The sequence below is a fragment of the Peribacillus sp. NPDC096379 genome (genome assembly GCF_044762875.1).
Taxonomy (GTDB): Bacteria; Bacillota; Bacilli; order Bacillales; family DSM-1321; genus Peribacillus.
The window spans coordinates 173,015-288,357 of record NZ_JBIWFD010000004.1 but is presented as its reverse complement, the minus strand read 5'-3'; the positions used below and the strand labels follow the sequence as shown (position 1 = coordinate 288,357).

Below are 115,343 nucleotides of genomic sequence, written 5' to 3'. Positions count from 1 at the left end.
CTCGTATCAGTAAAGGTGCCATTGAATGATCGTATAGAATACTAAACTTAGATATGGTAAGAGGATAAAGGGGGAACCACGATTGAAAACAAGCATTGTCATTATAGACGACCATCAGCTTTTTCGTGAAGGTGTAAAAAAAATCCTGGAATTTGAATCTGCATTTGATGTAGTTGCAGAAGGGGACGACGGTTGTGAGGCGATGAATTTAGTAGAAACGCACCGACCGGATGTGGTGATCATGGATATTAATATGCCACAAGTAAGCGGCGTGGAGGCAACTAAATTACTCATTGAGCGCTATCCAGATGTGAAGATTATCATTCTATCGATTCATGATGATGAAAATTACGTCACCCATGCACTTCAGACTGGGGCACAAGGGTATTTGTTAAAAGAAATGGACGCAGATGCTTTAGTAGAAGCGGTGAAAGTAGTGGCAGACGGCGGATCGTACCTACATCCGAAAGTCACTCACAATCTAGTGAAAGAATATCGTCGAATTGCTATTGAGCAGATGACAGAGAGAGAATCTTCCCTTTATATTCCTGAAATCAGAAAACCGCTTCATTTATTAACGCGCCGGGAATGTGAAGTGCTTCAACTTCTAGCAGATGGCCAAAGTAACCGTGGAATCGGAGAAACACTATTTATCAGTGAAAAAACTGTAAAAAACCACGTCAGCAATATTTTGCAAAAAATGAATGTCAATGACCGTACACAAGCTGTCATTTCAGCGATTAAAAACGGTTGGGTTGAAGTGAAATAAAGTAATGATTGGACATCCACAGCTGAATTGTTGGAGGAGGCCAAAGGAAATCGTCTAGCTTAATCGATGTTACAACGATTAAGACTGGGCGATTTTTGCTTGGGGGATTTCAGACAGGACAAAAGAAAGAACCTATTACGCCTAATTGAGGTCCCGCGATTCGAAATCTGACTTTCACGCGCCGGGAATGACGTCTCGCAATCCAAATCCAAGGGCTCACGATCTAAACTTAAAATTGCAGGCCCACATTTGTTTTGGCGACTTTCTGTTAAAGGTACCACAACATTATGATGCGAGCAGAGACGGTATCGTATAAAGTGAAACTTCAATTAGTGGGGTTTTCATCCTCCACCTACGATTCCTCTAAGCCTTGAGGTAGGGGCTTTACTGCCCGTTAATGCGGGATAAAATGGTGATTAAGTATAAATGAGAATAATGAAATAAGGATGGTAATGTTTTATGAAAACGGCAGTTGTTACGGACAGTACCGCATATATCCCAGAACTAATACGTAAACAATTTCATATACATATGGTTCCGCTTCAGGTAGTGATTGGTGACGAGGCGTATCGTGAAGAAATTGATATAACGGCGGATGAGTTTTACGATGTGGTCAAAACGGAGGACAAGCTCCCGACAACCTCTCAGCCACCAACAGGTTTATTTATCGAGAAATATGAGCAATTAGCGAAAGAGTATGATGCAGTCGTGAGTATCCATTTATCAAGTGGAATTAGCGGAACGTATCAAGGCGCGATCAGTGCAGGAGATATGGTTGAGGGTCTAGATGTGTACGCCTTTGATTCAGAAATCAGCTGTTATGTTCAGGGGTTCTATGTTCTTGAAGCAGCCAAGATGGCCTTAGATGGAAAAGGACCAGACGAAATTCTTGCTCGTTTGGAAGTCATCAAGCAATCAGCACGTGCCTATTTTATGGTGGATGACTTGGCACATTTACAGCGTGGAGGGCGTCTAAACAGCGCACAGGTATTGATTGGCAGTCTCCTTCAAGTCAAACCAATTCTCCATTTTGTAGACAAAGTAATCGTTCCTTTTGAAAAAATCCGAACTCGGAAAAAGGCTATGAAGCGAATCGCAGATTTACTCGGCCAAGATGTGGCTCAAGGTGGCATGTATAAAGCGGTGATTATTCATGCAAAACGTGAAGAAGAAGCGAAAGATTGGAAAGAGGAACTCGAAGCGATTTATCCAAATGTAGAATTCGATATAAGCTATTTCGGACCTGTTATTGGCACACATCTTGGTGAAGGATCGATGGCGATGGGCTGGTATAAGCTGTAAACGGAGCGCCTTACCTCAGAAATGGGGTGGGCGTTTTTGACTTTATTGGAGTATGAACCATCAGATTGGATTAATTCTTGCCATTTTACATAATGATGCATCAGGAAGTCGCTTACTCCCTAAGTCCTGTGCGTTTTATAACACTTGGTGGTTTACTCTTCAACTTTTAGGAATTACTCCCCAAATCTCCTTAATTACTAACCACCTACCCATATTTACGCCCCTAAGCCTCGGGCAACTTCCTAAATTCGGCGGGTTCTCCGTCAATCTTAGGCTGAACTCCGAGCATCGTTCCTTTTTAAAAAAAAATTGGTGCACTCCTCTGTTATGATAATTTAGCCTCAGTCGTGTTGTTATCGAAACTAGTATGAAAGGATTACTTGCAAAACGAAGAGGAGATTCTGTCTTCTTGGTAATGACCATGGTATAATTTCGATGCATCTATATATGGAGGATTTATCCTGGTTTAGAAGCCCATAAATCCCCGGTTGGTCGGATACAGTGAAATTTATCGATGCGTAAACAGAGGTTTAGTTAAAACAATCGGGTTCGTAGTGCCGCTTTACCATTCTAGAAAATAGCAAACTTCATCGAAAGGGGAGGACGCAAAGCCGTGGGTCTAAAGTCACTTGTGGACAAGGATCGCCAGGTTGCCAAAAGGATATCTAAATAAATGGGCCACGCTAAATTTTCATAATCGTTTTTTTGATAGAGTGAGAGACTATCTGAAATAAGTCCAGGTATAGCTGGACTCTGTCTCTTTTTTGCTCAAATGAATTTGAAACTAACTTTAAAAGGTACAGAAAAGGAGTAGGAATCATGGGATTACGTAATGCTGCAATCGGTAAGAAGCTGTTCGTACTAATACTTATTTCTTTCATCATCTTTGGTGTGATTGGTGGTACTGGATTCTACAATTTGAATCAAATGGATAAAAAATCAGATCAAATGTATTGGGATGCTTTGCTTCCCGTAAAATGGCAAAGTCAAATTCGTATAAACACACGGGCAATTGATAATAGTGCACTCGAGTTGTTGCTTACATCCAATACAAAAGAGATACAGGTATTAAAAGGCCAAATTGACGCGTTAAAGAAGGATAATGAAACGTTGATACAGGCGTTAGATAAAAGTCTTTTATCTGAAATTGAGGTGGAACAATTATCTCAATTTCAGACCGAGTATCAGAGATATTTGAATGAGGTAGAGAATGTATTTAAATTGGCACTTGCAGGTGATAAGGATGTAGCGTATACAAAATACAAGCAAGACGCACAGCCTGCACGTGAAAAGTCCAATTCATTAATGAATGAAATAGGCGTGTATTTGGAGAAATATGCGGATGACCTAGTTAAAAGCAATAAAGCAAGCGCTCAAGATAGTAAGAATTTTATTATCATTATCATCATTCTTACGATTGTGATAAAAGGTGTGGTTGGATTTATCATTACTCGGATGATCACTAATCCGGTTAAAGAAATGCAGACACTTATGGAAAGTGCGGAAAATGGCGATTTAACCGTTGAAGGAAGCTATCGCTCCAAAGATGAAATCGGCCAATTAACGCTTTCTTTTAATAAGATGATATTGAAATTACGCGAGTTGATGACGCAGGTAAATATTACTTCTGAACAAGTGGCTGCTGCCTCTGAAGAGTTGACAGCGAGTTCAGAAGAGTCAAGTAAGGCGAGTGAGCAAATTGCAAACACCATTCAGGAAGTAGCGCAAGGAGCAGAACAGCAGGTGAGAAGCACAGAAGAGAGTTCGAAGGTCGTACAAGAAATGGCGTTAAGTATCCAACAGATTGCTTCTCATGGCCAAGGTATATCTGCCAACTCGGTCGATACTTCACAAAAAGCCGTGGAAGGGAATGAAGCGATTCAAACGACGATTGAACAAATGAATTCAATTAATCTGACAGTTACGCAATTATCACAAATTATAAAAGGATTAGGTGATCGTTCAAAAGAGATTGGCAATATCATAGAAGTGATCACAAATATTGCCTCGCAGACGAATCTACTCGCATTAAATGCTGCGATCGAATCGGCAAGAGCAGGTGAACATGGCAGAGGGTTTGCTGTAGTAGCGGATGAAGTACGCAAACTAGCCGAACAATCTGCTGAATCGGCTCAGAGCATTTCTGGCCTTATTACATTAATCCAAGATGAGACAAACCTTGCTGTTCAATCAATGGAACAAACAACTAGCGAAGTGACTGATGGCATTGGCGTAGTGAATAAAGCCGGGGAATCTTTTGCGCAAATTCGCTATTCTATTGATGAGATATCGGCGCAATTACAGGAAGTGTCTGCTGCTTCCCAACAGCTTTCAGCAGGGTCTGAACAAGTCCTCCAATCAGAAAAAATATTAGCTGAAATTGCCGAAGAAGCGGCATCAGCCACACAAAATGTAGCAGCTGCGACGGAGGAGCAATTGGCATCGATGGAAGAAATCACATCATCCGCAGCCACACTCTCACACATGGCTGAAGAATTACAAGAGCAAATTGGCAGATTTAAAGTGTAATAAGAAGTTTTATTAAGGGTCTGACTTCACACTCTATACATCGTTTATTGTGTCATTTACATGTCATATAAACGAAATGTAGTAGATGTAAGGTCTGACCCTTTCTTTTTTTGCTTTTTCTATCGGAATCATTTAGTTTGAAAGTGTGGTAGTATTAACAAATAAAAACATAAAAGGTAGATTCTATTTACTAAAATTAATATTCTTTTTTGGTGATCAATAATGAAATGCAGAATGAGAGGGATTATTGAAATGAACGAGTCTTTTCAGGGGGGAACCAAGAAAAATAGCATGAATTCAATGACCAGAGAGGAAGACTTTCATTCTCTCATTATCGATCACCTGAATGCGGTTATCAAATTGGACGTCAGTGGGAATCTTCTAACCTATAACGAAGCATTTGCCCAGCAGTTTGGCTATACGGAACAAGACTTCGATGAATCATTTTTAGAAGATTTTATACAAGATTATACATATGAACAAAAACAATATTTCGAAGAAGCTCTCTTAGGTCAAACAAACAGGTTCAATTGCTTAGTCCTTTGCAAGAATGGGAACACTCGCTATACGAATGTTACCATTGTTCCGATCGCTACACCTGATGGCATGGAAGTGTATGTAATTATAAAAAATATTACGGATCTAAGGGAACAGGAAAGAGAGTTTTATCTGTCTAAAGAAAACTTTAATACCATTGAAGAAATCGGCAATATTGGCAGTTTCCATTACGATATGATGAGCAATCGCACGTATTGCTCGAAACAAAAACGTCTGATTCTGGGAATTAGTGAAGAGGAAGACTTTTCGCCAACATATAAGCAAATTCTTGAGTTTGTCCATCCTGATGATCAGCCCAAACTTGAACTTGCCTTCCAGCAAACTTTATTTAACAATGGTGGTGCTCATTTTGAATGTAGAATTATGAGAAGGGATCAGGCTATCCGTCATGTGTATGTGCAAATAGAAGTCCTTTTTGGAGAAAAGGGTCTTCCGGTTCGTGTAATCGGGTTCATTCAAGATATTACGAACAGTAAGCATACTGAGTCCAAGCTTACGGAAAAAGAACAGCAGTTTTCCAAAGTTTATAATAATCTTGATGTAGGGGTTTGGTCTGTTAATATGCAGACTGGACAATTTATCCTTTATTCGCAAGGGATTGAACAAATCTGTGGCTATTTGGCAGATGATATGGAGTATAATACTTCATGGTCAACGATCGTTCATCCTGAGGATTGGCAACAATATATGGATTTACACGATGAGTTAGCAAAAGGAAACACCGTTCGTCATCAATACCGTATCATTCATAAAAACGGTGATATTAAATGGATTCAAGATTATATGATTCCTACTTTAGATGATAGCGGAGTGTTTATTCAATTAGACGGTCTCATTACTGATATGACAGAGCAACATCTGTTACATGAAAAAGTGAAGCATATTTCGTATCACGACCATTTAACACAATTACCAAATCGAAGAAATTTTAATAAAAAATTGAGGGGATTTGCGACTGAGTACGCGAATAGTGACAGAAAATTTGCTGTCATGATCATTGATATTGATCATTTTAAATATATCAATGATACAATCGGCTACCCGAGTGGTGATGAATTATTATGTCAAATTGCTGCTCGTCTTGCTTCACTAGTACCAGCAAATGATATGTTTGCTCGTCTCGGTGGCGATGAATTTGGTGTTTTAGTCGCGAACGTAGAATCAATTGAATCACTTGAACTAATTTCTAATCAAATAATCGATGGTTTACTTGAACCATTTTTGATAAACGGCTATGAATTATATGTCACTGTAAGTATTGGAATTAGTACCTTTCCGGATAATGGCATAGATAGCTCAGACTTATTAAGTAATGCTGATATTGCGTTAAACAAAGCGGAGAAACAAGGGGAAAGTAAGTATTATATTATCTCTCGATCAAGCAGCATCGAGTCTTATAAATCGTATAGCTTAGGGCGAGACTTAAGGAAGGCATTGGAAAATAACGAGATGACGTTGCATTTTCAACCTCGGGTCGACAGTTGTACAGGTGAAATGCTGAGTGCTGAAGCGCTTATACGTTGGAACCATCCAGAGTGGGGACGCATATCACCGATGGAATTCCTGCCAATTGCCGAAGAAAACGGCTTAATTGTCCATATCGATGATTGGGTCTTAAGAGAAGTATGTAAACAGATAAGGGAATGGAAAGAAGAACAACTATCAACGGTGCCGATTTCGATTAATATTTCCGCCGTCCATTTTATGAAACAAGACTGGCTGCACACAATAGAGAAAACGGTGCAAGAAGCTGGTATTCATCCACAAGATATCGAATTTGAATTGACCGAAAGCTCTTGTTTGAACAATAAAGAAGCGGCGAAAAACACGATGAATTCATTAAAGAAAATGGGGATCACTATCTCCTTAGATGACTTTGGTACAGGGTATTCGTCTCTTGCTTATTTAACTCAATTTCCGTTTGATGTGATAAAAATTGATAAATCGTTCATTCAAAATATGATTCATAGTGATCAAGATATGTTTATCGCAAAATCGATTATTTATTTAGCAAAAGGATTGCAAATAAAGGTGGTTGCGGAAGGGGTAGAAACACTCCAGCAATTAAACATCCTTAAAAAAGAAGAATGCCATCAAATCCAAGGGTATTTATTTAGTCGTCCAGTTCCAAATGAAGAATTTAAAACACTTTTGCAACAAAGAATCCTCCAACCGAATTAATGATAGGGTCTGACCTCGCATCTTAAATTAGTATATAGGGTTTTATGCCTTGTTTTATACTGTATTAAATTGTTGTGGGGTCTGACCCTTCCTATTTTAGGACACCCCCCATTTTTGGCAGGAATCCATTTATCTGGTAGCGAATATAAAAGATGATAAAAAATAAATAGGAGGTTATTTCCTAATGATTTCCCCTCATGCTAATACCCCGTATTCCTCGAAACTGCAGCACCACTTATCGGGTCGATTCTTACTTGCTGCTGAAATTCCCTTTTCTCTTGAATTGCTTACAGAACATATCGAATCAGGTTATGTTGCCACAAAAGTAGGTGTCTTTCGTCAAAATGACACATATCGCTGTTCGCGCTGTAGCAATCGTAATCAACAGTTGTTTTACACATTTCCCTGCAGTATTTGTCAAAAAAACTGCACCTATTGTCGTTCCTGTATCATGATGGGGAGGGTAAGTGAATGTTCTGAACTTTATTCATGGACGGGGCCAGAACTAACTTTTCCAATGCCTCCTAAAGGAATGGCTTGGGATGGTACGCTTTCTGATGGTCAGAAAACAGCGTCAGATCGAGTAGTTGCCGCAGTTGAACAAAATGAAGAAGTGCTGGTTTGGGCGGTTTGCGGAGCTGGAAAAACCGAAGTGTTGTTCAAAGGAATTGAGACAGCGATTTCAAGCAGTAAACGAGTTTGCATTTGCACACCGCGAACAGACGTGGTGCTCGAACTTGCGCCACGACTTAAACGAGCTTTTCCAAACGTCAAAGTCGCTGCTCTGTATGGTGGCAGTGAAGATAGGCATGTAGCCGCACCCCTCACTGTTTCGACAACACACCAGCTTTATCGTTTTGCCAATGCTTTCGATACGATCATTATCGATGAAGTTGACGCCTTTCCGTATTCCATGGACACTTCCCTTCAGCAAGCAGTACAGAAAGCGAAAAAGCAAACGTCTTCGACGATCTATTTAACTGCCACCCCCTCAAGAAAGATGCAGAAGGAATATCGAAAAGGGACACTTCAAGCGGTAACGATCCCAGCACGCTACCACCGAAAGCCGATTCCTGTTCCTACGATGGAATGGAGCGGCAATTGGCAAAAGCAGTTTCAGAAAAAGCAAATTCCTCCGCAAATCCAATCTTGGGTTCGTAACCGGATTGAACGCAATATCCCCATTCTCTTATTTTTCCCAAGCATTCAAGTAATGAAAGGAAGCCTGCCTCTGTTTCAAGAAATCGAACCCGGTCTACTTGCTGTCTATTCGGAAGATCCTGAGCGAAAAGAAAAGGTCACGCAGCTTCGTAATGGAGAGGTTCCTGGCTTGCTAACAACGACGATTTTGGAACGAGGTGTGACCATTCACAAATTGGATGTCGCGGTCATTGGCGCAGAGCATCAAGTATTTGCAGAAAGCGCCCTTGTTCAGATTGCCGGAAGAGTAGGCAGAAGTGCGGACCATCCGACTGGGACAATTACTTTTTTTCATTATGGTAAAAGTGAGGAAATGGTGAAAGCTGTGTTGCATATTGAAAACATGAACCGTGAAGCAAGTAAGCGAGGGTTGCTTGATGTTTGATTTGCCCATCCTAAACCTGCGCCTCTGTTTGCTTTGTGATCAAGAAATAAGACATAAGGTATCGTGGAAGAATTTGCTGATGAAGGAACAAGAGATGTCGATTTGTGCGGATTGTATCGGAAAGCTTGATCCGATTAGCGGTGAATTGTGCAAAGTCTGCTCTCGAGTCTTGTCAGCTGAGTTCCGCAGAGATACGCTTTGCTTGGATTGCCACCGTTGGGAACTGGATCCAAAATGGCAAGGATTTTTAACGGAAAATCGGTCGCTTTTTCATTATAATGACTTTATCAAAGAAAGCATCGCTACATTCAAATATCGTGGTGACTATGCCATTGCTGAGGCATTTTCTTCTTTTATAAAGGATGCGCTTCTAAAACTAGCGTTTGATTCTATTGCTATCATTCCTCTAAGCAGCGAACGGCTGCTGGAGCGGGGCTTTAATCAAGCAGAAGCATTAGCGATAACTGCAGGGGAAACATGTATTCAGCCACTTACAAGAATTCATTCAGAAAAACAATCAAAGAAATCTCGTCGCGACCGGATTAATTTACCACAAGTCTTTCAGATCACCGATCCTGAGTTGGTAGCAGGAAAGAAAATCCTCTTACTCGATGATATTTACACAACCGGCTCAACATTAAGACATGCCGCTAAAGCGCTCAAACTCGCAGGTGCAACTGAAATAAGGTCACTCACACTTGCTAGATAGGAACTTTTCTGTGGAAAAGGGGCGGGGCTTCGCAAAATCAGCTTCGCACCGCCACCTTCAAAAGGTGATGTAATTTTTAGAACTTGGACTTTTTTCATCGTTGGATCTTAGATCAGATGCTCATCGGTATTTTTTATGAACCCCTTAATGTTTGCCCTATTACAGTCGATATACTAGGTAAAGAGTGCAGGTTTCCTGAAAGGGGATCAGTAAGATGGAATTAACGAATTGTGCAAATTGCAATACATTGTTTGTGAAATCTAAATTTCGTGATGTATGTGATGCCTGTTATAAAGAAGAAGAAACGAAATTCGATATCGTCTATAAATATATTCGCAAAGCCGCCAATCGTACCGCAACGATGCAGCAAGTAGTAGACGGAACAGATGTAGAAGAAGAATTGCTTATTAAATTTGTCAAAAAGGGTAGATTGCGTTTGTCACAATTTCCGAATCTTGGATATCCATGTGAAAAATGTGGAACGATGATTAAAGAGGGAAGAATTTGTGGCAATTGTACAAACTTGATTCGTGCCGATTTAGCAGAGGTCGAGAAAGAAGAAAAGCGCAAACAAGAAATCGCGGAACGTGAGCATCAAAATGCCTATTACAGTAGAATGGATGAATAGACATCCTTCTACATGTATAGGGTAAGTTAATAAAAGACTAAATTCGACAATTCCATGAAAAGATTGTCAATCGAAAACAATAAAAAAAACAAAATTTTAACCGATAATAGTAAACAAGGGAGTCATCAATAAGCCGAAAGCGAGGATTGCGAGATGAAGATTAATCAGTTTGGACCATCGGGAGTGAACCCGTATAATCGTCAACAACCTAAAGTAGACAGTGCAAAGACATCTTCCGCTAAAGCAACGGATAAGATTGAAATATCCTCCACAGCCAAAGAACTTCAGCAAACATCCCAGATTCATTTGGAAAGACAGAAAAAGGTTGATCAATTAAAAGCGCAATACGAAGCGGGTCATTATAAATTGAACGCAGAAGATACAGCGAAAAGTATCTTGGATTACTATAGTAAGAAATAATGAACGAAAATAGTGAGGCAGAGGAGGAAACCACAGAATGTCTACTGGACACATCATCACGGCTTTAGAAAAACTGATTAAGCTCCATAAAGGCTTAAATGAACTAGCATCAAGAAAAACCGACATCATCAAGCGAAGTGATATGGATGCCCTCACTGCCTTGCTGAATGAAGAACAGAAATATGTGAAAGCAATTGCGATGGTCGATCAGGAAAGAGAAGCTGCTGTCGAGAAGTTTTTGCAAGCGGGCAATTCTGAAATGACGAAAGCGACAATGACAGATATCATCGAATTGGTGGATATCTCTGAAAAGCAGGAATTGGAACGTTTAAGAGCCGTGCTTATGTCTGAAGCTATTGCATTGAAAGAAGCAAATATACTGAACCAGCAGCTAATCTATCAATCGTTACAGTTCATCAATGTATCACTTGATATGTTTAGACCACGGACACAGGAATATAATTATGAAAAGCCTGTTCAGAATAAACAACGAAACGCAAAAAGCGTATTTGATTCACAAGCATAATCGCTTGATATTTTAATAGAAATGGAGGTTTATATTATGATCTCAACCTTTATGGGTCTTGAAACCGCTAAGAGGGGTTTGAATACTTCGCAAAGCGCTTTATATACGATGTCACAAAACGTCGCCAATGCAAATACACCTGGATACACTCGGCAGCGGGTTAATTTTGCCCAAACAACAGCTTTTCCTACACCAGGTATGAACAGCCCGATGGTAGCGGGGCAATTGGGTACCGGTGTTCAAGCGGAGTCGGTGCAACGCGTGCGTGAAAGCTTTCTTGATATACAATTCCGTAATCAAGCAAATAAAGTAGGCTATTACGGTACGCTTAGTGATTCACTTGTCAAGATGGAGGGAATCATGAACGAACCGACAGAAACCGGTTTGCAAGCAACTCTCGACAAGTTTTGGAAATCATTGCAGGACTTATCTACAAATACAGAAAACTCAGGTGCTCGCTCAGTTGTAGCAGCAAGTGGTCAGATGGTTGCTGACACTTTGAATTATTACTATAACTCTTTAACGAGTGTGCAGAAGGATATCGGTAACCAAATTACAGTTAAGGAACAGGAGATTAACTCTATTCTTGAGAATATTAGTGAAGTTAATCGACAAATTAGCGAAGTAGAGCCAAATGGCTACTTGCCTAATGACTTATACGATAAACGTGATTCACTAGTGGATAGCCTTTCGCAACTTGTTAATATCAAAGTTACAAATGTAATACCGAGTGATTATGGAAATGCGAAGTCAATCGCAGAGGGGCTTTACAATATTGAACTCATTACAAGAGACGGGACATCGTATACGCCACCTGTGAATCTAGTAAGTGTGAATAAATCAGGTATTCTTGGGATTACCAAGGTGGAAGTATCTTACGATCAAAATACAATGCCGAAGATGGTTAATGGCGTGAAGTTTGGAGATAGGCTTGTAAAGGATACGAGTTTTTCGGGACAGCTTGCTGGGTTAATTGAGAGTTATGGTTATTTGAAGACTGATGGAGTTACGCCTTCAATAGAAGGAAGATATCCAGATATGCTTAAGAAGTTAAATAACATGACGGAAGCATTTATGAATGAGTTCAATGCGATTCATAGACGAGGTTTTGCCTTAAATGAAGAAACTGATACAGCTGCTGATGGAACAATTATAAAAAAAGCGGGTAATGAAAAAGATTTCTTTGAAATCATAGCTGGCAAGCATCCCGCAGAGGGCATTAAAGTACGAGATGAAATTTTAGATGACCCAACTTTGATTGCTGCAGGTGGAAAGAGCGGTGCATCAGCAGACAATGAAAATGCGCAAAAATTAGCTGCTTTAAAGAAGCTTAACTTCAGTGAATATAGTTACTATCAAATTGATGGTAATGGTAATGGGAACGTGTTACCAGATGGGCTGACTGGCAGTCTAGACTCCTTCTATTCAGGTATTATTGGAGCAATGGGTGTAGACTCTCAAGGTGCAGCGAAAAATCACACAAATTCAACGATCCTAGCAAATTCAGTAGATTATAATCGCCAATCAGTTAGTGCAGTTTCACTTGATGAAGAAATGACAGACATGATTCGATTCCAACAAGCCTACAATGCCTCATCCAGAGTGATTAACATGATGGATGAAATGCTTGATAAAATTGTTAATGGCTTAGGAACTGGCGGCAGATAAGGAGGGAAACAATAATGCGCGTAACACAATCTATGCTTTCTAATAATATGCTTCGTAACTTAAGCTCAAGCTACGATCGATTAGGAAAGCTACAGGAGCAAATTTCATCGCAAAAGAAATTTACAAAACCTTCCGATGATCCTGTGTCTGCGATGATGGGAATGACTTATCGTACAGATGTAAGTCAAATTGAGCAGTTTACTCGTAACATTGGTGAAGCGGAAAACTGGATTGACAGTACGGATGATGCATTGGATCAGGCAACGAGTGCTCTACAGCGAATTCGAGAATTAACAGTCAAAGCGAGTAATGGAACCTATGAAGAGAAACAACGTGAAAGTATTGCGGCCGAAATTAAAGAATTAAAGGATCATCTGATTACAATTGGCGATACGCAAATTGGCGGCAAATACATCTTCAATGGACAGAATACTAATATTAAGCCATCGCAGTCTGACGCAACAAAGGATCCTATCAATAATCCTGCTGGGAATATTGTATACGGAAGTGCTGCGATTGAGATTGAGGTATTCTCTGGCATTAAAATTCAAATTAATACAGATGCTTCAAGTACATTCGGCGATGCCCTTAAAAGTGATGGAAGTATTCAAAAAATCATTGACGCACTTGAAAATAATGATCCCAATATCGGCGATTTATTAGATGATATAGATGGAACGATCGATTCGTTCTTAACCACTCGTTCACAAGTGGGAGCCAGACAAAATCGTATCGAACTGATGACAGAACGATTAGGCCAACAAGAAATCTTTGCGAAAACAGTCATGTCTAAGAATGAAGACATTGACATTGAAAAAGCAATCATGGACTTAACGACACAAGAAAGCATCCATAGTGCCGCATTAAGTGTCGGCTCAAGAGTTATTCAGCCATCGTTAATTGATTTTCTAAGATAAGGATGCTTATAAAGGGTCCGATCTCGCACTCCATACACAGTCTATAGTGTTACCTACACTTAAATTATACTGTATAGAGTAGTTGCGAGATCTGGCCCTTTGCTTGTTTTGTTGGCCCATTCTTTTTCTTTTAAGGAGTAGAGACTATGCAGCTACCGCAGATCAGGTTACAGTCCAATTTTATTAGGACCGGTTTAGATATAAAGCAGGCTGTCCAAAAAATTGAACAGCCTGCAGCAATCCAGTCGATTGAACAACCTAAAGCGATACTCGAAATTCAAACAACACCAGGGAAACTTTCCATTGATCAGACAAAGGCAAGGGAAGATATGGATTTAAAGAATCTATCAAAACGTGTGGAAGAATTTGCGCAGCTTGGTTATCAAGATTGGCTGGATGGAATGGCAAGAAGATCAAGTCAAGGCCAAGAACTTAGGCATATTGAAAAAGGTGGCAATGCAATCGCATCTCTTGCAAAGCAAAACGGTTCAAAGCCTCAGAAGCAATTTAATGTTGGCTGGATTCCATCTCATTTCAGCGTGCAAATCGATTATCAGCCGGCAGAAGTGAATATTGAAGCAACCCCTCAAAAACCGATTATTCGTGCTGAGACTCAAAAACCCATTCATGAATATACACCTGGAGAAGTAAATGTTGAGATACTAGAAAAAAATTCGCTGGATATTGACTTTATCAATCTATTTCCAGAAGTGACGGGGTGAAAATAAATGAAAGTACAAACAAAATTTCATGGTGAAATAGAAATCGAAGAAAAAGATCTTTTTACATTTGAAAGTGGGATACCGGGATTTATTGATGAGAAGAAGTTTGCCTTACTTCCATTAGAGGGGACCCCCTTCATCGTTTTACAATCAACGAAAACAAGGGAAGTAGCTTTTATCATGAGCAGTCCATTTGAGGTATTCAATAATTATGAAGTGAAGGTATCTCAAGATGTATTATCGGACTTACAGATCGAATCAGAAAAAGATGTTTCTATATATGTCATAGTAACGGTAAGAGATCCATTCAACGAAACAACAGCGAACCTTCAGGCACCGATTGTTTTGAATACGAGCAATCAATTAGGAAAGCAGTTCATTATGAATTCTAGCAACTACTCCATCCGCGAATTGCTTATTCCTTCTCCAGAACAGGAGGAGAAATGATGCTCGTTTTAACTAGAAAACTCAATGAATCGATTATGATTGGCAATGACATCGAAATCACAATCTTAGCAGTTGAAGGTGAACAAATTAAACTCGGTATCAACGCTCCAAAACAGGTAGAGATTCATCGAAAGGAAATTTATCTGGCCATTCAGGAGGAAAATAATGAAGCGATTAACACGAAATCAACTCTACTTTCAAATTTAAGTGACTATTTTAAGAAAAAGTAGGAAAAAAAGTTACAAATTCTATTAACTATTAAATGTAAGTGACGATATTACTAGTAGAGCGTTGGTAGGTGACACAGGCGGCCGACTTGATCACCTTACAACGCCAAATCCCACAAGGACGTGGAACTTAAAACTCAAGGAGGAAACAAACATGATTATCAATCATAATATCGCAGCACTTAACACACATCGTCAGTTATCAACTGCATCAGCAAACCAATCTAAATCAATGGAGAAACTATCTTCAGGTCTTCGTATCAACCGTGCAGGAGATGATGCAGCTGGACTAGCAATCTCTGAAAAAATGCGTGGACAAATTCGTGGTTTAGAACAAGCTTCTAAAAACTCACAAGATGGTATTTCAATGATTCAAACGGCTGAAGGTGCATTAAATGAAACGCATGATATCCTTCAACGTATGCGTGAACTATCTGTTCAGTCTTCTAATGACACTAATACTGATGCTGACCGTGAATCTATCCAAACAGAAATTGGTCAGTTGAAGGAAGAAATTGACCGTATTGGTAATACAACTGAGTTTAATACAAAGAAACTAATTGATGGTTCTGTTGGTGCGAAAAAATTACCGGGATCTGACAATGCAGCGGTTATCAGTTCAGCACTTGGAAAAGAAACAGCAGCAACAGCCGATAGCGTTTCTGCATTAGCAACAGGAGAAATCACGGCCACAGGAGCTACAACTATTAACCTTAAAATCGATGGGGCAAATATTGATGTAACATTAGATGGGGATGCATATGCAGCATTTGATAGCGCAGGAGCTATTAACTCTAAAGATTATGCTGCTAAATTACAGGAAGACATCAATAAAGCAATTACTGATTACAACAAAGCAAATGAAACCAAAATTGCGAATGTATCAGTAACTGCTAGTGCTGACTCAGATGGAAGTATCAGCATTAAATCTGGTTCAGTAGGCGAAACATCTACTGTAGATATTATCAGTAATGCTGGATCCTTGGCTTTAGGTTTAACTGACCTTGATGATGGCACTGATACAGTTTCTGCAAAAGGTAATGAAGGAGTATTTAGTGCAGCTGGTGCTGCGTCAGTCAATGCAATTGCTGCTACTGATAAAATTAACTTAACAGTTGATGGTACTGAAATCGAAGTAGTATTAAATACAGTGGGAACTAAAGATGACTACGATGCTACTACTGCTGGTAAAGGAATGGATCAGTTAGCTATTGACTTAGCAACTGACATTAACAATAAAATTGCCGAATATAATGGTACAGTTTCATCTGACAAACAGCTTGCTAATGTAACTGTATCTGTAAAAGACGGAGCACTTGTTGTGGAAAGTGGTTCAGATAAAGCAACTAGCAGTATTAAATTCGACAACAGTGAAGCTGCTCAGTTACTAGGTTTAGCTAAACAAAGCAGTGCAACACAAGGCGGAGGTCTTGATTTCCAAATTGGTGCAAACCAAACACAAACAATGAAAGTTACAATTGAAGACATGCGTACTGATGCACTAGGAATTAAAGGTGTGGATGTTTCTTCTAAAGAAGGTGCACAAGAGGCAACTACTTTAATTAATAATGCTATTGAAAAAGTATCTGCACAAAGATCTAATCTTGGTGCGTTCCAAAACCGTTTAGAACACACAATCAACAACTTGAACACATCTTCTGAAAACCTTACAGCTGCGGAATCACGTATCCGTGACGTTGATATGGCGAAAGAAATGATGAACCAAACTAAGAACTCTATTCTTTCTCAAGCAGCACAAGCAATGTTGGCTCAATCAAATCAACTGCCTCAAGGAGTTCTACAACTCTTGAGATAATTGATGAAGAAGGGCGTCTAGCTTGGTAACGAGCTAGAGTATAACTGGGTGAATTGCTGGAACTTCCTAAAGCTTCATCAACCACAACGTAACTGGAAACGGTAGGCGTGAAGGTATGAAAATGATGAGGATGAAACAATGGATAATCAGCAGCCAAGCTCCTGTGAGGAAACTCTGGAGAAGGTTCAACGACTAGAGAATACGGTCTAAGGTAAAGGCTATGACTATGAATCTCGTAGGGCAGCAAAAGCTGTTCGAAGTGCCCAGCTCCATGAAAACCATGGATGAAGATATAGTCTATTCTGTAATCGAAAGATACAGTCGCAAAGCAAGCGAACCAACAACCACAAGGAGTTCTACAACTTCTTCGTTAATTTTAGATATGAAAGAGGCTCTAGATTTTCTAGGGTCTCTTTTCATATAAAGTTGTTTGAGGAGGAACTCATGAATAAAGAAGAGCAGGAATGTAAACAATTTCTGGAACAACAGCTTGAATGGTGTAAAAACCAAGATTATATTTTAGAAAATATAGAAATAAAGCTTCACGAAATGAAAAAGATAGCTCAATATACTCTCGATCATGAACTTACAGAGGCAGAAGTTGATCGATTGAATGGTCAATTGAATGAATTAAAAAGCGAAGTTCATTTTTTAGAAAAACAACTAAACTGTTGTCCGTAGTAAGGTGATCTTTTCGTGGATATTGCGTTAATGTCAACGGCAGGTACAGTAACAAGCTTCAATGTCAATCATGAAGATGGCATGGATGGCACAGGGGATGTAGAACCACAAGGAGAAACTATTCAGAAGTTAATGAGTACAAGTGCCATAGTTGCTATCAAACAGGCTGCTCAACCACACTTAGGTGGGAGTTTTGATTTGAAAGTATAAGAGGATTTTTGGAGCAGAAATTCAGGGACAGGTATCTTGTCTCAGTGATACCATACAGTATTTTGTAACAAGCTGATAAATAGTAGGATTCAAGATGAATCGATTTAAACAGGCTTAGAAAAAATCCATAGAACAACGGCTTTGATGGACTGAGGGATAAGTGTGCAAAAAGCTTTGCGTATCGTGGGGATCTTTATTGTGATTTATTAATGTCACTCCATTTAGCAGTAACAGACCAATAGCTTCTTTGCAAATCATCGGCAATTTTTTGTGTTGTCCATCTTCTTTCTTTTAATTCTATTAGCCTTGTAATCTCTGCTTCGGAATATGGTTTTGAGCGCTCGGAGCTGCTTGCTATTAAGTGATAATCTGGTAGTTTAGATTGCCACTTTTTCTTTTCTTCAGCAAACCGGTATTCCCAAGATGTTTTATAATACATTGAATCACATGTTGTGGTAACAGGGGAGATTATGCCGAGAAATTGATAAGTTTCTTTAACAGAGGTGGTTTTTAGAATGAATCCTTGTCCATCATTTCTCGCACTTAAGTGAAATACTACTCCGAATGTTTCATTGAAATGTAGTTTAAGAACCGTTAACTCTTCAAGCGAATAGCATTGTAAGTATAAATAGATATGCGGAATTAGGTAGATAAGCTTCTTTTGATGATTTATCCGGTGAGAGATACTTAATGAACCATCATCCATAAAAAGTATCGCTGGGAAGTGCGGTAAATTGCAAGATTTTAATAAGGATAACGGGATTTGCTTTGTTCCGTTATCAGTATAAAAATGTGGATGTAATGTAGTAAACAAGGGCAATGAAGAGGAACGAACAGAACAGCTTCTAGGAGTTAAATACAATATTTCTTCAAAAAAAGAAATTTTCCACTTACGATAATCTTCTTGAGCAACCCCGTAATGTTCACGATAACTATGATTTTTTCTACGACTGTTTTTATAAATTTTAGTAATTTCCCCATCACCCAAGATGCTGGCTATTAGAACATTAAATTGTATATCTGTTAAAGAGTACAAAATATTCACCTCATTAAATAGGAATATACGTTCTTTAATTGTATCATATCATCAATAAATGTAAAAAAAAGAAATTTTGTTCGGTGATAACACTTTTGAAATTACAGAGGTTTTATAGAGTTTAAGGTGTAATAATTGATTGATAGTTTAGGAAGATAGGATTTGCTTGAATCCCTGTCAAGTGGCCATTTCTTCAGTAGAAAAAAGAATCAAAGTGTCAGTCACCTTCCAATATTGCATCAAATAATATGAAAATGGGACTACAATCTTAACATTTAATAAATCATTTATTGAATGGGGAAAGTATTTGGGGGAAATGTGTTAGCTACTGCATTCTAGATCTACTCCTTCATCACTCTGTTACTCTTAATATCAAAGGAGAATTGTATCGCATCAAAGAAACGAGAAAGGCTGGGTTTCCCCGCCGAAGTAAGTAAGTAAGTAAGTAAGTAAGTAAGTAAGTAAGTAAGTAACCGAAATAAATGGGGATTTTTATTCCGATGACAGAGGGAAGAATAAATCGATGTTGATATGTATTATGTATCATCAGACAAGAAAAACCCTGGGAGAAAATGAATCCCAGAGTATCAACGTGTTGCTAAGATAATAAAAGTTATAAATTAAAATAATTGCTAAATGATCTGTTTACCATCTATATAAACAACAGGGTCTTTGATGACGCAGTCAATGTGAACGCCTGCTTCTGTAACTCCGCCAAAGGATTTGTTGCTGCCAAAGGCAATATGAACAGTGCCAAATACCTTTTCATCCTCTAACACATTGCCAGTTAGTCTGGCTTTTTTGTTCGTGCCAATGCCGAATTCTGCAATGGTTCTACCAGGGCCGTCTCCTAGCAGCTCCAACAGTTGTCTGCCCTTTTCACCATGTGCATCGACGAGTCTGCCATTTTCGATTTCTAGTGTCACAGGTTCCGTTAATACACCGATTCCTGCAATGGAGCCGTCAATGTTGATCGTTCCATTTGCAGAGTTTTCGAGTGGAGCGATATAGCTTTCACCGGAAGGGAGATTGCCGGATTCGCCTTTGTTGCGGAAAACGCCTGTGCTTGGAATGGCTTTTCTACCTTTGATGGAGAAGGAAAGTGTTTGGTTGTCCTTCATAATGTCTACTTGCTCACCTTTTTCAAGAATGTCGCAGTATTGTGCGGTCAGTTGTTCGACCTCTGAATAATCTGCCAAAATGGCACCTTCTTCAAGCATATCCAATGTGAGGCCAGGCATGGTGGCAACACGTGCGCCATTGGCTGAAGCTTCTTTTCTCGCCATTGTATGGGTAAGGGAGTGTTCGGTAATACAAAGGACAATATCAGCTGCTTTCATCGCTTCACTGACGATTTTCGGTGGTTCTTCACCTGATTTTGATCGAGGTGTCATTTGGATTAACATTGTTTCATTCCCTAATACGGTTCCAGCTCGGGAGAAGATTTCGCCAATTTCATGTAAGGAAGAATCGGTTACGATTAAAATCTGTTCATCTCGTTTTATATGTAAATTGTGAAGGAGAACAGATTTGGCTACGTCAATATATGTTTGCAAGATGGATCGATCTCCTTTTCAATGATCTGTTTATGACTCTAGTAAGAAGGGTTCTTTGCTGTTAGAGTGTGTTCTTTTAAACTGTTAAGCTCTAATTTTCAATGGGAATTTGTAGATAACATCCGCTAATTTTACTTGTGCTTCTTCCAAAAGCGAGATAAATTCACTTCTTTTCTCTTCTGTCATTCTATAAATCGGTCCGGATATTGTTAAAGAGCCTATGATTTTGTGATGCTGGTCGAACACAGGGACGGCAATAGCAATGATATCTGGTGTGTATTCACCTTCACTGACTGCCCAACCTTGTTGTCTGATTTTATTTAAGTCTCTTTTTATCTCTTCAGGATTGGTCATTGTTTTTTCTGTATACTGTTTTAACTCGCTCTTTGTTAAATAGCTGTTAATAAATTCCTCCGACATAAAGGCTAGAATGGAACGGTAGGAAGCACCAACATATAAGGGAGCTCGACTGCCAACTGTAACAGAGAACTTTACTTTGTTATCAGGCTCTATCGCCTCAAAAGTAACAGCCTCATCCTTATCTAGAAGAGTAAGGAACACAGATTCTTCGGTTTGCTGGAATAGTTCTTCTAGAATGGGCTGGATGAATTCTTTTACATTTAATCGATCATACACAGCCATGCCGAGCTCCCAAGCTGCAAAACCTAAGGAGTATTTTTTGGTGGTTGGGTCTTTTTGTAAAAAATTACGTGATTCAAAGGTTTCAAGAATGCGATAAATTTTCGCATGATCCAGGTTCATTTTATGAGCGAGTTCACTGCCGCTCCATTCTGGCTCGTCCTTTGTAAACATCTGAATAACTGTTAGTGCTACGTCGACTGTTTTTAGCATGGAATCCCCCTATCAATCATGAAACTCAGAACATTATCCTTATCATACCAAATATTTCTGATAGAAAGAGATTGCCTGAGTTTCAATTAAAAAGAAATGTTAATTTGAGTAGAGAAAATCAATGATTGCCGCAACGTACACTTTGGCGCAAGTAATGATTTGTTCTGTTTTAACTCTCTCATTATAGCCATGGATGGTCGGCAAGTAAGCTGGACCGTATTGGAGTACAGGGATATTGTATTCTCTAAAGTGACGGGCATCACTGCTTGCCCATTGCATCACGCCATATGCCTCATCTCCTGTTACGAACGTAATATTTTCTGTGATCGCTTTACATACAGGATCCTTTGCATCTGTGAAATTGGCTTCACTTCTAAAACCAAATCGTCGTAATTCGTATTGAATGCCTAGTGCATCTAATTTTTCTGTTAAAAAGGAAGTCACTTCTTGTTGGGTAATCCCAAATGGTAAACGACAGTCCACTTGAACTTTACAACTTTCAGGGATTACATTTGCTTTCGTGCCGCCTTCAATCGTGCCAATATTGCACGTGATTCTTTCGAAAACATCGATATATTGTAATCGTTCCGTTTCCACTTCACGCATATAACGGTGCGACACCTCGATTAATGGTTTCACTTCTTCAGGAAGCTCGATTTGGATATCCCACACTTTTTGAATTTCTAAAAGTGCCTTCACCATATCACTAATCGCGTTAGGACCAGCTAACGGAGATAAGCTTCCGTGTCCCGGTTGACCGTATACTTCAAGTTCAAACCAATAAGAACCTTTTTGACCAATCGTCGGATTTCTTGGAGAGGACGGCTCAGCAATTAAACAGCCATCACCTTTCACAAGTCCTTTTTCTAACAACCACGGTACACCAAATTCCCCGCCAGTTTCTTCATCAGGGACAATGACAAGCGATAATTGCCCAGGAAGCTCAATATTCATTCGCTTAAGCAGGGTAGTAGCGAAGATTAATCCTGAAAGACCAGCCTTCATGTCACTAGCACCTCGACCTAGCATCCAGCCATCTTTGATTTCTCCGCAGAACGGATCAAAATCCCATTTAGATCGATCTCCAGCAGGAACTACGTCCGTATGACCGCAGAAGATCAAGTTTTTACCTTGATCTTGATTGCCAATTGTTGAAATGAGATTGTACATTTTATCAGCTGATTCATGCCGATCTACAGCAATATCAAATTTAGTTAAATAATCTGTAATAAATTGGCTGATCTCTGTGGAATCACCTGGTGGATTTTCACTTGGAATTTGGATGAGAGCACTGCACAATTCCAGTAATTCATCTTTTCTCGCTTCTACTTCATCAATTAATTGTTGTTTTAGTTGGATCGTATTCAATTATTTCTCAGCTCCTTGTTCTCCTAATGTTTGTAGATGGTCCATTTTTCCGTATAAGCTTTCTAATAGATTAAAATCTTCTTGATTATAAAAAGAACACTTATTGTCTCCATAACCTTTAGCCACTTCAATCACAAATCGAACAACCTGCTCAACGTCTGTTAAGTGAGTAGCGCCCGTTCCACAACCAGCAACGGCTGTTTGGGTCGTAATCGCTACGCCGACCACTGGACTAGAGGTGGCGACAGCAGGCTGAAGGATACTGTTGATGTGAAAAACACCATTTCCATATGGCGTAATATCCTGTGTTGTAATCGGCAATGTCACAGGTGGTGTGCCAGTAGATTGTGAATAGATATGCAATAAATCATCGCTTATTTTTAAAATATATCCTTCTTTAACGGTTGGTGTAATCGCAAATCCTTTGTGATTGAGGATCGCATTTCCTTTTGTTGTGTCGATAGATAGGATCGCGTCCATTTCCTTTGTGACTTCATGTTGGTTCATCGTAAAAATGTCAACTGGTGAATTCATAAATGGTACTGGATCATGCGGTAAAGTAGGTGCTGTTGGACAAATATGTGTTGTAATAATGACGTCGCCGATAAGCTGATCGCCTTTTTTCGTCATGTCCAATAGTTTAGCTGCAGCGGATACAGCAGAAAGGGCGCCATCTCCATCAGAAACAAACCCGATCATTTCCGGACGTGCACCAATTCCACCAAGGCGACCAATAATACCTAAAGTAGGGGCATTACCACCTTTTGATTTCCCATCTTTTCCAGGGATCGTAACTTTAACGAAATCAGTAGAACCGAGTTCACCATGAACAGTCTCCACTGTGATGTTTCCATCACCCCCGATGTTGCTTAAATAATGTTTAACATCTTCACCTGTTACGTATTGGTTATCTAATAATTCATAAAGTTCGATGACATGTTTGAATGACATTTTTTTCTCCTCCTAGTTTTCTTCAAGTAAATGACAAGATGCGATATGACCATTGCCTGTATCCATTAACTGAGGGATCTTCGTTGAACAAATATCCATCATATATGGGCATCGTTCGTGGAAATGACATCCTGTTGGTGGATTAATTGGGTTTGGAACAGCGTCTTTTAAAATAATACGTTCTTTGTTATCGTGTGGACTTTCTTTCGGGATTGCAGATAATAAGGCTTTTGTATAAGGGTGTTTAGGGTTCTCATAAATTTCCTTATACGTACCCATTTCGACGATTTTACCTAAATACATAACGGCAATACGATCACACATATAACGGACGACATTTAAATCGTGTGAGATAAAAATATAGGTAAGGTTATAATCCCGTTGTAATTCTTTTAATAAGTTAATCACTTGGGCTTGAACGGAAACATCCAGGGCGGAAACCGGTTCATCGCAGATAATAATATCCGGATTCAGCACTAAAGCTCTTGCGATATTGATCCTTTGTCGCTGTCCGCCTGAAAATTCATAAGGATATCGTTTAGCATGATAATGGCTTAAACCAACCACCTCTAATAATTCTAGAACACGCTTTTTTTGAGAGGCTTTGTCACCGATACGATGTATAACTAAAGGCTCCGCAATCAGCTCGCCGACCGTTTTTCTTGGGTCTAATGAGGCGTACGGATCTTGGAATACCATTTGAATGGATTTCCGAGTTTCCCGTAGTTTTTTTGCATCCATCCCAACTAAATTTTCTCCCCGAAACTCAACCGTGCCGCTAGAAGGGGGAATAAGCTGATTCACTAGACGAGCCATTGTTGATTTTCCGCAACCAGATTCACCCACAACACCAAGTGTTTCACCAGGCATAACGTCAAAGCTAACACTGTCAACAGCTTTGACACTTTGATTAGACTTTTTAAATGGAATAGGGCTGTCTATAGGAAAATACTTTCTAAGATCTCTAACTTTTAACAACGGCTCTGGCATGAGTAGATCTCTCCTTTCTATTTAATCGGTTTTCTTTCGTTTGAAAATGGCATGCAACAAAATGCTTCTCTTTTACTTCAACCATTTCAGGAGCTTTGGAAAAACAGATGTCTTGAGAATAGGAACATCGTGGTGCAAATGGACATCCTATAATCTCTTGTCTTAGATCTGGTGGACTTCCTGGAATTGTTGTCAGCATTTCATGATCTTCAATATTTTCTGTTATTTGTGAATCGAGTAGACCCCATGTGTAAGGGTGCATTGGATGATCATGAATTTCTTCTACGGTTCCGTATTCAATCACATTTCCTGCATACATAACAAGTACTTTGTGACAGATTTCCCAAACCACTCCAAGGTCGTGAGTAATCATAATAATGGACGTGTTGAATTCATCCTGCAATTTCTTCATTAATTCTAATATTTGAGCTTGAACGGTTACATCCAATGCCGTTGTAGGTTCATCAGCAATTAATAGTTTTGGATTACATGAGAGAGCAATGGCAATCATTACTCGCTGGCGCATTCCACCGGAAAACTCATGTGGGTACATATTTAATCGTTTTTCTGGGGCTGGAATGCCAACTAACTGCAACATTTGAATTGCTTTTTGTTTCGCTTCTTTTTTAGAAACCTTTTGATGGAGTTTAATCGATTCCATAATTTGATCGCCAACTGTAAAAACAGGATTAAGACTTGTTAAAGGATCTTGGAAAATCATCGAAATATCATTTCCGCGAATATCTCTCATTTCTTTATCTGATAAAGTTAATAAATCCTTGCCTTCAAAAAGAATCTTTCCTCCGGATATATGTCCAGGAGGACTTGGGATTAATCGCAGTAAGGAAGTTGCCGTAACACTTTTACCGGATCCAGATTCGCCGACAATCCCAATGTTTTCTTTTCTATTTAATGTGAAGCTGACACCATTTACGGCTTTTGTCACAGTAGCTCCGGACTTGAATTGGACTTCTAAATTCTCGACTTTTAGTAATTCAGTGGACATAGGGGGCACCTCCTATAATTAAACTTTCATTTTTGGATCAAGAGCATCCCTTAGCCCATCACCAAAAAGATTAATACCAACAACGGTAATTAAGATAGCTAAACCAGGAATCGTAGCCATATGTGGATTTAATACGAGAAAATTCTTTCCGTCTTGAAGCATGCTACCCCAAGAGGCTGTCGGTGGCTGAACGCCTAAACCTAAGAAGCTTAATGATGCTTCTGAAATAATGGCACCTGCAATGCTCATTGTGGCATAGACAATTAACGGTGCAATACTATTTGGTAGCACATGGTGGAAGATAATTCGGCTATGTTTCGCTCCTAGTGATCTCGTCACTTCGATATACTCAGATTGCTTCACACTTAGCACTTGGCCGCGAACAACTCTTGCAAATCCAGGGATGTTTCCGATACCGATGGCAATAATGACATTCATTAGTCCTTGTCCAAGAACACTCATCAATGTAATAGCGAGTAAGATAAACGGAAACGCAGATAGTCCATCCATAATGCGCATGATGATCGAATCGAATTTACCGCCAAAATAACCAGCAATCACACCTAATAGCGATCCGATCACAGCTCCGAATAAAACAGCTCCGAGTCCAACCAGAATGGAAATTCTAGCTCCGTATACTAATCTACTAAAAATATCTCTCCCATAATTATCCGTCCCTAATAGATGGCCTTCTGCCCCTATTCCTAAAAGGGTTTTCGTTACATTCATTTTGTCAGGAGAATGCGTGGCAATAACAGGGGCAAAGATAGCCGTTAAGATGAGCAGCAACATGATGAACAACCCAAAGGCAGCAAAACGATTTCGAATCAATTTTCTGAATAAAGAACGTTCATTTGTTTCAACCACATCGGTCGTTTGTAAAATTGCTTGGCTTTCTGCCATTAGTTCGTACCTCCTTTACCGTATTTGATTCGTGGATTAACGACTTTATATGAGATATCAACAAGCAGGTTGACGACTACATAAATCAAAGCAATGAAGATGACCATGTTTTGGACAACAACAAAGTCTCTTTTTCCAATCGCATCAATAATTAATAATCCAATGCCAGGCCAACTAAAGATCGTCTCTGTTAAGACAGCTCCACCTAACATAGAAGAAATTTGAAGGCCTAAAACGGTAAGTAATGGAGTTAAGGCATTTTTAAAAGCATGTTTGCAAATGACAAAAAATTCATGTAACCCTTTTGATCGTGCTGTCTTTACATAATCTTGTGAAATGACTTCTAACATGCTAGATCTTGTGATTCTAGCAAACTGTGCAGTTGGGATGGTGGCTAAGGCAATACTAGGCAAGATTAAATGGCTGATAAAGTCACCTATCCCTTCATCCATTGATCCCATTCCTGTAGCAGGGAACCAGCCTAAATTGACACTAAAGAATAATACAAGCATGATTCCGAGCCAGAAAATCGGCATGGAAACACCCATTAGCGAAAATGTTGTAAAAGCATAATCGAAAATTGAATTTTGCTTTCTAGCTGCAATAATGCCAGCTGGTACGCCGACTAAGATGGCAATGAGCAGGGCGCTAACAGCTAGTATGACGGTATTAGGGAAACGTTCCATAATCAAATCGATAATTGGCATATTATAAGTTAGCGAGTTTCCTAAATTCCCTTGTAGTAAATTCCCTATATAATCAAAAAATTGAATATATAATGGTTCGTTTAATCCTAATTTTTCTGTTAGAACTTCTATTTCTTCTGCGCTAGCTTGAGGTCCAAGCATCACAGCTGCAGGATTCCCCGGAAGCATTCGGGTGATTAAAAAAATAATAACCGCAACAATCAATAAAGTAGGTATCATATTAAGAATTCTACCTAAAATATATTTGCCCATTCACTCTACCTCCTTTTAATTTATTCACTATTTGAAATGTTAACTTAATATTTGAATAAAAATAGTGTATCATTTGATTATTTTTTTGTAAATAAGTGCTTATTAGCAATAATTTATATTTTCTAATTAATCACAAAATAGTATTTACATGATTGTAATATTTGTGATAGATTTGTATTCAATATATGAATGCATGATTCAATATTTAAAAAGACTTTCTTCGATAGGTACCATTTTATTTCACTTGAAGGAAAGTCATATTTTGGTTAATTGATTTTTCCTCTTGCCCTAAAGTCAGAAGAAAAATCTTTTTGCACTTATCGGATTGTGTGTCCATAAAAATGGGCTTATTGTTGAGCGGTCCGTTAAGTAAAAATCAATAAAAAATCTAAGGAGGTTTTACAATCGTGAAGAAAATGAAGCATGTAGTATTATTACTCACTCTTATTTCAATTGCTTTAGTGATTAGTGCTTGTGGTGGAGCGTCACAAGAAAAAGGTTCAGAAAATAGCGAAAATACTAACAATGAACCTAAAAGTGGTGGAGTCCTAAAGGTTGGCCTTGCCTCAAATCCTAATACGTTAGATCCTATTAAATATACAGGTGCGTATGAGTCACAGATTATGAGATCGGTCGGTGACACTCTTGTTGTATATAGCCAAGATTTAAGTGATTTCTCACCGTCATTAGCAACGGAATGGAAGCCTTCAGATGATATGAAGTCTTATACGTTTAAGCTAAGAGATGACGTCTATTTCCAACCAGGAAAATATCAAGAAGGTCGGAAAATGACGGCTGAAGATGTGAAATATAGCTTAGAACGCTCTGCTAAAGAATCTGCTCTAGGTCGTTTAGATGGCGTTGAAAGTGTTGAAGTAACAGGGGAATCCGAAGTAGTTGTCCACTTAACAGCACCAAACGCTTCTTTTTTAGCAATGTTAACAGATGTTGGGAACATTATTATTCCTAAAGAGGAAGTAGAAGGTTGGGGTGACCAATTTGGGGCTAATCTAGTAGGAACGGGTCCATTCCAATTTAAAAATTGGCAAACAGACCAAAAAGTAGAATTGGTTCGTCATGATAAATACTGGGGTGAAAAACCATATCTTGATGGTGTCACATACCAAATTATCAAAGACCCGAACATGATGACAAATGCTCTTCGCTCTGGCGATATTGATATAGCGACAGACATTAAGGGTCAAAACCGTCAAGTTATTGAACAAGATCAAAACCTTGAATTATTATCAGAACCAGGATTGTCTATTGATTATCTTGATTTAAATAATATGAGCGGTCCAACAGCAGATCCAAAAGTAAGAGAAGCGATCTATAAAGCAACAAATGTAGAGGAAATTGTAAAAGGTGTAAACCAATGGGGCGGCGGTACAGTCTCTTATGCTCCAATTCCAAAAGGGTCTTGGGCATATAATGAAGAATTAGAAAAACTAACGCCAGAATATAATCCTACAGAAGCGAAGAAGCTTTTAGCGGAAACCGATTATGCAAATGGATTTAAAACAGAGCTTTACGTATTGGAATCACGCGTTCCTTATGCAACGATTTTCCAAGCACAAATGAAAGAAAACTTAAATATTGACGTTGATATTAAAGTGACAGAGTGGGGAACACTTAGTGATATTGCGGCTAAAGGAAAAGCGCCAATGTATATTGGAGGCTGGTCATGGTATCCAGATCCATTCTTCTTCCTAAATAAAACATTCCATTCGAATCAAATTGGTTCACTTGGTAATGGTAAAGGATACAATAATCCAGAAGTGGATGCGTTATTAGACCAAGCCCTTTCAGATACAGTCGAACAAGAAGAAAGAGCGAAGTTATACCAAGAAGCAATCAAAATTATTATGAGCGAATATCCTCGTGTTGAGCTTGATAATCTTGATCAAACAGCTGCGGTTACGAAACATGTTCAAGGGTTTGCGGTATCTGCAGATGGTACCATCAATATTGTTAAACCGAATGGTACAAACGTATGGTTAAATAATTAAAATTAGAGAAGAGGGTGCCCCTAAAGCCAAGGAGTCAGACCCACAACACACTATATCTAGCCGGCGTTTCAAGTAATCTAGATGTAGTGCTGCGTGTGGGAGTCGGACCCTTTATGTGGCCCCTCTTTTTGTATTCATTTTTTGGTAGCAATTAGATAATCAGCAGACGTGGTAAAGGATATAATAAAAAAAGCTAGGCTTTACAAAGAAGATGATTTCTGTAATGTACAGGGTCATCTTTTTTAATTCGATTGGTATTTATATGGAGTGTAGGAAGTCAAATAGTTTTTGATTTTCAAAAGGTTTGATCAATGGTTCGTCCTTGAAATGTCAGGAAAATGATATTTGTGGGGCATCAACCTAAAAATCCCCCCATCGTTTTTAAAACTTCGGATGTATGAAAAGCCTTGATCTCAATGGAGAAAGGCAGCTTTTACTAGCCCAATTTTCGTTTGTGGAACCATCCTTAATGGTTGATAAATTTACTTACTTACTTTCCATAAAATAAATAAGTGATGTCTGTTAGTAATACTAACTTTGAAAATTTTATTTGAATTCACGACTCAATTGATTCGGTATATGCAATGTTCCTGCTTTGCTTTCGCGATTTTACGATATGAATTGGCCTTTCGAATTGGAAAAATTAGTGGAAAATCTAATCTATACCAAATGAGAAAAATGATATTTATTGTAAATTATCAAGCGCGTGTATGGGCGAACTAAACAGGGTTAATGCACAAAAAGCGTTTCATAGAATGAAGACTTGATTATTTTTTAGGATGTCATGTCTGTTCAATTAGAGGTACAAATATTTTAATCTCTGCCGATACAATAAGTAAGTGAATGCGAGCGGAGAGTGAAAGACATGCAAATTCTTCAGAATACAAATCTTCTATTACAAAAGATCAGTGGTCAATCTGGACAGTTAAATATCGGGGATACTTTACAAGTGACAATAAAAGAACGGTTAAATGACAAAGAAGCTATTATCTCTATGAATGGGAAACAATTTACTGTGAAATTTGAAGGAGAGATCCCAAGTAAAGACCGTATTTCTATTGAAATTTCCGGACAGTCTCGTGAAGGTCAATTACTTGTAAAAGTTACAGATCGACATGCAAAGGAAACGGTTATCCAGCAAGGAAAGCCCGGAAATATCCAAGAACAACCTAAACAGCCAGTGAGTGAAGCTGTCAAAGAGTTTACAAACAAAGGAATTACTGTTACGAAAGAAAATCTGACTTCTATTAAAAAATATTTGAAAAGTGACAATGGAACGATCGAACAGAAGATGGAGACCTTAAGGATAATGGCAGAAAAACAAATCCCATTAACGGATATGAATTTGAAATCTGTTCATGAGGCATTACATGGTACGTCTATTTCCGATGCAGTATTATCAATTTTGGGTGAAATGGATGCCTCAGTGCAAGAAAAGGTGCCTCAAGGTAGGATGGAAGATATAAAGTCAGATGCTCCTTTAGAAAAGATTCTAGCAAAATTGTTGACTGCTACTCAAATTAATTCAACGCTTAATCAGGATCTTTCGTCCAACATTCCGACTTCACTAAGTGAGCAAATGGAGGCCTCTAACCGTAAAAATGAGGTGGGAATGAGTACGGGGATATTTCCAGAAACGCCAGAAATAGAGATAAACGCTCAACCAATTTCTAGCTCGGAAACAGAGAAATATTTAATAAATGAAGCTGTACAGAGTTTGAAATTGGATTCGAAAAATGTCATTGTCAAAGAAATAACGGAAAAATTATCGCAAATGGCCATCGACTTTAAAAAGATGCGCCAAGAGATTAGCAGAAACTTAGATAATATCACGAAAATTGTTGAAAACCGAAGTAATCAACCAACGAATATCCAACAAATTTTAGAGTCGACCATTCATAAACTGGATAAAGCGATTTTACAGAGTGATTTCCTTTTATATGCTGATATGGGTACAGAAAAGAAGTTGTTATCAGCGAGCTCTCAATTAACGGAAGCAAAGAAGTTTCTTGAAAAAGGTGAACTTGCTAAGGCAAATCAAATGGTTAAAGAAGTGAAGGCAAATGTGGAAGCGATTATTTTCAAACCTTCTGAAGTGAAAATGAAGCATTTTATTACGGAAAAAAACCAAGGTGAAACTCTAACTTCTGCCAAACAAGTATCTACATTGATGCAGCAAACTATTCAACCGTTTACTGAAGGTTCGTCATCAAGAAATGTATATGAAATGGTTCGCAAGCTCGGGTTAACGCATGAAACAGAAACGGCTGTTTCGTTGATGACCAAATCTGATAATCAAGACCAGGGTCAAAATAATGAGAATTTGAAAGCGGCCTTGTTGCGTGTCATGAGGGGAGAAGATGTCAAACCGCATATCCAGCAGCAGGCAGAACAGGCTGTTCATCAGATTACTGGGCAACAATTGCTTAATAAACAGGATTCTTCTGGACTACAAAATTTATTTTTTCAGCTGCCCTATTTAATGGATAAGCAAGTCGAGAATGTGAAGATTTATATTAATTCACGTAAAAATGGCGAGAAGGTAGATTGGGAGAATTGCAGTTTGATTTTTTCACTTGAAACGAAGAAGCTAGGGGAAATCGGAGTTGTTTTGACAGCGGCAAATCGAAATGTCAGTCTTACTTTTAAGAGTGATCAAAAAGAACTACAAACTATTATTGGAAGTATGACGGAGATTACGAAAGAACGTTTTGGGGAAATTGGTTATCAGCTGAATTCAATCGGAGTTAAACCAACCGAGCTCAAGGAAGAAAACAAAATAGTTAAGCCGATTGTTAAACCACAAAGCCATGAAGGATTGCAGCCAGAGAAAGGTTTTGATTTTTCGATATGAGAAATGCTCATTATTTTAATCCGAAAAAAAGTCGGACAATGAATGGCCCAACAGCTGCGGTGATTAAATATGATACCAATCAGGATGCAGCTCCAACTGTCATTGCGCAAGGATCCGGCCAGGTTGCAAAAAAAATTATGGAGCTTGCGCAACAAAATAATATTCAAATCCAAGAAGACGAATCATTGATCAGCACGCTGTTGAATATCGATCTTGGGGAATCCGTTCCACCACAGCTTTATGCAGCGATCGCTGAGATTTTGATTCTATTAGAAGAAATAGAGAAAAAATATTAGACTGGCTTATGAGACTATTAATTAAAAAAGGTGATGTACATGGAAGTTCAACGAGTGGCAAGAACCTCACCTTCTAAGCTGATAGCAGCGGAGGAAGTAGCGAAAGGTTCGATTCAGTTCCAATCTGTTTTGGATAAGAGACGTACTGATATGAATTATGAACGGTTAACGAAGAAAGTTGCGGAGCTTGAAGTACAGGGGCAAAAGCTCGCAGAAAACAGCACCGTTGATAATCTTCGTAAATATAAAAGGATGATTAAAGATTTCATGGAAGATGCGGTTAAGAACGGGCTGGAGCTTCAGGAACAGCGCGGTTTTAATCATAGAGGTTCGACGAAAGTTTATAAGCTTGTTAAAGAAGTGGACAAGAAAGTGATTGAACTTACAAACGAAGTGCTTGATAAAGAGAAAAATGGATCGAATATCCTGAACCTAGTCGGTGAAATTAAAGGACTGTTAATCAATATTTATACGTAACTCTGCCTTGAATAGAGCAGGGTTTTCTTTTGTTCATTATCTATCAATAAAACCTAAATTTTCTCAAGTTCTCTCCGATATATATGATAACTATACGAATATTGGAGGCAAATGCGATGTTGGAGAGCCTTTCTACGAATGTCCTTTCCTCGCAACTTAGAACAGCCATCTCAGAAGGAGTCAGTTCTTATTATCAAAGAGAAATAGATACGATTGCTTATAGTGAAAAAGGAGCAAAAGAAGCGAATGATTCGTCCAAAAAGCAAGTACTGGACATTGTAGAAAGCCTGAATCAATTTCTGCAACCGACTCATACTTCTGTCCGGTTTGAGTTTCATGAAAAATTAAATGAGTATTACGTCAAAGTTGTGGATGATGATACAGAAGAAACCGTTCGCGAAATCCCATCCAAAAAACTATTGGACTTCTATGCGGCTATGACGGAATTTGTTGGTATTATGGTAGACGAAAAATTATAAGTAGGTGATGAATAATGGTACGAGTTAGTGGACTAGCAAGTGGAATGGATATTGATGAACTCGTTAAGAGTATGATGCAGGCTGAGCGTGTGCCAATGGATAAATTAACGCAAAAGAAAACTTATTCGGAATGGCAGCGGGATGATTATCGTTCGATGAATACAGCATTGCTTGAGCTTGATACACTTATTCGTGATGGAGTTGGTAAACAGGCTTCGTTTATTAAAAAGACGATTACGGTTTCAAACCCTAATGCGTTGTCAATTAAAAACGTGAATTCCACCTCTGATTTTTCAGGAACGATTGTAGTGAAAAATTTAGCAACGGCTGCAACTATGCAAAGTAATGGTGAGACTGCAATATCTGACCCAACAGCAAAGCTATTGGATGCAAACTCTACAGAAGAAATTATTAAGATCCGCTCCATCAATAAAGATGGTGTTTTAGGGGAAGAAATTGAAGTTAAAATTACCGCTGATGATACTTTGGATAGTATCATTCAAAAGATTAACTCGACAACAGATGTTACCGCCTTTTATGACAAGAATACTCAAAGGATGTCATTTACTGCAAAGCATAGTGGGGATAACCCTGATGGTCCAGAGATTATATTAACCGGTGATTTTTTTACAAATAAATTGAGAATGGATGCAAATAGCGATCTAGCTGTAAAGGATGCAGGTGGAAACCTAATATCTCCGCCGAGAGGCTCAATTGGTCAAAATGCTACAGTAGTATATAACGGTTTGGTGATCAATCGAAATTCCAACACTTTCATACTTAATGGTGCAGAATTCACCTTGAAAGATAAAACAGATGGACCAGTCACCTTCTCTTCAACAGCCGACGTCGACGCAATCCTAGATACAGTCACGAAGTTTGTGGCTAAATATAATGAAGTTATTGCAAAAATTAAAGATAAAACAGGTGAATCTAAATATCGAAGCTTCACTCCTTTAACTGCGGAGCAAAAAAAAGCAATGACTGAGGATGAAGTCAAGCTTTGGGAAGAAAAAGCGAAGAGCGGGACACTAAAGAATGATTCTACCCTCAAGAGCTTGTTAACTACAATGAGGTCTTCCCTTTATACATCTGTTAGCGGATTGAATGGAACGAATTCTTTAAGCAACCTAGGAATTACAACTACAAGTAATTATCTAGATGGTGGGAAATTAACGATTGACGAAGATAAACTTCGTGCTGCAATTTCTGAAGATCCAAATGCTATTTATGATTTGTTTATGAAGGAAGATAGTAAAAAGGACGGTAGTGAAACAGGAGAAATGGGCATAGCTCGCCGATTAAGAGCTAATCTTAAGGCATCTATGGCAACAATTACTGAACAAGCGGGTAAAGCGGGTTCCCTAAATAATAATTTTACAATTGGGAAGTCACTTAATAGTTTAGAAACAAGAATCTCAGCGTTTGAAGCGAAATTAACGAAACTAGAAACACGTTACTATAATCAATTCACCGCCATGGAAAAAGCAATTCAAAGAGCGAACAGTCAAAGTGCTTCGTTATCGCAATATTTTAGTTAAGAGAAGTAAGAAAGGAAGAGTGTAAACATGGCCATAAATAATCCATACCAATCCTATCAACAAAATTCTGTGAATACAGCGTCTCCAGGTGAACTGACTTTAATGTTGTATAATGGCTGCTTGAAGTTCATGATGCTTGGGAAGAAGGCGATTGAAGAAGGCAATATTGAAGAAAAAAATAAGAACCTCCTAAAGGCACAAAATATCATCCATGAATTAATGGTCACATTAAATATGGATGTTGCTGTTTCCAAGGATATGATGACTCTCTACGACTTCATGAATCGTCGCCTTGTTGAAGGGAATATGAAAAATGATCTTGTGGCGATAGAAGAAGTTGAGGGACTGGTTAAGGAATTCCGAGATACGTGGAAAGAAGCGATTCAAATGAATCGAAAAAAACAATTTACGCAAAGTGGGCAGGTTTAATGTCGCTTCAGAAATTCAGTGACATCACGGTCGAGCTGCTTGACGTATTGACTAATCGAACAACGGATGAGCGTAGTGATCGTATTAATAGAATTGTGGAGTTACTTGATCTGCGTGAAGTATTACTTCAAAGCATTCAGCCACCGTTCTCTGAGGAAGAACAGGTACTAGGCCGCCAGGTTGTTGAACTCAATTACAAGGTGGATGAATGGTTACTGTTGCAAAAGAAAGACATTCAGCGCGATATCAAACAGTTGAATGAAAAGAAGCAGACTTCGAACAAGTATACGAATCCTTATGATAAGCTCTCAATTGATGGAGTTTTTTATGATAAAAAAAATTAAGAAATTATAGAGAAAGGGTCTTCGGTTAGCCGAAGACCCTTTCATTGTATCGGGGTGACAGGCACCTTCCAGAAAAAAGTGAAATGGTATTTTAGAGTCGAAAGTGGTAGTAACGTGATGAATAGTGGTTTTGATACTGAATCTAGAATTAGATGTGTTGAATGTAATCTCAGTAAAAAATTCAAAATAGGTAAACTTAAATATTAAGGAAGAAAGAAGAATCGTAGTATTTGCTAAACAAGGAGCAAGGACTATTGATGTAAGAGAGACTGTATTAGACGCAATGCACAGTCATTCTACGATTTTGAAAGCACATCCGGTTCTTGCAGAAGAATAAACCAGATGTATGTATAGTCATTCTTCCTTATAAAATCGTTCTCCAGTTTCCGGATGATAGTACACGACCAGCCTTTTTTTCGTTGTTGGATCTATGGACACTTCTTTCGTGCGGATAAAGCCGTCAGGGGCCTTATTTCCGTGTTTTGTTTTGAAGCGGCGATCCCAGATGAACCAGGAGCCAATAATGATAATCACGGTAATGATTAATTGCACGCCATAAAAGCCGAGAATCCATTCCATTTGCTTTATTCCCGTTCTGCGATTACGGCTGTTCCGTAAGCAACAATTTCACTCATGTTTTGGCCGATTTCACCAGAATCAAAGCGCATCATAATAATGGCATTTGCCCCCATCACTTTTGCATTTTCCACCATCCGATCCATCGCCTGCTTTCGAGCATCTTCAAGCATTTCTGTATATTGGCTAATTTCTCCGCCCACGAGTCCTTTCAAAGAAGCGACGATATCTTTTCCAAGGCCTCGAGCTCTTACTGTTAATCCGAAAACAGGGCCTATAATTTCTGTTACTTTGTAGTTAGCGATATTTTCTGTTGTTACGATAATCATATAGATTTCACTCCATTCAAGAAAAGTTTCATACGTAATACCCTTATTCTACATCTTTCTTCATATGCCTGCTATTTTTATGTTGGATACTGTTTTTAAACCACCACCCAAGAAAAAGAAACTAGAATAGGTGGTTTGTAGGGGAATTCATATAGTATAAGCGAAGAAATATCCATTAACGTGCTACTGCTTATCTACATAGAACTAGGTTGTAATGTACTTAAGTCAGAATGATTAAACATAGTTTTGGGTGAGAAAAAAGTGTTGGTTATAAAGAACTATTCAGAATATATTTGAAGTGCCTTTATATGATGTAGTAGGGGGTGTTTTTTATGGGGATAAAATTGATTAAGATCGGTGTCGTGTATTTTTTGATTGGCATTTTTTTCGGGTTGTACATGTCTGCAGCACACGTTTTTACATTAACAACCGTCCATGTTCATCTTAATATGTTAGGATGGATGTCGCTTTCACTAGTTGGTATTTTTTATTATCTTTTTCCTCAGCTTGCTAAAACAAAATCGGCAAAGATTCACTTCTGGATGCATAATATCGGCTTGCCAATTATGATGGTTTGTATTGCATTGGCTATTTATGGAGTAGGTGGAGAAGTCTTTTTTCCTATTGCTACTATTGGGGGAGTTCTCACGGTAATAGGGATTTGCTTCTTTGGCTATAATGTGCTGAAACATTTAAAGGTGGAAGAGTAAGAAATTTATACCTCATTTAAAAATTTACTGTCATCAAGAGGCACTTCCGCGAGGGATATCTTTAGATCATACAATAGTTGATAAGTTTGCCAATGAAGGCTAGCTCCTTTGTTGGCTTTTTGTTTTGTAAATGTCACGTAATCATCATGAAAGCCCCCTTTTGGTTTAAGGGAGCTACAGCTATTACATCGTCTCTCTTTGATTTGCTTTGAGCAGATCACGAATTTCCGTCAATAGTTCTTCTTCTTTTGTTAATGATGGTGAAGCTTCTTCGACTTTTTCCTTACGTGTATAAAGTTTGTTAAACAGCTTAATAAATAGGAAGATCGAAAAAGCTACAATGAGAAAATCAACAATCGTTTGAATAAACATGCCATACTTTACAACTTTAAAAGATAAGTTTGAGAAGTCGATTCCGCCAAGCAGAAGACCAATCAACGGCATGATGATGTCATTTACGAGCGAAGTAACAATTTTACCGAAAGCTGCACCGAGAATAACCCCGATTGCCAGGTCAATCACATTCCCACGCATCGCAAATTCTTTAAATTCCTTAATCATTCTGGACAACTCCTTATTAAAAGAATAAAAAAAATATACCATGTTTCGTACGATGAAAACATGATAATGGTGAAATTAGTTAATAAGACATATTTTTATTAGGTATCTTTAGTAAAAATCACACTGCTGTTTTTATAAAACGTTTTAGCAAACGCATGTTAGTTTTTAATAGGAAAAATAGAAAGAAGCCATTCAAATGAACTGAAAAAACCAGTTTATTATACAAAGAGGGTAGAAAATGTGCCTTGAAACAGTCCATGAAATTACGGTCGAGCCTCTATTCGTATTAAACGGTCATGGATTAGAAGAACGGGACGATAAAATCAAGGGGGAAATGGCTTCATCATATCAAACCACCCCTCACCGAGGAAGAACGGCAATTAGGTCGCCAAGTTGTCATTCTAAATCAGCAGGTCGATGAGTTATTATTTTTGAAAAAACCAGCTATTGAGCAAGATATCAAACAGCTGAATGAAAAGAAGCACACGTCAGTTAGGTTCTTAAGAGAATCCCTTAGTTGATGGAGTTTTTCACGACAAAGAAATTAAGATATCAATAAAGAAAGGGTCTTCGGTTTCACCGAGGCCCCTTTTGTTTATTGATATGTATGTTACGAATGATAGCTGAATGCTTTTAAGTGTCAGCTGACGATAATCATCATTTACTTACACAATACTACTAGGCTCGTACAGAAACTAGATTCGGTTTTACCGCTAATAAGGAGTTTTTACATTGTTGGCAATCAATTTTTGTGAGTGGCTTAAATTTAATGTTTCTTCGATCTTTTCTGTTTTGTTCAAAATAGCAATATTGGATATGACACTCACAATACTTCTGCGATTTTACTAGATGAATTTTACCATCGATTTCTACAGTTGGCACATATAATTGATTCATCATTTTCTTAGACGCTTCCATGTCTGTTCCTCTCACTATTTGATCCTTTCGATTTACGAGAAATTTGCTGAATTATATAGGTCGAGTCATTCTTGATCTTACCTTCAAATATAGCTAGATCCATATTAGCACCTCTTTTAAATTAAATTAGAAAGTACATTCCATGTTTATGTTAAGTAGTAAAAATATGTAAATCTATTACAATATATACCTTTTCTAACAATAGTAGTTACTATATACCTTATTATCATTTATTTCAATAGTGGTATAAATATATAGAATTATCTAATTTTTTCGATACTCTTCAGTGTTAATTTAACGTAAAGATTGTTATAATAAAGATGGATACGAACCCCACTACTCATCCAATTTTCTGAAGTTTCTTCACGAACTTAGCAAAACGATTTGTTTGTGAAGGGAATGCATAGGGTATCGTAGAACTATATAGTGTAGAACTATATAGTATAGTTTTTAGAAGGAGGACTCACTTTATGGAATATAATATTCGTGGTGAAAACATTGAGGTAACTCCAGCAATACGGGAATATGTAGAGAAAAAGATTGGAAAATTGGAACGGTATTTTAGCCATGCACCAGATGCAACGGCAATGGTGAATTTACGAGTGAATCACAATACCTCTAAAGTGGAAGTAACGATCCCGATGACGAATTTAGTGCTTCGCGCAGAAGAGGATAATGCTGATATGTATGCAGCGATTGACCTGATTACTGACAAATTGGAGCGGCAAATCCGTAAACATAAAACAAAAGTAAACCGAAAATTCCGTGGTACAAGTACGAACGCAACCGATGTTTTTCCAGTATTTTTAGAAAGTGGCACAACACCGATTGAAGAAGACGAACTAGAGTTAGAGGTTGTCCGTAACAAGCGTTTTGACTTGAAACCAATGGATAGTGAAGAAGCAATCCTGCAAATGAATATGCTTGGTCATAGCTTTTTCGTTTATACGAATTCAGATACAAATTCGACAAATGTTGTGTACCGTCGTAAGGATGGACGCTATGGTTTGATTGAACCAAGCTAATAATAAATTATAAAAGACCTGATTCTTTCTTAAGAGAGAGTCAGGTCTTTTCGGTTCAAATGGTTAAATATGATTCTTTGCTTAAGGCATCAGCTGTTCGAGATCAGAAGTTGGTACTTTTTGTTTTTTAGGTAACTTCACAAACATAGAAAATGTTCTGTATAATATAAAAGGTAAATACGAGATGAGGGCCAATCGTGATAATGGATTTTTTTGCATCATCCATATGCTTCACAAGGGAGTACATTTATTGAAAAAATGGAATGGGTGCAGCATCTTAGCCTCTTACAGCAATGAGTGTTGTTTGGCCAACGTCAAATGAAATTGATGCGATGCCTTTGCGGCTTGGAAGATAGATTAGTAGAAATAGGTGAAGGTTATGAAGCAATTACATATTTTTATGGCTTTTTTTAGAGTAGGAATGCTTGGATTTGGCGGTGGTCCCGCAGCCATTCCGCTTGTGCAAAAAGAGGTAGTAGAGAAATATAAATGGATGAATAATGAAGACTTTGGTGATATCTTGGCACTCGGAAATGCACTTCCTGGTCCGATTGCGCCTAAGCTTGCAGGGTATATTGGTTACCGTGTTGGCGGCATTTGGGGCTTGTTGAACGGAATACTTGCATCGTGCGTTCCTACAATTCTCTTAATGATTTTGCTATTAACAAGTTTGAATGCTTATAAAGATCAAACATGGGTCACAGGGATGACAGCAGCGGTCGTTCCTGTTGTCGCTGTGATGCTGCTAACCATGACTGTAGAGTTTTTCAAAAAATCAGGCTCATCTAGTATGGGGTGGCTGTGGACTATTGTCTTCGTTTTGCTTGGATTTGTGTTCATGCAACTGCTGCATGTGCATCCTGCTATTATTATTATTTCTCTGATTATCGGGGCATTACTTAAGAAAGACCCTGCTTCTAGACCTGATAAGGAGGCAGAAAAGTCATGATTTATTTACAGATTTTCTGGGCGTTTTTCATTTCAGGCATCCTCGGATATGGTGGTGGTCCAGCATCAATTCCGTTAATTGAAAAGGAAGTCGTCGATCGATATGGTTGGTTTACGGTTCACGAATTCAGTGAAATGATTGCAATAGGGAATGCGCTACCTGGCCCGATTGCGACCAAGATGGCCGGTTATATTGGATTTGAGCAGGCAGGTATCCTCGGCGCCGTTGTCGGGGTATTCGCTGCAGTGGCCCCTTCACTCATCTTAATGCTTGGACTGCTCAGTATCTTGATGCGACACAAAGAATCCCCAAGGGTGAAAAGAGTGACGGTCGTCGTACGTCCTATCATCGCTGTGTTGCTAGGAATGATGGCGTATGACTTCTTTTTCACCGCATATGAAGGAATTGGTTGGATTCAGACACTAGTAATTGGTGCGATTAGTTATATGTTACTTGGTAAATTGAATGTGCATCCTGCCTATGTAATCGCTGGTGCTTTAGTATATGGTGCTATTTTTCTTGGATGAAAAAATCCCTTTGATGTTTAGTTCAAAGGGGTTTTTCGTTATCATCATATTAATAAATATATTGTGTATATACGTTTAAAAAAGAAAAAAACGTAACGCTAGAAAGAAGTGCTTCATTTAGTAGAGTGATAAAGGCCAACGGATTTGTCCCAGTCGCGGGTGAAATTGACGGTACAATGGCGAAATATCTAGACTATATGTCATGAGTATAAAAGGCCGAATTAGCTGACGATAAAAATACTTTAAATGATCTAGTTTCCAACTTATTTATATTTGGACTATGTAGAAGTTAGTCGATCTATGTTGTATATTGTCAAAAAATGAAAAAATATAAGGTAATATTTTTCAATTTAATTTCATAAAGTTACATCAAAAATACAAAAAATTCTGTATAATCAAGAAAAAGGAAGTGCTTACACAGAAAAAGGCAAACCTATTGAAAAGTAGGGACGCAAAGTCACGGGTCTAAGGTAGTGTGCTACGATGGCTGGACTGCCTGAAATACATAGTATTTTAGGAGGGATTGGGTTGGAGGACGTAACAGTTTATGAAGAATGGATCGAGCTAATGATACAAGCTAAGGAACTCGGACTGACGAAAGAGGAAGTCCTTCATTTCTTGGAGCAAAAAGCAAACGAAAATAAAAAAGATGAACCAACCTATCATATGATGTAAAATGTATAACCCCCTTAAACAAACTGGTTTTTTACGAAAGCCCAGTTCGTTTAAGGGGTTTATTTTTTTAGACCGGGCATGGAAACAGGGCTTCAATCTTCTTGCTTTAATTTCCACTTGTTGAATTCAATGAATTCACGGAATTGATCCTTGGATACACCAGATTTCATCGCTTCTTGAACAATGTTCATCCATTCCGCGTCAAGGCCATCTTTGGCTGGCTCATCATATATGAGCGAATCGACAGGAATTTGCAGCACTAAGGCGATTTTTTCAAGAAACTGGATGGATGGATTTGTTTGTAAATTTCTTTCAAGGGAGCTTAAATAGGACTTGGCAACTCCTGCTTTTTCCGCAAGTTCTGTCATGGATATTCTATTTTCTTGTCTCAGTTTTTTTACGCGATCACCGATCATATTATCACACTCCAAAAACTTTTCTGAAGATATTTTTAACTCTGAAGCTGTTAGTATCCATTCTAACAGTTTTCATAGTAGTTAATCTATAAGTTTTCATAATAACGTGAAGTTGTACCCACCCTTTATACATGGTAATATTAAGGGTGCACCTATTTACTATGACATATAATGGGTAAAATAAAGTGAAACTTCCATCAGTGTTTTTTTCCACTAATGGTTCGTTGAAACAATCGGGGATTTACTTCAAAAAGCGAGGCGACTGCCCAGACCCGACAAGCATAAGATGGAATACGGCGTGGCGTAGTTTGCCACAGAGTATTACAGCTTATGACCTCAAGGGACTAGGAGCCGCAGCTAGATTTGGCTGTTTATCCCCACCTTATTTTTTCTTGATTCTTTCACAAAATTTGTGTTGGGGTATTACAGTCTGTTAAACCGGGATATCCGTTAATTTAATCTTATGAATCCTAAGTTCTTTTTACTTTTTTGATAAAGACTTCTATATAAAGAGGAGCGTTTTTGAATGCTTAATATTTTAAATAAAGTGTTTGACCCGAATAAACGAGAAGTGAAGCGTCTTGAGAAGCTGGCCGATCAAATTGAGATGCTGGCGGATGAAACAGCTTCTTTATCAGATGATCAACTGCGTGGAAAAACAGAAGAATTCAAAGAGCGGTACCAAAAAGGAGAAACGGTCGATGATTTGCTTATCGAGGCATTCGCGACGATTCGTGAAGGGGCGAGACGAGCGTTAGGGATGTATCCATTCCGCGTCCAGCTAATGGGGGGGATTTCCCTTCATGACGGGAATATTTCCGAGATGAAAACCGGGGAAGGTAAAACGTTGACTTCCACTCTTCCTGTTTATCTGAACGCGATTACTGGGAAAGGTGTTCATGTCGTTACAGTCAATGAATACTTGGCAAGTCGTGATGCAGAAGAAATGGGTAAGCTCTATGAGTTCATGGGCTTGACGGTTGGTTTGAATATAAATGGTATGTCGAAAGAAGAAAAACAAGAAGCGTACAATGCAGATATTACGTATAGCACGAATAATGAGCTTGGCTTCGATTATTTACGTGATAATATGGTTCTTTATAAAGAGCAAATGGTGCAGCGTCCTTTGCATTTTTCTGTCATTGATGAAGTGGACTCGATCCTGATTGATGAAGCTCGTACACCATTAATTATTTCAGGTTCGGCACAAAAATCAGCTCAGTTATATATTCAAGCGAATGCATTCGTACGCACGCTAACTGTGGAAAAGGATTATACGTATGATGAAAAAACAAAAGGGGTCCAGTTGACAGAAGAGGGGATTAATCGCTCTGAGAAGGCTTTTAATATTGAAAATTTATTCGACATTAACCATGTTGTGTTGAACCATCATATTAATCAAGCTTTAAAAGCCCATGCTAGTATGCATCTTGATGTCGACTATGTCGTGCAAGAAGGCGAAATTGTCATCGTTGACCAATTCACTGGACGGTTGATGAAAGGACGCCGTTATAGTGATGGACTCCATCAGGCCATTGAAGCGAAAGAAGGTCTGGAGATTCAAAATGAAAGCATGACACTTGCGACGATTACGTTCCAAAACTATTTCCGGATGTATGAAAAGCTTTCCGGAATGACGGGTACAGCCAAAACGGAGGAAGAAGAATTCCGTAATATCTATAATATGAATGTAATCGTGATTCCAACGAATCGTGAAATTGTTCGGGATGACCGCGCTGATTTAATTTATGCATCTATGGACGGTAAATTCCGTGCCGTAGTTGAAGAGATTGCAAAGTGCCATACAGCGGGGCAACCTGTTCTAGTTGGTACAGTAGCGATTGAAACGTCTGAAATTATTTCAAAGTATTTATCAAGAAAAGGGATTCCGCATAATGTGTTGAATGCGAAAAACCATGGCCGAGAAGCGGAAATCATTGCCGGTGCTGGTGAACAAGGTGCCGTGACAATTGCAACGAATATGGCTGGTCGTGGTACGGATATCAAGCTTGGTGAAGGTGTGAAAGAACTGGGCGGTCTTGTGGTGCTCGGTACGGAGCGACACGAAAGTAGACGGATTGATAACCAGCTTCGCGGACGTTCTGGTCGTCAAGGGGATCCAGGTATGACGCAGTTCTATCTTTCTATGGAAGATGAATTGATGCGCCGCTTTGGGTCAGATAATATGAAAGCGATGATGGCACGACTTGGGATGGACGATACACAGCCCATCCAAAGTAAGATGGTATCCCGTGCTGTGGAATCCGCTCAGAAACGCGTTGAAGGGAATAACTTCGATGCACGTAAACAGCTTCTTCAATATGATGATGTGCTACGTCAACAACGTGAAATCATTTATAAGCAACGTTTTGATGTTTTGGATAGTGAGAATTTACGCGATATCGCTGAAAACATGCTTGAAGCGAGTATTCATCGTAATGTGGCCCTTTTTGCACCAGGTACAGACGGTGAAAATTGGAATTATCAAGGCTTACTCGATTATGCCCAGGGCAATCTGTTCGATGAGGGTGAAGTAACAGAAGCTGATCTAAATGGAAAAGATGAAGCTGAAGTAGCGGATTACATGCTTGCGAAAGTGAAAGAACAGTATGATAGTAAAGAAGAGCAATTGTCATCTGAACAAATGCGTGAGTTTGAAAAGGTAATCGTCTTGCGTGCAGTTGACAGTAAATGGATGAATCATATTGATGCGATGGAACAATTGCGTCAAGGAATCCATCTTCGTGCATATGGTCAAATTGATCCATTACGCGAATATCAGCAGGAAGGCTTTGCGATGTTCGAGGAAATGGTGATGGCCATTGAAGATGACGTTGCGAAATATATTATGAAGTCAGAAATCCGCAATAATCTGGAGCGTCAGGAAGTCATTAAAGGACATGCTGTCAATCCAAAAGAAGGCTCAGAAAAGGTTAAGAAAAAGCCACTTCGTAAATCGCCTGAAATCGGAAGAAATGATCCATGTCCATGCGGAAGCGGTAAAAAGTATAAAAACTGTCACGGGAATGTAGAGTAAATAGGCTAGAAGAAGAGGTCGGTTTAGTCCAGGGTTTACCGCCTCTTTTTTTCATTTGAACAAGTAACAAGAGAGAAACTTGAAATACAATTTGCGAATCTGTCCTTTTTTGCATATAGTTGTAGAGACTGATTACGTTTTTTGAAAATAATTAAGAGGTGAATTGCATGGAATTAGCAGATATCAGACATGAGCTTGAGAATACAGCTAAGAAATTAGCGGACTTTAGGGGGTCTCTTTGACTTAGAAGAGAAGGAAGCCCGTATTGCTGAATTAGATAATATTATGAGCGATCCAGAGTTTTGGAACAATCAACAAAAGGCACAAGTCGTCATTAATGAAGCAAATGGATTGAAGGAGCAGGTCAATCAATTGGCAGAGCTCAATGATTCGTATGAAAATCTTGAACTAACCTATGAGCTTGTGAAAGAAGAACACGACGATGAGCTACTAGCAGACCTTGAAGTGGAAATCGTCGAGCTTTCTAAACAAATGAATGAATATGAACTTCAGCTGTTACTAAGTGAAGAATATGATAAAAATAATGCCATTCTTGAACTTCATCCAGGAGCTGGTGGTACCGAATCTCAGGACTGGGGTTCTATGCTTTTGCGTATGTATACGCGTTGGGGCGAAAAAAGAGGCTTTAAGGTAGAAACAATCGACTATCTACCTGGAGACGAAGCTGGTATTAAAAGTGTGACTCTTCTTTTCAAAGGGCATAATGCTTATGGCTATTTGAAAGCGGAAAAAGGGGTTCACCGTCTTGTCCGTATTTCTCCGTTCGATTCATCTGGCCGTCGTCACACTTCCTTTGTTTCTTGTGAAGTGATGCCGGAATTTGATGACACCATTGAAATAGAAATTCGTACAGAAGATTTAAAAGTTGATACGTATCGTGCAACTGGTGCTGGTGGTCAGCATATTAATACGACGGACTCTGCTGTTAGGATTACACATATCCCAACAGGTGTTGTAGTCACATGTCAATCTGAACGTTCACAAATCAAAAACCGTGCTCAAGCGATGAATTTCCTAAAAGCAAAACTATATCAACGCGAAATCGAACAGCAACAAGCTGAATTGGATGAAATTCGCGGCGAACAAAAAGAAATTGGCTGGGGAAGCCAAATCCGATCTTACGTATTCCACCCATACTCCATGGTGAAAGATCACCGTACAAGTACGGAAACTGGAAACGTGCAAGCGGTCATGGATGGCGATATCAACGCCTTCATTGATGCCTATCTGCGTTCAAAATTATAAGTTTGAGTAAGTGATGGTCCATTGAACAGTGAAAACTGTTTAGTGGGCCTGTTTTTTTTGAAGTATTAACCAACCCCCTTGAACATAGTCCTCTCCGCTTAGGTGCTCCCGTAGGTTTCGTACAATAATTTATCCCGGTTTAACAGGCTGTAATACCCCCACCTCAATTTTTGCGAGAGAATCAAGAAAAAATAAGGTGGGGATAAACAGCCGAATCTAGCTGCGGCTCCTAGCCCCTCGAGGTCATAAGCTGTAATACTCTGTGGCAAACTACGCCACGCCGTATTCCATCTTATGCTTGTCGGGTCTGGGCAGTTGCCTCGCTTTTTGAAGTAAATCCCCGATTGGTGAGATACAGTGAAACTACCGCTATGCTCTTCAGCGGTTTAGTTGAGGCCCACAGGACGTGGGTCACACAGACGTTGCCGCAGGACGCGGCGCACTTAGTCTGTGATTCATTGATTCGGGTTCGTACTGTCGATTGATCGAAGCGAATGAGAAGGTCTTAGCGACAGTAGAACGGGACTAACCCCCACTAAGGGAAGTTTCACTTTATTGTTTCTTTAATTTTGGCATGTAGTTCTGTTCTGCAATGCCAAGAATTTAGCTAGTATTTCCGAAGCGCTCATATAATTCTCGAAAAAAGGGATAAGAACTCAGCATGAATAGTGAAATCTAATGATTAATTTACTTGGCATTGTAAAAACTAATAAAGATCTGCAGCGAATTCCCGCTCTTTCTCGCTTTATCGGAGTACCATTTACAGGGGTTAGACCCCGGTGCTATACTACTTTGAACGATTTGTATCGTGATGAACAAGCGTGGACAAAGAGGGTGAAGGGAGTACCTGATAAATGAGAAAAAGATATCGAGAACCGAAGCATCCGGTGATTGAGAAGTTGAGTGAGTATGGTCTTGTAATCGTTGGGGCAGCCATCATAGCGATTACATTTAACGTCTTTCTTTTGCCAAATCAAATTGCATCGGGTGGGGTCAGTGGAATTAGTACGATCTTGACTGGGACGCTCGGCTGGGAGCCAGCGTATGTACAGTGGGCCTTTAATATTCCGTTGTTTATCAGTGGTTTGCTGTTGTTAGGCATGCAGTTTGGGGTAAAGTCATTAGTTGGAACATTGATTTTACCATTTATTGTTTTTCTAACAAGGGATTGGGATCCGTGGACACAGGATGCCCTACTCGGTTCGATTTGCGGTGGGATTGGGGTCGGTTTAGGTCTTGGCATTGTTTTTAGAGGTAAGGCTTCAACGGGCGGTACAGATCTTGCTGCACAGATTATCCATAAATATACGAATTTTTCCTTAGGGACTTGTGTGGCGCTTATTGATGGATTCATTGTGCTAAGTGCAGCAATTGTTTTTGACATTGAAAAAGGGTTGTATGCGTTAATTGGGTTGTACGTGACGAGTAAAACGATTGATTTAGTTCAAGTTGGTGTTGGCCGTTCAAAAATGGCGATGATCATTACGAATCATGACGAAGAAGTGAGACATGAAATTATTCATGGACTTGACCGCGGTGTTACAAGATTATCGGGTCAAGGAGGGTATACGGATGATTCTCGACCAATCCTCATGTGTGTAATTGATCAATCCGAATTCACCAATTTGAAACAATTGGTGAAAGACGTTGATTCGAAAGCCTTTGTGATCGTAATGGATGCTTCGGAGGTGTTAGGGGAGGGTTTTAAACGCGTGTAATACTGGTATAATATAGGTGAGATGGATAATTTAACTAGGGGGCATTATAGTGAATAAAAAATTGATTACATTATTGCTAGGAACGACGCTTGCTCTTTCGGCATGTGGTACATCCAATGATAACGTGAAAAAACCGGCGAATGAAGGCGGGACTACAACAACATCTGCTGGTGAAGCAGATAATATTTATAAAAACAAATGTTCAAGCTGTCATGGTGCGAATCTCGAAGGAGCATTTGGTCCGGAACTTAAGAAAATCGGCTCAACACATTCTAAAGATGAAATTGAAAAGATAATTTTAGAAGGAAAAAGCGGGGGTATGCCAGCTAAACTGATCCAAGGAGATCAAGCTGCACTGGTAGCGAAATGGCTTTCTGAAAAAAAATAAGAACATGATCAACGACGTCTTGCATAGGTGCAGGGCGTTTTGTTGTCAAAAGCAATCCATTTAGCAGATAAAATTGGAAATTTACATTGAAATGAAACTGTAACATTTTTTTTTCGGATTTGACAAACTTTGATGGTATAATGGCTTTTGTACAGTAGCAGGATTGATTCCTGTTATTTTTTCGGTTTTTTTCACAAAAATTGTCGAAATGAAGCGAGAGAAACACGTCCATAGATTCATAAGTTTTCTGGAAATAAAAAGCTAGTTAGGTGGTTATTTATATGATAGAAATGACAGACGTCTATAAAACGTATTCGAACGGTGTCGTTGCTATAAATGGAATCAACGTTAAAATAAAAGCTGGTGAATTTGTTTATGTAGTGGGTCCTAGTGGTGCGGGGAAATCTACTTTTATCAAAATGATGTATCGGGAGGAGTCTCCGACAACTGGAAATATTGTTGTGAATGGAGTGAGCTTGCCGAAGATTAGAAATACAAAGGTACCGCTTTTCCGTCGTAATATCGGCGTCGTGTTTCAAGATTTCAAGCTACTGCCGACATTGACGGTTTACGAAAATGTTGCGTTTGCGATGGAAGTTATTGAGAAGACTCCAGATGAAATTAAAAAGCGAGTAATGGAAGTATTGAATCTTGTTGGGTTGAAGCATAAAGTCCGGATGCTACCTACTGAACTGTCAGGCGGGGAGCAACAGCGTGTCTCCATTGCCCGTTCAATCGTCAACTCGCCAATGGTCGTTATTGCTGATGAGCCGACAGGAAACCTTGACCCGGAAACCTCATGGGAAATTATGAATATTTTTGACGAAATAAATAAAAGTGGTACAACCATTGTTATGGCGACCCACAACAAAGACATTGTTAATAATCTTAAACATCGTGTAATCGCCATTGAAAATGGCAAAATTGCCCGCGATGATTTGCGAGGTGAATACGGCTATGAAGCTTAATACATTGAAACGGCACTTTCGAGAGAGCGGTAAAAGTTTGGTCAGAAATGGCTGGATGACTTTTGCTTCTGTAAGTGCAGTAACGGTAACATTGCTATTAGTTGGTGTGTTTTTTGTCATCATGATGAACTTGAACCACATCGCATCAAATGTAGAGAATGATGTTGAAATACGGGTACATATCGACCCGGCTGCAACAGAAGAAATTCAAAAAACACTTGGAGCGAAAATTAAGAAAATCGCCAAAGTCGATTCTATCGTATATTCTCCAAAGGAAAAAGAACTGACGAATATGATTGAAGGCATGGGGGAGAACGGCGAGGCGTTTAAATTATTTGAACAGGATAATCCGCTTCGTGATGTATTGGTTGTGAAAACGAAAACGCCTCAGGATGTAGGCCAGGTTTCTAAGAAAATTGAAACCTTTGAATATGTTCAGAGCGTCAAATATGGAAAAGAATATGTCGATAATCTATTTAATGTAGTAAATATTGCCCGGAATATTGGTGTCGTATTGATTATCGGATTGTTATTCACGGCGATGTTCCTTATCTCCAATACAATTAAAATTACGATTATAGCAAGAAGAAAAGAAATTGAGATTATGAGATTAGTTGGGGCAACGAATAACTTTATCCGCTGGCCATTCTTCCTTGAAGGTTTATGGCTTGGTGTGTTGGGGTCCATTATTCCAATTGGGTTAATTGGCGTATTCTACTCTAATCTATTTAAATACGTTTCACCGAAAATTAATATTCCATTTTTCGAATTGCTACCATTAAGTCCATTTATTTATCAGATTTCAGCGATTCTTATTCTATTAGGCGGACTAATTGGAATATGGGGCAGTTTGATGTCTGTTCGGAAGTTTTTAAAAGTATAAGTGCGTGTTCAAAAAGCTTGCGAATTTCATCACAGTTTATTAATGACTTTCTGTTAAAACCGCGCAAGTCCTGTGCAAATCCGGTTTTGACCTTATCTAATAGTGCGTGTTCAAAAAGGAGGATAAAAAGAGCCAAGAAGTTCAAGGAGCGATCGTCTCGAGGACCGGAGCGTATGGAGTAATACGTGAGGACCGTAGAGACAGAGCGACGAAGAAATTCGACAGCTATTTTTACCGGACTTTTTGAACATCCTCTAATACGCACCAAAACAGAGAATCCTAGCTAAATAGAGCAAAAGATATCAAAGTCTAAGGGAGAGAAGAAAGGGGAACAGGGAGAGTGCATAGAAATAAAATCATCGCGATGAGTGCAACGATCGTACTAGGGCTTGGGAGTCTCTTGGCTGTACCAAGTGCATATGCAGAATCATTGCAAGATATGAAAGATAAGAAAATAACGATTCAAGAAAAGCGTACGGATGTTCAAACAAATATTAACAAAACAGAAACTAAAATTAAAAATTTACAATCACAGCAGTTGACGGTTGAAGAACAACTAGATCAACTTGAAAAGAATATGACAGCTAATGCGAATAAAATTATCGAGAAGACGGCTGAAATTAATAAAACGAATGCCGAAATTGAGTCATTAAAAGCAGAGATTGTCGTGCTGAAAGATCGAATTGCGAAACGAAATGAGCTTTTGAAGGAACGTGCGGTTTCTTATCAAGAGGGCGGCGGCAATTTGAACTATTTAGAAGTTCTTCTCGGGGCTTCAAGCTTTAGTGAATTTATTGACAGAGTAAGTGCTGTCGCAACAATCGTCGAAGCGGATCAGGATATCATTAAACAGCATGAGCAGGATAAAAAAAGTCTGGAAGAAGCACAATCCGCTGTTGAAAAGAAGAAATCCGATTTAGAAAAAATGCTTGCTGAATTGACAAATATTAAGCAGCAACTTCAAGTACAAAAGAATCAGCAAGAAGTGTTATTAGCAGAACTTCATAAACAAAAAGAGCATGCAGAGCATGATATAGTTGGTTTCGAAGAAGAGGCGGCTAATCTTAAAGCACAGGAAACAGCTGTTGCACAAGCGATTCAGCTTGAACAAAAGCGCCTTGCTGATATGGAAGCGGCGAGAAAGAAAGCGGCGGCAGAAAAAGCAGCAGCAGCAGCTGCGGCTAAGAAAAAGCAAGCTTCAATTTCAAGTTCAAGCTCAAGTTCAAGCTCAAGTTCAGGTTCAAGCTCAAGCTCAAGTTCAAGTTCAAACGCGGCAGTAAGTGCTCCAGCCGTTTCGTCTGGCACGTTTAATCGACCGAGCGCGGGATATGTTTCATCTGGCTTTGGCGGACGTTGGGGGAAATCACATAACGGGATTGATATTGCTGCAAGTGGTACAGTGCCAGTTGTTGCAACAGCAGATGGAGTCGTAATACGTGCGTATACGTCTAGCTCATATGGCAATGTCGTCATGGTTTCACATTCCATCAATGGACAAACTTTTACAAGCCTATATGCACATCTTAACTCGATGAGTGTAAGTGCTGGACAAGTTGTCTCAAAAGGCCAGCAAGTTGGCTATATGGGGAACACTGGTCACTCGTATGGACAACATCTGCATTTCGAACTACATAAAGGTGCTTGGAATGCTGCGAAATCGAATGCTGTGAATCCATTAAACTATCTTTCTATGTAATACAGTAATAATTGAATAAAAAAGCTGAAACGAGGCTGTCCGATAACGAAGGTGCAGATCCCACATCTACTATATATTGTTTATATAGTGTGAGGTCAGACTTTGTTGGACAACCTCGTTTTTTTTGGTGCGCATATCTTGTCCTTTTTTTCATAGATTATGTTATAACCTTTTTTATAGAGAGGGATTGGCTTATATGAAAATGAAGATAGCAAAGAAATGGACCCTTCCTGTAACGATGGTAGCATCATTAACGATCGGGGCAGTTGGGGGAGGATATGTTGCAAATCCAAACAGTGAGGTTCACCAATATTTGTGGGGGAATAAAGCGGAAGATTTAGGGGCTGAGCCGGCAGCCTATGATAACACAGAGTGGGCGAAGGTAGAAAGGGCCTATGATTTAATTTATCAGCAATATGTAGAGGAAGTGGGTGACACCCAATTGGTGGAAGGCGCGATACAGGGAATGCTTTCTACCTTGAAAGATCCGTATACCGTCTATATGGATAAGGAAACGGCAAAGCAATTTGATGAAGCGCTTGATTCATCATTTGATGGGATTGGGACTGAAATAGGAATGGAGAATCATAAAGTGATCATCGTTGCACCTTACAAAGATTCTCCTGCTGATAAGGCCGGGTTGAAGCCGAGAGATCAGATTATTAGCATTGATGGTGACTCGATTGAAGGGCTGGATTTAAATGAAACACGGTTGAAAATTCGCGGTAAAAAAGGGACCGTCGTAAATCTTGAAATTAAGCGCCAAGGTGTCATGAATCCGATCAAGTTAGCCATCACTCGTGACGAAATTCCTCTTGATACGGTTTTTTCAAGTGTGAAAAGTGAGAATGGAAAAAATATTGGCTACATTGAAATCACTTCTTTTTCTCAAGATACAGCCGCTGATTTTAAAGAGCAGTTAAAGGAGCTTGAGAAAGAAAAAATCAGTGGCTTGATTATAGATGTTCGTGGCAATCCAGGCGGTTTTTTGACAAGTGTGGAAAGTATTCTGGGTGAATTGCTTCCGAAAGACAAGCCATATCTACAAATTGAATATCGATCCGGACAAACAAAAGAAGTATTTAGTGGGAATGAAAAGAAAAAAGACTATCCAATCGCTGTATTGACTGACAAGGACAGTGCATCTGCCGCAGAGATTTTGGCTGGCGCTATGCAAGAAGCTGGTGGATATCCGCTCATTGGCGAGACGACCTTCGGGAAAGGCACGGTGCAGAAGGCGATTCCGATGGGGGATGGAAGCAATATTAAAATTACGTTATATAAATGGCTGACGCCAAACGGAAATTGGATACATCAAAAAGGAATCACGCCCACAATCGAAGTGCATCAACCATCCTATTTCAATGTTCATCCATTGACTGCTGAAAAGATATTTAAACGAGATATGAATGATGAACAGATAAAAAACGCCCAAAAAATTCTAACATCATTAGGGTATCCGACGGGCAGGGCGGACGGATATTATGATGAAAAAACCGAAACAGCTGTGAAGGCTTTTCAAAATACCAATGACTTAACTGTAAGTGGCAATATTAATAGTAAAACAGCCGCAGCCTTAGAAAAGGCGGTTGCGAAAAAGAAAAAAGATGAGAAAAATGATTTACAGCTTCGTACCGCTTTAAAATTAATGGCAAGGCATCAATAATGTAAGGGTAGCCCGGCTTCGGTCGGGTTCTTTTTTGTGAGCGGAAAAATAATCGTGACACGCGGGTTTCGTATATAAAATCGGAAATAATGAAAGGTTCATGATGACTTTTCTTCGTATTCATAGGCAGAAGGGCTACATATTTGATAGAATAGGAGAAAGTGTAAAAAAACTTACAAATCTGTTTTCAAATAGACATTTCAGGTTAGAAACCGTTTTTAACATATTATTGGGGAAGATAGAGAGGGTGCGGGTATATTGATAGTAGGTTGGTTAGTTGCTAGTTTGCAAGGGATTGGCATGTTTTTTTTGCATCCTGTTTTTTATGTATCGATTATTCTTAGCCTGTTCGTCGGCTACCTTCGGGTGAAAAGGGAAAGACGTGATTTTACCATTCGAATTAATAGTCTATTTCAGGAACTTCGTCAGCTTTTGCCAATAGGGCTATTAATAGGAGTGCTTCTTTCCATCTTAACGTTAGGATCTGGGGTCGTTATTCCGTATGCTGCCATTATTTTAATGGGCGCATTTACTATTTTATTGTCATTAACGTTCCAAGTACGTTTGCTTTCCCCAGCCTATATCGTCGGTCTTTCCTTCTTGTCAGTTGTTTTTCTAGCAGGAAGAGAAATTGAATTTCCTATTTTTTCAGAGGCATTTCAGAGTCTTGATCAGCCTGTGTATCCAAGCTTGGCTGTTTTGCTTGGTTTGTTGTTATTGGCTGAAGGTATATTGATTAGTAAAAATGGTAGTAAACAGCCCTCTCCCAATTTGATGGTATCGAAACGTGGGCAAGTGGTTGGTACATATAAAGCGAGAAAAATTTGGCTTCTGCCTTTATTTATCCTTGTTCCAGGAGGCGAGTTAGCAGCACCGATTGACTGGTATCCTGTGTTTTCAATCGGAGAGCTTCATTTTACTCCGATTGCGATTCCAGTGTTAATCGGATTTGCTAAAACGATCCAAGGTAGCCTGCCACAAATCATGATACGAGCACAAGGACGAAAGGTTACTTTTCTTGCTATCATCGTCACAACCATTGCCGTTTTGGGAAACTGGTATCCATACTTGTCCATTGGAGCAGTTGTCCTTGCGATGCTTGGTCGTGAATTGATTCACTATTTTTCAAAGGTGGATGATCGTAAGCTTCCGTTTTATTTTTCCCAAAGTAAGATCGGCGTTAAAATTCTTGGTGTTATTCCACATACGCCAGCGGATAAAATGGGCTTGGAAATGGGAGAGATTATTACGAAAATGAATGGATCACAAGTAAGTAATGAACATGAATTTTACGGGGCATTACAAATAAACCGCGCGCATTGTAAGATGGAAGTTGTCGGACATAACGGGCAAATTCGTTTCGTCCAACGCGCACTGTTCGAAGGCGAGCACTACGAGTTGGGGATCCTCTTTATTGAGGAGGGACGAAAAGAGCGTAGTCGAGCGATCTAGAGTTGTAACGGTGCAAAATAACACGGAATGAGAGCAAGGTTTTGCGGAACTAGTTTTATTACTTTCTATCTTAATTCAAATAAAAGAAGAATATACAGTAAAAGTCAGTCATCTATGGGGTTTTTGTTCCTTCATGACTGACTTTTTATTATTTGCAGGAATTAATCATTATAACTAAAAAGGTAGAGGATGTTAAATGGAGAAATTACTGAATACACCAATTCCATATGAAGATGAAAGTATGGGGGTACATTTCTAGGCTAACAACTAAGAATAGATATGATCAGACCACATGGATAGGAGAAAAAATTGGAATATACAGTAAACACAAGAAACTGAAGCATATATATATAATTCATCCAGGAGCATTTAGTTTCGAAAGATTTAGTCAACTAATCGGTATATCAAAAGAAATTCTATGGAACTTAACTTTTTATTATAATTTTCAATTGTGGGACGTAAATAACTATCATAATTTCTTTTCACTCAATCAAGGAGTTAACAAATTGAAAAGTAAGCATTGCTCGTTATGTTTGAAATAGATTATTGACTGTATTGTTATATTCATCGTAACCCGCCAGCGATATAAAACGATTCTTGTGCTTCCTCCTTGAGTTTCCTTTTATTTCCTATATTTGCCCAATCAGTTCATATTCAGTTCATACATTTGTTGTATGATCTAATTCAGGACAGTTGAACATCAAATTGAAACGAACCTGGAGGAAAGAATATGAATTATCTAAATGGCAGTAAAATAATGCCAAATAATGGCGATATGGCCGTTGAAGCGCGTGGCCTTGTCAAGAAGTTCGGCGATTTTCGTGCCGTTGACGGTGTAGATCTTAATGTACGCGCGGGTTCGATCTACGGCGTGCTTGGTCCGAACGGGGCAGGTAAAACGACCACGATCCGAATGTTGGCGACTTTGCTTAGAGCAGACGAGGGTTCGGCACACATCTTTGGGCATAATGTGGCGAAGGAGTCACAGATTGTACGTCAATTGATTGGCATTACGGGTCAGTACGCGTCGGTTGATGAGTCACTTAGTGCGACGGAGAATCTGGTCATCTTCTCTAGGCTGCTCGGGTTTGGACGTGCAGAGGCGAAGCAAAAGGCAGCGCAGTTATTGGAGGAATTCAGTCTAACGGAAGCGGCGAAACGTCCACTGAAGAATTTCTCCGGTGGCATGCGTCGCAGGCTAGATCTTGCGGCAAGCCTCATTGCCCAGCCTCCGCTCATTTTCCTGGATGAACCTACTACTGGGCTCGATCCTAGGACACGTAATCAAATGTGGGATACGATCCGCCGCTTGGTTGAGTCGGGATCGACTGTATTATTAACAACGCAGTATCTTCAAGAAGCAGATGAACTGGCCGATCGGATTGCGGTGATTGATCATGGCCGCGTTGTTGCAGAAGGTACTGTGAATGAACTAAAGGCGTCCGTTGGTACTTCATCCTTGCAATTAAGCCTTCAGAATCCCCATGATGTCGAAAACGCGCGTCAGAAAGTGGAAGAGGTGCTCAAGGTCCAATCCATTGTTTCACCAGAGGGAGGGAAAATCACGGCCCCGATGGCAGATGCTGACAGAGTCACCGACTTACTTATTGCCTTTCGCCAGTCAGGCATCCAATTAGCCGAGCTAAGTGTGCAGAAACCGACGCTTGACGACGTTTTCCTAACCATCACCGGCAATGATCCTCATGAAGATGCAGCAAATCCATCCAATAAATCACAACAAGCAGGAGGGATAGAGGGATGAAACCAAGTTCCATGACACAAGGTGCTGAGCGTCGTTTGCGTAATAAAACAAGCTTTGGCCAAACAATCCGCAATTCATTAACAATGGCCTATCGGGGCTTGCTCAAAATCAGGCGCACACCTGAGCAATTATTCGATGTAACACTTCAGCCGATTATCTTCACATTGATGTTTACGTATATTTTTGGCGGCGCCATTTCGGGAGATGTCCAAAGTTATTTGCCAGTCATTATACCCGGTATCCTCGTTCAGACAGTCATTACGACATCTGTCGTTACCGGTACCCAATTGCGTGAGGACATGGATAAGGGGGTGTTCGACAGGTTCAAGTCCTTGCCCATTGCGCGCATCGCACCACTAGCGGGCGCCCTGCTTGCCGATACAGTTCGATACACGATTGCGACAGTGCTCACGCTCACTATGGGCTATATTATGGGCTATCGACCTGAAGGCGGTCTGGGCTCTGTTGTCATTGCAGCCCTGCTTGTCATTGTGTGCGCTTGGGCCATCAGTTGGATCTTCGCCTTCTTTGGCGTTATTGCACGTACAGCATCAAGCGTACAAGGGATATCGATGATTATATTGTTCCCACTTACATTCCTTTCCAATGCATTTGTTCCAGCAGATACAATGCCCGATTGGCTGCAATGGTTCGTGAAGATTAACCCAATCTCGCATCTCGTTACTGCCGTCAGAGATCTTGCCAATGCCGGAACTGTCGGCTGGGACCTGACTGCCTCTCTTATTGGAGCAGCTGTTATTGTAGCGATCTTCGCACCGATAACAGTTCGAGCATACATGAGACGGACTTAGGAGAAAAAGGTTGAAGATACACGTATTCTCCGGATAATAGGCAAAAGTCCAGGTACACAATCAGCAATTGATCGTGTACCTGGTCTATGTTATAAATTCTTAACCTGCTGTATCTTAATATATAGCACAGTCTGTCGTAATGCTTAGCGGTAAAAGGTGCATAAATCCAATCTTATGCATGTTTTGTCTGTAGATTATTAAGGGGATTTATATAACAATCGGGCTCTTCTTAACTGTTGCCCTCATGCTGTCAATCGTCCTAAAGTGAAAAGACCGAGCGCAATTACTGAACGTCATCTTGATGACAGGCGGTTTTTGGGCAAAGAACCTCTTGGTCCTTCACGATATTCATGGAGCAGCAATTCTTGGTGGAGTCTGTACGGCCCTCTCAAGGGATTCGTGGTTTGCCGAACTTATAGGAATGAAGATTAAGACATGTAAAGGAGTGAACAACTATGCCGAAAGTATTAATCGTTGATGATGATCCCCATATCCGTGAATTGATTCACATCCTGCTATCCAAAGAAGGGATATTGATTGCAGAAGCAACAGATGGCGAACAAGCATTAGCGATACTTGAAACAGACAAGATCGATCTAATCATTCTTGATATTATGATGCCAAATATGGATGGGTGGACATTTTGTCGCGAGGTAAGAACGTATTATTCTGATTCCATGCCAATTCTAATGGTCACAGCCAAAGGGGAAACAGCTCAAAAGGTAAAAGGCTTCGATCTTGGAACGGATGACTATATGGTGAAGCCATTCGCCGCAGCCGAGCTGATCGCCAGAGTAAAAGCGTTACTCAAGCGTTACCAAATTAACCTCTCTAACCAAATTGAAATAGGAGACATCATCATTGATCGCACCTCTTACAAAATATATTTCAAGGATCATGACCTGACCTTGCCACTTAAAGAATTTGAAATATTATTCATGCTGGCAACACATCAGGATAAGACCTTTTCAAGAGAACAATTGATTGAAGATATTTGGGGATTCGGCTATGAAGGGGATGAACGAACTGTTGACGTACATATTAAACGTTTGCGACAACGATTTGCCAAAGAAGATTGCCCATTCATCATCACTACCATTCGCGGACTCGGTTATCGTTTGGAGATAAAACATTGAAGATACCTGAAGTAGTGAAGCGTATTTTGGGCTTTATAACGGGCGCTGTATCTTTACTATTATGCTGGTCTCTTGCTTATTGGTTAACATCATTGCTCTATAGAGCCATTCATTGGGCTCCGCCTGAATTCACAAGGCAGCTAGTTACTTCCTTTCTGGGAATGTTCCTGTTTGGTAGTTGCATGTATTATATTTCTAAAATTAAATTCGTGCGAGAGCGCCAAGATAAATTCGTGCACCCAATTATTCAAGCAATGAAAATGATGGCTGAGGGGAACTTCAGTATTGATCTATCCCATTATAGGAATCAATTTAAAGGACGTGAACATCCGTATACGAAGATTATTGATAGTATGAAACATATGGCGGATAGACTCGGTGAAATGGAGGAAATGCGGCAAGAATTCATCTCCAATGTCTCACATGAAATCCAGTCGCCCCTGACATCCATTAGCGGATTTGCCCATGCACTAAAGAATGAGCATCTTACCCCTGAAGAACGGAATCACTACTTGGAAATCATTGAAACAGAAAGCAACAGACTTTCGAAATTAAGTGATAATCTTTTGAAGCTAACGGCGTTGGAGTCTGAATATATCCCCTGCGAACTGAAGGCCTATCGACTGGATCATCAACTCCGTCGCATCATCCTTGCTAATGAACCACAATGGTCAGAGAAAGAGTTGAACATGGATATTTCACTTGAACCCCTGACGATCATTGCTGATGGGGACCTAATGGAACAAGTATGGATCAATCTACTGCACAATAGCATTAAGTTCACACCGAAAGAAGGTACCATTATGGTTAGAGCATTCGAAACGTCCGATCACCACGTAATTGTAGGAATAACCGACACCGGTATAGGCATGAGTGAGGAAACACGGATGCATCTGTTCGAACGATTCTACAAAGCTGATCCATCGAGAAACCGGAATTCAGGCGGCAATGGCCTCGGTATGCCCATTGTCAAAAAGATAATCGACTTGCACAAAGGCAGGATTCAGGTCAAAAGTGAACTCGGAAAAGGATCTGAAATAACCGTGACGGTTAATCGACCTTTAAGTGATCGAGAGGGCTAATAATACGGGATAAAAATGATGAAAGCTCAGTGATGATGAAGGTCTGTAAACACACTTGGTCAACCGATTCCTTCTGCTGAAATGTTAATGAGTATTCCCGAAATGAAAGATGAACTTCGAAGGCCTATGTTTTTAAATATCTTATTCCGTGAAATGATGAAAAGTAATAGTAATTTGTCATATTTAATTAAAATGAAGTGTGAGTATGTATTTGCAAAAGACGCATCAAAATTTGGTGCGTCTTTTGTGATTGTTAAACTGCTATTCTGAGCAAAAAGATAGATCACCGGAAGCTAAATTTTAACTCGATTCGCTGTGAAAGAGATGCCATTTAGAACTTGTTCTAAACTTATTTCTTAAGGAAAAGTTAAGGAAAGAAATTCATAATGAGTGTATCAAGAGGAAACGAGGAGGAATAAAAATTGGAATTCAAACAAAATTTCATAAAAATTTTACTTATTATGAATCTGGTGATAAGTACATGCGGTGCTATTGGGGTGGGATATGTCGTTTATAAGCAGAGTATACGCCCTGACTTTTCCGAAATGGGATCAAGAGGGGGCAACGATATACTCCCGGGCGATGGCAACCTCCAACAGAAGCAAAATCAATCAGAACAAACTCAATAATGGAAAGGAGAATAGAAAATTGAAAAAGTGGATAATTATTTCGATCGTGATCGTTGTAATTGGAGGAGCGACTGGCTGGTTCTTATTAGGTAAAAAAGATCAGTCTCAAAATGTTGCGGCTGCAGTACAAACAACAACAGCACAAAAGGGGAAATTAGAGGTAGAAGTTACTGGTGCAGGTTCGGTTACAGCCATTACAGACCAAGATGTTACAGCAACAAATACAATTCTTATTGTAGATAGCGTAAGTGTAGCATCTGGAGATACAGTAGATAAAGGTGACACACTTGTAACGTTTAAAAATGGTGATGTTGTTACGGCTCCATTTGATGGAGACATCACAACAGTTAGTGTGAAAAGTGGCAGCGGGGCTTCACAAGGTACAATCCTTCTTCGTATGGAAGATGAAGATGAAATCACATCACCTATAACAAGAGGAGATAGCAGTGTAAGTTCGGATAGCCCAAGTAGTAGCTTGGTAGTGGATACTGTTAGTGTGAAAGAGGGAGATGTTGTAGCAGCTGGTGCACCACTTGTAACCTTTGTCGATGGAAGTATCTTGAAGTCGCCGGTTCCCGGGACAATTACAAGCTTTTCAATTGCAAGTGGAGATTCTGTCCAAAGTTCAGAGACAGTTGCACACATAACAGAGTACAGAACATTGCAAACAACAATTAGTGTAGATGAATTAGATATTACAAAAGTACAAGTCGGCCAAGCGGCAGAAATAACAGCAAGTGCCTTTAAAGATGAAACATTTGAAGGAAAAGTAACAAAAGTAGCAACGGAAGGAACATCATCAAACGGAGTATCTACATTTGATATAACCGTCCAAATCACAGATCCAAAAAGTTTGAAAATTGGTATGTCAACGGAGGCTAGTATCTCAATAGAAAGTAAAGAAGACGCATTATATGTACCAGTAGAAGCCGTGTATTCAAGTAAAGGTGAAAAATATGTACTTGTTTCTACAACTTCAAATGATTCAACACAATCAACAAAAAAAGTATCAGTAGAAACTGGAATTTCCAATGATACGTATGTAGAAGTTACAAGTGGGTTAGCAGAAGGAGATTCTGTTCAAATACCAAGAGTCCAATCTAGTGGCAATACGGCCCAAGGAGGAATGATGATGCCAGGTGGCAACTTCAGAGAAGGAAATGGAGGCGGAACACCACCAGCATTTTCAGGTGGAGGAGCTCCATCAGGTGGCAGACAAGGAGAGAACTGATGACTATGACAGAGCCGATTATTCAAATAAATAGTATGAAGAAAATGTATGAACTTGGCGGCGAAACGGTAAAGGCTCTAAAAGGTGTAACCTTAGATATTCAAAAGGGTGACTTTATTTCTATCATAGGTCCATCGGGTTCCGGAAAATCAACATTTATGAACATGATTGGATGCTTAGATCGACCGGATTCAGGTAAATACTTGTTAGATGGTGAAGAAGTAGGGAAAATGAAGAATTCACAGCTTACGGCCATTCGAAATGAAAAAATAGGATTTATCTTTCAAAATTTCAATTTGATATCAAAGTTAACCGCGGTTGAGAATGTAGAGCTTCCTCTCATTTATCGTGGAATGAAAACAGCGGAACGAAGAAAAATCGCATTAGAAGCTTTAGAAAAAGTAGGGTTGGTAGATAGAGCGAATCATTTACCAACCCAGTTATCAGGGGGGCAACAGCAACGTGTCGCCATTGCTCGTGCTTTGGCTGGGCACCCTCCTATTTTACTAGCTGATGAACCGACTGGAGCACTAGATAGTGAAACGAGTAGGGGAATTTTAGAAATGATAAATTCATTAAATGAGCAGGGGCATACCATTATTCTCATTACGCATGATTTAGAAGTAGCAAAACAAGCTAGCCGTGTTGTTCGTATACACGATGGTCAGTTGTATGAGAGTGGGGGTGAGTGGTTTGCAGACAATCAGAATGGCACTAAAGAGTATTAAGGGAAACAAAGTAAGAGCAATTCTGACGATGCTGGGTATTATTATTGGTGTATCTTCTGTTATTGTTATGGTTGCAATAGGGCAAGGATCTACGAAAGAAGTCCAAGATCAAATTGGCAGCTTAGGTACAAACGTATTAACTGTAAGTGTTTCTGGTTCAGATATTACATTTAAAGAAGATGATGCTAATCAGATTCAGGATGTTAATGGTGTAGAAGCGATAGCTCCAACTGTTTCAGGAAGAGTAACTGTAAAAAATGGACAAACGAACGCACAAGTGTCTATGATAGGAACAATTTCATCCTATTTAAATATCCGTGATTTACAGCTGCAATCAGGGCGTTTCATTGCAGACCTCGATCATGAGAATCATTCAAAAGTAGCAGTGCTTGGTTCAGACACGGCTGAAAACTTGTTCGGATTAGCTGATCCAGTTGGAGAATCTGTACAGGTGAACGGAACAGCCTATAAAGTTGTTGGGGTTCTTGAATCTGTCGGCAGTTCATTAGGAACTAGCGGAGATAGTACAATTATTGTCCCACTTAGCACAGGGCAACGCTTAGCAACTACTACTGATATTGGGTCAGTATATGTGAAGGTAGAAAATGAAGATATGATAGATTTCACATCACGCTTTATCGAACAAACCATGTATTCAATTGTTGGAGATGCAGATAGTTACAGTGTATCCAGTCAAAAAGATTTAATGGAAACAGCATCATCTGTCAATGAAACAATGACATTCATGCTAGGCGGAAGTGCTGCTATTTCCCTTATCGTTGGTGGTATTGGTATTATGAATATTATGCTTGTATCCGTTTCAGAACGTACAAAGGAAATTGGAATTAGAAAAGCAATTGGAGCAAAACGCGGAAATATTCTTCTTCAATTCCTCATTGAATCGATTGTATTAAGTTCATTAGGTGGAGTAATAGGAGTAGGAATTGGCGTAATAAGTGCCCAAATATTCACTTTAGCAACGGGCACAACTATTGCATATTCCGTGCCTGTCATGTTGTTATCATTTGCGTTTTCTTTAGTAGTTGGAGTTGTATTCGGTGTGTTTCCGGCGAATAAAGCGTCTAAACTAGATCCGATTCAAGCTCTTCGCTATGAATAGACAAAACGAAGCGATCGTGTACAGCGACCGCTTTATTTTGTTATTATATGGGAAAGGAATGAGATGCCATGCGTATATTGGTTGTGGAAGATAATCGATCTTTGTTGCAGTCTATTAAACAAATCTTATCTGAAGAATTTGCAGTAGATTGTGCAGAAGATGGAGAAGAAGGATTATTTATGGCCATGCAAAATATTTACGATCTTATCGTACTAGATGTTATGCTTCCACAAATGGATGGTTTTGAAGTCATACAAAAAATACGGAGCGAACAAATTCAAACGCCTGTTTTATTTTTAACAGCAAAAGACTCATTAGAAGATCGAGTAAGGGGATTGGACTTTGGAGGTGACGATTATTTAACCAAGCCGTTTCAAGCGCCAGAGCTGCATGCACGAATTCGAGCACTGTTGAGACGCAGTGGCAGTTTAACTACGAATCAAACGATTCAATATCACGGAATTGAATTGTTTGGCAAAGAAAAAGATATTGTCATTGACAGCTTCCCCGTGAAGCTAACATTAAAACAGTATGAAATGCTAGAATTTATGATTCAAAATAAAGGCGTCATTTTAACAAAAGAGCAGCTCTATGATCGGGTATGGGGATTTGATTCGGATACAACGATCGGAATTGTAGAAGTGTTTGTTCATCATCTTCGCAAAAAGATGGAGCCGTTCGGTTATCATAAGGATATTCAGACGGTACGTGGCATCGGATATATGCTAAAAGAACAGTAGGGGATAAACATGTTTCAACGGACTCGTATTAGACTTACCATATTAAATTCATTAGTTTTTATCATTTTAATTGGTGTACTGGCAACTATTATTTACTCATATGTCGAGTCTCGCTTATATCGAGATGTCAATACGGAACTATTTGCTGCAGTAGAACGAATAAAACAACCGGGACCGATAGAGCGACCAGGTGGATTGCCAATGGGACCTAGAGATCCTCGAATCGTCGTATTAGTTTGGAACGAAAGCAACGAAATGGTTAATGTAGATAGAAATCCCACTGTTTTTACCGATAATCAAGCTGAATTTAGTCCCAAAGGATTAAATAAACTTCAAGATGTACAAGCAGAAGGATTTTACTTTAGGACAATTGCGGTAAAGGAGTATTTAGAATCGAAAGAAATAACGGTACAATTTGTGCGAAACATTACATCAGAAAAAGACATGCTCAGCAATTTGCTTTTAATTTTAGTCATTGGCTGTAGTATTGGAAGCGTTTGTGCTGTCGGCGTCGGATTTTTTTTAGCAGGAAAAGCGCTGGTTCCTATTAAAGAAGCATGGCAAAAGCAGCAAGAGTTCGTGTCAGATGCTTCTCACGAATTAAGGACACCTTTAGCGGTTATTCAAGCAAAGACAGATTTACTATGGCGATCCCCATCTTCTACTATACAAGATCAGGCAGTAGAAATATCGATCATATCAAAAGAATGCCGCCGGTTGTCCAAGCTTGTTGTCAATTTACTTACGTTAGCTCGGTCTGATTCAGATCAGTTGGAAATGGAAAAAGAAGAATTCCTCCTGAGTACATTGCTGCATGAAATAATGGAACATTACTCTGAGATAGCTATTTATCAAGAGAAAACACTTCGATTGGATGTGTCGTCTTCCATTTCTTTTGTGGGAGATAGGGAGCGTCTGTACCAATTGATGGTTATCCTGTTGGATAATGCGCTTAAGAACACAAATGAGAGTGGAGAAATTGTTGTCACTTGTTCTCAGTCAGTTTCATCCATCCTGCTAAAAGTACAGGATAATGGAATTGGTATAGAAGAAGAGCATATTTCGAAAATTTTTGATCGTTTTTATCAAGTGGCAAAATCGAGAACAACAGAAGCAGGAGCTGGTCTAGGACTTTCTATTGCAAAATGGATTATTGACAAACACCACGGAAAAGTGAAAGTGTACAGTGAAATAGGAAAGGGGACCTCCTTTGAAATTGTGTTTCCAAAAAACCGAAAGACATGACGATGGTAGAAAACCTTGGGGGATTATATCCAAGGTTTTTTGGTCATTTTCAAGAGATAATCTTAAAATCGGATTCTGGTGCAAACATGTCAGCGAACTTGAAACGAATCGTTAAATCTTGGACATACAGATACTAATAAACTAAAAAGGATATGTATCACTTTGGAAAAACCAGTAGAATTCATGTAGAATATTTGGTTGTATTTCTGACGACTTAATTGTTGGGGAATTACGATTTCGATGTTATCCATGAAAAGAAACAGGTATTCCCTCATAGTTGAATGAAGGGAAACCAGCTATTTAAGCGTAATGAATAGGTGGCTTTTCTTATTTTATTATCTTATCGGTGACTATCTAAAGATACTAATCTTGGACGCAATATGCTGATTTTGGATATAATGAATGCATAGGGATTGAGACGGAGGAGTTTTGGTCCGTATATCTAGCTGTTTAGGGAACTATACGTAATTTATTATGTGAATCACTTGATTTGTCTGTCCGCAAGTAGTCAATCTCTCTATGGTTTAGCCTTTAGGTTAAACAAGAAGCGAGCGCTTTTTTTTTACTATCCGTTTCAATATAAAAGGAGAAACAAATGGGAAATACATCTTATATGGATATTGACAAGCTGAAACAAATGAAAAATGAACTGACGAAATTTATGTTAGTGTATAAGTTCGCATTAGAAGAAATGATGACGAAAATTAATATATTGGAACAGGAGTTTCATCATACTCACGATTACAATTTAATTGAACATGTAAATTCACGAATCAAATCACCAGAGAGTATTTTAAATAAAATTCATAGAAAAAAGTATCCTTTTTCACTACCGACGATACAGCATAATATTAAAGATATAGCGGGCATCCGGATTACCTGTTCCTTTGTTTCGGATATTTATAAAATTGCCGCAATGATTAGTGGTCAAGCAGACATCGAAGTGATTGAAACAAAGGATTATATTAAGAATCCTAAAGGGAATGGTTATCGGAGCTTACATCTTATTATTAAAATTCCTGTGTTTATGTCTGATCGAGTGGAGAAAGTGTTTGTCGAAATTCAAATAAGATCGATTGCAATGGACTTCTGGGCCAGTTTAGAGCATAAAATCTATTATAAATATGATAAAGAAATACCGGACAAGCTCATTCGAGAGTTAAAGGATGCGGCTAATTCTGCTACAGAATTAGATAAGAAAATGGAAAACCTTCATAATGAAATCAGCGGAATCAAGGCTTTAGAAAATTCTGAGGAAAAGCTTACTGAACTTCATCTTAATGATGATGCATTCCCGCTTCCAGCAGATTTATTAAGGTTTTTGTCAGAGAAAATGATCTAGAAAAATAGCAAGCAAGACTAATTTAAGGTTAATAGAGAAATCTTTTAAATTAGTCTTGTTTTCCTATTTTAAAGTAGCCATTCCAAAGCTATAGGATTATGGAACAACCTCTAATAAGGACACACTATAAATAAAAGGTAGCGTAGAATTAATTAGCTCAACATTATCGATCGGGAAAGCGTTAGGAAATCGTAGACAGCGCCTAAGAACATAATGGGCCGTCCATGGACCAATTCCACGTATCTTAATCAAGCTTTTCTTCCCTTCTTTAAAGGTAGCCATTTTCATTAATTTTTCCTTCGTTAATTCTCCACAATTAAAAAGAAAACCGGACATACACCAACAGAATATCGCAAGTTACCTAATATCGTACGCAAATCGGAGGGATTGTAAAATGACAACAAAAAATAAAACGGAAATTTATTGGACATTGCTGAAAAATAAGGATTGGAATATTTATTTGGCTGCAACTTCGAAGGGACTTGTGTTTGTTGGTTCACAGAATAAACCATTTGAAGAATTATCCGTGTGGGCCGAGCGCCGTTTTCCGGGGATTCCTCTTGTTGAAGATGGAGAAAAGCTTCAACCATATGCAGTTGAGCTAATCGAGTATTTCGAAGGGAAACGTACAAGTTTTACTGTTCCATTTGATTACAACGGCACAGAGTTTCAGCTGGCTGTGTGGAATGCACTTTGTGAAATTCCGTATGGACAGACGAAGTCTTATTCAGATATCGCAAACTATATTCAAAGACCAGCAGCCGTACGTGCGGTGGGAACCGCTATCGGAGCTAATCCAGTGTTAATCACGGTCCCTTGTCATCGTGTAGTAGGTAAGAACGGATCCCTTACCGGCTATCGAGGAGGTTTGGAAATGAAAACCCAGCTTCTGAATATGGAGCGCCAAGGCTTAACCGCCAAGGAACGATGATGAATAATGAAATAGTCTATAAAAATCCCAAAATCATCCTTAATAAAGGAACAGATTTTCTTTCTGGGGATACGCATTCCCTCAATCCTTAGACAGGCTGTTCATTTGTTTGTTCTTATTACTATATATACCAGATGCGAGTATCGTTTTTCGGGAAGGGGAATGGGGGAAGCTGGGTGGATGTCGGATGTGAAGAATGGAGCCGCTAGCTTACTAAGCAAACAACTTCAAAGTTGAAAAAAAGGGTAAGATCATAATTTTCATGTCATCAAGCACGGAGCCTTATCAGCCCATCGAGCATAAAAAGAAGCTAACGAGATCTTTCCTTGAAGTAATGGTAGAAGATAGAGGAGGCATAGTTTCACGTGAAACCCCGTATAGGGAGCGTAGCAAAAGCAAAGGGTCAGAACCCCACAAAATTAAATACGGTACAAGAATCGTGTATGAAACACTACCTGCTGATTTAATGTGAAAGGTCTGACCCTTATGAGACACGCTCACTCCATTTCTTCTAAATAATAGCCTCTATTCGTAATGGATCTAATTGTATAGTGATGGCTGGTTTTTTTCCGTACTCGATAAATTAATGAAGAAATTTCTTCATCCGTTACGGGAGAATCTAGTGTCTTGTTACGCTCAGGCCAAACGGTTTTCATAATTTCTTCCTTTGTTGCAATGTCCCCAATACGATTGAATAAAAGCTTAAAGCAGGTAAATTCTTTATGAGCCATTTTAATCAACTTATTATTAATTTGAATGGTTTGCATGGAATCATTGAGCACTGTTTTGACTGTCTTAAATCGCTCTCCTACATAAAACTCAATCGTTTCGTCGTTATTTTTTTCGATCTGGAATTCAATCAGTCCACTAATTATCGTGAGTGAATCTTCTTCCGTTACTCGATAAGATTTAAATGGAGTTAATTTTTGACCATTTAATTCGGTTCCGTGCTTGCTTTGCAAATCTTCGATAAAAATAAAGCCATTTTGCAAATATATTTTACAATGTCTTCGAGAGACCAGTTTATTAAAAATAGGAAAGTCGATTTTTTCTTGATGATTTGAGCGGCCCACTATCATTTCACTATTTTCTTGCAAGTATTTATAATTTGCGATTGTTTCCATTCCGATCGATTTTAATAAAACTTTGTATGATTGACTGATCATCAACGATCCCTCCTAATAAGAAACATACATGAGCATCCGCTCCCAACTAAAATGATGAAAAAGGTTCAGGGTTTAAAAACTGTATCACCTTATGAAGGTGGGGAGATGCGCTGATTTTGCGAAGCCCCGCCCCTTATTCACAGAGAAAAATAAAAAGGTACATGAATCGAGATATCAAAACTCATTGAAAGACTATATTTAATCTTATTTTTAAAAGAAAACAGAAAATTCTATAAATTGTTAGAAAAATGTGATATTTGTTACATGGTGCAAAGAAGCATACCTATGTATAATTAAGTAAATTATATTATAGTAGATTACAACTTTCTATGAAAGAAATAGTTAAGATAGATATTTGAAAGGGATCGATTCATATGGCGTTAAAATTCCTTAGTGAAGTAAGTGGTTTAATTTTAATATGTAGCACAATTTTCTACATTCTTGTACCACAACCAATAACGACAATTATATTCGCTGTAACTTGTATTCTATTTTTAATTTCAACCGTTTTTTCTAAAAAATAATAGGAGATATTTTAGATGATGGAAATGGAAGCGAAAAAAGGATTAAAGATTATGTTTATCATTGTTTGTTTTCTATTGACGTTCTTATTAGCGAGATTAGCCTATATGCAACTGATTATGGACGAAGAACGTTATGATATTTCTGGATTTTCAGAAGCAGGTTGATATATGAGGAACATCTGCCCATTGAATTATACCTTTTTTTTAAAATAATCGAACCCCCGTGATATAAATAGATACTCGCAATAATCATTCTTGCTAAACGTACGAACATTTCGAACTACTAGCCCCATATTATGTTTACTCAAAATGCCTTTTCGCAAATGATCTTCACCTAGATGATCAAGTGAAGCATCCAGGTTCTACATTCAAGTAGGTCTAATAAAATGTATATACCATTCCAAATAGACTTTTTTCCCGGTTTAACAGGCTGTAATATCCCCATCTCAATTTTTGATGGAAGTTTCACATTATTGACAAAAATTCCTAATCGTATAAGATGAAAATAATTAGGTTTACATACAAGTAGGGAGAGATTATGCATGGAAAAAACGGTGGAAAAACGATGTGAGCGCTCTGAAATACCTGTTGCGCAAACATGGAACTTAGATGCTCTATTTGTGTCTGACCAGGCATGGGAATTAGCGTTAACTACGATTGCGAGTGAGATCGAAGAAGCGGTGACATATAAGGGGACGATTCATATTGGGTCACAAGCTTTATTGGATTGTTTGCTTTGGCAAGAACAGCTAACTCTTAAGTTAGTAAAAGCAGGAACATATGCAGCGTTACGTATTGCAACAGATGGAACAGATCCTGATAATCAAGCGAATTCCGCTAAATTTGCCTCTTTAGCTACAAAGGTATATGCGGCTCTTTCATTCATTGAATCTGAAATTCTCGCATTATCTGAAGGCATAGTGGAACAATACATACAAGAAAATTTAGAGCTGGAACCTTTCCGTAAAGAATTGACGGATTTGCTTGAAACGAAGAAACATAGACTTTCGCCAGAAACGGAAGAAGTGTTGGCGGCACTAGGTGAAGTTCATGCGGCACCATATAAAATTTATGGCATGAGTAAGTTAGCGGATATGCAGTTTGCAGCGATTGAAGATGAGAAAGGAAATGAATGGCCTGTATCATTTGCGTTGTTCGAAGATCGTTATGAATTTTCACCAGATACAGTGGTTCGTAGAAAAGCATATGATTCTTTTGTCAACACGTTAGAACAGTATAAAAATACTTTTGCAGCTACGTATTCTACAGAAGTTACGAAGCAAGTGACGCTCGCTCGTTTGCGTAATTATGAATCAGTGACACATATGTTGTTAGAACCACAAGAAGTTACGCTTGATATGTATAATAATCAGCATGACACGATTTTAAAAGAACTTGCTCCACATATGCGCAGATTTGCCAGGTTGAAGAAAAAGGTATTGGGGCTGGATAAACTGCTTTTCTGCGATTTAAAAGCACCGCTTGATCCAGAGTTCAATCCAAAAACAACGTATGAAGAAGCAAGTGAAGTGATTCTTTGTGCACTTAAAGTGATGGGACCTGAGTATAGTGAAATTATGAAAAAGGGCTTAAAGGAAAGATGGGTCGATCTTGCTGATAATGTTGGAAAGTCAACGGGGGCGTTTTGCTCGAGTCCATACGGTGCTCATCCATTTATTTTGGTCACATGGCAAGATACGATGCGTGGTGCATTTATTCTCGCTCATGAATTGGGTCATGCCGGGCACTTCTATTTGGCAAATAAAAACCAAAGAGTGTTCAATACAAGGCCGTCTACATACTTCATTGAAGCTCCATCTACTATGAATGAATTGCTACTTGGCCAGCATTTGCTTGCTCGTACGGATGATAAGCAAATGAGACGTTGGGTTGTACTTCAATTGCTAGGAACCTATTATCATAATTTCGTTACTCATTTACTTGAAGCGGAATTTCAACGCCGTGTATACCAGCTTGCAGAAAACGGAAAAGCACTGACTGCAAACATGCTTTCTGAAGTAAAAAAGGCAGTGCTCACAGAATTCTGGGGTGATGCAGTTGAGTTGGATGAAGGTGCGAGCTTAACGTGGATGAGACAGCCGCATTATTATATGGGCTTATATCCATACACATACTCCGCAGGATTAACCGCTTCAACAGCCATCGTCCAAATGATTCAAGCAGAAGGAAAGCCTGTCGTTGATCGATGGCTCGATGTTTTACGTGCAGGTGGAACAAAGAAACCGCAAGAGCTGTTAAGTCATGCAGGTGCTGATATGACAAAGCCTGATGCAATTAGTAAAGCCGTTTCATATGTAGGATCACTGATAGATGAGTTAGAACGTTCTTATGATTGAATAAGTGAAAAACAGCTTGCGGATTGTCTGCAAGCTGTTTTCTTGTTAAGAAGACTATTGATAGAAGGAGAGCGGGATAGGAATGAATAATAAAAAAAGGTCTGATCACGCACTCAATACATAGTTCATAATGGTACTTGCGCTTAATTTAAACTGTGTATTATGGGCGCGAGGTCTGACCTTTTCGTTATGGGATAAACCTGTTCATTTCTAGTTTAAAATAATTAAGCTTGCTTCACAGCTTGAATTTCGAAGTTTAATGTGATTTGATCGCCAACAAGTACGCCGCCAGTTTCTAGGGCCGTATTCCAAGTTAAGCCGTAATCACTGCGTTTCACTTTACCAGAACCGCTGAACCCTGCTTTATCATTGCCCCATGGATCTTTTGCTTCACCTTCAAATGTAACTTGGAATGTTTCCACGCGAGTAACGCCGTGAAGTGTCACATCTCCGGTAAGTGCATATTCATCATCACCAGTTTTTGTGATGCTTTTGGACTTAATCGTTAATGTTGGGTATGTTTCAACATCAAAAAAGTCAGCTGAACGAAGGTGATTATCACGGTCTTCGCTTCGGGTATCAACGCTAGCAACATCGATTGTGAATGTGATATCTGCAGTTGTTAAATCAACTGGATCGGCCTCGATTACTGCATCGAATTGATTGAATGAACCTTTCACTTTAGAAATCATCATATGCTTAACAGAGAATGCTACTTCACTATGGCTTACGTCAATTGCCCACTTTGTTTTTGTCATGTTAAAATTCCTCCCCAATAAATTATAGTGAAATTATATATTTTTAATTCGAGATAATTTAATACAAGATAAATTATAAATTCAATTTATTGGATTGTCAACGGCATTTACAAAAAACTAACAAACCCTTTAAACAAAAGATTCATGAGGCAAATCAAAAGTGTTTTTATAAAATTATCATAATTTGGATTTATTTTCCCTTGAATGGAAAAGATGATTAGTGGTTCATATCGTTTAGAGGAGGGAATAGTGTGTCAAACAATCAATCAAATGATCCGAATCAAGCAGAAGATGGTTTAACGAACCGGCAAGGACATCCTGTGACAAATAATCAAAATATGAGAACGGTTGGCAATCGCGGACCAACAACATTAGAAAATTATGATTTCATTGAGAAAATAAGTCACTTCGACAGGGAAAGAATACCGGAACGGGTCGTGCATGGTCGCGGTGCCGGTGCACATGGGTATTTTGAAGCATACGGAAAAGCCGGTGACGAGCCTGTTGCGAAGTATACGCGGGCTAAGCTTTTTCAAGAGGCGGGAAAACAGACGCCTTTGTTTGTTCGCTTTTCTACCGTTATTCATGGAACTCACTCGCCGGAGACATTGCGTGACCCACGTGGCTTTGCAGTAAAGTTCTATACCGAAGATGGAAACTGGGATTTGGTTGGGAATAATTTAAAAATTTTCTTTATTCGTGATGCGATTAAATTTCCTGATATGATTCATGCTTTTAAGCCAGATCCAATTACCAATCTACAGGATAATGAACGTTTTTTTGATTTTTGCTGTAATTCACCAGAATCATTTCACATGGTCACTTTCGTTTTCTCACCTTGGGGCATTCCAGCTAATTACCGCATGATGCAAGGGTCAGGTGTTAATACATATAAATGGGTGAACAATGAAGGAAAAGCTGTTCTTGTGAAATACCATTGGGAACCTAAACAAGGAATTAAAAATTTAACGCAAAAAGAGGCGGAAGAGATTCAAGCGACCAATTTCAACCATGCTACACAGGACTTGTATGATGCAATTGAACGTGGTGAATATCCTGAATGGGAGCTACTTGTCCAAGTGATGAGTGATGATGATCATCCTGAATTGGATTTCGATCCTTTAGATGATACGAAATTATGGCCTGAAGATCAGTTCCCATGGCTTGCGGTCGGGAAAATGGTTCTGAATAAAAATCCAGAAGATTATTTTACTGAAGTAGAGCAGGTAGCATTTGGAACAGGTGTTTTGGTTGATGGTCTTGATTTTTCGGATGACAAGATGCTTCAAGGCAGGACATTTTCCTATTCTGATACACAGCGTCATCGTGTCGGTGCAAACTATTTGCAGCTGCCAATTAATGCACCTAAGAAAAGGGTAGCAACAAATCAACGCGGTGGTCAAATGCAATATCGAGTTGACCTCGGGGAGAATCAGAACCCACATATCAATTACGAGCCTTCACTCCTTGGCGGCTTGCAAGAAGCAAAGCAAGAAGGGAAAGAATATACCCCTTATATCGAAGGAAAGCTTGTGAGAGAATCAATTGATCGCCAAAGCAATACGAAGCAAGCAGGTGAAACGTATCGGATGTTTGACGACTGGGAGAAGGATGAACTGATCTCTAACCTTGTTTCAGGACTCGCTCCAGTAGATCGTCGAATACAAGCCAAGATGATTGATCTTGCCAAAGAAGCGGATGAGGAATACGGCCGCCGTTTACAGGAAGGCTTGTCGAATGCTCCAAGGGAAGGATCCAGTCAAAAGCCCCTTGGAAATAAAGTTGGAGAAAATGCACCTGAAAAAGCAATTGAAAAAGGACATGACGCAGAACCATATTAAAAAATGAAGACTTAAAACAGGATATTTAAAAAGGGTCAGCCCCCGACTTTATTTACAGTTTATAGTGTTATACACACTTAGTTTAAACTGGATGGGGGGTGACTCTTTTATTTATGGACTGAAAAACTCAAGTTGTTAATGAAGCGTATCATGATAGCGAATATCGTAAACCAATGGATTTTATCTGATAAATGAATTAAACTGAAACTACTTAAATAGTAAATGGGTTTTGCTGTAAAATTACAGTGGACTGTAAGGAGATGGAAGAATGGTTAAGTTTTTATCTGCTCTAATCGTTCCTGGCTTACTTGTTATCTTATTTTCAAGAGTGACGTTTAATCGTTTTGTTGGTCTTGCATTGACGGTTGCCTTGATTGCAGCCTCGGCATATAAAGGATATACACATACATGGATTTTGATTATCATAGACGCATTTTCGTTAACAGTCGGGTTTTGGTATTCAACGAAAATGTTAAAACGAATATCATGAAGCAAGGACGAGGTACCGCTATCTTCATTTTTACTCCCCTATTATCTAGACACGTAGACACATGGTGAAATTCGCGCCATGTGATTTTTGTAATGGCTAACCTCTCGATTTATAAATCAATTGAGATTGATTGGTTTAATCTAGCTCTCTGTCGAACAAAGCGGTTGCATTTTTATCCCGGTTTAACAGGCGATAATACCCTACTGATGGAAGTTTCTCTTTATTATCGAAAAAAGTGTCGAATGGACGTTCGCTTATTGTTGGTTTCTTAGTAGTCCATTGTGGTAGAATGTGTATAGAAAGCTTCAATAAAGGGCTATAAATAGATATGAATGACTTAGACGAAAGCCTAACGGTAAAACATGTAAAATACATTGTAGTGCGTGTTCAAAAAGGAGGATAAAAAGAACCGAGAAGTTCGAGGAGCGCATCTCGAGAGGACTGGAGCGTATGCAATAATACGTGAGGACCGGAGAGACAGAGCTTTGATGCAATTCGACAGCTATTTTTACCGGACTTTTTGAACATCTTCTTATAGACAAGGCAAAGTTTTGCTTATGAGAAATACTTCTATAGACTGGAGGATTGCTTAGTGAAGGATCAATTTGAGTTAGTCTCCAACTATTCACCACAAGGAGATCAGCCTGCTGCAATTAAGGAATTAATAGCAGGAGTAGAAAGCGAGAAACGGTATCAGACATTGCTTGGGGCAACTGGAACGGGAAAAACATTTACTGTTTCAAATGTAATCAAAGAAATTAACAAACCAACATTAGTCATTGCTCATAACAAGACGCTTGCAGGGCAGCTATACAGTGAATTCAAGGAGTTTTTCCCGGATAATGCTGTCGGATATTTTGTTAGTTATTATGATTACTATCAACCGGAAGCATATGTTCCATCTACGGATACATATATTGAAAAGGATGCAAGCATTAATGATGAGATTGACAAACTGCGTCACTCTGCTACATCTGCGTTATTTGAGCGTCAAGACGTCATTATTATCGCCAGTGTCTCATGCATTTTTGGTCTCGGTTCTCCTGAAGAATATCGGGAAATGGTTGTATCGCTCCGCACAGGTATGGAAATTGACCGAAATAAACTGCTTCATAAATTAGTGGACATTCAATATGAACGAAATGATATCGACTTCCACCGTGGGACTTTCCGTGTACGTGGTGATGTAGTTGAGATTTTCCCAGCTTCTCGTGACGAACACTGTGTTCGTGTGGAGTTTTTTGGTGATGAAATTGATCGAATACGTGAAGTGAACGCGTTAACGGGAGAAATTACCGCTGAACGCGATCATATCGCAATATTCCCAGCCTCCCATTTCGTTACCCGTGAAGAGAAAATGAAGGTAGCGATTGAGAATATCGAAAAAGAACTAGAAGAATGGTTAGTTGTGCTACGCAAGGAAGACAAACTTCTCGAGGCCCAACGCCTTGAACAGCGTACAAGATATGATCTTGAAATGATGCGTGAAATGGGTTTTTGTTCGGGAATTGAGAACTATTCTAGACATTTAACATTGAAGCCCCCTGGTGCAACACCTTATACATTAATCGATTATTTTCCAGAAGATTTTCTGCTTGTTATTGATGAATCACATGTAACCTTGCCACAAATTCGCGGCATGTATAACGGTGATCAGGCGAGAAAACAAGTGTTGGTGGATCACGGATTCCGGATGCCTTCTGCTAAAGATAACAGACCGCTTCGATTTGAAGAGTTTGAGGAGAAAGTCCATCAAGCGATTTTTGTATCCGCGACGCCTGGGCCGTTTGAATTGGAACATACACCGGAGATGGTCGAGCAAATTATTAGACCAACTGGTTTATTAGATCCAAATATTGAGGTGAGACCGATTGAAGGTCAAATTGATGATTTAATCGGTGAAATTCATGAACGCATCAAACGAAACGAGCGTGTACTTGTCACAACGCTGACGAAAAAAATGTCTGAGGATTTAACGGATTATTTAAAAGAAATTGGAATTAAGGTTCAGTATCTCCATTCTGAGGTAAAGACTTTAGATCGAATTGAAATTATCCGTGAACTACGAATGGGGAAATACGATGTACTTGTAGGGATTAACTTGCTAAGAGAAGGTCTCGACATTCCAGAAGTATCTTTGGTGACGATATTGGATGCCGATAAAGAAGGGTTCTTGCGCTCGGAGCGTTCACTTATTCAAACAATTGGCCGTGCAGCGAGGAATTCAAATGGCCATGTGATTATGTATGCTGATCGGATGACGAATTCGATGGAATTGGCCATTAGCGAGACAAAGCGGCGTCGTGAAATTCAAGAACAGTACAATATCAAACACAATATTACTCCACAAACCATTCAAAAAGAGGTTCGTGGTTCCATTCGTGTAACCCATGCAGCAGAAGATACGGAAATATACGATACAGCACCTAGTTTCACTAAAATGACGAAACAGGAGCGAGAACAGCTAATTATAAATACGGAAAAAGAAATGAAAGAAGCAGCTAAAGCCCTCGATTTTGAGCGGGCAGCACAGCTTCGTGATCTTTTAATCGAGTTGAAAGTGGAAGGGTGACAAGACAATGGCATTGGAAAAAATAACGGTTATCGGTGCACGAGCCAATAACCTAAAGAATATTGACGTTACAATCCCGAGAGACAAGCTTGTCGTCCTTACCGGATTGTCGGGGTCAGGGAAGTCATCACTTGCATTTGATACGATATACGCGGAAGGGCAACGGCGCTATGTTGAATCTCTCTCTGCTTATGCTAGACAATTTTTAGGACAAATGGATAAACCCGATGTTGATTCAATTGAAGGCCTTTCACCGGCGATATCCATCGATCAAAAAACTACAAGTCGTAATCCGCGTTCAACAGTTGGAACGGTGACGGAAATTTACGATTATTTACGTTTACTTTACGCACGCATCGGTAGGCCGACATGTCCTAATCACGGCATTGAAATTTCGTCCCAAACGATCGAACAGATGGTGGACCGGATTTTAGAATACCCTGATCGGACAAAAATGCAAGTGCTTGCTCCAGTTGTTTCAGGAAGAAAAGGGACTCACGCTAAAATTTTTGAAGACATTAAAAAACAAGGCTATGTAAGAGTTCGGGTAGATGGCGAGATCCTAGATGTAGGGGAAGATATCACACTTGAGAAAAATAAAAAACATTCGATTGAAGTCATTATCGACCGGATCGTGATTAAAGAAGGAATAGCCGCGCGCCTTGCTGACTCCATGGAAAGTGCTTTAAAGCTTGGTGAAGGAAAAGTATTGATCGATATTAACGGGGAAGAAGAGCTTTTGTTTAGCGAACACCACGCTTGCCCTTATTGTGGGTTCTCTGTTGAAGAATTGGAGCCGCGCATGTTTTCTTTTAACAGCCCCTTTGGTGCTTGCCCAGATTGCGACGGTCTCGGTACGAAACTTGAGGTCGATAAGCAGCTCGTCATTCCGAATGAAGAATTAACGTTAAATCAGAATGCATTTGCTCCTTGGGAATCGACAAGTTCGCAATATTATCCCCAACTACTGAAAACCATTGCTGATCATTACGGAATTGATATGGATACGCCAGTTAAAGATTTATCGGCTGATTTGCTGGATAAGGTTTTATATGGCTCTGGAACAGAAAAAATTCTCTTTCGTTATGAAAATGATTATGGCCGGTTGCATGAAAGCTATATAAATTTCGAAGGTATTTTGAATAACGTGGAACGACGCTTTAAAGAAACAAGCTCAGATTATGTCCGCGACCAGATGGAAAAGTATATGGCACAACATGCTTGTCCAACTTGTAAAGGACAAAGATTGAAAAAGGAAAGCCTATCCGTGCTCATCCAAAAGCAAACGATTAGTGAAACAACTGCCTATTCGATTGAAGAAGCTGTTCATTTTTTTGAGAATCTAGATTTAACGGAAAAGGAACAAGCGATTGCCAATTTAATTTTGCGTGAAATTAAAGAACGTTTGGGTTTTCTTGCTAATGTCGGCTTGGAGTATTTAACGTTAAGCAGAGCAGCTGGTACATTATCAGGTGGGGAAGCTCAGCGAATCAGGCTTGCAACTCAGATTGGTTCACGTTTAACTGGTGTTCTTTATATTTTGGATGAGCCGTCAATCGGTCTTCATCAAAGAGACAATGATCGCCTTATTGAAACACTGAAGAATATGCGTGAAATTGGCAATACGCTTATCGTTGTTGAACATGATGAAGATACGATGCTTGCTGCAGATTATTTGATCGATGTAGGACCGGGAGCAGGTGCTCACGGCGGGAAAATTGTTTCTGCAGGTACGCCGCAGGAAGTAATGGATGATCCCGATTCGTTAACTGGGCAGTATTTGTCAGGGAAAAAGTTTATCCCATTGCCATTAGAACGTCGCAAAAGTGATGGTCGTTATATTGAAATCAAAGGAGCGAAAGAAAACAATCTTAAAAATGTGAATGTGAAATTCCCTCTTGGTACATTTACAGCTGTTACTGGTGTTTCGGGGTCTGGGAAAAGTACGTTAGTGAATGAGATTCTTCATAAATCGTTAGCGCAAAAATTGAACCGGGCAAAAGCTCGTCCTGGTTCTTTCCGAGAAATCAAAGGTATCGATTATCTTGATAAAGTCATTGATATTGATCAGTCACCGATCGGTAGAACGCCACGTTCAAACCCTGCTACATATACAGGGGCATTTGATGATATTCGAGATGTGTTTGCGACAACGAATGAGGCGAAAATCCGCGGCTATAAAAAGGGCCGTTTTAGTTTTAATGTCAAAGGCGGTCGCTGTGAAGCTTGTCGTGGTGACGGAATCATTAAAATTGAAATGCATTTCTTACCTGATGTGTATGTCCCTTGTGAAGTATGCCATGGAAAACGATATAATCGTGAAACGTTGGAAGTGAAATATAAAGGCAAAAATATCGCGGATATTCTCGAGTTGACGGTAGAAGAAGCCGTTGAATTTTTTGAAAATATCCCGAAAATCAGCAGAAAATTACAAACGATTCAAGATGTTGGCTTAGGTTATATTAAACTTGGTCAGCCAGCAACGACACTTTCGGGTGGAGAAGCACAGCGGGTTAAGTTAGCCTCTGAACTCCATCGTCGTTCAAATGGCCGCTCTTTCTATATTCTTGATGAACCAACGACAGGACTTCATGTCGATGATATCGCTAGGCTTCTTGGAGTTCTTCAGCGCCTCGTTGAAAACGGAGATACCGTTCTTGTCATCGAACATAATCTAGATGTCATTAAATCAGCCGATTATTTGGTCGACCTTGGTCCTGAGGGCGGAGATAAGGGCGGAACGATTATCGCAACTGGTACACCAGAGGATATCGCTAAGGTAGAGGGGTCTTATACAGGGAAATATCTAAAACCTATACTTGAACGAGACCGTATCCGAATGGAGAAGAGAATCGAGGAAAAAGAGCATGAACATGTATAAGCAAGCCAATTTGGCTTGCTTGTTTCGTATTTAAAAGAAGAATTTTGTAGAAAAGCGCTTAATCAACTGATTGATTAAAAGGAGAAAAAAGATATGCTGCTAGCGACATATTATGTGGAATTCGTTGATTATTATGTCATTTGTAATTGTCGAATGGTAGTGTGGAGATTTAGTGAGTGAAGGAAATATTTGAAGGCTTCTTTTTATTCTTAATCAATTGATTGATTAAAATAGAAGGGACAGCGCATTTCAAGGGATATATGCGTAGAAATAGGTGAATATTTTGTCGGTGTGAAAGGGTGGATTTTGCAGGAATTTACGATAATCCGCTTAATCAAACGATTGATTAAAATGGATGCAAACATGTAATTCAATGGACACCCTGCTTTAGAATCGTTAATTCTTATCCCACATTAACGGGCAGTCCCCCCACCTCAAGGCTTAGAGGAATCGAAGAGCGTAGGTGGGGGATAACTGCATTTAATCTAGTTGCGGCTCCTAGCCCCTCGAGGTCATAAGCTGTAATACTCTGTGGCAAACTACGCCACGTCGTATTCCATCTTATGCTTGTCGGACTATCACAGGATGTGATGGCGTCTCTGTTGCTCACAGGACGTGAGCGAACTTAGGAGACGTACCTTGTACTAGTCGCCTCGCTTTTTAATGGAAAAGCCCGAGTGGTGAGATACAGTGAAACTTACCGAGAGTTGCGCAGAGGTTTAGTTGAACCAATCGGGTTCGTAGAGTCGATTTATCTACGCTAGGCGGAGATATTAGCGACTCCAGAACGGGACTAACGATGAAGAGAACCCCCACTGATTGAAGTTTCACTTTATGTCGTTTAAAATTATCGAAGTTAAATTTTGTAAGTGATGAAACTTTCATGAATGGTAGGCGTATTAATTAGTAAGTGTGTTTTCATTTTTTTGACTGAAAGTACTACCTGATTGCTTCAATAATCATTCACTGGAAAAGAGAAATGTTTACTTTATCCCGGCCTAATTTTGTGAGAAAATCGAGAAAACGTGCGAAATAATAGATTGAAATTGGAGGGAAACGAAATGAATGAAGAAAAAAAGCGAATTCTGCAAATGGTTCAAGATGGGAAGTTGTCAACGGAAGAAGCTTTAAAGATTTTAGACGAATTAGATCTGGCGAGTAAAGAATCGGAGAAGAAAGAACAAGTGTTGGTCAATGAATTATCGACCGTCGTGCTTGATAAAGAAGGTACCAATAAACAACAAGATTATTTTAATAAAAAAATCAGCTCTTCCAAAGAGAAAATCTTTGAATTCGTAGAGAGTGCCGTGAAAAAAATTAAAGAATCGGATCTTGACTTCAATTTTGGTGCTTCACACGAGATTTCACATATTTTTACCCATGATCAAACACCCCTCAAAGAAATTGAGATAGATATCGCAAATGGCAAGACGAAAGTAATCCCATGGTCGAATGATGAAATTAGAATCGAATGTCAAGCGAAGGTTTATCAAGGCGCAATGCAGGATGAGGCAAGAGAAGCGCTGTTAAAAGACGTGCATTTTTCAGTAGAAGCCGAGAAATTACGATTTCATTTATTGCAGAAGTCGATAAAAGCTGACGTCACTCTGTATATCCCTAATAAAGAATATGAAGAAGTGTATATCCGTATGTTTAACGGTTCTATTTCTGGCGAGTCTTTAAAAGCAAATCATTTTAAAGTAAAGACTGCCAATGGAAAAATTGCGATCGAAGGTGTGACAGGGAAAACACTCGATGCTGAAACGGGAAATGGAAATATTTCGATTCGTCAAGCTACTATAGAAAAAATCGAGACAGAAACATTAAATGGCTCGATTCATGTTGATGGAATTTATAAAAACCTTGATGCTCAATCATTCGCCGGTCAAGTGACATGTCGTGCTGAAGAACCGAATTGTGAATATATTTCCGTCAAAACAGTAACCGGGAAACTGGATGTATTCCTACCTACGGGAATTGCTGTTGAAGGTGAGCTGAAATCGAATCTTGGTAACTTCAATGTAACCTTGGATGGGATTCAAATTATCGAAGAGAAAAATGATGTCATTCAAAAAGCGTTGAAATTCAAAACGACCAAGCATATTGTACCTGTCCTTCATTTGTTTGCCGATACGAAAACGGGTGGCATTTCAGTATCGTAAAATGAGACTTTATTACGGTTAAGAAGGAAACATGAGGATGTCCCAAAGGGTTTGACCACGCACTTTATACACTGTTCAAAGTGGTACGTATGCTTATTTGAACTGTATATTGTCATTGCGAGGTCAATCTCTTTCGATAAGGGGCATCCTCTTTATAGTTTAGCAAGGATATTTTGTGATTGAGTGGCTTTTTAAAAATCCTTTGTTTGGATATTAGTAGAAAAATGCTAAAATAAAGATTACCTTAATAAGTGAAATAATTTAACTCCAAGGAGGATAACGATACATGGCAAAAGTACGCGTGAAAGATTTGGTAGATACATTCAATCTTGAATTAGTCAGTGGTGAAGAAGGAATTAACCGTCCTATTATTACAAGTGACCTTTCTCGTCCTGGTTTGGAAATTGCAGGTTTTTTCGATTTTTATCCTGCTGAGAGGATTCAACTACTTGGAATGACAGAGATGTCTTTCTTTGAAAAGCTGAGCGCTCCGGAAAGAACAAGCAGAATGGAAAACTTGTGTAGGGATATTACACCTGGAATTATTATTAGCCGTGCGCATGAAGTTCCGGAAGAGCTAATCATTGCATCTGAACAACAATCGGTCCCAGTGATGAGGTCGAGTATGAAGACAACCCGGCTATTTAGTCACTTGACTAATTTCCTTGAAAGTAAACTTGCGCCGACAACAGCTGTCCATGGGGTACTGATTGATATTTATGGAGTCGGCGTGATGATTACTGGGAAAAGTGGAGTGGGTAAAAGTGAGACGGCACTCGAGTTAGTAAAACGAGGACATCGTTTAGTTGCGGATGATTGTGTGGAGATTCGTCAGGAAGATCAGGATACACTAGTTGGCAATGCTCCGGAACTGATTGAGCATTTACTTGAAATTCGTGGACTGGGTATTATTAATGTAATGACATTGTTTGGTGCAGGTGCTGTGAGAAGCAATAAGAAGATTTCTCTCGTTATCAATTTGGAGCTTTGGGAAAAGAACAAGCAATATGATCGGGTCGGCCTTGATGAGGAAAAAGTAAAAATAATTGATACAGAAGTAACGAAATTAACGGTTCCTGTACGTCCGGGAAGAAACTTAGCTGTTATTATAGAAGTGGCCGCGATGAACTTCCGTTTGAAAAGAATGGGCGTCAATGCAGCTGAAATATTCTCAAGTAGGTTGAATAATACAATTTCCGGAAATGGTCACGAAGAATTTTAAAGTGGACCTTCTCCTATATAAGTGTCATTCCAACTGATGGAGTAAGTAATCTTGGATGAAAATTTCTTGGAATAGAAAAGAGGGAATGTGATGGAGCAAGAAATGCAACCGTTAAATCCTATTGCAGTTGATTTAGGTTTTCTAGCAGTGCACTGGTATGGGATCATTATCGGATTTGGTGTTCTTCTAGGTTTATATATTGCTACTAAGGAAGCGGATAGAAGAGGGATTGGTAAGGAAACCTTTATTGATATGATACTGTTTGCTGTCCCTATTGCAATTATTAGTGCGCGAATTTATTATGTCATTTTTCAGTGGGATTATTATTCACAAAATCCGGGCGAAATCATTCAAATCTGGAACGGTGGCATCGCGATACACGGAGCGATTATTGGTGCTGTATTAACGGCTATTGTTTTTTCAAAGGTAAGGAAATTATCGTTTTGGAAGCTTGTAGATGTAGCGGCTCCGAGTCTTCTTCTAGGGCAGGCTATTGGCCGTTGGGGTAATTTTATGAATCAGGAGGCGCATGGCGGTGAAGTGACGCGTGCCTTTTTAGAAAATCTCCATTTACCTAATTTTATTATAAATCAAATGTACATAGAAGGAGCTTATTATCATCCGACCTTTTTATATGAGTCGCTTTGGAACTTGTTAGGTGTCGTGTTATTGCTATTTTTAAGAAGATCGAACTTGCATCGAGGGGAGATCTTTTTATCCTATGTCATTTGGTATTCAGTGGGCCGATTCTTCATTGAAAGCTTGCGGACGGACAGTCTAATGCTGACAGAAACACTACGCATTGCCCAAGTTATTTCAATCGTATTAATTGTAGTGGCAATCGGCCTTTGGGTTTATAGAAGAGTTCGGGGATATGCCGATAAAAAATACTTAGAGGCATAATGAACGAATCGGGGTGAAAGGAATTGATTGGTAATTCAGTAAAAAAGGGTCTATTGGTAGGATTAAAGACTACTTGGACTTTAGGTAAAGTGATCTTCCCAGTTACATTGATTGTATCCGTGCTTCAATATACACCGGTTTTACAATGGATCATCGATTTCGTTGCTCCTTTTATGAATATGATTGGACTGTCGGGAGAAGCTGCGATTCCTCTTGTATTAGGCAATTTTTTAAATTTGTACGCAGGTATTGCCGGGATTTTAACGCTTGATTTATCGGTGAAAGAAGTCTTTATTATTGCCATCATGTTATCGTTTAGTCACAATTTGTTTATTGAATCGGGCGTTGCAGCGAAGGTTGGTGTGAAACTTTGGGTTATTTTAACAGTCAGAATTGGCTTAGCGATACTTGCTGCTGTTATTATTAATCTAGTTTGGCAAGGTGGATCAGAGCTTGCTAAATACGGGTTTGTTAGTCCTGATACAGTGGAAATCAATGGTGCATGGGCGATTCTATTGAATGGATTGGAACGGGCTGCATCTGGGGTATTGCAATTAGCTTTCATTGTTATTCCATTAATGATTATCATGCAGATCATGAAAGATTTGAAGTGGCTGGATGTTATGTCAAAGGTGTTGGCTCCATTTACAAAGATTCTAGGGATGAAGCCCAATACATCGATGACGATGGTGGCAGGTCTCACAATCGGATTGGCGTATGGGGCTGGTGTCATGATTCAAGCTGCAAAAGAAGATAATGTAAGTAAAAAGGATATGACGCTTGCTTTTATTTTTCTAGTGTCGTGTCATGCTGTGGTTGAGGATACATTAATATTTATTCCGCTTGGGATTCCAGTATGGCCGTTGTTGGTCATCAGACTAACAACAGCTATTCTGTTAACGATGATTATCGGGTTTATTTGGAATCGATCGGAGTTTACGCAAAGGAAGGAAGCTTATGAACAGTAAAATTACAACTTTATTATTCGATTTAGATGGAACATTGATTAACACAAATGAATTAATTGTTGCTTCATTTTTGGATACATTAAATCATTATTATCCTGACCGGTATAAACGCGAGGACGTCATTGCTTTTAATGGTCCGCCACTATATGAAACATTTCATAGTATTGATCCGGAACGTGTGGAAGAGATGGTGAAGCATTATCGGAAGCACAACTTGGAGCATCATGATTTATTAGTAACGGAGTTTGATGAGGTGTATGATACGCTCAAGACATTGAAGGAGAGCGGCTATAAATTAGCGATTGTTTCAACGAAGATAAGTGACGTTGTGAAAAAAGGCCTGCAGTTGACGAAGTTGGATGAATTCTTTGAGGTGATTATTGCGCTCGATCATGTGGAAAAAGCGAAGCCGGATCCTGAACCAGTTCAGAAGGCATTGGCTTTATTAGGTTCGTCACCTGAAGAGTCGATCATGATTGGTGATAACTATCACGATATTCTGTCTGGAAAAAATGCCGGAACGAAAACAGCAGGAGTGGCTTGGTCGGCGAAGGGCCAGGAGCATCTTGAGCAATACAATCCGGATTATATTCTTGAGAAGATGTCAGATTTAATCACGATTTTAGAGGACTAAGCCTTATGAGGCGGACAACAAGGTACCCGGTAGAAGGTGCAAACTCGCTTTGGCATGTCTACAAAACGGTTCCTTTTTGGAAAGTTGTGAAGAATTTTAGTGTGATTCAGCTCGCCAGATACATGCCCTTTTTAGAAATGAAAAACTGGCTGTATCGTGTTTTTTTAAGAATGAAAGTTGGCGACCAAACGTCATTTGCTCTCATGGTCATGTTGGATTGTATGTTTCCTGAAAAAATCACAGTCGGCAGAAATACAGTCATTGGCTATAACACGACGATTTTGGCTCATGAATATTTAATTAAGGAATACCGGCTAGGTGAGGTTGTGATTGGCAGTGAGGTCTTAATCGGTGCCAATTCAACCATTTTACCGGGAGTTGTCATTGGTGATGGAGCCATTGTGTCGGCTGGTACGCTTGTTCATAAGGATGTACCGGAAGGCGCTTTTGTTGGTGGGAACCCCATGCGCGTCATTTACACGAAAGAAGAAAGAGCGAATCAATTGGAAATTTGAATCAAATGAATGAATAAAAGATGTCCGAATAGGGCCAGACCTTGCAAGCTATGCACAGTTCAGAGTGGTACAACCACTTAAATTGAACTGCATATAGTCATTGCGAGGTCTGGCCCTTTTATTATGGGAAATGGGGTCTGACCCCTGCTATACCTTGCGCAAACCTATGAATTACAAGGGGATTCAGTATGTGAGAGAAGTTGGGAAATAGGGTCTGACCCCAAAATGTTGTGCTTGACGTGGTGCAATTTGAAGGGTAAAATATGGGTAACTTCATTTCGGTAGTATGGTAGCGAGTTAAAGGATTTTGTTTTATCTGAATATAATGTGGAAAGTTTTGGTTGGTTTTGCGAGAATGAATAAGAGTGAAGATAATTCTTGAAGGATGTGTTGTTGTGACCAAGCCGTTTATGTTTGAAAAGCCACTGGGCATGCGAGATACGCTTCCGTTGTTATATGAAACGAAAGCATTGGTAAGAAATCGCATGAGCGTTGAGATTAAGAAGTGGGGATATCAATTTATTGAAACGCCTGCGTTGGAATATTATGAAACAATCGGAGAGGCTTCAGCAATCTTAGATCAGCAATTGTTTAAATTATTGGATCAGCAAGGACACGCACTTGTTCTAAGACCGGATATGACAACGCCAATTGCCAGAGTTGCAGCATCTAAGCTACTAAAGCAACAGATCCCATTACGTCTTGCATACTCAGCTAATGTGTACCGGGCGCAGCAAAGAGAAGGTGGGCGCCCTGCAGAGTTTGAACAGATCGGAATCGAGCTCATTGGTAATCCATCCATTAGTGCTGACGCAGAAATCATCTCATTGCTTGTAGATGTGCTTAAAGCTACAGGTCTCAAAGATTTTAAAATAGCAATCGGGCATATTGGCTTTTTACAGGAATTATTTATTAGCATTTTAGGAAATGAGGAACGAGCAGCGGTTTTACGAAAATATTTATATGAAAAAAATTATGTAGGCTATCGTGAGCATGTGAAGTCACTGCCGTTATCGTCGATTGACAAGCAGCGATTAATTGATTTCGTTTCCTTAAGAGGCGAAGAGAATACGTTGAGCCAAGCTGCTACCTTACTTGAACATGAAACGGGAAGAGAAACGCTTCAAGATCTAAAGGAGTTGGCTCTGCAACTAAAGGAATTTGGAATCGAAGAATTTATCTCGTTTGACTTAACGCTAGTTAGTCATATGAGTTATTACACGGGCACTCTTTTCGAAGTATATGCCAATCAGGTCGGTTCACCGATTGGCAACGGAGGTCGATATGACAGCCTTCTTGAAAAATTTGGCTGGAGCACTCCTGCAACGGGATTTGCCATCCGAATGGATCGCTTGACTGAAGCGCTAGGTGAAATACAAGAAACGGAAACATCTGAATGTGTCGTCTTCAGTCCTGAACGGAGAAAAGAAGCACTCATATTTGCCAAGGAAAAACGAGAACAAGGGATCAACGTAACGATTCAAGAAATTAATGCGCTAGAGAATGTTGATGCATTTACTAAGGCATTTCATGAGGTCCATTTGTATATCGGAAATGGAGGTGCAAGAAGTGAATAGCTTTCTAACGATTGCGATGCCAAAAGGTAGGATTTTTGAAGAAGCGGTAGATTTATTACGAAAAGCGGACTTCCGTCTCCCGCCAGAATTTGATGATTCACGAAAACTCATTTTAGAAGTAGAAGAAGAGAATTTACGATTCATTTTGGCAAAACCTATGGATGTGGTCACCTATGTGGAGCATGGTGTTGCGGATGTTGGGATTGCAGGGAAAGATGTTATGTTGGAGGAAGAACGGGATGTCTACGAATTACTGGATTTGAAAATAAGTGCTTGTTATTTAGCGGTAGCCGGACTTCCAAATACAAAAATCAGTGATATCACACCGAAAATCGCCAGTAAATATCCGAATGTGGCCTCCAGTTATTTTCGTGAACAAGGTGAACAGGTAGAAATTATTAAGTTGAACGGATCTATTGAACTAGCACCTCTAATTGGACTCGCAGAGAGAATTGTGGACATTGTGTCGACTGGGCAAACATTAAAGGAAAACGGACTTGTGGAATATGCAAAAATTGCCGATGTGACATCGAGATTAATTGCAAATCCGGTGAGCTATCGAATAAAAGAAAAGAGAATTACGGAAATTGTCGATCGGCTTGCAGGAATAGTAAATCAGTGAGGGGGTGGAGTGATGAAGATAGAACGATTTACAGAAGGCGCTTCATTAAAGCGTTCGGTAGATTCAGGGACAGCTGAACAGCGCAAGACCGTACAGGATATCATCGATGAAGTTAGAAAGTCTGGCGATGAAGCGATTGCTCGTTACACAGAGAAATTCGATGGTGTAAAGCTTGAACAATTTACTGTTTCGATAGAGGAAATTGATGAAGCGGCAGATGGACTAAGTGAGTATGAGCGATCTATCATCGAAGAAGCGGCAGCAAATATCCGCTCTTTTCATGAAAAGCAGCTAAAGAATTCGTGGATTTCGACAGATGAAACAGGAACAATGCTCGGACAAAAACTAACTGCACTTGATGCGGTTGGTGTGTATGTACCGGGGGGGACGGCTGCGTACCCATCATCAGTATTAATGAATGTGATCCCTGCGAAAGTAGCAGGCGTGGAACGAATCGTAATGGTTTCCCCTCCAGGGAATGATGGGAAGCTATCTAAGTCGGTTATGGCAGCAGCGAAAATCGCAGGTGTTACGGAAATTTATACAATTGGTGGTGCACAAGCGGTTGCGGCACTTGCATATGGAACAGAAACAATTGAAAAAGTCGATAAAATTGTTGGACCTGGAAATATTTATGTAGCGTTAGCGAAAAGAGAAGTGTTCGGAGACGTAGCAATCGATATGATTGCAGGGCCGAGTGAGATTGCGGTCCTTGCTGATGAAACAGCCATTGCCAAAGAAGTAGCAGCAGATTTACTGTCGCAAGCAGAGCATGATGCCAGAGCGTGTAGCGTGCTGATCACCACAGAAGCAAGCCTAGCTGATGAGGTGGCAAAAGAGGTGGAAAAACAGTTGGCCTTGTTACCGAGACGAGAGATTGCGGAAGCATCTATTCGGGATTACGGGAAGATTATCGTGTGCGAGGATATGAATCAGGCGATTCAGGCCGTTAATACACTTGCGCCAGAGCATCTTGAAATTATCACGAAAGATCCACTGGAAGTGATGACTCAAGTACGCCATGCTGGTGCCATTTTCTTAGGGAGATACAGTACGGAGCCAGTTGGTGACTACTTCGCCGGACCAAACCACGTACTCCCGACAAATGGTACAGCCCGTTTTTCAAGCCCACTAAATGTGGACGACTTTCAGAAAAAATCAAGCATCATCATGTACAGTCAAACAGCCTTTAGAAAAAACGCAGAAAAAATTGCAACCTTTGCCCGGCTCGAAGGCCTCGAAGCACATGCCAGAGCTGTAGAATCACGTGGGAAATAGGGTCTGACCCCTAAACGGGTCACTTCAAGGCGTTGATAAACTTAAGGTTGCGTAAGGAAAATAGATTTGGGAAATGGGGTCTGACCCCTAGGAGGAGGTTCGTATGGAACGTGTTGGTAGTGTTGTGAGGAAGACTGGTGAGACAGATGTGAAGCTTGCGTTTACCGTAGATGGTGAAGGTGTATCTCGAATTGAGACGGGTGTGCCATTTATGACACATATGTTGGATTTATTTACGAAGCATGGTCATTTTGATCTGACGGTTGATGCTCAAGGTGATATTGAAGTGGATGCTCATCATACAACAGAGGATATTGGGATTTGTCTTGGGCAGGCATTAATCGAAGCCCTCGGTGATAAGCGTGGAATTAAACGCTACGGAAATGCATTTGTGCCTATGGATGAGGCGTTAGCACAGGTTGTCGTTGATCTTAGCAACCGTCCGCACCTAGAATTTCGAGCAGAGTTTCCCGCGCAGAAGGTTGGGACATTTGATACCGAGCTTGTTCATGAGTTTCTCTGGAAATTAGCGCTTGAAGCCCGGATGAATCTACATGTAATTGTTCATTATGGCCAAAATACGCACCATATCATTGAGGCAATTTTTAAAGCTCTTGGAAGAGCCCTTGATGAAGCGACAACGATCGATCCACGTGTAAAAGGAATTCCTTCTACGAAAGGATTGTTATAAATGATTGGCATTGTCGATTACGGCATGGGCAATTTGTTCAGTGTTAGTAAAGCACTCGAACGTTTAGACGCAGAGTTTTTTATTTCAGATGATCCTGCCGAACTGGCAAAAGCAGATGGAATCATTTTACCAGGTGTTGGTTCGTTTAGAGATGCCATGATTTTACTTGAGCATAAGGAATTAGATGTTTTTCTGAAGAAACACGTAGACAACGGTGGATATCTATTAGGAATTTGTCTAGGTATGCAGCTATTATTCGAGGAAAGTGAAGAAAATGGACCTGCGAAAGGTCTGTCACTAATTCCAGGGAAAATTACGCGGCTTTCTGGGATAGATTCCAAAAACAATGCCTATAAAGTTCCACATATGGGCTGGAACAAACTAACTTTCAACAATCAATCTCCTCTTTTAAAAGGACTTGAAGAGGATTATGTATATTTCGTTCATTCATACTTTGTAGTGACAAATGAAACGGAGGTTGTAGCTGCATCTGCAAAATACGATGTGGACGTGCCGGCGATTGTCACAAAAGGAAATGTATTCGGTATGCAGTTTCACCCGGAAAAAAGCAGTTCAATGGGCATATCCTTATTAAAAAATTACTTGTCACTAGTGAAAGGGAGGCAATAAGATGTCTAATTTCACAATTTACCCTGCCATTGATATGCGCGGTGGGAAATGTGTTCGTTTAATTCAAGGCGATTACAATCAAGAAACCGTTTATGGTGATTCACCGTTTGACATGGCAAAAAGTTTCGCCAGTCAAGGGGCAGAGTGGATACATATGGTCGATCTCGACGGAGCAAAAGCAGGGAGCAGAATCAATGATTCGTATGTGATTCAAGCAGCGAAAGAGCTGGGTGCTAAAATACAAATTGGTGGTGGAATCAGGACAGAAACAGACGTTGTCCACTATCTTGAACGCGGCGTCCAACGTGTCATCCTTGGTAGTGCAGCCGTTTCAGACCCGGAATTCACCAAAGCAATGCTTAGTAAATACGGCAAGCAGATTGCAATCGGCATCGATGCAAAAGACGGTAAAGTCGCAACACACGGTTGGCTCCAAACATCAGAAACGACAGCAATTGAACTTGGCAAGGCATTAGCTGATTGCGGAGCAGAAGTGTTTATTGTAACGGATATTGCAACAGATGGCATGCTTTCTGGACCGAATGTGGAAGGAATTGTTGCGATGGCAGAAGCGACTGGAAAAGGCGTTATTGCCTCAGGTGGAATAAGCAGCCTACAAGACCTTATTACGTTAAAGGAATATCAAAATCATGGGGTTATTGGAGCCATTGTCGGCAAAGCGCTCTATACGAATCGGTTTACAGTCAAGGAAGCATTAGAAAAGGTGCGTGATTAAATGCTGACTAAACGAATTATTCCATGCTTGGACGTGAAAGAGGGCAGAGTGGTTAAAGGCGTTCAATTTGTATCTTTACGAGATGCAGGCGATCCCGTCGAACTTGCTGCATTTTATGATCAAGAAGGGGCTGACGAACTAGTATTTCTTGATATTTCCGCTTCGCATGAAGGGCGGGAAACGATGGTTGATGTCGTAAAGGCTGTTGCTGGAAGTCTTGCTATCCCATTTACTGTTGGCGGCGGCATTAATTCCCTAGAAGATATGAAACAAATTCTCAGAGCGGGTGCTGATAAGGTGTCATTAAACACATCTGCCGTCCTACGTCCAGAATTAATTACAGAAGGTGCAAATTACTTCGGTTCACAGTGCATCGTAGTGGCTGTTGACGCACGATGGGATGAGTCGCTCGGTTCATGGCGTGTCTATACGCATGGAGGCAGACGAGCAACGGATTGGGAAGTCATTGCTTGGGTAAAAGAAGCGGTAAACCGTGGCGCTGGGGAAATTCTTCTTACTAGTATGGATAATGATGGTGAAAAACAAGGCTTTAATCTTGCCTTGACAAGGGCAGTGAGCGAATCGGTATCGGTCCCGGTTATTGCCTCTGGAGGAGCAGGAAGTGCCGCTCATTTTGAAGAAGCTTTTACAACAGGCAAAGCAGATGCGGCGCTTGCTGCTTCGATTTTTCACTATAAAGAAACGTCCGTTAAAGAAGTGAAAAGCTTTTTAAAACAGAAGGGTGTTGTTGTAAGATGAATCAGCGAATAAAATTTGATGAAAAAGGCTTGATTCCCGCTATCGTTCAGGATGCCATAACAGGAGAAGTGTTAACACTAGCGTATATGAACGAAGAGTCTTTGCTACTTTCTATGGAAAAAGGTGAAACCTGGTTTTTCAGCCGCTCACGTAATGAGCTTTGGCATAAAGGAGAAACGAGTGGAAATACACAAACTATTACTGAAATAAAGTATGATTGTGATCAAGACGCACTAATCGTCAAGGTGAATCCATCGGGTCCAGCCTGTCACACCGGTACGAGCAGTTGCTTTACGGAAACGTTATTTGAGAACGGAAACATAGCTGCTCAAGTAAAACCTGATGCAAGCTTCTTATTAGAATTAGAAAACCTGATTGGAACGAGAAAAGAAACAATGCCTGAAGGTTCCTATACAACTTATTTATTCGAAAAAGGCGTCGATAAAATTTTGAAAAAAGTTGGGGAAGAAGCAGCTGAAGTTATCATTGCAGCAAAAAATCGAGATCATGATGAACTTTCGCTTGAATCCGCAGATCTTTTGTATCACTTGTTTGTTTTATTACAAGAACAAGAACTGCCATTTGCAGATGTGTTAACCGTTTTACAACAAAGACATGCAAAAAAAGAATAAATGCAAAATGGGAAAGGTATCATGTATACCTTTCTCATTTTCATGTCTAAAAAAATACAGTGAACGACTTCGTGTTAATTTTGGCCAAACGCTCGGGGATTTCTTTGAAATTCTCCCCTTTTTGGGTATTCTTATTTACAATCGCAACGAGATGCCAAGATTCTTCCAGTATGTTATAATATGAAGGTTAAACAACTATTAGATGGAGGATTCCATGGGCAAAGATTCTAAAATGAATAAACAAGCTAAAGTTTTCTCCTTTCATCCGACAGGAGAATATTATTTTACTAAAGGTTTAAAAGCTTATCACAGACGTGATTTATATAATGCTAAAAAGTTTCTCATGCGTGCATTTGAATTGGAACCTACAGAACCGATGATTGCATGTCAGCTTGCGGTTACATGTACAGAAATCGGCGAATATAGTTATTCAAATACTCTACTTGAAAACATTCTTGGGGACATGGACCCTTTTATGACGGAATGCCATTATTTTTTGGCAAATAACTATGCGCATCTTGGCATGTTTCAGGAAGCGTATCGCCATGCGAGTGCTTATCTGGATAAAGAGGAAGATGGAGAGTTCAGCGAAGACGCGGAAGATCTTTTGGATTTAATTACATTCGAATCAGGTGAAACCGAGGAAAGTTTGATTCATCAAGACGGCTTGATTTACCAACAGGAAAAAGCTCGTGAATGTCTAGAAGCAGGTAACTTTGAAGAAGCCGTTGAAGTGCTGAAAGAAACCATTAAAGAATACGCGGAATATTGGTCAGCATATAATAATTTGGCGCTTGCTTATTTTTATCTTGGAGAAATAGATAGAGCCTTTGAAACGTTAGAGGAAGTGTTGGAAAAAAGCCCTGGAAATTTACATGCACTATGTAATCTATTGGTTTTCCATCATTATCAGCAAAGTGAAGATAAGATAGATGCACTGGTTATGGCTTTGGAAAAGGTCCGACCGATTTTAACGGAGCACCGCATCAAACTTGGTTCTACATTTGCTCTAATCGGGCGATATAACCTCGCATATAAATGGTTGAAGCAACTTCAAAGGCAAGGACATGATGGTGATGATACCTTTTATTATTGGTTAGCTGTATCTGCCTATCAAATAGGTCATGAGCACACCGCCAAAAAGGCCTGGAAAAAGGTATTAGAATTAAATCCTGACAAGGAAGGGTTTGAACCGTGGGGAGATATGAATGCTTCTCTTAATGGATTTGAGGATCATTTGCCTTCAATCTTGAAACGCTTCGAAAGTGATTATCTAGAGGAACGGATATTTGCTCTTTTTTTAACAAAGCACTCGGTTAAAAAGGACCATATTCTAAAGCATCCAGTTCTTTGTAATAATCCACTTCTTACGGATGTTGAAAAAGAATATATGGAATATGTGGAACGGCAGAAATCAAATCAAGAGAACTCGGCCGTTGAATTTGCCGATCAAACAGCGGAAATTTTGTATGCACACTTCCATCCAATCCAGATCATGGAGGCAGGCCTTTATTTAACCTGGTTTTCGGTGTTTGTAGAAGCGATGAAAAGTGAAATTAAACTTGTGAATCCAACAGGTTGGGCTGCGGCAGTTGAGTATTCTTGGTATAGGTTACGTAATGAAAAGAAAAGTCAGCAGGAAATTGCCGCTAAGCACTTGATCTCAGTTTCTACTCTTGGAAAATATGTTAAATTGGTGAATAGCTTACTTCAGTGAGCATAAATTTGGACGTATTTTTATTTGTTATATAGGATGTAAGTATATCGGAAATACTATATGTAATGATTATCGGGAGTGGATACTATGACTGAAGAAAAAATATACGATGTGATTATTATCGGTGCTGGGCCTGCTGGTATGACTGCAGCTGTTTATACTTCTCGTGCGAATCTCCAAACATTAATGATTGAACGTGGGATTCCAGGTGGCCAAATGGCCAATACAGAAGAAGTGGAAAACTATCCAGGGTTCGAGACGATCTTAGGTCCAGAACTTTCTACAAAAATGTTTGATCATGCTAAGAAATTTGGCGCCGAATATGCCTACGGTGATGTGAAGGAAATTGTTGATGGCGAAGAATACAAAATCGTCCGTGCTGGTTCAAAAGAATATAAAGCAAAAGCGATCATTCTATCATCTGGTGCAGAATATAAGAAAATTGGCGTGCCAGGTGAGAAAGAATTAGGTGGACGTGGTGTTTCTTATTGTGCGGTCTGTGATGGTGCATTCTTTAAGCAAAAAGAATTGTTCGTTATCGGTGGAGGAGACTCTGCGGTCGAGGAAGGCGTATATTTAACTCGCTTTGCTTCGAAAGTTACAATCGTACACCGTCGAGAAGAGCTTCGTGCTCAGAAAATCCTTCAAGAGCGTGCGTTTGCTAATGAAAAGGTTGATTTTATTTGGAATCATACCCTGAAAGAGATTCATGAAAAAGACGGGAAAGTGGGCAGTGTGACACTTGTTTCGACTGCAAATGGAGAAGAACAGGAATTAAATGCGGATGGCGTGTTTGTTTATATCGGTATGAACCCTCTTTCTAAACCTTTCGAAAACCTAGGTATTACAAATGCTGGTGGGTATATTTTGACTGATGAAACGATGGAAACGAAAATACCTGGCATCTTTGCAGCCGGTGATATTCGTGAAAAAACACTCCGTCAAATTGTTACGGCTACAGGTGACGGCAGCATTGCTGCACAAAGCGCCCAACATTATGTGGAAATGCTGAATGAAAAGCTGAAAGTAAAGTCTTGAATTTTTTACAATTCGTAATTCCGTCTTAATCATGCTGTAACATAGATGCAATATCTTTTGGTTATAGTTAGGGTAGTAATTGACCCCCTTTTATAAATATAAACTTGTGGATGGCACAGATGTTAACGTCTGTGCCTTTTTTTTGTCGAAGAACATGGGGACGGGTCTTCGCGACTTACTCATATAGTCAATCTACTTTACAGATATACTTACTTTGTTAAGAAAGTACTTCAAATTCCGGCTCCGCGCCGCCGCCATTGTGATTAGGCGAGTATAGCGTGCTACAGGATGGGTCCTTCACAGTAAATTGTGACGTTTTAACGGTATAGGAATTTTGTATGTAACAAGTATGGAAAATAATTTCCTGATTCTTGTTCATTGTAGCTCGTATCTAAAAATAGTATAATAGAAGTTAAACAAATGTATCGAAGAGCTGTCTAATTCATTACTTCTGCTATGTGTAGTTATACATAGCATGGAAGTTTCACTTTATCCCGCATTAACGGGCAGTAATATCCCCACCTCAAGGTTTAGAGGAATCGAAGAAGCAAAGGTGGTGGATAACTGCCCGTAAAAGCCCGATTGGTTCAACTAACAATCAGTGGGGTTGAAGAAAATCCCCACTGCTTGAAGTTTCACTTTATAAATTTTTGTACAAGACAAATACTGGATTAGAGTCGATTGAGGTGAAGAACGTGCAACGTGTCACAAATTGTGTGTTAGTCAGGGACAATAAAACACTTCTTTTAAAAAAACCGAGAAGAGGCTGGTGGGTTGCTCCAGGAGGCAAAATGGAGGCTGGTGAATCTGTTCGTGATGCCTGTATTCGGGAATATCGTGAAGAAACAGGCGTATATTTAAAAAACCCAGCAATTAAAGGAATTTTTACGTTTATCATCAAAGAGGGCGATAAAGTTTTAGAAGAGTGGATGATGTTCACCTTTTTCGCTACCGAATCAGACGGAATTAATGTGGATTCGTGTGAAGAGGGAGAACTAAGCTGGATTGCTATTGATGAAATGAAGAATCTTCCAATGGCCGAGGGTGACTACCATATATTGGAATATATGATTCGTGGAAGCGGAATCATCTATGCCACTTTTACGTATACACCTGAATTCAAGCTGCTTTCATATCGGCTTGATCCGGGTTGAATAAATAGAAAACTTTGGGGGGATTACATTGGGAATAGGACAAATTAGCGAAACGCAATTAGTCATAATTACAGGCATGTCTGGAGCTGGAAAAACGGTTGCTGTTCAAAGTTTTGAAGATTTAGGCTTCTTTTGTGTTGATAACTTACCACCCACGTTATTACCCAAGTTTCTTGAACTGATGAAAGAATCTGGAAATAAAATGAATAAAGTTGTGTTGGTTATGGATTTACGCGGCAGAGAATTCTTCGATCATTTATTCAAAGCATTAGATGACTTAGCTGAAACATCTTGGGTAACTCCGAAGATCCTTTTCCTTGATGCAGATGATGAAGTGCTTGTACGACGCTACAAAGAAACGAGGCGTACGCACCCACTATCGCCATTGGGTCTTCCGCTAGAAGGAATTCAAATTGAACGTGGTTTGTTAGAAGTGTTAAAGGGACGGGCGCAGATCGTTTATCAAACATCTTCGCTGAAGCCACGAGAATTAAGGGAAAAAATCTTAACAGAGTTCTCAGTTAACAAGAAAGTGATTTTTACTGTCAATGTGGTGTCTTTCGGATTTAAACACGGTATCCCGATTGATGCGGATCTTGTTTTCGATGTCCGCTTTCTGCCTAATCCATTTTATATCGAACATATGCGACCAAAGACTGGTTTGGAAGAAGAAGTGTCAAGTTATGTGCTGAAATGGGGAGAAACACAGAGGTTTTTAGAAAAATTGATAGATTTACTTGCGTTTATGCTTCCTCAATATAAGCGGGAAGGGAAATCTCAGCTTATCATTGCAATTGGATGTACGGGTGGTCAGCACCGTTCCGTTGCGCTTGCTGAGTATCTGGCTAGCACATTCCAGAAAGATTATGTCACTCATGTAACGCATCGTGACATCAAGAAGATTATTAAGGAGAAAAGTAATGCCAAATGAAATTGAGCAGCCAAGAGTAGTCGTCATTGGGGGCGGTACAGGTCTTCCTGTGTTACTTCGCGGACTGAAGAACTACCCAATTGATATCACGGCGATTGTTACGGTTGCGGATGATGGTGGTAGTTCTGGCAGGATTCGCGATGAAATGGATATTCCGGCCCCAGGAGATATTCGAAATGTTCTTGCTGCGTTATCAGATGTGGAGCCTCTTGTTGAACAAATGTTCCAGCATCGTTTTGCAAGTAAGAATGAACTAGCGGGGCATTCACTGGGGAACTTATTGTTAGCCGCCATGACCTCGATTACTGGGGACTTTGTCCATGCAGTTCAAGAAATGAGCAAAGTACTGAATGTAAGAGGGAAGGTGTTACCATCCGCTAACCAAAGTGTAGTTCTTCACGCGGAGATGGTCGATGGAATGGTTGTAAGCGGTGAATCAAAGATCCCGTTCTCTGGGAAGAAAATCAAACGCGTGTTCCTTAGTCCTAACAAAATTAAACCGCTCCGAGAAACCATACAGGCAATTAAGCAGGCTGATTTAATTGTCATAGGACCTGGGAGTTTATATACAAGCATTTTACCAAACTTACTTGTACCAGGAATTGGTGAGGCGGTTTGTAAATCAAAAGCGAAGAAGGTCTATATCTGTAACCTTATGACTCAAGCAGGAGAAACGCAGGATTATACAGCTAGTGACCATATACAAGCTATTTACTCTCATATGAATTGCTCATTTATCGATTGTATTCTTGTAAATAATCAAGAAATTCCACAAAATGTTCAAGATCGCTATAAAGAGGAATTTGCAAAGCCGGTTGTTTTTGATGTTGAAAGTCTAGAAAGACTTGGAGTTAAGATTGTTCAAGGGCAGATTTTTAATTTTGAAGGAAACTCCATTCGGCACGATACAAAAAAAGTAGCGCGTATGCTTTATCAAATGTTATTAAACGAAATTAAAGAAAGCAAACCTTAAAAAAGGATTGTCTTGACTGCTTACCTTATGCCTGTCTTGTTTCTTCATGGCTAATAAGAGTCTGTTCAAATAACTAGATTTTGTAGCCAAGGACCGGTGACAGTTTTTCTGATTGGAGGTGAGAATCTGTGTCTTTTGCTTCGGAAACTAAAAAAGAATTAACAACACTAGAAGAAAAGGATTGTTGCGGAAAAGCTGAATTATGCGCTTTAATTAGAATGAATGGATCGCTTTCGTTTTCGAATAAAAAACTTGTTGTAGATATTCAAACCGAAAATGCAGCGATTGCCAGAAGAATCTATACGCTTCTAAAGAAAAATTATAATGTGCAGATGGAATTGCTTGTTCGAAAGAAAATGAAGCTGAAGAAAAACAATGTCTACATTGTTCGTTTATCTTCTGGAGGGCAGGAAATACTGTCTAACTTAAAAATCGTTGGAAAAGGATTTGAATTTTATCATAGTATTGCACCAGAACTTATTGCCAAGAAGTGCTGTAAACGTGCTTACTTAAGAGGTGCTTTTCTAGCGGGTGGTTCTGTCAACAATCCGGAAACATCATCGTATCATTTAGAGGTTTACTCCATTTATAAAGAGCATAATGATGCACTTTGTGAGTTGATGAATGTATTTGGTCTCAAGGCGAAGACCCTTGAACGAAAAAAAGGGTATATCACCTATTTAAAAGAAGCTGAGAAAATAGCAGAGTTCCTGAATATTATTGGTGCTCACTCAGCGTTATTGCGGTTTGAAGATGTCCGGATTGTTCGCGATATGCGTAATTCCGTGAATCGGCTTGTGAACTGTGAAACGGCGAACTTAAATAAGACAATTGGTGCCTCCTTAAGGCAGGTAGAAAACATACGGTATATTAACGAAACGGTTGGTCTGGGTATTTTACCGGACAAACTCCGTGAAATTGCGGAACTTAGGGTGGCTTATCAAGATGTTACGTTAAAAGAGCTTGGGGAAATGGTTTCAGGTGGGAATATTAGCAAATCGGGAATTAATCACCGCTTACGAAAAATTGATGAAATCGCTGATAAAATGAGAGGCGGAGCAGGTCTCGTAGCCCAGAAGTTATAAAGAAGGAGGAAAATATATGGTTGAGAAGCAAGTGGAGGTCCGCCTGAAGACAGGTCTTCAAGCAAGGCCAGCTGCCTTATTTGTACAAGAAGCAAACCGTTTTAAATCAGACGTATTCCTTGAAAAGGATGGAAGAAAAGTGAATGCGAAAAGTATTATGGGGTTAATGAGTCTTGCGATTGGGTCTGGAACGATCATTCAACTAATTGTGGATGGTAGAGATGAAGAAGAAGCCATTTGTGCCCTTCAACAATTTGTTGAACAAGAAGCGTAAAGAATGATTAATCAAACAACGGAAATTACTGAAGTTGTTATGATGAAGGTGCTTAGAAACATGTCCGATTTACAGGTAAAGAGGAGAATATCCTTTCATGCTGCAAATTCACATGTGCTAGGCATCTTTTTGTATATGTAATCAAACGTACTGGCATCTGTATTCTTGAAAATGGTGATATATATTTAAGTTAAAGGGTCAGACCCCGCAACAACTAAAACCAGTATAAGATACGTGTATGAAACACTACATACTGGTTTAGAGTGTGAGGTCAGATCCTTATGATGGGGTTTAGAAAATTCAATTTAAAGGTAGCTTCTAAAAAACGCCGAGCTAAATGCTTCGGCGTTTTTTTAGTACAATTATTTATCTAGAGTTTTCTTAACGTCATCTATACGAGTGATGACTTTGTCGATTAATCCGTATTCTAATGCTCGTTCAGCTGTCATGAAGTTATCGCGATCCGTATCTTTTTGAACAACCTCTATTGGTTGGCCTGTACGTTCGGAAAGAATTTCGTTCAATTTGTCTTTTAAGAACAAAATGCGTCTTGCGGCAATTTCAATTTCAGTTGCCTGACCTTGTGCTCCACCTAATGGTTGGTGAATCATCACTTCACTGTTTGGAAGAGAGAATCGTTTGCCTTTTTCACCAGCTGCTAGTAAGAAAGCGCCCATAGAAGCGGCCATTCCGATACAAACTGTTGAAACTTGAGGTTTGATATATTGCATGGTGTCATAGATGGCCATTCCAGAGGTAATGCTTCCTCCTGGGCTGTTAATGTACAATGTAATATCTTTATCAGGGTTTTCTGCCTCTAAGAACAATAATTGAGCTACAATTGAATTTGATACATTATCGTCAATTGCACTACCAAGCATGATGATTCTGTCTTTTAATAGACGGGAATAAATATCGTATGCACGTTCCCCGCGACTTGTTTGTTCAATAACTGTAGGAATTAAATTCATGCTAATTTCCTCCTCTAAGTAAAAGTTATTTCTCATAGGTAAATCCTTAATATATGTATGATACACTTTATGGTCAATTAAGGTCAAACAAAACAAATCGAAAGGAAGATGTTTCGTTCGACAAAAACCAAAAAGCTGTTTCTATAGCTCAAATTATGATATCTAGAGCTCGGATGTTAGGTTCCATTTCCACGTTATCCATACTACCCAAATTTCTGTACTTTAAACCGCATTACCACTTGCAAACAATGTGAAACTGACATATAATAAAATTTGTTGAAAAATTATTACTGCCCTCGTGGTGCAACGGATAGCACGTAAGATTCCGGTTCTTGAGATGTGGGTTCGATTCCTGCCGAGGGCGTCATTAGTAAAAGACTGTCTCATAAGGGTCTGACTTTATATTCTACACACAGTATATCGTATTATACTGTATTTTGTAGGTATGCGGTCTGACCTTTTCTTTTTTTGAATAGATATAGAATGAGTAGATTTTAAGTAAATTATAGGGTTTAGCCGCAAGTTACTTCCTCGCTCTAAAGTCGAGATGGTCTTGGGTTATTACGATTTTTGTTTCGTAAGCGTTTTCATTTCATTTCACTATTCACTTGTATATTTATGGTGTAAAATGGTAAAGGGAGAGGGAGATATGGATATGAAGCCGGGACTCTATCAACAACAGGTTATGAAATTGACAATGACGCAAGAGTTAAGCCAGGCAATTGCATTACTTCAGTTTTCTACGCAAGAATTGTTAGTCTATTTAGAGACAAAGTGGCTGGAAAATCCTTTATTAACGATTGAATCATCAGCAGGTTCCCACGAGTTACCAAGAGATCAATTTAAGGGAAATCGGGTAAAGAATACAGGGAAATCTTCTAATTGGATTGAACAGATTGGTGATGAAGCTCCTTCTCTTGAAAAATATTTGCTTGCCCAAATCGGTGTGGATGTGTTAAATAAAATGGAATTGAAAGCGCTTATCCATCTTATTCGTAACATTGATGAAAATGGGTACTTGAGGATAAGTTTGGAAAATGAAGCTGTTTCGGTTGGTCTATCTGCAAGCGCTGTATTTAAAGCCTTGGATATTCTGCTACAACTCGAACCACACGGGATTGGTGCCAGAAATCTTCAAGAATGCCTGCTGATTCAAGTCCGTCAAGCTTGCGAAAGACCATTAGCGGAAAAGCTGCTTCGTACATACTTTTTGCCGTTTGTTGATAAAAAGTGGAAAGAGCTTACGAAAGAACTTGGAGTTTCTTTAAAAGAGATTCAAGATGAATTTGATTATATACAAACGCTAAACCCACGTCCTGGAGCCATATTCACTTCTGAGAAGCCAAGCTATATTGTACCTGATGTTGTCGTTGAATATAAAGATGGCAAGTTTTGTGTTGGTCAGTATGAAGGAAATACGCTGCAACTTCGTGTGAATGAATCTTATTTGCAAAAAATGCAGAACCATCATGATCCGAATGTAAATCGCTTTTTACAAGAAAAATGGCAAGAGTATCAATGGCTGTCTAAAGGAATTCTTCAGCGGAAGGAAACTATATTACAAGTCATGAAAAAGATCGTGGAGAAGCAGCCTGAGTATTTTTTTCGTGGTTTAGGCTTTCTTAAGCCGATGACAATGAAGGAAATTGCCGATGACCTTGAAATCCACGAGTCGACAGTTAGTCGTGTGGTACGTGGCAAGTATGTCCAAACTTCATTTGGAACGGTGGAGATGCGGTCTTTCTTTAGCTCAGCTCTGCAATCAACGGAACAAGAAGATGTATCAGGTACAAAGGTGAGAAATGCATTACAGTCAATTATAGAACTCGAAAATAAACAAAAACCACATTCTGATCAAGAGCTGGCAAAAATTCTTCGGGATGAGCATGGATTCGTTCTTTCACGTAGGACTGTAGCGAAATACCGTGAACAACTGGGGATCCCATCTTCCGTAAAACGGAAAAGATATGAATGAAAAGGATGTATAGTACATGATACAAAATGAATGGATCTTATACACAAGAAATAATTGCCCATTATGTGATAAGGCAAAGATGATTCTAGAGCGAATAAAACAAGATACTAACTTCAAGTATAGGGAAATCGATATCTATACGGATGATGTGCTAACTGAACGGTATGGACTAATGATTCCAGTTATTGAATGGCAAGGAGAGATTGTACAGTATGGCCAAGTTGACGAAAGGAAATTACGTCAGTTTTGTAAAGTGGAAAAGAAACTTAAGCAGTAATTTCAAGTCAACTGAAAGGTAAATTAGACTTTATTCCGTATACGGAGCAGTAAGACCCTTATTTTGAGGTTCCACTTTATATAATAAAATAAACTGGATTCATTTTGCCGTTTTAATGGCCTGTTATTGCTGGAAAAATAAAAATTAGCATATAAGTTGAAGAACGTTTTTTTTCCTGCTAGAATAAGCATATAGCAGGAAAGATTTTTTTTGGACCGAGTGGGACGTAAAACGTCTAACCGGGACGAAAATAGTCCACAACTTATTCTCAAGGGGTTTTCGAACGATGAATCCATTGCTCGACATACAAAAGAAAGTATTGCCCGATTTGTTAGCGGTTATGCAGAAACGATATGATATCCTGCGTTATATCAAGTTCATGCAGCCTGTAGGGCGCCGTAGCTTAGCGAACAGTCTGGATTTGACAGAAAGAACGCTTCGCAGTGAAGTAGATTTCTTGAAAAATCAAAACCTAATTGAGGTTTTCAGCTCTGGAATGACGCTTTCTGCTGAAGGTGTAGAGATTCTCGAGCAATTAGAAGGTGTCATGCGGGAAATATCGGGTATAGACAAAATGGAGCAAAAACTTAAGCGAATATTAAATGTTAATGAAGTCATCATCGTCGCTGGAAGCAGCGATCAATCATCATGGGTCAAAAGTGAACTTGGTAAAGCGGGAGCTGCCCGTATGAAAAAGGAATGGAAGGCTAAAAATATCATTGCAGTGACTGGCGGCTCGACAATGGCTGAAGTGGCTAAGATGTTAACCCCAGATTCAAACGGGAAAGATATTCTGTTTGTTCCGGCACGAGGAGGCCTTGGCGAAGAAATTCAAAACCAGGCTAATGTGATCGTTGCGAAAATGGCAGAAAAAACAAATGCTGCCTATAAAGTGCTCTATCTCCTCGATCAGGTCAGTGATGAAGCTTATCAATCATTTATGAAGGAACCGATGATAAAAGATGTTATTTCATTAATCAAATCAGCTACTATCGTTCTACATGGAATTGGCGACGCAACGGCGATGGCGGAGAGACGGAAGTCCCCGGCTGAGATTATTAAGTCCCTAAAACAACGGGACGCAGTAGGTGAAGCCTTTGGATATTACTTTAACGAAAATGGAGAAGTAGTACACAAAGTACAAACGATTGGTATTCAGCTAGAGGATCTTGACCAAGCTAAACGGGTAATTGCCGTGGCGGGTGGGGAATCTAAAGTGAAAGCAATCCGAGCCTATATGAAAAGAGCCCCGCAGACGACGGTATTAATTACGGATGAAGCAGCGGCACAACAGTTAATAAAGGGATAATTTCCCTTTACTATATAATTTTAATAAATTCTTTTCAACTATAAAGGAGGAAATTTTATTATGGCAGTAAAAGTTGGTATTAACGGATTTGGTCGTATTGGACGTAACGTACTTCGTGCAGCATTAAAAAACTCGGATGTGGAAATCGTGGCAATCAACGATTTAACAGATGCAAACATGCTTGCACACCTTCTTCAATATGATACAGTGCACGGAACACTTGCAGAAACTGTATCAGTTGACGGAGACTACCTAGTAGTTGATGGACATAAAATCAAAGTTTTAGCAGAACGTGACCCTGCACAATTAGGATGGGGAGAACTAGGTGTTGAAGTAGTTGTTGAATCAACTGGACGTTTCACTGCGCGCAATGATGCAGCAAAACACCTTGAAGCTGGTGCGAAAAAAGTAATCATTTCTGCTCCTGCATCTGATGAAGACATCACAATCGTTATGGGTGTTAACGAAGATAAATATGATGCTGCTAACCACCACGTTCTTTCAAATGCATCATGTACAACAAACTGCTTAGCTCCATTTGCTAAAGTATTAAACGATAAATTCGGAATCAAACGTGGAATGATGACAACAATTCACTCATACACAAATGATCAACAAATTCTTGATCTTCCACACAAAGACTACCGTCGTGCACGTGCAGCAGCTGAGAACATGATTCCTACATCTACAGGTGCAGCGAAAGCAGTAGCTCTTGTATTACCAGAACTTAAAGGAAAACTTAACGGTATGGCTATGCGTGTTCCTACACCAAACGTATCAATTGTTGACCTTGTTGCTGAGCTTGATCAAGACGTTACAGCTGAAGATGTGAACAATGCATTGAAAACAGCTGCTGAAGGCGAATTAAAAGGCATTCTTGCTTACAATGATCTTCCATTAGTATCTACTGACTACAATGGTGTTCCAGTTTCTTCTACAATCGACGGATTGTCTACAATGGTTATGGAAGGTAACATGGTTAAAGTACTTTCTTGGTACGATAACGAAACTGGTTACTCAAACCGTGTAGTTGACCTAATCGATTACATCGCTAAAAAAGGTCTTTAATCTTTACAAAAATTAAACATTATTAATCCTGTGAATATTTGGCTAAAATAGCGAAAAACATCTATAATAACAGTGAAAAGGGGAGACGGGATTATGCCCTCTCCCTTTTTGACTGATAAAAGCAAGTGAAATTGTCTAGCTCCACCGCCTAGCATCCTGTGAAAAAGACGATTGCCTAAAAGAAGGCAAAGAACGCCTTCATGGTTTTAGTCCCTATTTTTCCGGAAGCTGATTAAGGCGTTTGTGCTTTTCAAAAATTAAAGGAGGTTATTTGGTCATGAATAAGAAATCCATTAAGGATATTAACGTAGCAGGTAAACGAGTTTTTTGCCGAGTTGATTTCAACGTACCGATGCAGGATGGTCAAATTACTGATGATACAAGAATTCGTGCGGCATTACCAACAATCCAGCACCTAATTGATGCAGGAGCGAAAGTAATTCTAGCTAGTCACCTTGGACGTCCAAAAGGTCAAGTAGTAGAAGAATTACGTTTAACTCCTGTTGCTAAGAGATTAAGCGAATTATTAGGTAAAGACGTCCGTAAAACAGACGAAGCATATGGTGCGGCTGTTTCTGCGGAGATCTCAAAAATGGAAGACGGAGACGTTCTACTTTTAGAAAATGTCCGTTTCTATCCTGGTGAAGAGAAGAATGAGGAAGAATTGGCTAAATCCTTCGCTGAGCTTGCAGACGTATACGTAAATGATGCATTCGGTGCTGCTCACCGTGCCCATGCTTCAACAGAAGGCATTGCAAACTATATACCTGCTGTTGCTGGCTTGCTAATGGAAAAAGAATTAGAAGTACTTAGTAAAGCTCTTTCTAATCCTGAACGTCCGTTTACAGCAATCATTGGTGGTGCGAAAGTTAAAGATAAAATCGGTGTGATTGAAAATCTGCTAGAAAAAGTAGACAACTTAATTATCGGTGGCGGTCTTGCTTACACATTCGTTAAGTCTGAAGGTCATGAAATCGGCAAATCTCTACTTGAAGCAGATAAAATTGAGCTTGCTCAATCTTTCATCCAAAAAGCAAAAGAAAAAGGCGTTAATTTATATATGCCTGTCGATGTAATTGTAGCAGACGACTTCGGTCCGGATGTAAACAATAAAGTAGTTGCGATTGACTCAATTCCAGCTGATTGGGAAGCACTTGATATCGGACCAAAAACACGCGAAATCTACGCTGATGTAATTAACAACTCTAAACTTGTTATTTGGAATGGACCGATGGGTGTATTTGAACTTGACATCTTTGCAAATGGAACAAAACAAGTTGCACAAGCTCTTGCAGATTCATCTGCTTACAGCATCATTGGTGGTGGCGACTCTGCTGCTGCAGCTGAAAAATTCAAGCTTGCTGATAAAATGTCACATATCTCAACGGGTGGCGGTGCTTCCCTAGAGTTTATGGAAGGTAAAGAACTACCAGGAGTTGTAGCATTAAACGATAAATAAGATTCGTAAGAAAGGACGGGACTACTATGCGTAAACCAATTATTGCAGGAAACTGGAAAATGAATAAAACACTATCTGAAGCGAAAAGCTTTATAGAGGAAGTAAAAACCCTTGTACCTTCTTCTGATAAAGTGGATTCCGTAGTATGTGCTCCAGCGCTTTTCCTTGATCAATTAGTAACAGCAGCAAAAGGAACAGAAGTGAAAATCGGAGCTCAAAACATGCACTTTGAAGAGAATGGTGCTTTTACAGGTGAGATCAGTCCTGTAGCACTTAACGATATCGGTGTGAATTATGTCGTGATCGGTCACTCAGAGCGTCGTGAAATGTTCAATGAAACAGACGAATCAGTGAATAAAAAAGCATTAGCAGCTTTCAAACATAATCTTGTTCCAATCGTTTGCTGTGGTGAAACATTAGAAGAGCGTGAAAGCGGTAAGACAAACGATTTAGTAGGCGATCAAATTGCAAAAGCACTTGAAGGTATGACAGAAGAACAAGTGCAAAACACGGTCATTGCTTACGAACCAATTTGGGCAATCGGTACAGGGAAATCTTCAACGGCTCAAGATGCTAATGAAGTATGTGCGCATATCCGTTCAGTTGTAGCAAGTCAATTTTCGAAAAATACAGCTGATGCAGTTCGTATTCAATACGGTGGCAGTGTAAAGCCTGAGAATATTAAAGAATATATGGCTCAATCTGATATCGATGGTGCGTTAGTCGGCGGTGCAAGTCTTGAACCGAATTCGTTCTTGCAATTATTAGAAGGTGGAAAAAATGAGTAAATCTCCTGTTGCGATTATCATCTTAGATGGTTTCGGGTGCCGCACAGAAACAGTCGGAAACGCTGTGTCTGCTGCTAATAAACCCAATTTTGACCGTTATTGGAATCAATACCCGCATGCCCATTTAACGGCTAGTGGGGAAGAAGTAGGGTTACCTAAAGGCCAAATGGGGAATTCTGAAGTAGGTCATCTAAATATTGGTGCAGGTCGAATTGTTTATCAAAGCTTAACTCGCGTTAACGTGGCGATCCGTAGCGGAGAATTTGAGAAAAACGAAACATTCCTTGCTGCGATTAACGATGCGAAAACGAAGAATAAAAGCCTACACCTATTCGGTTTGCTTTCTGACGGCGGGGTACATAGCCATATTGAACATTTATTTGCTCTTCTTAAACTTGCTGCAGATGAAGGATTGACGAAAGTCTATGTTCATGCATTTTTAGACGGCCGCGATGTAGCGCCACAATCTGCATTAGGCTACATTGAAGCCGCAGAAGCAAAAATGAAAGAGCTTGGTGTTGGTCAATTTGCAACGATTTCCGGTCGTTATTACAGTATGGATCGTGATAAACGCTGGGAACGTGTCGAGAAAACATACCGATCCATGGTGTACGGAGAAGGACCTAGCTACCGTTCTGCTAAGGAATGTGTAGAGGATTCTTATAATAATGGAATTTTTGATGAATTCGTTCTTCCTTCCGTTATTATCGGTGATGATGAAAAGCCGGTTGCGACGATCCAAGATGAAGATTCTGTGATCTTCTACAATTTCCGTCCAGACCGTGCGATCCAAACGTCAAATACGTTTACGAATAAAGATTTCCGCTCATTTGACCGTGGACCAGGACATCCGAAGAATCTTCATTTCGTTTGCTTAACTCTATTTTCTGAATCAGTAGACGGCTTTGTAGCGTTCAAACCGATGAATCTTGATAACACGTTAGGTGAAGTGCTTTCACAAAATAATCTGACCCAGCTGCGCATCGCAGAAACGGAAAAATATCCTCACGTTACATTCTTTATGAGTGGTGGACGTGAAGCGGAGTTCCCAGGGGAAGAGCGGATTTTAATCAACTCACCTAAAGTTGCTACGTATGATTTGCAGCCTGAAATGAGCGCATATGAAGTAACGGATGCATTACTTGGCGAAATTGCCGCAGATAAGTTTGACGCAATCTTACTTAACTTTGCAAACCCTGATATGGTTGGCCATTCAGGTATGCTAGAGCCAACTGTTAAAGCGATTGAAGCGGTTGATGAGTGTCTTGGAAAGGTTGTTGATGCCATCCTTGCAAAAGGCGGTACGGCAATCATTACAGCGGACCATGGTAACGCTGATGAAGTGGTAACACTGGAAGGAAATCCAATGACCGCACATACAACAAACCCTGTTCCTGTCATTGTTACGAAAAATGATGTAACATTAAGAACGGACGGTATTTTGGGAGATCTAGCACCAACCATGCTTGATTTACTTAACGTTGAAAAACCTGTTGAAATGACAGGAACATCTATCATTTCAAAATAAAACGATTGTAAAAAAAAGGAGCGAATTATTATGCCATTCATTCAACACGTATACGGACGCGAAGTACTTGACTCACGCGGTAACCCAACAGTAGAAGTAGAAATCATGACAGAATCTGGATTTTTCGGACGAGCTATTGTTCCATCTGGAGCATCAACTGGTGAGCACGAAGCTGTAGAACTTCGTGACGGAGACAAATCTCGTTACCTTGGAAAAGGTGTTCAAAACGCAGTAGATAACGTAAACAACATTATCGCTGAAGCAATTATCGGTTTTGACGTAACAGACCAAGCTGGAATTGACCGTGCAATGATCGAATTAGACGGAACAGAAAACAAAGGAAAACTAGGTGCGAATGCAATTCTTGGTGTTTCTATGGCAGCGGCTCATGCAGCAGCAGAATCTGTTGGTCTTTCTTTATACCGTTACCTTGGTGGTTTCAATGCGAAACAATTACCAACTCCAATGATGAACATCATTAACGGTGGTTCTCATGCAGATAACAACGTAGACTTCCAAGAATTCATGATTCTTCCTGTTGGAGCACCAACATTCAAAGAAGCAATCCGTATGGGTGCAGAAGTATTCCATGCATTGAAATCAGTTCTTTCTGCTAAAGGCTTAAATACAGCAGTTGGTGATGAAGGTGGATTTGCTCCAAACCTTGGTTCAAACCGTGAAGCACTTGAAGTGATTATTGAAGCAATCGAAAAAGCAGGCTATAAAGCTGGTGATGATATTTACCTTGGTATGGACGTTGCTTCTTCTGAATTCTATAACAAAGAAACAGGCAAATACGATCTTGTTGGCGAAGGCCGTACTGGCTTAACTTCTGAAGAAATGGTTAATTTCTACGAAGAGCTAGTTAACGAATTCCCAATTCTTTCAATCGAAGACGGCTTAGATGAAAACGACTGGGAAGGTCACAAACTATTGACTGACCGCATTGGCGGAAAAGTTCAATTAGTTGGGGATGACTTGTTCGTTACAAACACGAAGAAGCTTGCTGAAGGAATTGAAAAAGGAATCTCTAACTCAATCCTAATCAAAGTTAACCAAATCGGTACATTAACTGAAACATTTGATGCAATCGAAATGGCAAAACGCGCAGGCTACACAGCTGTTGTTTCTCACCGTTCTGGTGAAACAGAAGATGCAACAATCGCTGACATCGCTGTTGCAACAAACGCTGGCCAAATCAAAACTGGTTCTATGTCACGTACAGACCGTATCGCTAAATACAACCAACTTCTTCGCATCGAAGACGAGCTTGGCGAATTAGCTGTATACGCTGGGATTAAATCTTTCTATAACTTGAAAAAATAATAGTTGTAATTGAAAAAAGCCTGCTTCTGACGAGAAGCAGGCTTTTTATCATATTTACTGCAAAAGCTCCCATCAAATGCAGTACCGGCGCGCAAATTGGAATTCTCGCTCGAATAGGAGTAAACCTGGCGCGATTGCCCCTCATTTTGGCTCGAATAGAGGTAAAACTAGCATGTAAATTTGAAATCTGGCACACAAATTTCAAATCTAGCTCGAAAAGTGTTCGATCTGGTACTTCGTCAAGATAACGGACCTATTAAATTAGATTTCTGTGGAGCATAAATCACGATTCGTAACGAAAAGAGCTCATTCTCGCTTATAATCTCAATTTCAGATCGAAGTCTTACTATACGGTGTACAGAAAGCTTCTACTTTTCGTTTAGTGTTCAAGAATTCAAAAACCCGCTTGCACATCAGTAACAATGCGTAAGCGGGTTTGAATTGAGATTAAATATTTGTGTCTCGAGCAAGTAGCTTAACTTCTTGTGTAGCGGTTTCCTTATTATTTAGCAGCCAAACTAGATTGATAATATTCTTCTAACGCAATGTCTCGATCGGCTAATTCTTGAGCCAATTCTTTGCCAACATAACGAAGATGCCATGGCTCATGCTTGTAGCCTGTGATGGATTCTTTGCCTTCATCATAGCGGATGATAAATCCATAGGTCGCTGCATTGTCAATCAGCCACTGTGCTTGGTCTGTTTCTCCAAAGCAATCTTCTGCTGCACAAGATCCATCTGAGGATGTGACATCAATGGCTAATCCTGTTTGATGCTCACTCGTTCCAGGGGTAGCACTATAAAGTAAAGCGGCTTCTAGTCCATCTTTCTCAACATAATGATTGAATAGGCTTGTCTGTGTTTTTAGAGAACGATACGCAGATACACCCGCAAGTGGTACTCCTTGTTCGTCGGCAGCTTGGAATAGTAACTCAAGCGCATCAGCCGCTTCTTTTCGCATCATTCGCTTCTCAATTTTTTCGGTAAAAGTGAATCGAACATCTGGGTAAACTAAGTCTGACGGCTTATAGTCATCCGGAAGTATATTCTCTTTATTCACTAGAACAGGAATTGCATCAGGGTCCATAACAGTAACAGGTACGGCTGGATTCTGTTCGGCACTGGCCGTGCCTTTGGTCGAAGAAGTATCAGATTTTTCTGCTTGAACTGGCTTATCCTTTTCTGTTGTAGGTTCTTTAACCATAGAATTTTTATCATGTGAACAACCACTAGTTACGAGTAAAAACGCTGATAAAAGCATGGTGGTCATGCTGATTTTTGACATATTTAAAGCCTCCAATTTAACTGGTCATTATACTTATATAACATAAAATTAATTGAAATGAAACAATAAGTACGTGTTATTACCTGGAAACGTACTCGCGAACAATTGCTTTCTCGTATTTGTCAAGAAATAACCCAATCCATACAAACATGAGCAGGAATGCATAATTCTCCGAAATGGCCGTTTCAATCGTTGTTTGTGACCAGAAGGCGTCTAAAAAGCCACTTGAGCCACCTAATTGAAAGGCTTCATAAGCAATGAGTCCGTGTAGCGTAAGCCAAACAATCGTTAACGTGCTTGTCCCAAAACCAATGACGGCAGCGATGATACTAAAGACAATCGCTAATAAACTAATACCGACAGCGAAAAGGCCAGAATGAAAAAAATCCTGTTGAGTGAAAAAGCCATTATACAAAACGGACAGGAAAAAGATTGAACTGCATACATAGGCAAAAAACAATAAGGTTCGACTTCCTTTGAATTTTGATAAAAGAAGCAAAATGGGCGAAATTACGATAAATAGGATATTTACGATATTCATACTACCAGAGTGAAAGATGGCATATACGGCGATAATAGAAAAGAAAAGAGCGATCATATCTAATAGTCGGATGAACTTATGAAACATAGAATCCCTCATTTCGTTAGAAGATTGTTTACTTGTCCTTTTCTCCATTCGTTTATTGTAGAGAAGCCGACAATGTGGTAAAGTTAAAGCAATGCTTAATTGTTTCGGGAGGTATAATTCATGTTGCATACCGTATTGGTAACACTTTTAATTATTGTTTCAATAGGTTTGATTGCAAGTGTTCTTCTTCAATCAGGAAAAAGTGCTGGATTATCTGGTGCAATTGCCGGTGGTGCTGAACAGTTGTTTGGGAAACAAAAGGCTCGTGGTCTAGATTTAGTCTTACATCGATTAACGATTGTGCTATCTGTGTTATTCTTTATTTTGACACTAGCGGTAACGTACGTTGGATTATAATTTAAGATCTCAGAAATCGTCTGGCTTAATGGCCAGGCTTTTTTTACGGAAAGAAACAATGGTAATTTTTTCTATGTAGGTAAAACTAAGCATAAATTAGTTTCATACTCTTATACTACCCAATTAGAGTCTTTCGAATAGCTGGAATTTGCTTTTTTTGTTTTAATATTTAATAGGACGATTTAATCAAACGATTAGTTAAAAAGATAAAAGGATAGTACATATAAGGATAAATGGAGTTTTTTTCCGTTCCATCTACATGTTAATCAATCGATTGATTAAAAGAAAAATGACGTGTATTGATTAAGAATAAAGGAGTTTTTACACAATGAAAATGAAGTTACCTCAGCCTTTTTACTTTGAAGGTGGAAAGCGTGCTGTTCTTTTATTACACGGTTTTACAGGAAATTCTTCAGATGTGAGAATGCTAGGGCGCTATTTAGAAAAACGGGGGTATACAAGCCACGCTCCTCATTATAAAGGGCATGGCGTTCCACCGGAGGAACTTGTTTCAACGGGTCCTTCTGATTGGTGGAAAGACGTCATGATGGGATATGATTTTCTAAAAGCTCAAGGTCATGATGAAATTGCGGTTGCCGGCCTATCCTTGGGAGGGGTATTTTCACTAAAATTAGGTTACACTGTACCTGTAAAGGGTATTGTAACGATGTGTGCACCGATGTATTTAAAGAGTGAAGAAAAGATGTATCAAGGTGTTTTGGCATACGCAAGAGAATTTAAAAAACATGAAGGAAAAACGCCTGAACAAATTGAAATGGAAATGGAACAGTTTGCGAAGACGCCGATGAACACGCTAGA

Annotated in this window: 109 protein-coding genes, 1 tRNA gene, 3 pseudogenes and 2 riboswitches (2 of these 115 running past the window's edge); of the genes and pseudogenes, 94 read left to right on the top strand and 19 right to left on the bottom strand. The window is 39.5% G+C overall.

Annotated features, from left to right (window positions below; all coding sequences use genetic code 11):
• The 18 genes from ACIQZI_RS18605 to ACIQZI_RS18520 form a co-directional block, all read left to right on the top strand.
• Positions 1-45: the 3' end of a sensor histidine kinase gene (locus ACIQZI_RS18605; RefSeq protein WP_403075821.1), read on the top strand. It extends 1,110 nt beyond the left edge of the window; 45 of the gene's 1,155 nt are visible here — the last part of the coding sequence; its start codon lies beyond the left edge, outside the window; the stop codon is at positions 43-45.
• Between the two features lie 37 nt (positions 46-82).
• Entirely contained in the window at positions 83-769 is a 687-nt protein-coding gene (locus ACIQZI_RS18600; protein WP_403075818.1) for a response regulator, read from the top strand.
• A gap of 459 nt (positions 770-1,228) precedes the next feature.
• Positions 1,229-2,071, top strand: a complete 843-nt coding sequence (locus tag ACIQZI_RS18595) for a DegV family protein (RefSeq protein ID WP_403075816.1) — start codon at positions 1,229-1,231, stop codon at positions 2,069-2,071.
• Between the two features lie 569 nt (positions 2,072-2,640).
• A riboswitch (cyclic di-GMP riboswitch) is annotated at positions 2,641-2,729 on the top strand.
• A gap of 161 nt (positions 2,730-2,890) precedes the next feature.
• Complete coding sequence (locus ACIQZI_RS18590; protein ID WP_403075813.1) at positions 2,891-4,600, top strand: methyl-accepting chemotaxis protein; 1,710 nt, start codon at positions 2,891-2,893, stop codon at positions 4,598-4,600.
• A gap of 291 nt (positions 4,601-4,891) precedes the next feature.
• Positions 4,892-7,339, top strand: a complete 2,448-nt coding sequence (locus ACIQZI_RS18585) for an EAL domain-containing protein (protein WP_403075811.1) — start codon at positions 4,892-4,894, stop codon at positions 7,337-7,339.
• Positions 7,340-7,523: 184 nt separating this feature from the next.
• Entirely contained in the window at positions 7,524-8,924 is a 1,401-nt protein-coding gene (locus ACIQZI_RS18580; RefSeq protein WP_403075809.1) for an ATP-dependent helicase ComFA, read from the top strand.
• A 79-nt stretch (positions 8,925-9,003) separates the two neighbouring features.
• A complete protein-coding gene (locus ACIQZI_RS18575; protein WP_403075807.1) occupies positions 9,004-9,633 on the top strand; it encodes a ComF family protein in 630 nt (209 codons plus the stop codon).
• Positions 9,634-9,847: 214 nt separating this feature from the next.
• Positions 9,848-10,261, top strand: a complete 414-nt coding sequence (locus ACIQZI_RS18570) for a TIGR03826 family flagellar region protein (protein ID WP_403075805.1) — start codon at positions 9,848-9,850, stop codon at positions 10,259-10,261.
• A 153-nt stretch (positions 10,262-10,414) separates the two neighbouring features.
• Positions 10,415-10,681 carry a flagellar biosynthesis anti-sigma factor FlgM gene (flgM, locus tag ACIQZI_RS18565; protein ID WP_403075802.1) on the top strand — a complete coding sequence of 89 codons (267 nt, stop codon included), beginning with the start codon at positions 10,415-10,417 and terminating at the stop codon, positions 10,679-10,681.
• A 37-nt stretch (positions 10,682-10,718) separates the two neighbouring features.
• Entirely contained in the window at positions 10,719-11,207 is a 489-nt protein-coding gene (locus ACIQZI_RS18560; protein ID WP_403075800.1) for a flagellar protein FlgN, read from the top strand.
• Positions 11,208-11,243: 36 nt separating this feature from the next.
• A complete protein-coding gene (gene flgK, locus ACIQZI_RS18555; protein ID WP_403075798.1) occupies positions 11,244-12,875 on the top strand; it encodes a flagellar hook-associated protein FlgK in 1,632 nt (543 codons plus the stop codon).
• A gap of 14 nt (positions 12,876-12,889) precedes the next feature.
• The gene (gene flgL / locus ACIQZI_RS18550) at positions 12,890-13,792 is read left to right on the top strand and encodes a flagellar hook-associated protein FlgL (RefSeq protein WP_403075795.1); all 903 of its coding nucleotides are present in this window, start codon (positions 12,890-12,892) and stop codon (positions 13,790-13,792) included.
• Positions 13,793-13,938: 146 nt separating this feature from the next.
• Positions 13,939-14,514 carry a DUF6470 family protein gene (locus ACIQZI_RS18545; protein ID WP_403075790.1) on the top strand — a complete coding sequence of 192 codons (576 nt, stop codon included), beginning with the start codon at positions 13,939-13,941 and terminating at the stop codon, positions 14,512-14,514.
• 6 nt (positions 14,515-14,520) lie between these two features.
• Positions 14,521-14,961, top strand: coding sequence for a flagellar assembly protein FliW (fliW, locus tag ACIQZI_RS18540; protein WP_403075786.1), 441 nt, complete (start codon positions 14,521-14,523; stop codon positions 14,959-14,961).
• Positions 14,961-15,191, top strand: coding sequence for a carbon storage regulator CsrA (gene csrA, locus ACIQZI_RS18535; RefSeq protein ID WP_403076214.1), 231 nt, complete (start codon positions 14,961-14,963; stop codon positions 15,189-15,191). Before fliW ends, csrA begins: the two co-directional genes overlap by 1 nt.
• 151 nt (positions 15,192-15,342) lie before the next feature.
• Positions 15,343-17,004: a flagellin N-terminal helical domain-containing protein gene (locus ACIQZI_RS18530; RefSeq protein WP_403076211.1), complete on the top strand. Its 1,662-nt coding sequence runs from the start codon at positions 15,343-15,345 to the stop codon at positions 17,002-17,004.
• 444 nt (positions 17,005-17,448) lie between these two features.
• A complete protein-coding gene (locus ACIQZI_RS18525; RefSeq protein ID WP_403075783.1) occupies positions 17,449-17,685 on the top strand; it encodes a hypothetical protein in 237 nt (78 codons plus the stop codon).
• A 15-nt stretch (positions 17,686-17,700) separates the two neighbouring features.
• The gene (locus ACIQZI_RS18520; protein WP_403075780.1) at positions 17,701-17,895 is read left to right on the top strand and encodes a putative motility protein; all 195 of its coding nucleotides are present in this window, start codon (positions 17,701-17,703) and stop codon (positions 17,893-17,895) included.
• A 193-nt stretch (positions 17,896-18,088) separates the two neighbouring features.
• Here the strand turns inward: ACIQZI_RS18520 and ACIQZI_RS18515 are convergent, their stop codons facing one another.
• Complete coding sequence (locus ACIQZI_RS18515; RefSeq protein WP_403075777.1) at positions 18,089-18,940, bottom strand: DNA endonuclease; 852 nt, start codon at positions 18,938-18,940, stop codon at positions 18,089-18,091.
• 238 nt (positions 18,941-19,178) lie between these two features.
• Between ACIQZI_RS18515 and ACIQZI_RS18510 the strand changes: the two are divergent.
• Positions 19,179-19,368: pseudogene (locus ACIQZI_RS18510) on the top strand (ATP-binding protein); the annotation flags it as partial.
• Positions 19,369-19,563: 195 nt separating this feature from the next.
• Here ACIQZI_RS18510 and ACIQZI_RS18505 read toward each other — a convergent pair.
• The 8 genes from ACIQZI_RS18505 to ACIQZI_RS18470 form a co-directional block, all read right to left on the bottom strand.
• Positions 19,564-20,490, bottom strand: a complete 927-nt coding sequence (locus ACIQZI_RS18505; protein WP_403076208.1) for an aminopeptidase — start codon at positions 20,488-20,490, stop codon at positions 19,564-19,566.
• Positions 20,491-20,571: 81 nt separating this feature from the next.
• Entirely contained in the window at positions 20,572-21,339 is a 768-nt protein-coding gene (locus ACIQZI_RS18500; protein ID WP_049683190.1) for an IclR family transcriptional regulator, read from the bottom strand.
• A 99-nt stretch (positions 21,340-21,438) separates the two neighbouring features.
• The gene (locus ACIQZI_RS18495; RefSeq protein ID WP_403075773.1) at positions 21,439-22,707 is read right to left on the bottom strand and encodes a M20 family metallopeptidase; all 1,269 of its coding nucleotides are present in this window, start codon (positions 22,705-22,707) and stop codon (positions 21,439-21,441) included.
• On the bottom strand, positions 22,708-23,658 hold the full coding sequence (locus ACIQZI_RS18490) for a DUF1177 domain-containing protein (protein ID WP_403075771.1): 951 nt from the start codon (positions 23,656-23,658) through the stop codon (positions 22,708-22,710).
• Between the two features lie 12 nt (positions 23,659-23,670).
• Entirely contained in the window at positions 23,671-24,648 is a 978-nt protein-coding gene (locus ACIQZI_RS18485; RefSeq protein WP_062185595.1) for an ABC transporter ATP-binding protein, read from the bottom strand.
• A complete protein-coding gene (locus tag ACIQZI_RS18480) occupies positions 24,623-25,654 on the bottom strand; it encodes an ABC transporter ATP-binding protein (protein ID WP_403075767.1) in 1,032 nt (343 codons plus the stop codon). Before ACIQZI_RS18480 ends, ACIQZI_RS18485 begins: the two co-directional genes overlap by 26 nt.
• A gap of 18 nt (positions 25,655-25,672) precedes the next feature.
• On the bottom strand, positions 25,673-26,557 hold the full coding sequence (locus ACIQZI_RS18475) for an ABC transporter permease (RefSeq protein WP_051405102.1): 885 nt from the start codon (positions 26,555-26,557) through the stop codon (positions 25,673-25,675).
• The gene (locus tag ACIQZI_RS18470) at positions 26,557-27,516 is read right to left on the bottom strand and encodes an ABC transporter permease (RefSeq protein ID WP_403075763.1); all 960 of its coding nucleotides are present in this window, start codon (positions 27,514-27,516) and stop codon (positions 26,557-26,559) included. The genes ACIQZI_RS18475 and ACIQZI_RS18470 overlap by 1 nt, the downstream gene beginning before the upstream one ends.
• Positions 27,517-27,932: 416 nt before the next feature.
• Between ACIQZI_RS18470 and ACIQZI_RS18465 the strand changes: the two genes are divergently transcribed.
• The 8 genes from ACIQZI_RS18465 to fliT all read left to right on the top strand — a co-directional run bounded on the left by ACIQZI_RS18465 (position 27,933) and on the right by fliT (position 35,945).
• Entirely contained in the window at positions 27,933-29,525 is a 1,593-nt protein-coding gene (locus ACIQZI_RS18465) for an ABC transporter substrate-binding protein (RefSeq protein WP_403076205.1), read from the top strand.
• A gap of 865 nt (positions 29,526-30,390) precedes the next feature.
• The gene (locus ACIQZI_RS18460) at positions 30,391-32,379 is read left to right on the top strand and encodes a hypothetical protein (protein WP_403075760.1); all 1,989 of its coding nucleotides are present in this window, start codon (positions 30,391-30,393) and stop codon (positions 32,377-32,379) included.
• Positions 32,376-32,675 carry an EscU/YscU/HrcU family type III secretion system export apparatus switch protein gene (locus tag ACIQZI_RS18455; protein WP_049683182.1) on the top strand — a complete coding sequence of 100 codons (300 nt, stop codon included), beginning with the start codon at positions 32,376-32,378 and terminating at the stop codon, positions 32,673-32,675. The genes ACIQZI_RS18460 and ACIQZI_RS18455 overlap by 4 nt, the downstream gene beginning before the upstream one ends.
• Positions 32,676-32,714: 39 nt before the next feature.
• Positions 32,715-33,152, top strand: coding sequence for a YaaR family protein (locus tag ACIQZI_RS18450; RefSeq protein WP_403075757.1), 438 nt, complete (start codon positions 32,715-32,717; stop codon positions 33,150-33,152).
• Between the two features lie 116 nt (positions 33,153-33,268).
• The gene (flaG, locus tag ACIQZI_RS18445; RefSeq protein WP_403075754.1) at positions 33,269-33,631 is read left to right on the top strand and encodes a flagellar protein FlaG; all 363 of its coding nucleotides are present in this window, start codon (positions 33,269-33,271) and stop codon (positions 33,629-33,631) included.
• Positions 33,632-33,645: 14 nt separating this feature from the next.
• Positions 33,646-35,172, top strand: coding sequence for a flagellar hook-associated protein 2 (locus tag ACIQZI_RS18440; protein WP_403075751.1), 1,527 nt, complete (start codon positions 33,646-33,648; stop codon positions 35,170-35,172).
• Between the two features lie 27 nt (positions 35,173-35,199).
• Positions 35,200-35,601 (top strand): flagellar export chaperone FliS, encoded by a 402-nt coding sequence (fliS, locus tag ACIQZI_RS18435; RefSeq protein WP_049683178.1) that lies wholly within the window; start codon positions 35,200-35,202, stop codon positions 35,599-35,601.
• Positions 35,601-35,945: a flagellar protein FliT gene (fliT, locus tag ACIQZI_RS18430; RefSeq protein WP_062185615.1), complete on the top strand. Its 345-nt coding sequence runs from the start codon at positions 35,601-35,603 to the stop codon at positions 35,943-35,945. Before fliS ends, fliT begins: the two co-directional genes overlap by 1 nt.
• A 354-nt stretch (positions 35,946-36,299) precedes the next feature.
• Here fliT and ACIQZI_RS18425 read toward each other — a convergent pair whose 3' ends face one another.
• Both ACIQZI_RS18425 and ACIQZI_RS18420 read right to left on the bottom strand, forming a co-directional pair.
• Entirely contained in the window at positions 36,300-36,524 is a 225-nt protein-coding gene (locus ACIQZI_RS18425) for a hypothetical protein (RefSeq protein ID WP_403075743.1), read from the bottom strand.
• A 5-nt stretch (positions 36,525-36,529) separates the two neighbouring features.
• Complete coding sequence (locus ACIQZI_RS18420) at positions 36,530-36,850, bottom strand: YbjQ family protein (RefSeq protein ID WP_062185619.1); 321 nt, start codon at positions 36,848-36,850, stop codon at positions 36,530-36,532.
• A 332-nt stretch (positions 36,851-37,182) separates the two neighbouring features.
• On the opposite strand from ACIQZI_RS18420, the gene ACIQZI_RS18415 reads away from it, so the two are divergent.
• Positions 37,183-37,560, top strand: a complete 378-nt coding sequence (locus tag ACIQZI_RS18415) for a cytochrome-c oxidase (protein WP_403075739.1) — start codon at positions 37,183-37,185, stop codon at positions 37,558-37,560.
• A 183-nt stretch (positions 37,561-37,743) separates the two neighbouring features.
• Here the strand turns inward: ACIQZI_RS18415 and mscL are convergent, their stop codons facing one another.
• Positions 37,744-38,121 (bottom strand): large conductance mechanosensitive channel protein MscL, encoded by a 378-nt coding sequence (gene mscL, locus ACIQZI_RS18410; RefSeq protein ID WP_062185623.1) that lies wholly within the window; start codon positions 38,119-38,121, stop codon positions 37,744-37,746.
• Between the two features lie 238 nt (positions 38,122-38,359).
• On the opposite strand from mscL, the gene ACIQZI_RS18405 reads away from it, so the two are divergent.
• The 5 genes from ACIQZI_RS18405 (at position 38,360) to sinI (ending at position 42,215) form a co-directional block, all read left to right on the top strand.
• Complete coding sequence (locus ACIQZI_RS18405) at positions 38,360-38,542, top strand: hypothetical protein (protein WP_403075736.1); 183 nt, start codon at positions 38,360-38,362, stop codon at positions 38,540-38,542.
• A gap of 967 nt (positions 38,543-39,509) precedes the next feature.
• Complete coding sequence (hpf, locus tag ACIQZI_RS18400; protein WP_062185629.1) at positions 39,510-40,064, top strand: ribosome hibernation-promoting factor, HPF/YfiA family; 555 nt, start codon at positions 39,510-39,512, stop codon at positions 40,062-40,064.
• Between the two features lie 379 nt (positions 40,065-40,443).
• A complete protein-coding gene (locus ACIQZI_RS18395) occupies positions 40,444-41,013 on the top strand; it encodes a chromate transporter (RefSeq protein ID WP_403075733.1) in 570 nt (189 codons plus the stop codon).
• Positions 41,010-41,540, top strand: coding sequence for a chromate transporter (locus ACIQZI_RS18390; protein WP_403075731.1), 531 nt, complete (start codon positions 41,010-41,012; stop codon positions 41,538-41,540). The genes ACIQZI_RS18395 and ACIQZI_RS18390 overlap by 4 nt, the downstream gene beginning before the upstream one ends.
• Before the next feature lie 416 nt (positions 41,541-41,956).
• Positions 41,957-42,040, top strand: a riboswitch (cyclic di-GMP riboswitch).
• A gap of 28 nt (positions 42,041-42,068) precedes the next feature.
• Positions 42,069-42,215, top strand: coding sequence for a DNA-binding anti-repressor SinI (gene sinI, locus ACIQZI_RS18385; RefSeq protein WP_253722727.1), 147 nt, complete (start codon positions 42,069-42,071; stop codon positions 42,213-42,215).
• A 92-nt stretch (positions 42,216-42,307) separates the two neighbouring features.
• Here sinI and ACIQZI_RS18380 read toward each other — a convergent pair whose 3' ends face one another.
• Positions 42,308-42,631 carry a helix-turn-helix domain-containing protein gene (locus tag ACIQZI_RS18380; protein WP_062185635.1) on the bottom strand — a complete coding sequence of 108 codons (324 nt, stop codon included), beginning with the start codon at positions 42,629-42,631 and terminating at the stop codon, positions 42,308-42,310.
• 526 nt (positions 42,632-43,157) lie between these two features.
• On the opposite strand from ACIQZI_RS18380, the gene secA reads away from it, so the two are divergent.
• From secA to ACIQZI_RS18280, 20 genes are all read left to right on the top strand, one after another.
• Positions 43,158-45,668, top strand: a complete 2,511-nt coding sequence (gene secA, locus ACIQZI_RS18375) for a preprotein translocase subunit SecA (RefSeq protein WP_403075727.1) — start codon at positions 43,158-43,160, stop codon at positions 45,666-45,668.
• 167 nt (positions 45,669-45,835) lie between these two features.
• A protein-coding gene (gene prfB, locus ACIQZI_RS18370; RefSeq protein ID WP_157279646.1) for a peptide chain release factor 2 occupies positions 45,836-46,934 on the top strand; the annotation gives its coding sequence in 2 pieces (ribosomal slippage) (positions 45,836-45,907 and positions 45,909-46,934; 1,098 coding nt in all).
• An 854-nt stretch (positions 46,935-47,788) separates the two neighbouring features.
• Entirely contained in the window at positions 47,789-48,652 is an 864-nt protein-coding gene (locus ACIQZI_RS18365) for a YitT family protein (protein ID WP_403075724.1), read from the top strand.
• 49 nt (positions 48,653-48,701) lie between these two features.
• Positions 48,702-49,040 carry a cytochrome c551 gene (gene cccB / locus ACIQZI_RS18360; protein WP_062185645.1) on the top strand — a complete coding sequence of 113 codons (339 nt, stop codon included), beginning with the start codon at positions 48,702-48,704 and terminating at the stop codon, positions 49,038-49,040.
• Positions 49,041-49,321: 281 nt separating this feature from the next.
• Positions 49,322-50,008: a cell division ATP-binding protein FtsE gene (gene ftsE, locus ACIQZI_RS18355; protein ID WP_062185647.1), complete on the top strand. Its 687-nt coding sequence runs from the start codon at positions 49,322-49,324 to the stop codon at positions 50,006-50,008.
• Entirely contained in the window at positions 49,998-50,891 is an 894-nt protein-coding gene (gene ftsX / locus ACIQZI_RS18350; protein WP_062185649.1) for a permease-like cell division protein FtsX, read from the top strand. The genes ftsE and ftsX overlap by 11 nt, the downstream gene beginning before the upstream one ends.
• Before the next feature lie 340 nt (positions 50,892-51,231).
• Entirely contained in the window at positions 51,232-52,587 is a 1,356-nt protein-coding gene (locus ACIQZI_RS18345) for a murein hydrolase activator EnvC family protein (RefSeq protein ID WP_403075720.1), read from the top strand.
• A gap of 196 nt (positions 52,588-52,783) precedes the next feature.
• A complete protein-coding gene (locus ACIQZI_RS18340) occupies positions 52,784-54,253 on the top strand; it encodes a S41 family peptidase (protein ID WP_403075717.1) in 1,470 nt (489 codons plus the stop codon).
• Positions 54,254-54,511: 258 nt separating this feature from the next.
• Positions 54,512-55,705 (top strand): PDZ domain-containing protein, encoded by a 1,194-nt coding sequence (locus ACIQZI_RS18335; protein WP_403075715.1) that lies wholly within the window; start codon positions 54,512-54,514, stop codon positions 55,703-55,705.
• Positions 55,706-56,435: 730 nt separating this feature from the next.
• On the top strand, positions 56,436-57,467 hold the full coding sequence (locus tag ACIQZI_RS18330; RefSeq protein WP_403075713.1) for an ATP-binding cassette domain-containing protein: 1,032 nt from the start codon (positions 56,436-56,438) through the stop codon (positions 57,465-57,467).
• A complete protein-coding gene (locus ACIQZI_RS18325) occupies positions 57,464-58,279 on the top strand; it encodes an ABC transporter permease (protein ID WP_403075710.1) in 816 nt (271 codons plus the stop codon). Before ACIQZI_RS18330 ends, ACIQZI_RS18325 begins: the two co-directional genes overlap by 4 nt.
• 455 nt (positions 58,280-58,734) lie before the next feature.
• The gene (locus tag ACIQZI_RS18320; protein ID WP_403075708.1) at positions 58,735-59,415 is read left to right on the top strand and encodes a response regulator transcription factor; all 681 of its coding nucleotides are present in this window, start codon (positions 58,735-58,737) and stop codon (positions 59,413-59,415) included.
• A complete protein-coding gene (locus ACIQZI_RS18315) occupies positions 59,412-60,497 on the top strand; it encodes a sensor histidine kinase (protein ID WP_403075705.1) in 1,086 nt (361 codons plus the stop codon). Before ACIQZI_RS18320 ends, ACIQZI_RS18315 begins: the two co-directional genes overlap by 4 nt.
• 422 nt (positions 60,498-60,919) lie before the next feature.
• A complete protein-coding gene (locus ACIQZI_RS18310) occupies positions 60,920-61,126 on the top strand; it encodes a hypothetical protein (RefSeq protein ID WP_062185662.1) in 207 nt (68 codons plus the stop codon).
• Positions 61,127-61,145: 19 nt separating this feature from the next.
• A complete protein-coding gene (locus ACIQZI_RS18305) occupies positions 61,146-62,357 on the top strand; it encodes an efflux RND transporter periplasmic adaptor subunit (RefSeq protein WP_403075702.1) in 1,212 nt (403 codons plus the stop codon).
• A gap of 5 nt (positions 62,358-62,362) precedes the next feature.
• Positions 62,363-63,085 carry an ABC transporter ATP-binding protein gene (locus ACIQZI_RS18300; protein WP_062186035.1) on the top strand — a complete coding sequence of 241 codons (723 nt, stop codon included), beginning with the start codon at positions 62,363-62,365 and terminating at the stop codon, positions 63,083-63,085.
• Positions 63,042-64,205 (top strand): ABC transporter permease, encoded by a 1,164-nt coding sequence (locus ACIQZI_RS18295; RefSeq protein WP_403075699.1) that lies wholly within the window; start codon positions 63,042-63,044, stop codon positions 64,203-64,205. The genes ACIQZI_RS18300 and ACIQZI_RS18295 overlap by 44 nt, the downstream gene beginning before the upstream one ends.
• A 68-nt stretch (positions 64,206-64,273) precedes the next feature.
• Entirely contained in the window at positions 64,274-64,945 is a 672-nt protein-coding gene (locus ACIQZI_RS18290; RefSeq protein WP_062185665.1) for a response regulator transcription factor, read from the top strand.
• Positions 64,946-64,954: 9 nt separating this feature from the next.
• Positions 64,955-66,190: a sensor histidine kinase gene (locus tag ACIQZI_RS18285; RefSeq protein WP_403075696.1), complete on the top strand. Its 1,236-nt coding sequence runs from the start codon at positions 64,955-64,957 to the stop codon at positions 66,188-66,190.
• A gap of 595 nt (positions 66,191-66,785) precedes the next feature.
• Positions 66,786-67,532 (top strand): GTP pyrophosphokinase, encoded by a 747-nt coding sequence (locus ACIQZI_RS18280; RefSeq protein ID WP_403075693.1) that lies wholly within the window; start codon positions 66,786-66,788, stop codon positions 67,530-67,532.
• Between the two features lie 144 nt (positions 67,533-67,676).
• Here the strand turns inward: ACIQZI_RS18280 and ACIQZI_RS18275 are convergent.
• Positions 67,677-67,844 (bottom strand): annotated as a pseudogene (locus ACIQZI_RS18275) (DNA-3-methyladenine glycosylase); the annotation flags it as partial.
• 82 nt (positions 67,845-67,926) lie between these two features.
• Between ACIQZI_RS18275 and ACIQZI_RS18270 the strand changes: the two are divergent.
• Positions 67,927-68,463, top strand: a complete 537-nt coding sequence (locus tag ACIQZI_RS18270; protein ID WP_403075690.1) for a methylated-DNA--[protein]-cysteine S-methyltransferase — start codon at positions 67,927-67,929, stop codon at positions 68,461-68,463.
• 125 nt (positions 68,464-68,588) lie between these two features.
• Positions 68,589-68,812 (top strand): annotated as a pseudogene (locus ACIQZI_RS18265) (radical SAM protein); the annotation flags it as partial.
• Positions 68,813-68,960: 148 nt separating this feature from the next.
• On the opposite strand, the gene ACIQZI_RS18260 reads toward ACIQZI_RS18265, so the two are convergent.
• A complete protein-coding gene (locus ACIQZI_RS18260) occupies positions 68,961-69,629 on the bottom strand; it encodes an FHA domain-containing protein (RefSeq protein ID WP_403075687.1) in 669 nt (222 codons plus the stop codon).
• Between the two features lie 539 nt (positions 69,630-70,168).
• Here ACIQZI_RS18260 and ACIQZI_RS18255 point away from each other — a divergent pair.
• Both ACIQZI_RS18255 and pepF read left to right on the top strand, forming a co-directional pair.
• A complete protein-coding gene (locus ACIQZI_RS18255) occupies positions 70,169-70,318 on the top strand; it encodes a hypothetical protein (RefSeq protein WP_157279648.1) in 150 nt (49 codons plus the stop codon).
• A 377-nt stretch (positions 70,319-70,695) separates the two neighbouring features.
• Entirely contained in the window at positions 70,696-72,510 is a 1,815-nt protein-coding gene (gene pepF, locus ACIQZI_RS18250; protein WP_403075683.1) for an oligoendopeptidase F, read from the top strand.
• 224 nt (positions 72,511-72,734) lie between these two features.
• Here pepF and ACIQZI_RS18245 read toward each other — a convergent pair whose 3' ends face one another.
• A complete protein-coding gene (locus tag ACIQZI_RS18245) occupies positions 72,735-73,268 on the bottom strand; it encodes a YceI family protein (protein ID WP_062185681.1) in 534 nt (177 codons plus the stop codon).
• A gap of 251 nt (positions 73,269-73,519) precedes the next feature.
• Between ACIQZI_RS18245 and ACIQZI_RS18240 the strand changes: the two genes are divergently transcribed.
• From ACIQZI_RS18240 to ACIQZI_RS18115, 26 genes are all read left to right on the top strand, one after another.
• Complete coding sequence (locus ACIQZI_RS18240; RefSeq protein ID WP_403075679.1) at positions 73,520-75,109, top strand: catalase; 1,590 nt, start codon at positions 73,520-73,522, stop codon at positions 75,107-75,109.
• A gap of 268 nt (positions 75,110-75,377) precedes the next feature.
• Positions 75,378-75,599 carry a CsbA family protein gene (locus tag ACIQZI_RS18235; RefSeq protein ID WP_062185685.1) on the top strand — a complete coding sequence of 74 codons (222 nt, stop codon included), beginning with the start codon at positions 75,378-75,380 and terminating at the stop codon, positions 75,597-75,599.
• A 592-nt stretch (positions 75,600-76,191) separates the two neighbouring features.
• Entirely contained in the window at positions 76,192-78,171 is a 1,980-nt protein-coding gene (gene uvrB / locus ACIQZI_RS18230) for an excinuclease ABC subunit UvrB (RefSeq protein WP_403075676.1), read from the top strand.
• Between the two features lie 7 nt (positions 78,172-78,178).
• A complete protein-coding gene (gene uvrA, locus ACIQZI_RS18225; protein WP_062185688.1) occupies positions 78,179-81,052 on the top strand; it encodes an excinuclease ABC subunit UvrA in 2,874 nt (957 codons plus the stop codon).
• A gap of 1,061 nt (positions 81,053-82,113) precedes the next feature.
• Positions 82,114-83,214, top strand: a complete 1,101-nt coding sequence (locus ACIQZI_RS18220; protein WP_403075672.1) for a DUF4097 family beta strand repeat-containing protein — start codon at positions 82,114-82,116, stop codon at positions 83,212-83,214.
• Between the two features lie 286 nt (positions 83,215-83,500).
• Positions 83,501-84,436 (top strand): HPr(Ser) kinase/phosphatase, encoded by a 936-nt coding sequence (hprK, locus tag ACIQZI_RS18215; RefSeq protein ID WP_062185692.1) that lies wholly within the window; start codon positions 83,501-83,503, stop codon positions 84,434-84,436.
• Positions 84,437-84,526: 90 nt separating this feature from the next.
• Entirely contained in the window at positions 84,527-85,339 is an 813-nt protein-coding gene (gene lgt, locus ACIQZI_RS18210) for a prolipoprotein diacylglyceryl transferase (protein WP_062185694.1), read from the top strand.
• Positions 85,340-85,362: 23 nt separating this feature from the next.
• The gene (locus tag ACIQZI_RS18205) at positions 85,363-86,307 is read left to right on the top strand and encodes a nucleoside recognition domain-containing protein (RefSeq protein WP_062185696.1); all 945 of its coding nucleotides are present in this window, start codon (positions 85,363-85,365) and stop codon (positions 86,305-86,307) included.
• Entirely contained in the window at positions 86,297-86,941 is a 645-nt protein-coding gene (gene ppaX, locus ACIQZI_RS18200; protein WP_062185698.1) for a pyrophosphatase PpaX, read from the top strand. Before ACIQZI_RS18205 ends, ppaX begins: the two co-directional genes overlap by 11 nt.
• Positions 86,942-86,946: 5 nt before the next feature.
• Positions 86,947-87,456: an acyltransferase gene (locus ACIQZI_RS18195; protein WP_403075668.1), complete on the top strand. Its 510-nt coding sequence runs from the start codon at positions 86,947-86,949 to the stop codon at positions 87,454-87,456.
• 395 nt (positions 87,457-87,851) lie between these two features.
• Complete coding sequence (locus ACIQZI_RS18190) at positions 87,852-89,033, top strand: ATP phosphoribosyltransferase regulatory subunit (RefSeq protein ID WP_062185702.1); 1,182 nt, start codon at positions 87,852-87,854, stop codon at positions 89,031-89,033.
• Positions 89,011-89,655: an ATP phosphoribosyltransferase gene (gene hisG / locus ACIQZI_RS18185; protein WP_403075665.1), complete on the top strand. Its 645-nt coding sequence runs from the start codon at positions 89,011-89,013 to the stop codon at positions 89,653-89,655. Before ACIQZI_RS18190 ends, hisG begins: the two co-directional genes overlap by 23 nt.
• 12 nt (positions 89,656-89,667) lie before the next feature.
• Positions 89,668-90,933: a histidinol dehydrogenase gene (hisD, locus tag ACIQZI_RS18180; protein WP_403075662.1), complete on the top strand. Its 1,266-nt coding sequence runs from the start codon at positions 89,668-89,670 to the stop codon at positions 90,931-90,933.
• Between the two features lie 103 nt (positions 90,934-91,036).
• The gene (gene hisB / locus ACIQZI_RS18175; protein WP_403075659.1) at positions 91,037-91,624 is read left to right on the top strand and encodes an imidazoleglycerol-phosphate dehydratase HisB; all 588 of its coding nucleotides are present in this window, start codon (positions 91,037-91,039) and stop codon (positions 91,622-91,624) included.
• On the top strand, positions 91,625-92,254 hold the full coding sequence (gene hisH / locus ACIQZI_RS18170) for an imidazole glycerol phosphate synthase subunit HisH (RefSeq protein ID WP_403075657.1): 630 nt from the start codon (positions 91,625-91,627) through the stop codon (positions 92,252-92,254).
• A gap of 1 nt (position 92,255) precedes the next feature.
• Positions 92,256-92,990, top strand: a complete 735-nt coding sequence (hisA, locus tag ACIQZI_RS18165; protein WP_403075654.1) for a 1-(5-phosphoribosyl)-5-[(5-phosphoribosylamino)methylideneamino]imidazole-4-carboxamide isomerase — start codon at positions 92,256-92,258, stop codon at positions 92,988-92,990.
• The gene (gene hisF / locus ACIQZI_RS18160; RefSeq protein WP_403075652.1) at positions 92,991-93,749 is read left to right on the top strand and encodes an imidazole glycerol phosphate synthase subunit HisF; all 759 of its coding nucleotides are present in this window, start codon (positions 92,991-92,993) and stop codon (positions 93,747-93,749) included.
• Positions 93,746-94,381 (top strand): bifunctional phosphoribosyl-AMP cyclohydrolase/phosphoribosyl-ATP diphosphatase HisIE, encoded by a 636-nt coding sequence (gene hisIE / locus ACIQZI_RS18155; protein WP_403075650.1) that lies wholly within the window; start codon positions 93,746-93,748, stop codon positions 94,379-94,381. Before hisF ends, hisIE begins: the two co-directional genes overlap by 4 nt.
• A gap of 214 nt (positions 94,382-94,595) precedes the next feature.
• A complete protein-coding gene (locus ACIQZI_RS18150) occupies positions 94,596-96,098 on the top strand; it encodes a tetratricopeptide repeat protein (protein WP_403075647.1) in 1,503 nt (500 codons plus the stop codon).
• 87 nt (positions 96,099-96,185) lie between these two features.
• On the top strand, positions 96,186-97,136 hold the full coding sequence (trxB, locus tag ACIQZI_RS18145) for a thioredoxin-disulfide reductase (protein ID WP_062185720.1): 951 nt from the start codon (positions 96,186-96,188) through the stop codon (positions 97,134-97,136).
• Positions 97,137-97,831: 695 nt separating this feature from the next.
• Entirely contained in the window at positions 97,832-98,290 is a 459-nt protein-coding gene (locus ACIQZI_RS18140; protein WP_062185721.1) for an NUDIX hydrolase, read from the top strand.
• Between the two features lie 28 nt (positions 98,291-98,318).
• A complete protein-coding gene (gene rapZ, locus ACIQZI_RS18135; RefSeq protein WP_157279649.1) occupies positions 98,319-99,221 on the top strand; it encodes an RNase adapter RapZ in 903 nt (300 codons plus the stop codon).
• Entirely contained in the window at positions 99,211-100,194 is a 984-nt protein-coding gene (locus ACIQZI_RS18130) for a gluconeogenesis factor YvcK family protein (protein WP_403075642.1), read from the top strand. The genes rapZ and ACIQZI_RS18130 overlap by 11 nt, the downstream gene beginning before the upstream one ends.
• 128 nt (positions 100,195-100,322) lie before the next feature.
• The gene (whiA, locus tag ACIQZI_RS18125; RefSeq protein WP_062185725.1) at positions 100,323-101,279 is read left to right on the top strand and encodes a DNA-binding protein WhiA; all 957 of its coding nucleotides are present in this window, start codon (positions 100,323-100,325) and stop codon (positions 101,277-101,279) included.
• A 16-nt stretch (positions 101,280-101,295) separates the two neighbouring features.
• Positions 101,296-101,553 carry an HPr family phosphocarrier protein gene (locus ACIQZI_RS18120; protein ID WP_049683129.1) on the top strand — a complete coding sequence of 86 codons (258 nt, stop codon included), beginning with the start codon at positions 101,296-101,298 and terminating at the stop codon, positions 101,551-101,553.
• 3 nt (positions 101,554-101,556) lie between these two features.
• Positions 101,557-101,694: a hypothetical protein gene (locus tag ACIQZI_RS18115; RefSeq protein WP_403075634.1), complete on the top strand. Its 138-nt coding sequence runs from the start codon at positions 101,557-101,559 to the stop codon at positions 101,692-101,694.
• A 221-nt stretch (positions 101,695-101,915) separates the two neighbouring features.
• Here the strand turns inward: ACIQZI_RS18115 and clpP are convergent, their stop codons facing one another.
• On the bottom strand, positions 101,916-102,524 hold the full coding sequence (gene clpP / locus ACIQZI_RS18110) for an ATP-dependent Clp endopeptidase proteolytic subunit ClpP (RefSeq protein WP_062185727.1): 609 nt from the start codon (positions 102,522-102,524) through the stop codon (positions 101,916-101,918).
• A gap of 292 nt (positions 102,525-102,816) precedes the next feature.
• On the opposite strand from clpP, the gene ACIQZI_RS18105 reads away from it, so the two are divergent.
• The 9 genes from ACIQZI_RS18105 to eno all read left to right on the top strand — a co-directional run bounded on the left by ACIQZI_RS18105 (position 102,817) and on the right by eno (position 112,254).
• A tRNA-Arg gene (locus ACIQZI_RS18105) sits at positions 102,817-102,888 on the top strand.
• A 285-nt stretch (positions 102,889-103,173) separates the two neighbouring features.
• On the top strand, positions 103,174-104,499 hold the full coding sequence (gene rpoN, locus ACIQZI_RS18100) for an RNA polymerase factor sigma-54 (protein WP_403075631.1): 1,326 nt from the start codon (positions 103,174-103,176) through the stop codon (positions 104,497-104,499).
• A gap of 16 nt (positions 104,500-104,515) precedes the next feature.
• Positions 104,516-104,776 carry a glutaredoxin family protein gene (locus ACIQZI_RS18095; protein ID WP_062185731.1) on the top strand — a complete coding sequence of 87 codons (261 nt, stop codon included), beginning with the start codon at positions 104,516-104,518 and terminating at the stop codon, positions 104,774-104,776.
• 286 nt (positions 104,777-105,062) lie between these two features.
• Complete coding sequence (locus ACIQZI_RS18090; RefSeq protein WP_403075628.1) at positions 105,063-106,085, top strand: sugar-binding transcriptional regulator; 1,023 nt, start codon at positions 105,063-105,065, stop codon at positions 106,083-106,085.
• A gap of 60 nt (positions 106,086-106,145) precedes the next feature.
• A complete protein-coding gene (gene gap, locus ACIQZI_RS18085; RefSeq protein WP_062185735.1) occupies positions 106,146-107,153 on the top strand; it encodes a type I glyceraldehyde-3-phosphate dehydrogenase in 1,008 nt (335 codons plus the stop codon).
• Positions 107,154-107,430: 277 nt separating this feature from the next.
• A complete protein-coding gene (locus ACIQZI_RS18080; RefSeq protein ID WP_403075623.1) occupies positions 107,431-108,612 on the top strand; it encodes a phosphoglycerate kinase in 1,182 nt (393 codons plus the stop codon).
• A gap of 26 nt (positions 108,613-108,638) precedes the next feature.
• Complete coding sequence (tpiA, locus tag ACIQZI_RS18075) at positions 108,639-109,400, top strand: triose-phosphate isomerase (protein WP_403075620.1); 762 nt, start codon at positions 108,639-108,641, stop codon at positions 109,398-109,400.
• Positions 109,393-110,928: a 2,3-bisphosphoglycerate-independent phosphoglycerate mutase gene (gene gpmI / locus ACIQZI_RS18070; RefSeq protein ID WP_403075617.1), complete on the top strand. Its 1,536-nt coding sequence runs from the start codon at positions 109,393-109,395 to the stop codon at positions 110,926-110,928. Before tpiA ends, gpmI begins: the two co-directional genes overlap by 8 nt.
• Before the next feature lie 30 nt (positions 110,929-110,958).
• A complete protein-coding gene (eno, locus tag ACIQZI_RS18065; protein WP_062185742.1) occupies positions 110,959-112,254 on the top strand; it encodes a phosphopyruvate hydratase in 1,296 nt (431 codons plus the stop codon).
• A gap of 502 nt (positions 112,255-112,756) precedes the next feature.
• On the opposite strand, the gene ACIQZI_RS18060 is transcribed toward eno, so the two are convergent.
• Both ACIQZI_RS18060 and ACIQZI_RS18055 read right to left on the bottom strand, forming a co-directional pair.
• Positions 112,757-113,539 carry a M15 family metallopeptidase gene (locus ACIQZI_RS18060; protein WP_403075614.1) on the bottom strand — a complete coding sequence of 261 codons (783 nt, stop codon included), beginning with the start codon at positions 113,537-113,539 and terminating at the stop codon, positions 112,757-112,759.
• A 79-nt stretch (positions 113,540-113,618) separates the two neighbouring features.
• The gene (locus ACIQZI_RS18055) at positions 113,619-114,167 is read right to left on the bottom strand and encodes a hypothetical protein (RefSeq protein ID WP_403075611.1); all 549 of its coding nucleotides are present in this window, start codon (positions 114,165-114,167) and stop codon (positions 113,619-113,621) included.
• A gap of 123 nt (positions 114,168-114,290) precedes the next feature.
• On the opposite strand from ACIQZI_RS18055, the gene secG reads away from it, so the two are divergent.
• Positions 114,291-114,524, top strand: coding sequence for a preprotein translocase subunit SecG (gene secG / locus ACIQZI_RS18050; protein ID WP_062186041.1), 234 nt, complete (start codon positions 114,291-114,293; stop codon positions 114,522-114,524).
• A gap of 328 nt (positions 114,525-114,852) precedes the next feature.
• A protein-coding gene (locus ACIQZI_RS18045) for an alpha/beta hydrolase (RefSeq protein WP_403075608.1) crosses the window boundary here: on the top strand, positions 114,853-115,343 show its 5' portion. The gene runs 256 nt beyond the window's last position; 491 of the gene's 747 nt are visible here — the first part of the coding sequence; its start codon is at positions 114,853-114,855; its stop codon lies off the right edge, out of view.

Coding starts and splice junctions, on each gene's coding strand:
- ACIQZI_RS18130 (WP_403075642.1), top strand. CDS start 99,211: ATGCCAAATGAAATTGAGCAGCCAAGAGTAGTCGTCATTGGGGGCGGT.
- ftsE (WP_062185647.1), top strand. CDS start 49,322: ATGATAGAAATGACAGACGTCTATAAAACGTATTCGAACGGTGTCGTT.
- ACIQZI_RS18500 (WP_049683190.1), bottom strand. CDS start 21,339: ATGCTAAAAACAGTCGACGTAGCACTAACAGTTATTCAGATGTTTACA.
- hisH (WP_403075657.1), top strand. CDS start 91,625: ATGATTGGCATTGTCGATTACGGCATGGGCAATTTGTTCAGTGTTAGT.
- ppaX (WP_062185698.1), top strand. CDS start 86,297: ATGAACAGTAAAATTACAACTTTATTATTCGATTTAGATGGAACATTG.
- ACIQZI_RS18460 (WP_403075760.1), top strand. CDS start 30,391: ATGCAAATTCTTCAGAATACAAATCTTCTATTACAAAAGATCAGTGGT.
- ACIQZI_RS18585 (WP_403075811.1), top strand. CDS start 4,892: ATGAATTCAATGACCAGAGAGGAAGACTTTCATTCTCTCATTATCGAT.
- ftsX (WP_062185649.1), top strand. CDS start 49,998: ATGAAGCTTAATACATTGAAACGGCACTTTCGAGAGAGCGGTAAAAGT.
- hisIE (WP_403075650.1), top strand. CDS start 93,746: ATGAATCAGCGAATAAAATTTGATGAAAAAGGCTTGATTCCCGCTATC.
- gpmI (WP_403075617.1), top strand. CDS start 109,393: ATGAGTAAATCTCCTGTTGCGATTATCATCTTAGATGGTTTCGGGTGC.
- ACIQZI_RS18150 (WP_403075647.1), top strand. CDS start 94,596: ATGGGCAAAGATTCTAAAATGAATAAACAAGCTAAAGTTTTCTCCTTT.
- gap (WP_062185735.1), top strand. CDS start 106,146: ATGGCAGTAAAAGTTGGTATTAACGGATTTGGTCGTATTGGACGTAAC.
- hisA (WP_403075654.1), top strand. CDS start 92,256: ATGTCTAATTTCACAATTTACCCTGCCATTGATATGCGCGGTGGGAAA.
- hisD (WP_403075662.1), top strand. CDS start 89,668: ATGAAGATAGAACGATTTACAGAAGGCGCTTCATTAAAGCGTTCGGTA.
- ACIQZI_RS18195 (WP_403075668.1), top strand. CDS start 86,947: ATGAGGCGGACAACAAGGTACCCGGTAGAAGGTGCAAACTCGCTTTGG.
- ACIQZI_RS18235 (WP_062185685.1), top strand. CDS start 75,378: ATGGTTAAGTTTTTATCTGCTCTAATCGTTCCTGGCTTACTTGTTATC.
- ACIQZI_RS18060 (WP_403075614.1), bottom strand. CDS start 113,539: ATGTCAAAAATCAGCATGACCACCATGCTTTTATCAGCGTTTTTACTC.
- ACIQZI_RS18365 (WP_403075724.1), top strand. CDS start 47,789: ATGAGAAAAAGATATCGAGAACCGAAGCATCCGGTGATTGAGAAGTTG.
- ACIQZI_RS18280 (WP_403075693.1), top strand. CDS start 66,786: ATGGGAAATACATCTTATATGGATATTGACAAGCTGAAACAAATGAAA.
- trxB (WP_062185720.1), top strand. CDS start 96,186: ATGACTGAAGAAAAAATATACGATGTGATTATTATCGGTGCTGGGCCT.
- ACIQZI_RS18595 (WP_403075816.1), top strand. CDS start 1,229: ATGAAAACGGCAGTTGTTACGGACAGTACCGCATATATCCCAGAACTA.
- ACIQZI_RS18080 (WP_403075623.1), top strand. CDS start 107,431: ATGAATAAGAAATCCATTAAGGATATTAACGTAGCAGGTAAACGAGTT.
- ACIQZI_RS18300 (WP_062186035.1), top strand. CDS start 62,363: ATGACAGAGCCGATTATTCAAATAAATAGTATGAAGAAAATGTATGAA.
- tpiA (WP_403075620.1), top strand. CDS start 108,639: ATGCGTAAACCAATTATTGCAGGAAACTGGAAAATGAATAAAACACTA.
- ACIQZI_RS18255 (WP_157279648.1), top strand. CDS start 70,169: ATGATGGAAATGGAAGCGAAAAAAGGATTAAAGATTATGTTTATCATT.
- rpoN (WP_403075631.1), top strand. CDS start 103,174: ATGGATATGAAGCCGGGACTCTATCAACAACAGGTTATGAAATTGACA.
- flaG (WP_403075754.1), top strand. CDS start 33,269: ATGTTGGAGAGCCTTTCTACGAATGTCCTTTCCTCGCAACTTAGAACA.
- ACIQZI_RS18095 (WP_062185731.1), top strand. CDS start 104,516: ATGATACAAAATGAATGGATCTTATACACAAGAAATAATTGCCCATTA.
- ACIQZI_RS18330 (WP_403075713.1), top strand. CDS start 56,436: ATGAATTATCTAAATGGCAGTAAAATAATGCCAAATAATGGCGATATG.
- ACIQZI_RS18450 (WP_403075757.1), top strand. CDS start 32,715: ATGGAAGTTCAACGAGTGGCAAGAACCTCACCTTCTAAGCTGATAGCA.
- ACIQZI_RS18055 (WP_403075611.1), bottom strand. CDS start 114,167: ATGTTTCATAAGTTCATCCGACTATTAGATATGATCGCTCTTTTCTTT.
- pepF (WP_403075683.1), top strand. CDS start 70,696: ATGGAAAAAACGGTGGAAAAACGATGTGAGCGCTCTGAAATACCTGTT.
- ACIQZI_RS18405 (WP_403075736.1), top strand. CDS start 38,360: ATGTGCCTTGAAACAGTCCATGAAATTACGGTCGAGCCTCTATTCGTA.
- ACIQZI_RS18340 (WP_403075717.1), top strand. CDS start 52,784: ATGAAAATGAAGATAGCAAAGAAATGGACCCTTCCTGTAACGATGGTA.
- fliS (WP_049683178.1), top strand. CDS start 35,200: ATGGCCATAAATAATCCATACCAATCCTATCAACAAAATTCTGTGAAT.
- ACIQZI_RS18475 (WP_051405102.1), bottom strand. CDS start 26,557: ATGGCAGAAAGCCAAGCAATTTTACAAACGACCGATGTGGTTGAAACA.
- ACIQZI_RS18480 (WP_403075767.1), bottom strand. CDS start 25,654: ATGTCCACTGAATTACTAAAAGTCGAGAATTTAGAAGTCCAATTCAAG.
- ACIQZI_RS18320 (WP_403075708.1), top strand. CDS start 58,735: ATGCCGAAAGTATTAATCGTTGATGATGATCCCCATATCCGTGAATTG.
- fliW (WP_403075786.1), top strand. CDS start 14,521: ATGAAAGTACAAACAAAATTTCATGGTGAAATAGAAATCGAAGAAAAA.
- secA (WP_403075727.1), top strand. CDS start 43,158: ATGCTTAATATTTTAAATAAAGTGTTTGACCCGAATAAACGAGAAGTG.
- eno (WP_062185742.1), top strand. CDS start 110,959: ATGCCATTCATTCAACACGTATACGGACGCGAAGTACTTGACTCACGC.
- ACIQZI_RS18120 (WP_049683129.1), top strand. CDS start 101,296: ATGGTTGAGAAGCAAGTGGAGGTCCGCCTGAAGACAGGTCTTCAAGCA.
- ACIQZI_RS18470 (WP_403075763.1), bottom strand. CDS start 27,516: ATGGGCAAATATATTTTAGGTAGAATTCTTAATATGATACCTACTTTA.
- ACIQZI_RS18580 (WP_403075809.1), top strand. CDS start 7,524: ATGATTTCCCCTCATGCTAATACCCCGTATTCCTCGAAACTGCAGCAC.
- ACIQZI_RS18465 (WP_403076205.1), top strand. CDS start 27,933: ATGAAGCATGTAGTATTATTACTCACTCTTATTTCAATTGCTTTAGTG.
- clpP (WP_062185727.1), bottom strand. CDS start 102,524: ATGAATTTAATTCCTACAGTTATTGAACAAACAAGTCGCGGGGAACGT.
- hprK (WP_062185692.1), top strand. CDS start 83,501: ATGGCAAAAGTACGCGTGAAAGATTTGGTAGATACATTCAATCTTGAA.
- hisG (WP_403075665.1), top strand. CDS start 89,011: ATGGAGGTGCAAGAAGTGAATAGCTTTCTAACGATTGCGATGCCAAAA.
- ACIQZI_RS18115 (WP_403075634.1), top strand. CDS start 101,557: ATGATTAATCAAACAACGGAAATTACTGAAGTTGTTATGATGAAGGTG.
- ACIQZI_RS18395 (WP_403075733.1), top strand. CDS start 40,444: ATGAAGCAATTACATATTTTTATGGCTTTTTTTAGAGTAGGAATGCTT.
- hpf (WP_062185629.1), top strand. CDS start 39,510: ATGGAATATAATATTCGTGGTGAAAACATTGAGGTAACTCCAGCAATA.
- uvrA (WP_062185688.1), top strand. CDS start 78,179: ATGGCATTGGAAAAAATAACGGTTATCGGTGCACGAGCCAATAACCTA.
- ACIQZI_RS18270 (WP_403075690.1), top strand. CDS start 67,927: ATGACAACAAAAAATAAAACGGAAATTTATTGGACATTGCTGAAAAAT.
- ACIQZI_RS18090 (WP_403075628.1), top strand. CDS start 105,063: ATGAATCCATTGCTCGACATACAAAAGAAAGTATTGCCCGATTTGTTA.
- ACIQZI_RS18325 (WP_403075710.1), top strand. CDS start 57,464: ATGAAACCAAGTTCCATGACACAAGGTGCTGAGCGTCGTTTGCGTAAT.
- ACIQZI_RS18290 (WP_062185665.1), top strand. CDS start 64,274: ATGCGTATATTGGTTGTGGAAGATAATCGATCTTTGTTGCAGTCTATT.
- flgM (WP_403075802.1), top strand. CDS start 10,415: ATGAAGATTAATCAGTTTGGACCATCGGGAGTGAACCCGTATAATCGT.
- hisB (WP_403075659.1), top strand. CDS start 91,037: ATGGAACGTGTTGGTAGTGTTGTGAGGAAGACTGGTGAGACAGATGTG.
- flgL (WP_403075795.1), top strand. CDS start 12,890: ATGCGCGTAACACAATCTATGCTTTCTAATAATATGCTTCGTAACTTA.
- flgK (WP_403075798.1), top strand. CDS start 11,244: ATGATCTCAACCTTTATGGGTCTTGAAACCGCTAAGAGGGGTTTGAAT.
- ACIQZI_RS18390 (WP_403075731.1), top strand. CDS start 41,010: ATGATTTATTTACAGATTTTCTGGGCGTTTTTCATTTCAGGCATCCTC.
- ACIQZI_RS18425 (WP_403075743.1), bottom strand. CDS start 36,524: ATGGAATGGATTCTCGGCTTTTATGGCGTGCAATTAATCATTACCGTG.
- ACIQZI_RS18530 (WP_403076211.1), top strand. CDS start 15,343: ATGATTATCAATCATAATATCGCAGCACTTAACACACATCGTCAGTTA.
- ACIQZI_RS18455 (WP_049683182.1), top strand. CDS start 32,376: ATGAGAAATGCTCATTATTTTAATCCGAAAAAAAGTCGGACAATGAAT.
- ACIQZI_RS18220 (WP_403075672.1), top strand. CDS start 82,114: ATGAATGAAGAAAAAAAGCGAATTCTGCAAATGGTTCAAGATGGGAAG.
- ACIQZI_RS18245 (WP_062185681.1), bottom strand. CDS start 73,268: ATGACAAAAACAAAGTGGGCAATTGACGTAAGCCATAGTGAAGTAGCA.
- mscL (WP_062185623.1), bottom strand. CDS start 38,121: ATGATTAAGGAATTTAAAGAATTTGCGATGCGTGGGAATGTGATTGAC.
- ACIQZI_RS18590 (WP_403075813.1), top strand. CDS start 2,891: ATGGGATTACGTAATGCTGCAATCGGTAAGAAGCTGTTCGTACTAATA.
- ACIQZI_RS18420 (WP_062185619.1), bottom strand. CDS start 36,850: ATGATTATCGTAACAACAGAAAATATCGCTAACTACAAAGTAACAGAA.
- csrA (WP_403076214.1), top strand. CDS start 14,961: ATGCTCGTTTTAACTAGAAAACTCAATGAATCGATTATGATTGGCAAT.
- ACIQZI_RS18525 (WP_403075783.1), top strand. CDS start 17,449: ATGAATAAAGAAGAGCAGGAATGTAAACAATTTCTGGAACAACAGCTT.
- lgt (WP_062185694.1), top strand. CDS start 84,527: ATGGAGCAAGAAATGCAACCGTTAAATCCTATTGCAGTTGATTTAGGT.
- ACIQZI_RS18440 (WP_403075751.1), top strand. CDS start 33,646: ATGGTACGAGTTAGTGGACTAGCAAGTGGAATGGATATTGATGAACTC.
- ACIQZI_RS18575 (WP_403075807.1), top strand. CDS start 9,004: ATGAAGGAACAAGAGATGTCGATTTGTGCGGATTGTATCGGAAAGCTT.
- ACIQZI_RS18560 (WP_403075800.1), top strand. CDS start 10,719: ATGTCTACTGGACACATCATCACGGCTTTAGAAAAACTGATTAAGCTC.
- ACIQZI_RS18380 (WP_062185635.1), bottom strand. CDS start 42,631: ATGATCGGTGATCGCGTAAAAAAACTGAGACAAGAAAATAGAATATCC.
- ACIQZI_RS18545 (WP_403075790.1), top strand. CDS start 13,939: ATGCAGCTACCGCAGATCAGGTTACAGTCCAATTTTATTAGGACCGGT.
- ACIQZI_RS18285 (WP_403075696.1), top strand. CDS start 64,955: ATGTTTCAACGGACTCGTATTAGACTTACCATATTAAATTCATTAGTT.
- ACIQZI_RS18260 (WP_403075687.1), bottom strand. CDS start 69,629: ATGATCAGTCAATCATACAAAGTTTTATTAAAATCGATCGGAATGGAA.
- ACIQZI_RS18490 (WP_403075771.1), bottom strand. CDS start 23,658: ATGTCATTCAAACATGTCATCGAACTTTATGAATTATTAGATAACCAA.
- hisF (WP_403075652.1), top strand. CDS start 92,991: ATGCTGACTAAACGAATTATTCCATGCTTGGACGTGAAAGAGGGCAGA.
- ACIQZI_RS18485 (WP_062185595.1), bottom strand. CDS start 24,648: ATGCCAGAGCCGTTGTTAAAAGTTAGAGATCTTAGAAAGTATTTTCCT.
- ACIQZI_RS18415 (WP_403075739.1), top strand. CDS start 37,183: ATGGGGATAAAATTGATTAAGATCGGTGTCGTGTATTTTTTGATTGGC.
- ACIQZI_RS18570 (WP_403075805.1), top strand. CDS start 9,848: ATGGAATTAACGAATTGTGCAAATTGCAATACATTGTTTGTGAAATCT.
- fliT (WP_062185615.1), top strand. CDS start 35,601: ATGTCGCTTCAGAAATTCAGTGACATCACGGTCGAGCTGCTTGACGTA.